Origin of the sequence: Streptomyces sp. NPDC051136 (assembly GCF_044455745.1) — a bacterium.
Classification (GTDB): Bacteria; Actinomycetota; Actinomycetes; order Streptomycetales; family Streptomycetaceae; genus Streptomyces.
The window spans coordinates 169,323-253,009 of sequence record NZ_JBITFE010000012.1; the positions used below are offsets into that span (position 1 = coordinate 169,323).

Genomic DNA, 83,687 nt, shown 5'->3' on the forward strand with positions numbered 1-83,687 from the left:
CTGCTGCGACTGTGTGCCGCGCCCCTGTCCACAGCCGAGCTGTCGGCCTACCTGAGCCTGCCGTTCAGCGTGGTGACCGTGCTGCTCACCGACCTGCTGGCGAGGGAACTGGTGCAGGCCCGCGCCCCGATCGTCCGCCAGAAGGTCGCCGACCGAAACCTCCTCGAAGCGGTGATGCATGGACTTCAAAAACTCTGACACGATCCCGGGCCCCCGGAGCGAGGACCGGCTGCCGCACACGGCCGAGGCCGCCGTGAAGATCGTCATCGTGGGCGGCTTCGGAGTCGGCAAGACCACCATGGTCGGCTCGGTCAGCGAGATCAGGCCGCTGACCACCGAGGAGACGATGACCCAGGCGGGCATCGGAGTCGACGACAACTACGGCTCCGCGTCCAAGACGGCGACCACCGTCGCCATGGACTTCGGCCGCATCAGCATCACCGACGAGCTGGTGCTCTACCTCTTCGGCACCCCCGGCCAGGAGCGCTTCTGGTTCCTGTGGAACGGCCTGTTCGAAGGCGCCCTCGGCGCGGTCGTCCTCGTCGACACCCGCCGCCTTGAGGTCAGCTTCGACGTGATGGGGCGCCTGGAGGAGCGCGGCGTGCCCTTCGTCGTCGCCGTCAACACCTTCCCCGACGCGCCCCGTTACCCCGTGTCGGAACTGCGCACCGCGCTCGACCTGCCCGAGGAGATCCCCATCCTCGACTGCGACGTGCGGCGCCGGGCCTCCAGCCGCGACGTCCTGATGACCCTCATGCACTTCCTGCACTCCCTCGCCATGAAGGGCGCGCTCACCTGACCGGCGTGCCCACCGACCCCCCAGACGCGAACGACACCTTCTGCTGCGGAGCGAGACTGTGACGCCTGAACGCCACTCACCGACCGGAACGGGCGAACCCCTGCTCGACCCACCGCCCGGCTGCCCCGCGCACGGCCTCGGGCCGGGCGGACTGCACCGGCTCCACGAGGCCGAGGACCTGGAGGAGCTGTACGAGAAACTGCGCGAGCAGCACGGGCCGGTGGCGCCCGCCCTGCTCCACGACGACGTACCCATGTGGGTGGTCCTCGGACACGCCGAGAACCTGCACATGGTGAGCACCCCCGCCCAGTTCTGCCGCGACAGCCGGATCTGGACCCCGCTCAACGAGGGCATGGTCAAGCCCGACCACCCGCTGATGCCGCACATCGCCTGGCAGCCCATCTGCTCCCACGCCGAGGGCGACGAACACAAACGGCTGCGCGGCGCGGTCACCAGTGCCATGTCCGGCCTGGACTTCCGGGAGCTGCGCCGGCACATCAAGCGCTACACCCAGCGCGTCGTCAACCGGTTCTGCGAGGAGGGCCGCGCCGACCTCGTCAGCCAGTTCGCCGAGCACCTCCCGATGGGCGTGATGTGCCATCTGCTGGGCATGCCCGAGGAGTACAACGACCGGCTGGTGGAGGCGGCCCGCGACACCCTCAAGGGCACCGACACGGCGATCGCCAGCCACGCCTACGTCATGGAGGCCCTGGGGCGGCTCACCGCCGCCCGCCGGGCCGACCCGGACGACGACATCGCCGGCCGTCTCGTCACCCACCCGGCCGGACTCACCGACGACGAGGTCCGCGAGCATCTGCGGGTGGTCCTGCTGGCCGCCTACGAGGCGACCGTCAACCTGATCGCCAACGTGCTGCGCGTGGTGCTCACCGACCCGGGCTTCCGCGCCCAGCTCAGCGGCGGGCAGATGACCGTGCCCCAGGCGGTCGAGCAGTCCCTGTGGGACGAGCCGCCGTTCAGCACCGTGTTCGCCTACTTCGCCAAACAGGACACGGAACTGGGCGGTCAGCGCATCCGCGCCGGTGACGGCCTGCTGCTCGGCATCGCGCCGGGCAACGTCGACCCGCGCATCCGCCCGGACCTGAGCGCGAGCATGATGGGCAACCGCGCCCATCTCGCCTTCGGCGGCGGCCCGCACGAATGCCCCGGACAGGACATCGGGCGGGCCATCGCCGACGCCGGCATCGACGCGCTGCTGATGCGGCTGCCCGACGTCCGGCTGGACTGCGACGAGGACGAGTTGCGGTGGCGGTCCTCGATCGCCTCGCGGCACCTGGTGGAACTGCCGGTGCGGTTCGAGCCCCGGGCGCAGCAGGACATCCGGCAGCAGCCCAGTCACGCCCCCGCCCCGGCACGGCCCGCCCCCTGGCACGTCGGACTCCACACGCCCGAACAGCGCACCCAGCCGCCGCTCCCGCCCCACCCGCCGCAGCCCGTGTCGGTGGCGGCCGCCGAGCCCCAGCGGGCGCCGGAGGCGGACGGTCCCCGCCCGCGCGGTGCCTGGCAGCGCTTCCTGCGCTGGTGGCGCGGCTACTGACGGCCACCGGCGGCACGGCTGCCGACGGGCCCCGCGGCGGCACGGCTACGCCCCGGCGTCCCGCGGCACGGCTACGCCCCGGCGTCCTCGTCCGCCGGCCCGGCCCAGTCCTGGTACGCGGTCCAGGCGCCGAGGCTCCGGCCGCTGCGGAAGCGGTGCTCGCGTCCCGTGACCGGATCGGTGAACGCCAGCTCCCGCGCGAGCAGTTGCAGCGGGCGCCGGAAGTCGCCGGCCGGCACGGGGGCGGCCACCACCGGGTACAGGGGGTCGCCGAGGATCGGCACGCCGAGCGCGTTCATGTGCACGCGCAGCTGATGCGTCTGGCCGGTGCCGGGCACCAGCCGGTACCGCCCGAGCCCGTCCGGCCGGCGGTCGAGCAGCTCGACGCGGGTCACGGCGTTCGGCTCGCCGTCCACCTCGCGGGCGGCGAGCACCCCGCGTTCCTTCAGGATCCGGCTGCGGACCGTGCGGGGAAGGGCGAGCGCGGGATCGTAGGGGGCGACGGCCTCGTACTCCTTGTGCACCCGCCGGTCGGCGAACAGGCCCTGATAGGCGCCGCGTTCCCCGGGGCGCACGGTGAACAGCACCAGTCCCGCCGTGAGCCGGTCGAGGCGGTGCGCGGCGCCGAGCGCGGGGATGCCCAGCTCCCGGCGCAGCCGTGCCAGCGCGGTCTGGGTGACGTGGCCGCCGCGCGGGGTGGTGGCCAGGAAGTGCGGCTTGTCCACGACGACGATGTGCTCGTCGCGGTGGACGACCTCCAGCGGGAAGGGCACCGGCACCTCGGCGGGCAGCTCACGGTGGAACCACACGCACATGCCCGGTACGTACGGCGCGTCGACCGGCACGGGGCGACCGTCCGCCCCGACGAACAGCCCGGCGTCGAACATGCCGTCGACCACGCCGGCGCCCGCGCCCGACAGCCGCTCCGCCAGGTGCTCCCGCACCGTGGACCACGGCCCGTGCGCGGGCAGCCGCACCCGCACCGCGTCGATGCCGTCGCGCTGCGGCAGGGGCGAGGGTGGGGGAGGGGTACGGCGTCTCATCACCTGCCAGCCTACGAGGCGGTGAGCCCGCGGCGGCGGGAGGCGCCCGGGAAAACGCCTGGGCCGCCGCCCGCTGCCGTGGGCAGGATGTCCCCATGCCCTATCTGACGCGCCCGGTCCTCGCCGCCGGCACCCTGTCCCGCGTCCCGCAGCCCGTGATCCCCACCGGCGACGGGCTGCTGCTGCGCCCGTGGCGCACCGAGGACGCGCCCGCCGTGCACGCGGCCTTCCAGGATCCGGTGATGCACCAGTGGCACGTCCGCTCCGCCGACTCCGAGGAGGAGGTACGGGGCTGGATCACCGAGTGGCAGCGCGCCTGGGAAGGGGAGCGCAACGCCCAGTGGGCGGTCGCCGACGCGGCCGACGACCGGCTGCTCGGCCGGGTCGCCCTGCGGGAGGTGGTGCTCGGCGACGGCGTGGCGGAGGTCGCCTACTGGACGACGGCGAGCGCCCGCGGCCGGGGCGTCGCCGCACGGGCCGCGCGGACCCTCGCCCACTGGGCCCTGGACGGGGTCGGCTTCCAGCGTCTGGAACTCTCCCACGCCGTGGCCAACGAGGCGTCCTGCCGGGTGGCCGGGAAGGCCGGGTTCGCGCTGGAGGGCACCAGACGCAGCGCCGTGCTGCACCCCGATGGGTGGCACGACATGCATCTGCACGCGCGCGTACGCGGCGACTGAGAGGGGCCCTCCGCCGGTCGCGGGTACGCGGCGACCGAGGGCCGCCCCCGGTCGCGCGTTCGTGGGCCCGCGGCCCGCTACGCGGCCGCTTCGCCCTCCTGCTCGGCCTCGATGCGCGCGTTCCACTCCCGCTTCGAAGCCTGCCAGCCGTCCTCGTTGTGACCGAGGCGCCAGTAGCCGGAGATGGACAGGTCCTCGCGGGGGATCTCGCGCTCCACCCGCAGGTACCGGCGCAGCTCCTTCACGCAGGCCGCCTCGCCGTGGACGAAGGCGTGCACCCTGCCCTCGGGGAATTCCAGCGCGCGCACGGCCTCGACCAGGGCCTGCCCGACCGGACGGCCGGCGCGGTGCAGCCAGACGACGTCCACGTCGGAGTCGATCTTCTGCTCCTCCTCGGGGCCCTCGATCTCGACGAAGGCGAACGCGCGGGCCCCGTCGGGCAGCGCCTCCAGGGAGCGGGCGATCGCGGGCAGTGCGCTCTCGTCACCGGCGAGCAGGTGCCAGTCGGCGGCGGGGTCGGGGGCGTAGGCGCCGCCGGGGCCCATGAAGTGGATGCGCTCGCCCGGCCGCACCCGCTTGGCCCACGGGCCGGCCAGCCCCTCGTCGCCGTGGACGACGAAGTCCAGCGTCATCTCGCGGTGCTCGGCGTCCCAGTGGCGCACGGTGTACGTCCGGGTCACCGGCCACTGCTCGCGCGGGAACTCCTCGCGGATGCGCTCCACGTCGAAGGGCTCCGGGTACGTCGCCCCCTCGGCGGGGAAGAGCAGTTTCACGTAGTGGTCGGTGCAGGTGTCCGCGGAGAACGCGGCCAGTCCCTCGCCGCCGAGCACCACGCGCTGCATGTGCGGGGTCAGCCGCTCGGTGCGGACGACGTGCGCGCTGTGCGGCTTGCGCGGTGTGCGTGCCGGACGGTCTGCCATGACGGCCTCCCTGTTCCCTGCGTGCGGTTCCCGGAGTTAGGTATACCTAAGCTAGCACCCCGGCCCTGCTCGTCGCTCATGGATCCGGGTGCCCACGCGGCACGGTTCAGGCGCCGAGAGTGGTGAGCAGCCGCTGCAGGGACCCGCCGAGCCCCCAGCGGGCGGCCAGCGCGTCCAGTGCCTCCGCGTCGCGCGGTCCGTGCGGGAGCACGGTGTCGGTGTCCGGCAGCGGAACGTCGTCCGCCACCCGGACGACCTTCGGCGCCACCTCGAGGTAGGGCCCGGCCTCGGCGAGCCGCCTGCGCTGCGTGGGCGTGAGCTTCGCCTTCGGGTCGTCGACGGCGGCCCGGATCCCGGCCAGGTCGCCGAACTCGGCGAGCAGCTTGGCCGCCGTCTTCTCCCCGACACCGGGCACCCCGGGCAGGCCGTCGCTCGGGTCGCCCCGCAGCAGCGCCAGATCGGCGTACCCGCGGCCGTCGACGCCGTACTTCTCGCGCAGCGCGGCCTCGTCGACGAGGTTCAGCGTGCCGACGCCCTTGACCGGGTAGAGCACGCGCACCCCCCGGGCGTCGTCGACGAGCTGGTAGAGGTCCCGGTCGCCGGTGACGATGTCGACCGGGCCGGCGGCCCGCGCGGTGTAGGTGCCGATGACGTCGTCCGCCTCGTACCCGGCCACGCCGACGCGGGCGATGCCGAGCGCGTCGAGGACGGCCTCGATGACCGGCACCTGCGGGGACAGCGTGTCGGGCACCTCCTCCTCGTCGGGGCCCGCCGGGCGCTCCTCGGCGACCCGGTGCGCCTTGTAGGAGGGGATCAGCTCCACCCGCCAGTGCGGCCGCCAGTCGGCGTCCATGCAGGCCACCAGCCGGTCCGGGCGGTGGTCCTTCACCAGGCGGTCGATGAAGTCCAGCAGCCCGCGCACGGCGTTCACCGGCGTGCCGTCGGGGGCCTTCACCGAGTCCGGCACCCCGAAGTAGGCGCGGAAGTAGAGGGAGGCGGTGTCGAGAAGCATCAGTCGTCCGGTCACGCCTCGCAATCATGCCGCAGGCCGTGCGGACGGACCGGGAAGAGCGTGTGAACTGGCTCACTTGAGTGTTTGACATATGAGCATCGGGGCAGGCGCGCAGCCGGGTCGAAGCTGGTTGATGCATTCAACTGTTAGGGAGGCTTCGTACCTTGCCCCTGTCGCCGAGCCAAGAGGTAAGCGTGTCAGCCAGACTAGAGGCCGAGGCCCTGTACAAGGTCTTCGGCAGGAAACCGGACCAGGCAGTCGAACGACTGCGCCAGGGGGACGTCCGCAAGGACCAGGGAGACGTCCGGGAGGAGCTGCGCGCCGACGGCACCACGGCTGCCGTCATCGACGCCTCCTTCACCGTGGAGCCCGGCGAGATCTTCGTGGTCATGGGGCTGTCCGGATCAGGCAAGTCCACGCTGCTGCGCATGCTCAACGGCCTGTCGGAGCCCACCGCCGGGCACGTCCGCTTCGGGGGCCAGGACCTCACCGAGCTCAGCGACCGCGAGCTGCGCGAGGTCCGTTCCAAGAAGATCAGCATGGTCTTCCAGCACTTCGCGCTCTTCCCCCACCGCAGCGTCCGTGACAACGCTGCCTACGGTCTCGAAGTGCAGGGCGTGCCCCGCGCCGAGCGCGAACGCCGCGCCGACGAGGCGCTCGCCCTGTGCGGCCTGGCCGGCTGGGAGAAGTCCTGGCCCGACGAGCTGTCCGGCGGTATGCAGCAGCGGGTCGGCCTGGCCCGCGCGCTCGCCACCGACGCCGACCTGCTGCTGATGGACGAGTCCTTCAGCGCCCTCGACCCGCTGATCCGCCGCGACATGCAGGACCAGCTGCTCGACCTGCAGAAGACCCTGAAGAAGACCATCGTCTTCATCACCCACGACCTCAACGAGGCCATGCGCCTGGGCGACCGCATCGCCGTCATGCGGGACGGCCGGATCGTGCAGATAGGCACCGCGCAGGACATCCTCATCCGTCCCGCCAACGACTACGTCGCCTCCTTCACCAAGGACGTCGACCGCTCCCGCGTACTGACCGCGGGCGCCGTCATGGAGACCGGCGTGCGCGGCGACGAGGCCGACTGCGACTGCGAGACCGCCACGCCCGACACGCCGTTCTCGGAGCTGTGCGCCATCAGCGCCCGCGTGCCCCACGCGGTCGCGGTGCTCGACGACGACCGCCGGCTGGTCGGTGTCGTCCCGGCCCAGCGCCTCATCGGCTTCCTCGGCGACGAGGACGTCGCCCCCGGCGTCTGCCACTCCCCGCGGGACAAGGGCGGCGAGAAGGTGATCAGCCGTGCCTAGGATTCCCCTCGGAGACTGGGTCAACAGCAGCGTCGACTGGCTGCTCGAGAACGTCTCCTGGCTCTTCACCTTCTTCAAGAGCCTCTTCACCGGCGCCTACGACGGCATCAACGCCCTCCTCCAGGCGCCCGAGCCGCTGCTGCTCGCCGGCATCTTCGCCGTGCTGGCCTTCTGGCTGCGCGGCACCGTCGCCGGTGTCCTCTCCTTCGTCGGGTTCGCCTTCATCGACTCCCTCGGTCTGTGGGAGAACGCGATGGTCACCCTGGCGCTCCTGCTGGTCGCCACGATCATCGCGCTGGTCGTCTCGGTGCCGGTGGGCATCTGGGCGGCACGCTCGGACCGGGTCAGCGCCTTCGTGCGGCCGATCCTGGACTTCATGCAGACGCTGCCCGCGATGATCTACCTGATCCCCGCGATCCTGTTCTTCGGGACCGGCTCCGCCCCGGGCATCGTGGCCACCCTGATCTTCGCGCTCGCCCCCGGCGTCCGGATGACCGAGCTGGGCATCCGCCAGGTCGACAAGGAACTGGTCGAGGCCGCCGAGGCGTTCGGCACCACGCCCCGCAACACCCTGCTGCGCGTGCAGCTCCCGCTGGCGCTGCCGACGGTGATGGCGGGCGTGAACCAGGTCATCATGCTCGGCCTGTCCATGGCCGCGATCGCCGGCATGGTCGGCACCGGCGGCCTCGGCGGCGACGTCATGGAGTCCATCGGCCAGCTCAACGTCGGCCTCGGCGCCGAGGCCGGTGTCGCCATCGTGATCCTGGCGATCTACCTGGACCGCATGACCAGCGCGCTGGGCACGCACGTCTCTCCGCTGGGCCGCCGCGCCGCCGCCAAGGCACGCGCCGCCAAGGGACTGACGATCTGGTCCTACCGCCCCCGGCCGCAGGTCGCCGTGGTCGGCATCGTGATCCTCGCACTGGTGGCCGGCGGCATGGGCATGTTCGGCGGCGGCTCCGACGACGCCGACACGGCGGGCGGCGGCAAGAACGTCGGCGACGGCAAGAAGATCTCCATCGGCTACATCCCCTGGGACGAGGGCGTCGCCTCCACGTTCCTGTGGAAGGAGATCCTCGAACAGCGCGGCTTCGAGGTCGAGGCCAAGCAGTTCGAGGCCGGACCGCTCTACACCGCGCTCGCCCAGGGCAACATCGACTTCCAGACCGACTCCTGGCTGCCCACCACCCACGAGCAGTACTGGAAGAAGTACGGCAAGCAGCTGGAGGACCTCGGCTCCTGGTACGACCAGACGTCGCTGGAGCTGAGCGTCCCGGCGTACATGAAGGACGTCGACTCCCTCGACGACCTCAAGGGCAAGGCCGGTCTCTTCGGCGGGAAGATCACCGGCATCGAGCCCAGCGCCGGTGAGATGAACCTGCTCAAGAGCAAGGTCCTCAAGGAGTACGGCCTCGACAAGGAGTACAAGGTCGTCGACAGCTCCACGCCGGCGATGCTGGCCGAGCTGAAGCGGGCCTACAGCAAGCAGGAACCGATCGTCACCACGCTGTGGTCCCCGCACTGGGCGTACAACGACTACAAGCTGAAGAAGCTGAAGGACCCCAAGGGCGCCTGGGGCAAGGGCGACGGCGTGCACTCGCTGTCCCGCAAGGGCTTCTCGGACGACAACCCGGTCGTGGCCAAGTGGCTGAAGGACTTCTCCATGTCGGAGAAGCAGCTCACCAGCCTGGAGGCCGAGATCAACAAGGCCGGCAAGGGACAGCAGCAGGACGCCGTCCGCACCTGGCTCAAGGCCAACCCGGACGTCGTCGACAAGCTCGCCCCGGTCGCGGGCGGCGCCGGCGCCACCCCCGCCGAGGCGAAGCAGACCCTCGACGTGGCCTGGTTCCCCTGGGAGGAGGACGTCGCCGTCACCTACCTGTGGAAGAACGTCCTGGAGCGCCGCGGCTACAAGATGAACCTGAAGCAGATGGACGTCGGCCCGGTCTACACCGGCCTGGCCTCCGGCGGCATCGACCTCAACTTCGACGCATGGCTGCCCTACGCCCAGAGCAACTACTGGAAGAAGCACAAGGACGACCTCGTCGACCTCGGCACCTGGTACGAGCCGACCTCCCTGGAGATCGCCGTCCCCTCGTACGTGAAGGACGTCAAGTCCCTCGCCGACCTCAAGGGCAAGGCCGACCGATTCGACGGGAAGATCATCGGCATCGAGCCCGGCACCGGTGAGATGCAGCTCCTGAAGAACGAGGTCCTGCCGGGCTACGGCCTCCAGGACGAGTACGAGGTCGTCGACGGCTCCACGCCCGCGATGCTGGCCGAGCTCAAGCGCGCCCTCGCCAAGAAGGAGCCGGTCGCGGTCACCCTGTGGTCGCCGCACTGGGCCTACAGCGACTACGAGCTGACCAAGCTGAAGGACCCCAAGAAGGCCTTCGGCGAGGGCAACACGATCCGGACCATCTCCAGCAAGAAGTTCCCCGAGCAGTACCCGCAGCTCACGAAGTGGATCAAGAACTTCAAGATGAGCGAGGACGAGCTGGGCAGCCTGGAGGCCGAGATCAAGGACCGGGGCCAGGGCCACGAGGAGGACGCCGTCGCGGCCTGGCTTGAGGACCACCCGGACATGGTCGGCCGGATGACCCCGTAGCGGCCACCAGCCCCGGTACTCCGGCCGCCACCGCGCCGCAGTACTCCGCGGTACCCGTGACGGCCACCCCGAGGGGTGGGCCCGATGGCGCCTCCTGACGGCGCGCCACCGGGCCCACCCCTCGGGTCGTACCGGGACCGGACACGGTAGGGATTCGGCCAACCACGGAGCGCCAACCCCGTGCCCGAGCCTGCCCCGGCCGGGGCGGCGGCGGCCGCGGGAACATGGAAGGGTGTGCGCGCCTTGAACCGGTAGGGCGCGTGACGCGGGAGGCGGACGGGCCCGCCGGTGGCGAGAAATGTGAGGTCGCGGCCACCGGACCGTGACATCGATGTGACGGCCGCATGAAACGGTTTGCCGAACATGCGTAGGGTGCAGAGAACTCATCAGGAGGACGGTGCCCCGCACGGGGCCCGGCGACGGCACGACGACGGGCGAAGGAGGGAGCCGGAGCGATGGGCGACCACAAAGACCAGCACCTTCGGGTGGGCGCGGCCGTACGGCGCCGGCGCCGGGACCTCGAACTCACCCTCGCCGTGGTGGCCGAGCGCAGCGGCCTGTCGGTGCCCTTCCTGAGCCAGATCGAGAACGACCGCGCCCGGCCCAGCCAGAGCTCCCTGGAGAAGGTGGCCGACGCCCTGCGCACCACGGCCGTGGAGCTGCTCGCCGCCGCCGACCCCGCGTGCAGCGTCGACGTGGTCCGCGCCGAGGACCCCGACCCCGGGCTGGCGCCCAGGGTGCGGTCGCTGGTGCGCGGCCACCACCAGATGCACGCCTCCGAGTTCACCGGCGACCACGACGCCGGCCGGGAACTGCAGTACCGCAACGACCAGTTGATGTACGTCACCGAGGGCGCCGTGGAGATCGAGGCCGAGGGCCGCGCCTACCGGCTCGGGCGCGGCGACACGCTGTACCTCACCGGAGGGGTGCGGCACCGCTGGCGGGCCACGGTGCCCGACACCCGGCTGATCGTCGTCGCCGTGGCCGAGCACATCGAGGCGGTCCGGGAAGGCCCCCGCAGGTGAGGGCGCGCCGGTGAGGGTCGTCTCCCTGGTCCCGTCGCTGACCGAGGCCGTCGCCCGCACCCTCCCCGGGGCCCTGGTCGGTGCCACCGACTGGTGCACCCACCCGGCCGGGCTGGACGTCGTACGCGTCGGCGGCACCAAGAACCCGGCGACGGACCGCGTCCTCGCCCTCGGCCCCGACCTGGTGATCGCCAACGAGGAGGAGAACCGCGCCCCCGACCTGGACGCCCTGCGCGGCGCCGGCGTCGAGGTGCTGGTGACCGAGGTGCGCACCGTGCCGCAGGCCTTCACCGAGCTCGAGCGGGTGCTGAACGCGTGCGGCTCGCCCTCCCGGCCCCGCTGGCTGGACGAGGCACAGGCGGCCTGGGCCGGCGTTCAGGTCCCCGAGCGGCGCGCCACGGCCGTCGTACCGGTCTGGCGCAGGCCCTGGATGGTGCTGGGCCGCGACACCTTCGCGGGCGACGTCCTGGCCCGCCTCGGCGTCGACCACCTGTACGCCGCACACGCCGAGCGCTACCCGAAGGTCCCGGTGGACGAGCTGCGCGCGGCCCGCCCGGACGTCGTGGTCCTGCCGGACGAGCCGTACCGCTTCACCGCCGACGACGGCCCGGAGGCCTTCCCCGGCCTGCCCTGCGCCCTCGTCGACGGGCGGTACCTCACGTGGTACGGGCCGTCGCTGGCCCGGGCGCCCCGGGCGCTGGCCGCGGCCCTGCGAGCAGCGCTCCGCTGAGCAGGCCCCGCGCGGTGTGCACGGCGGCGACGGCCCAGGCGGCGACGAGCAGGGCGTACAGGGCGACGGTGAGCCCGTCGTAGGCGACGAGCCCCGTCTCGCGGGCCAGCGCCTCGGTGCCGGTGACGCAGGTGCCCACGGGGAAGGTGAACGACCACCACGTCATCGAGAACCCCATGCCGGCGCGCCGGGCCCGCACCACGTGCGCGACGGCGAACGCCAGCCACAGCAGGGCGAAGCCCGTCACCGGCACCCCGTACAGCACGGCGAGGACCGAGAATCCCTCGGCGTACGGGGCCGGCACGATGCCCGGCGCCACGTCCGCGAACTTCCCCACGGCCGTCGTCGACTGCCCGAGCGGCCCCAGGACCAGGAACAGCGACGGGGTGAGGACGAGGGGAAGCGGCCCGCCGGTGAGCAGCCGGCCGAAGATCACCGGCAGTGTCACCAGGGTCGCGAGCAGGCTCATCCCGAACAGCGCCACGCACGCGAGCAGCAGCGTCTCGCGAGGTTGCCCCGGCGGCAGGTGCGGCACCAGCAGCGGTCCCACGGCCGCGGACACCATCGGCGCGACCAGCGGCAGCAGCCACACCGGACTGGCCTGCCCCGGCTCGACGCGATGGCGTACGGCCATCAGGTACGGCACGGCGACCGCCGCCACCAGTCCGATCACCGTGCCGGCCGTGAACAGCACGGTGTCCAGGGCGACCGCGGCCCGGACGCCGATCCAGTCCCGGCCGAGCGCGAGGGCGCCGCCGCCGACGGCCAGCAGGGCCATCGACAGACAGCCGTAGAACGGCGCCGCGGCGGGGTCGAGCAGATGGGCGCGGGCCTGGTCCCGGTGGTGGCGCCAGTGCAGGGCCCGGGCCGCCAGCAGGGTCACCAGCAGCAGGAAGGACAGCGCCCAGACGGCGGTGCACACGGCACGCAGGCCGGGCACGTGCCCCGGGAGCGCGGCCCCGGCCGTACCGACGACGGCGGTGCCCATGACGCAGGCGTACCAGTTGGGCCCGAGATGACGGACGCCCGGGACTCGCCGGACGGGCGGGCCTACGGCGGGGAAAGGGGCGGGAGAGCGGGGCTGGGCTGCGGTGACCATGCTCCCACGGTCCCGGCGGGCGAATCCCCTGACCAGGGACCATGTTCCTATGAGGGCATAAGCTGGAGTTATGAGCAGGGACACGGGGAGCGGCGGCGTGGGAGCCGGCACGGGCGGCGCGGACGGTGGACACGGCGGCCGGGCGCGGCCCGGGGCGGGCTCGCTGGCGCACCGGGTGCCCGACCTCGGGGCGATGGAGCTGCTGCTGGCGGTGGCCCGCCTGGGCAGCCTCGGCGGGGCCGCGCGCGAACTGGGCATCACCCAGCCCGCCGCCAGCAGCCGCATCCGCTCGATGGAACGGCAGCTGGGCGTCGCCCTGGTGGACCGCTCGCCGCGCGGGTCCCGGCTCACCGACGCGGGCGCGCTGGTCACGGACTGGGCGCGGCGGATCGTGGAGGCAGCCGAGGCGTTCGACGCGGGCGCGCAGGCGCTGCGCGACCGGCGGGACTCGCGGCTGCGGGTCGCGGCCAGCATGACGATCGCCGAGTACCTGCTGCCGGGCTGGCTGGTCGCGCTGCGCGCCCAGCTGCCGGACACCGCGGTGTCGCTGCTCGCGGGCAACTCGGCGGCGGTCGCGGAGCGCCTGCTGGCCGACGAGGCCGACCTGGGCTTCGTGGAGGGGGTGAGCGTGCCGACCGGCCTCGACTCCGCGGTCATCGCTCACGACCGGCTCGTCGTCGTGACCGCGCCGGGGCACCCCTGGGCCCGCCGCAGGCGCCCGCTGGTGGCGGCCGAGCTGGCCGAGACCCCGCTGATCCTGCGGGAGAAGGGCTCGGGCACCCGGCAGGTCCTGGACGCGGCGCTGGGCGGCCTGGCCCGCCCCCTGATCGAACTGTCGTCGACGACCGCGGTGAAGGCGGCCGCGGTGGGCGGCGCCGGGCCCTCCGTCCTGAGCGAACTCGCCGTCGGCGAGGAACTGACCACCCGGCGCCTGGTGAGCGTCCCGGTGGCGGACGTCGTGCTGACCCGCGACCTGCGAGCGGTATGGCCCACCGGCCACCGCCCCACGGGACCGGCCCGCCGGCTGCTGTCACTGACCCGCGGGTAGGCCCCCCGCGTGGCGGGCCCGGAGCCGCCGCCGGTTCACCGCGGGGGCCGGTTCCGTCCGACGATGCGGGTCCGCTATAGGGGCCCGGGCCGGGGGTGACGGCCGGTGGCGGGAAGGGGGCGTGGTCAGCCCCGTCGGACCTCCCGGGCGGCCTCCACCAGGGCCCGCATCACGCGCAGGTCCTCGCCCATCTCCGGGTGCCACTGGACCCCGAGGACCCACCCGGGGCCGGACGGCAGCTCCAGGGCCTCCACCGTGCCGTCCGCCGCGTGCGCCGACGCGACCAGGCCGGTGCCGAGGCGGTCCACCGCCTGGTGGTGGTACGTCGGCACGAACATCTCCTCCGGCACGGCACCGGCGTACAGCGTTCCCGGCACCGGCTGGACCAGGTGACCGCCGAACACGCCCACCACCTCGGCGTGCCCCTCGATGTGCTGCACGAGGGTGCCGCCCAGGGCGACGTTGAGCAGCTGCATGCCCCGGCAGATGCCCAGCAGCGGGACGCGCGCCGCCAGGGCCGCCCCGATGAGCGCCAGCTCCCACGTGTCCCGCGCCCGGGCGGGCGGGCCGGTGCGCGGATCGGTCCCGGCGCCGTAGCGGACCGGCTCCACGTCCGGGCCGCCCGCGATCACCAGCCCGTCGACGCGGGCGACGGCCGCGGCGGCGTGCTCCGGCGCGTCCGGAGGGAGCAGCGCGGCCAGTCCCCCCGCCCCCTGCACCAGCCGCGGATACGCGGCCGGCAACAGCACCGCCTCCAGCTCCCACACGCGCCAGCGCGCCCCGGCCTCCAGATACGTGCTGACACCGATCAGCGGCCTGTCGGCCATGCACCCTCCTGAGGATCGACCGGGCAATGGGCTGCCCCCACACCTTTGCCGCACCGGACCGGCGCGGCAAGGCGCTCACGTCAGGAACCCGCGCAGCAGCGCCGCCGTCCCCGCGCAGTGCTCCCGGGCGATCTCCCGCGCCCCGTCCGCGTCGCCGTCGAGCACCGCCTCCACCAGCGCGGCGTGCTGGCGCTGGGAATGCTCCAGGTTGCGCACCAGCAGCGGGATGCAGTCCAGCAGGTCGTTGAGGCCGGCCCGGACGGCCGCGTACTGGGCCGCCAGCGCCGGTGAGCCGGACAGCTCCGCCAGGGTGAGGTGCAGCCTCGTGTCCAGCCGCCGGTACTGCGCCAGCGGTGCCTCCCGGGTGCCGGCCAGCGCCTCCCGCAACCGCGCCGCCCCCGCGTCCGCCAGTCCGTGCGCCGCGCACAGCCCGGCCGCGCCCACCTCCAGCACCTCCCGGAAGCGCAGCACGTCCTCGACGTCGACCCCGGCCAGCCGGCGCCGCAACTCGTCCTCGCCGCCCCCGTCCGCCCGCGCGAGCACGAACGTTCCGCCGTACCGTCCGCGCCGCGCCTCGACCAGCCCCTGGTCCTGGAGCACCCGCAGCACCTCGCGCAGCGTCACCCGGCTGATCCCCAGCCGCTCCGCCAGCTCCCGTTCGGCCGGCAGCCGCTCGCCCCCCGCCACCAGACCCAGCCTGACGACCTGGAGGATCTGCTCCAGCGCCTCCTCGAAGCCGTTGCCGGCCCGCACCGGCCGCAGCACCGGCGCGAGCCGGTCCGTCACGCTCCCGCCGGTTTCCTCCCGCACGCGGCCGCGCCCCCTTCCCAACCAAAGGTTCCCGGCAATACCTTATGGCTCCCGGCCAGAAGGAGGCTCTCCCCGTGGCAGACCGCACACCCCCGCTCGGGGTCGAGGAACTGCACGCCCTCGTCGCCGCCGGTGACATCGACACCGTCGTGCTGGCCTTCCCCGACATGCAGGGCCGCCTCCAGGGCAAGCGCTTCGCCGCGCGCTTCTTCCTCGACGAGGTCCTGGCCCACGGCACCGAGGGCTGCAACTACCTGCTCGCCGTCGACGCCGACATGAACACCGTCGACGGCTACGCCATGTCCTCCTGGGACAGCGGCTACGGCGACTTCGCCCTGCACGCCGACCCCGCCACCCTGCGCCGGCTGCCCTGGAACGAGGGCACCGCGATGCTCGTCGCCGACCTCGCCTGGGAGGACGGCTCCCCGGTGCCCGCCGCGCCCCGCCAGATCCTGCGCCGCCAGCTGGAGCGGCTCGCGGGGTACGGGTACACGGCTCAGGTCGGCACCGAGCTGGAGTTCATCGTCTTCCGGGACACCTACGAACACGCCTGGGACGCCGGCTACCGCGGCCTGACGCCGGCCAACCAGTACAACGTCGACTACTCGGTCCTCGGCACCGGCCGCGTCGAACCCCTGCTGCGCCGCATCCGCAACGAGATGGCCGGCGCCGGCCTCACCGTCGAGTCCGCCAAGGGCGAGTGCAATCCCGGCCAGCACGAGATCGTCTTCCGCTACGACGAAGCCCTCGTCACCTGCGACCAGCACGCCGTCTACAAGACCGGCGCCAAGGAGATCGCCGCACAGGAGGGCATGTCCCTCACCTTCATGGCCAAGTACAACGAGCGCGAGGGCAACTCCTGCCACATCCACCTCTCGCTCACCGATGCCGACGGCCACAACGCCATGGCCGACGGCGGCGAGGGCGGCGGCATGTCCGAGGTCATGCGGCACTTCCTCGCCGGACAACTGGTGGCGCTGCGGGAGTTCGCGCTCCTCTACGCCCCGCACATCAACTCCTACAAGCGCTTCCAGCCCGGCTCCTTCGCACCCACCGCCGTCGCCTGGGGCCGCGACAACCGCACCTGCGCGCTGCGCGTCGTCGGCCACGGCCGCTCGCTGCGTTTCGAGAACCGGCTCCCCGGCGGCGACGTCAACCCGTACCTCGCGGTGGCCGGCATGGTCGCCGCCGGACTGCACGGCGTCGAGCAGCGGCTGGAGCTGCCCGAGCCCTGCCCCGGCAACGCCTACGCCGCCGACTACGAGCACGTCCCCACCACCCTGCGCGAGGCCGCCGAGCTGTGGGAGAACAGCACCCTGGCCAAGGCCGCCTTCGGGGACGAGATCGTCGCCCACTACCGCAACATGGCGCGCGTCGAACTGGACGCGTTCGACGCCGCCGTCACGGACTGGGAACTGCGCCGCTCCTTCGAACGCATGTGAGGCCCACGTGTCCCACGAGTCACCCGAGTCGCCAGAACTGGTCGTACTGAACCCCGCCACCGAGGAGGTCCTCACCACCGTCCCCGCCGCCTCCGCGGCCGACGTGGACGCCGCCGTCGCGCGCGCCGTCCGGGCGCAGCCCGCCTGGGCCGCCCTCGCACCCGGCGACCGCGCCCGGCTGCTGCGCCGTTTCGCCGCCGTCGTCGACGAGCACCTGGAGGAGCTGGCCCGGCTGGAGGTCCGCCAGGCCGGGCACACCGTGGGCAACGCCCGCTGGGAGGCAGGCAACGTCCGCGACCTGCTCGACTACGCCGCCGGGGGAGTGGAGCGGCTCACCGGACGCCAGATCCCGGTCGCCGGCGGCCTGGACGTCACCCTCCTCGAACCGCTCGGCGTCGTCGGCGTCATCGCCCCCTGGAACTTCCCCATGCCCATCGCGGCCTGGGCCACGGCACCGGCGCTCGCGGCGGGCAACGCGGTCCTGCTCAAGCCCGCCGAGACGACCCCGCTGACCGCACTGCGCCTGGCCGAACTCGCCCTGGAGGCGGGACTTCCCGAGGGGCTGTTCCAGGTGCTGCCGGGGCACGGACCGGTGGCGGGGGACGCGCTCGTCGAGCACCGGGACGTCGCCAAGATCGTCTTCACCGGGTCCACGGCCGTGGGCCGGCGGGTGGCCGCCAAGGGCGCCGCCCTGCTCAAGCCCGTCACCCTCGAACTCGGCGGCAAGAGCCCCAGCATCGTCTTCGCCGACGCCGACCTGGAAGCCGCCGCGGCCGCCACCCCCATGTCCTTCCTGGACAACTCCGGCCAGGACTGCTGCGCCCGCACCCGCGTCCTGGTCCAGCGCTCCGTGTACGACCGGTTCCTCGCCCTGCTCGCCCCCGCGATCGAGGCCGTCCGCGTCGGCGACCCGGCCGACGAGGCCACCGACATGGGCCCGCTGATCTCCCGCGCCCAGCTGGACCGCGTCCGCTCCTACGTCCCCGGGGACGCCGACGGCATCCGCGGCAAGGCCCCCGAGGGCCCCGGCTTCTGGTTCCCGCCCACCGTCCTCACCGGCGTCGACGCGGACGCGCGGGTGGCCGTCGAGGAGGTCTTCGGGCCCGTCGCCGTCGTCCTGCCCTTCGAGGACGAGGCCGACGCGATCCGCCTGGCCAACGCCACCGACTACGGCCTCTCCGGCTCGCTGTGGACCCGGGACGTCGGGCGCGCCCTGCGCGTGTCGGGCGCGGTCCGGGCCGGCAACCTGTCCGTCAACTCCCACGCCAGCGTCCGCTACTGGACCCCCTTCGGCGGGTTCAAGCAGTCCGGTCTCGGCCGCGAACTCGGCCCGGACGCGCTGACCGCGTTCACCGAGACCAAGAACGTCTTCATCAGCAACGCCTCGCCGAGCACGGAGGGCCCCGCACTGTGAGCGAAACGACCGAGGAGACCGTCTGCCGCCGCCTGGTCGGCCGCACCGCCGTCGTCACCGGGGCGGGCAGCGGCATCGGCCTCGCCACCGCCCGCCGGCTCGCCTCCGAGGGCGCCCACGTCGTCTGCGCCGACGTGGACGAGACCCGGGGCGAGGCGGCCGCCGAGGACAGCGGCGGAATCTTCGTCCGGGCCGACGTGACCGACCCCGAGCAGGTCGAGGCGCTGTTCGCGGCGGCCCACGACACCTACGGCAGCGTCGACGTCGCGTTCAACAACGCCGGCATCTCGCCCCCCGACGACGACTCCATCCTGGAGACCGGCCTGGTGGCGTGGAAACGCGTCCAGGACGTCAACCTCACTTCCGTCTACCTGTGCTGCAAGGCCGCCATCCCCTACATGCGGCGCCAGGGCCGGGGCTCCATCATCAACACCGCGTCCTTCGTCGCCCGGATGGGCGCGGCCACCTCCCAGATCTCGTACACCGCCTCCAAGGGCGGCGTCCTCGCCATGTCCCGGGAGCTGGGCGTCCAGTTCGCCCGGGAGGGCATCCGGGTCAACGCGCTCTGCCCCGGCCCGGTCAACACCCCGCTGCTGCGGGAGCTGTTCGCCAAGGACCCGGAGCGGGCCGCGCGCCGCCTCGTCCACATCCCGCTCGGGCGGTTCGCCGAGGCCGAGGAGATCGCCGCCGCCGTGGCCTTCCTGGCCAGCGACGACTCCTCCTTCGTCAACGCCAGCGACTTCCTGGTGGACGGCGGGATCTCGGGGGCGTACGTCACACCGCTGTAGAACACCGCGCGCCGCGTCCTACAGTGCCGCAATGAGCATGACGCCGCCGCCCGGCTGGTACCGCGACCCCACGGCTCCCCACCAGGAACGCTGGTGGGACGGCGCTGCCTGGACGGAACACCGGCGCGCTCCGGGACCCACCGGCTACGGACCGGCGGTGGACCGGACCCCGGGCACGGCGCCGGAGCACGGGCGGCATCCGGCGTCCGGGTACCACCGGGCGCAGTCCGGCCCGGCTCCGGCCGCGCCGTCCCCCGCCGGCGGCGTCCCGGGCGAGCCGTCCACCGGCGGACGCGGGAGGGCCGTCGCCCTGACCGCCGCCGCGGCCGTGCTGGTCGGGGCGATCGTCACCGGCGTGTTCGTCCTGGGCGAGGACGACGCCGGCAGCCCGCGGACGCGGACCACGCCGGTCACGGCCACCGCCTCCGACCCGGCACCGGTGGCCGACCCGCCGCCCCCCTCGCCGACCGCCTCCGAGACCCCCGCGGACGACCCGGCCGTGGTCGAGGACCAGCTCAACGGCGTCACGTTCCCCCTGCCCGACGGCTGGGTCCGGCCCCAGTACGTCGCCGAGGACGACGTCGTGATGACCACGGACGGCACCTACGACTGCCCCGTCGGCGGCGGCGTGTGCCGGCACGGCCTGGTCGTCTCCCGCACCGTCACGGCGAACGCCGAGTCCTCACCGAAGGTCCTCGCGCGGCAGGACATCGAGGACGCGGCCGACGACGCCTACGACCGCGACCTGGTGGGCAACAAGCCCTTCGGCGGCATCGAGTCCCACGAGGAGGTGGCTTCCGGCCCCGTCGCGGTCGCCGGGCGCGCCGGGTACTACGTGCGGTGGCGGGTGAAGACCGCCGAGGGGCCCGGCGGCTACGTGCAGTCGATGGTGTTCCCCTCATCCGTCGGCACCGAGTCCCCGGTCCTCGTCCGCTACGTCTTCGACGCCGGCCAGGACGGACCGCCGCCGGCCGACATGGACACCATCACCAAGGGCATCCGGCCGATCGGCGACGCGGACACCGGCGGCGGCGTGGGCAGCGGCATCGGCCCGACGCCGTGACCGTGCCGGGGGCGTCACAAGAAGGTGCGTCCCTCGCCCCGGTACGTCGGCACCGTCGCCGTCACCGCGTCGCCCTCGACCAGGTGCAGCGCGTCGAACCGCTCGCACAGCTCCCCGGCCTTGGCGTGCCGGAACCACACCTTGTCGCCGATGAGCAGGTCGTCGGCGGGCGAGCCCAGCAGCGGCGTCTGCACCTCGCCGGCGCCCTCCTGGGGGTCGTAGCGCAGCCCTTCCGGCAGGTACGGCACCGGCAGCCGGTCGGCGCCGGCCGCGCCCGAGGCCGGATAGCCGCCGCCGAGCACGGTCACGGACCCCACCCCCGGCCGCCGGACGACGGGCTGCGCGAACAACGCCGCCGGACGGCCGCTGAACGACGTGTAGTTGTCGAACAACCGCGGCACGTACAGCCCGGACCCCGCGGCGATCTCCGTGACCGCGTCCTCGGCGGCGGTGTGCTGCACGCTGCCCGTACCACCGCCGTTGACGAACTCCAGGCCGGGCACCACGGCCCGGACCGCCCGCACCACCTCGGCCCGCCGCTCGGCCAGCTCCCGGCGGGCGGCGGCCTGCATCAGCCGCACGGCACGCGAACGCAGCGGCCGTCCCGCGACCGCGTCCCCGACGCCGGCCACATGCCCCTCGTACGCCATGATGCCCACGACCTCGAACCCGGGCCGGCGGGCCACCGCGCGGGCCAGGTCGGCGACCTGGGCGGGGGAGTGCAGCGGCGAGCGCCGGGCCCCGACTCGCACCCGCCCCCCGAAGAGCTTCAGCGAGGTGTCCAACTCCAGGCAGACCCGCACGACTTCCCGGCCGCCGCCGCTCTCGCGCGCCGCGTCGACCAGGTCCAGCTGCGCCGGGTCGTCGACCATCACGGTCACCGCGGAGGCCAGCTTCGGGTCGGCGGTCAGCTCGGCGTACCCGGCGCGGTCCGCCGACGGATAGGCGAGCAGCACGTCCTCGACACCGGAACGCGCCAGCCACAGGGACTCGGCCAGCGTGAACGACATGACGCCCGCGAAACCGTCCCTCGCCAGGACCCGTTCCAACAGGGCGCGACAGCGTACGGACTTGCTGGCGACCCGGATCGGCTTGCCGCCGGCGCGGCGGACGAGGTCGTCCGCGTTGGCGTCGAAGGCCTCCAGGTCCACGATCGCCACGGGGGCGTCCAGATGGGCGGTGGCCCGGTCGTAACGGGCCCGGTCGGCGGCGCGCGCAGTCATGTCCGCAGCCTGCCAGACAGGATTACCGCGGGGTAGGGGGACGATCCGGGCCAATGCCACGGGCGTGCGGACTGGTTCCCCCTCCCGCGGGGTCACGCCGTAGAGTGACGCGCACGTACGGCGGACCCGAACCCGGCGGCCAGGGCCCGCGCCCCGCGCCGGGATGGCGGCCCTCCCGTGCGGGTATGCGTGCCCGGGACGGATCGGTTCCGCGCCGGGCCGGGGCAGGAGACACCACACCGGCCCGCGTCGGAGCAACGGCCCGGGCCCGAGGAAACGGGGGGTGCATGAGCACGGAAGCGCGCCGCGCCTCCCTCCCCCCGCGCCCCCAGACACCGCCCCGTCGCGAGACCCCCGCCCCTCCCGGGACGACGCGGTCCGACGCCGAGAGCCCGGCCCCCTCCCAGCCTGCGGTCCACCCCCACCCCTCGGCGCACCCCCACTCCTCGGCCCACCCGCGGCCCCCGGCCCACCCGCCGGCCCCACCCCGTCCGCAGGCGCCGCCCTCCGGGGAGCAGCTCCGCCAAGAGCCCGCGCCCCGTGCGGAGTCCGCGCCGGGCCTCGACGACCCGACGTTCCCGGCGGCCCCGTCCCGCCCCGTGACGCCGCCGCGCCCGGGCACCCCGCCCCGGCCCGGCGTCCCGCCCCGCCCGGCGCAGGCGCCGGCGGAGCGCGGCGGCGACCCGGAGGCCGGCCACCCCGCTTCGCCACGGCACGCCGGCACCCCGCCCGCCACCGCCCCGGACCGCGCGGACACCCCGCCGAGGCGTACCGCGACCGGCGCCGGCCGCGCGGACGGGTCCGCCACCCCGGACGGGAACCGGGACGAGGACTCCGGCCGCCCCGCCCCCCGGCGCCGCTACCCGCGCCTCGGGCCCGACGCTGCCCGGCCCGCCGACCCGGCGCTCCCGCCGCCCCGCGCGTCCGCCCGGTTCCCCGACATCGCCCCCACCGCCGGCCGCGGCACCCCGCACGGCAGCGGCACCCTGCGCGGCAGTGGGCCGGCGAAGACCCCGCTGCACCGTCCCGGCGCGCCCGCGGAGGCCCCGACCGAGACGACCACACGCCTGCGCCCGGTCCCGGCGGACCCCGAAGAGAAGCCGGCACGGGAACCCGAGGCCCGGACGCAACCCGCCGCGCCCCGGCCGGCCCCGGCCGCACCCGACCCCGCGTTCTCCTGGAGCGCCCCGGCGCCCCCGGCCGGCGCGCGCCCCCGGATCTCCTTCGGCGAGCCCGAGGGGTACGACGGCCCGGCCCGGCCGCGCCGGCTCGGTGGGCGCCCGCGCCCCCAGGTCCTCGCCGCCGCGGTCTGCCTCGTGCTCGGGGTGGGGCTGCTCACCGGAGCCGTCACGGGCAGCTGGCTCGCCGGGGACTCCGGGGACGACGGCGCGCGCAGTGCGTACACCGAGGCCGCCCAGCTGTGGCACAGCGTGCCCGTCGACCAGCTGTTCCCGCCCACCGTCCAGGGCAAGGGCGCCGGCCCCGGCGGAGCCGACCGCACCTGGACACGGGTGGCCGTCGCCCCCGACGGCGACTGCGCCGGCGCCTTCGACCGGCTGCTCGCCAAGGTGCTCGACCCGGTCGGCTGCGCGCGCCTGCTGCGCGCCACCTACACCGACGCCACCCAGAGCCACGTCACCACCGTCGGCCTGCTCTTCACCGAGGCCGACGCCGCCGCCATGACCTCGCTGGCGGGCCGCTTCGAGAAGGAGGGCCTCGGCCGCCGGGCCGACCTCATGCCACTGCCGTACGCGGTGAAGGACACCGTCGCCGAGGACTTCGGCGCGCCGCAGCGGGCCGCGTGGACCGTCTCCGTCCTCACCGACGCTCCCGTCGTCGTCTACGCCGTGTCCGGCTGGGCCGACGGCCGCACCGTCGACGAACCCGAACCGGCCGAGGAGGCCACCGAGTCCGGTGCCGCGTCGGCCCCCGCCCAGGCCGGGCTCGGCCACGAGGCGCAGGGCCTCGCCGACCGCGTCGAACGCGCCCTGCGCAAGCACGTCGGCGCACCCACGGAGCAGCCCTCGTGACCCCCGCAGTCATCCGCCGCAGGACAGGGGCCCTGACCCTCTTCCTCGCCGCCGCCCTCGCCCTCGTCCCGCCGTCCGCCGCGCAGGCCGACGGCATCCGCGCCCAGCAGTGGGCCCTGGACGCCCTGCACACCCAGGAGGTGTGGCGCACCACCAAGGGCGCCGGCGTCACCGTCGCCGTCCTGGACACCGGCGTCGAGGCCGACCACCCCGACCTGGCCGGCAACGTCCTCACCGGCAAGGACCTGGTCGGCTTCGGTGCGGGGGAGGGCGACCGCTCCTGGGCCCGGCACGGAACCGCCATGGCCGGGATCATCGCCGGTCACGGACACGGCGCCGGCAACGCCGAGGGCGTCATGGGCGTCGCCCCCGAGGCCCGCATCCTGCCCGTGCGCGTCATCCTGGAGAACGGCGACCCCTCCCGCGCCAAGGCCCGCAAGACCCGCGGCAACGCCCTGGCCGAAGGCATCCGCTGGGCCGCCGACCACGGCGCCGACATCATCAACCTCTCCCTCGGCGACGACTCGTCCTCCGCCCACCCGGAACCGGCGGAGGACGAGGCCGTCCAGTACGCGCTGAAGAAGGGCGTGGTCGTCGTCGCCTCGGCAGGCAACGGCGGTGACAAGGGCGACCACGTCTCCTACCCGGCCGCCTATCCGGGCGTGATCGCCGCGACCGCCGTCGACCGCTACGGCACCCGCGCCGCGTTCTCCACCCGACGCTGGTACGCCACGGTCAGCGCCCCCGGCGTCGATGTGATCATCGCCGACCCCGACCACCGCTACTACGAGGGCTGGGGCACCAGCGCCGCCTCCGCCTTCGTCTCCGGGGCCGCCGCCCTGGTGAAGGCCGCCCACCCGGGCCTCACCCCCGCTCAGGTCAAGGGCCTCCTGGAGGACACCGCCCGCAACGCCCCGGCCGAGGGCCGCGACGACTCCCGCGGCTTCGGCTTCGTCGACCCCGCCGCCGCCATCGACGCGGCCGGGCAACTGAAGCCCGAGGGCCTGGAGTCGGCCGCGTACGGGGAGGAGTACTTCGGCTCCGGACCGGACACCCCCGCCTCCGACGACGGCACCTCGGCCTGGGCCGCCCCGCTGGCCGGCAGCGCGGGCGGCGTCCTGGTGGTCGCCGCCGTGGTCCTGTGGCGGGGCCGCCGCGAACACCCGGACGACTTCTGACCGCGGGAGCCGCCCCCGGGCAGGGTGCGGCGGGAGCCGCCCCGGGCAGGCTGCGGTCCCCGGGCCGGCTGCGGTCCCCGGGCCGGAGCGGCCCCGGCCGGAAGGTCCCTGGGGCCGGCCGTCCGTGAACACGCCCACCGCCGCCCGTGCCGCCGCCCCGGTCGGCGCGATGCCTTCAGGCGGATGCCGTGCGGGCCGTGGGGCGGAGGCCGGAAACGGGTCGGAGTTCCCCGAGAGACCGGTGAGGAGCGCCGTACCCGCCCCCCGATAGGGTCGGGACCGTGGCGAACAAGAACATCCCCGACTCCGCCTTCTCCGACGACGACGGCACCGCCGACCCCCGGCTGAGCGCCGCGCTCGCGGCCTGGGCCGAGGACCGCGCCGCCGTGGGCCCGGTGCTCGAGGCGCTCAAGGGCGCCCGGCTGCTCGTGCCCGTGGTCGCCGTGCTCGGCGAGGTGGAGGAGGACGAGAACGGGCTGCGCCGCGAGAAGACCAGCGACATGGCCGTACCGACCCTGAAGGCCGGCGACCGCACCGCGCTGCCCGCCTTCACGTCCACCGAGTCGCTCGCCCGCTGGGACCCGCAGGCCCGCCCCGTCGCCGTGGCCGTGCACCAGGCACTGGAGGCCGCCGCGCACGAGAAGGCCGACACCGTCGTACTGGACCTGGCGGGTCCGGTGCCGTTCGAGGTGACGGGGCAGGTGCTGCTGGCGCTGGCCGAGGGGCGGACGACCACCGACCCGCTGGCCGACCCGGCCGTGGCGTCGGCCGTGCGCGCCGCCCTGGCCGCGGAGCCCGCCGTACGCCGGGCGCACCTCGGACCGGGACGGGCCGACGGCACGCTCGCCCTGGTCCTGGACCCGGAGGCCGACGCGGCGCGGGCCGCCCGGGCGGTCGCCGAGCGGCTGGCCGGCGACGACACACTGAGGGCCCGCCTGGTGCGCGGCCTCGACCTGGCACTGCTGCCGGCCGGGGCGACGCCTCCGGGCGAGCCCTTGTACGTGCGGGGCTAGTGCGGGGCCGGCGGGCTGTCCCGCGGCCCCGGGCGGCGGTCAGCCGTAGACCGCGCCGGTGTACTTCTCGCCCGGACCCTGGCCCGGCTCGTCGGGGACCAGCGAGGCCTCGCGGAAGGCCAGCTGGAGGGACTTCAGACCGTCGCGCAGCGGTGCCGCGTGGAACGAGCTGATCTCGGTCGCCGTCGCGTCCAGCAGGCCGGCCAGCGCGTGCACCAGCTTGCGCGCCTCGTCGAGGTCCTTGTGGTCCTCGCCCTCCTCCGTCAGGCCCAGCTTCACGGCGGCGGCGCTCATCAGGTTGACGGCGACCGTCACGATCACCTCGACCGCCGGGACCTCGGCGATGTCGCGGGCCATGGCGTCGAAGTCGGGATTCGCCGAGGATTCAGCAGGGGTCTCACTCATGCCGCACACGATAGGCGCAGCGGGGGAGCGCGCCCCACTCGGACTCGGTTAGCCCTTCCCCCGCCGAGCTGCTAACCTTGTGTAACGACCGGTCGGACACGTACGCCCACGGCAGCGGATCCGGCCCACAAGTGGAGGCTTTCGAACTCCCACCTGGCCGTCCTCAGGACGGCGGGTCACCGGTCAGGCGGTCCCGCCCCAGCGGCGGCGACCAGCCCGAAATCGCGCCCCGCGGTCATCGCGGCGGTGCTCCGGTAGCAGTTCGAGGAGCCCCGCCTGTGATCGTCCGGGGCATTTTTCGTGCGCCGGCGCGGTTAGGTCTATCGAACACAGACGTTACGCGGCTGTCCGCCAGACCGTCGCGTGGTGCTACCGAGGAGGATCCATCAGCGCCGAGCCCCGCATCAACGACCGGATTCGCGTTCCCGAGGTGCGACTTGTCGGTCCCAGCGGCGAGCAGGTCGGGATTGTCCCGCTTGCCAAGGCCCTGGAGCTTGCGCAGGAGTACGACCTCGATCTCGTCGAGGTCGCGGCGAACGCCCGTCCGCCCGTGTGCAAGCTCATGGACTACGGGAAGTTCAAGTACGAGTCGGCCATGAAGGCCCGTGAGGCGCGCAAGAACCAGGCGCACACGGTCATCAAGGAGATGAAGCTCCGGCCGAAGATCGACCCGCACGACTATGACACCAAGAAGGGTCACGTCGTCCGGTTCCTCAAGCAGGGCGACAAGGTCAAGATCACGATCATGTTCCGTGGTCGCGAGCAGTCCCGGCCGGAGCTCGGCTACCGACTGCTGCAGCGTCTCGCGGAGGACGTCCAGGACCTCGGCTTCGTGGAGTCGAACCCGAAGCAGGACGGCCGGAACATGATCATGGTCCTCGGTCCGCACAAGAAGAAGACCGAGGCGATGGCCGAGGCCCGTCAGGCGCAGGAAGCGCGCAAGGCGGACGCGAAGGCGAACCCCGGCAAGTCGCAGAACGCCGCGGAGGCCGACCTCACGGAGGCCGACGCCGCGGAAGCCGAGGCCCCGGCCGAGGCAACCGCCGAAGCGTGACCCCGGGGGGCCGCCAGTCCCCAGGACACAACCGATACAAGAGCGACGCTCCACACCGTGCCCGGTTTCGCGACCGGGCACCGGAGCGCCACCGACGAGGAGAGTACGGCGCTATGCCGAAGAACAAGTCGCACAGCGGTGCCAGCAAGCGCTTCAAGATCACCGGCTCCGGCAAGGTGCTCCGTGAGCGCGCCGGCAAGCGCCACCTGCTCGAGCACAAGTCGTCCCGCGTGACGCGTCGCCTCACCGGCAACGCCGAGATGGCCCCGGGCGACGCCGCGAAGATCAAGAAGCTTCTCGGCAAGTGACGTACGGGCGCCGCTGAGCGCCGTACGGCAGGACCGGGACCCAATCGATACCGGGCCGCGTGAGGATCACCGCGGCCCCGCTACAAGGAGTTAACAAGTGGCACGCGTCAAGCGGGCAGTCAACGCCCACAAGAAGCGCCGGGCGATCCTCGAGCAGGCCTCCGGCTACCGCGGTCAGCGTTCGCGCCTGTACCGCAAGGCCAAGGAGCAGGTCACCCACTCGCTGGTCTACAACTACAACGACCGCAAGAAGCGCAAGGGCGACTTCCGTCAGCTGTGGATCCAGCGCATCAACGCCGCTGCCCGCGCCAACGGCATCACGTACAACCGCTTCATCCAGGGCCTGAAGGCCGCCAACGTCGAGGTCGACCGCAAGATCCTCGCCGAGCTGGCCGTCAACGACGCCGGTGCCTTCGCGGCGCTGGTCGAGGTTGCGCAGAAGGCGCTGCCGAGCGACGTGAACGCGCCGAAGGCGGCGTGACGCTGCGCTGGCTCTAGCCGGTTGTCGAAGGGACCCGCAGGCTTCGAGCCTGCGGGTCCCTTTGGTTGCCGCCCGGTGCTGTCCGTTTCCGGCTGCGGCCTCGTCGTGGCTGGTCGCGCCCACGCGGCGGAGCCGCACATAGATGCGGCCCCGCGCCCCTGGGGCGTTGCTCCTTGCGGCGCGCGAGCCGCACCCTGCGTCGAGACGATTGTGAAGGTGATGGAACTCATGGCGCCCGCCGCCCCCGAGCTGATCTCCCCCCGTTCCCCCCGGGTCGCCGCCGCGCGGCGGCTCGGCAAGCGGAACTTCCGGGGGAAGGAGCGGCTGTTCCTGGCCGAGGGGCCGCAGGCCGTGCGGGAGGCCGCGGAGTACGGGGAGACACTGGTCGAGCTGTTCGCGACCGTCGAGGCCGCGGAGCGGTACGCCGACATCGTCGGGGCCGCCCGTGAGGCGGGCGCGCGGGTGCACCTCGCCGCCGAGGCGGTGATCGAGGACATCTCCACCACCGTCACCCCGCAGGGACTGGTCGGGGTCTGCCGGTTCCTGGACACCCCGTTCGACGAGATCCTCGCCGCCCGGCCCAAGCTCGTCGCCGTGCTCGCGCACGTCCGGGACCCCGGCAACGCGGGCACCGTGCTGCGCTGCGCCGACGCCGCCGGCGCCGAGGCGGTCGTGCTCACCGACGCCTCCGTCGACCTGTACAACCCCAAGGCCGTCCGTGCCTCCGTCGGCTCCCTGTTCCACCTGCCGGTCGCCGTCGGCGTCCCCGTGGAGCGTGCCGTCGCCGGGCTGCGAGAGGCAGGCGTGCGGGTGCTGGCCGCCGACGGAGCGGGCGAGCACGACCTGGACGCCGAGCTGGACGCCGGCACCATGGGCGGGCCCACGGCCTGGGTGTTCGGCAACGAGGCCTGGGGACTGCCGGAGGAGACCCGCGCCCTCACCGACGCCGTCCTGCGCGTCCCGATCCACGGAAAGGCGGAGAGCCTGAACCTCGCGACCGCCGCCGCCGTATGTCTCTACGCGTCGGCGCGTGCACAGCGTGCCGCCGGAGGGTGCCGCTCCGTCACCGAGAGCTAGTAGGGTGACCGGCTCAGGCCCCTGCGCGGTTGAGAGGTGGGGTACGGGGATGAGCGTCGGCACGAGCAGCGCACCGGGCGCACGGGGAGCGCCGCGCCCGCCCGCGCCCCGCACCCCGGCGGACCCCGCCGACCTCGGCGTCGACCCGGACCAGCTGCCCGACGGCCTGGTCGTCGCGGACCGGCACGGGCGCGTCGTCTGCTTCAACGCGGCCGCCGCCCGCATCACCGCCACCCCCGCCGCCGAGGCCCTCGGACAGCCGCTGGAGAGCGCGCTGCCCCTGGAGGACCTGGAGGGCCGCCGCTGGTGGCAGCTCACCGACCCCTACGGCGGCCTCGCCATCCGGGTCCGCCAGCCCGAGCGCAACCTGCTGCTCCCCGGCGGGCGGGAGGTCCTGGTCACCGCCCGCTACGTGCGCACCGAGCGCCTCGGCCCCGTCCACCGCGTCGTCGTCACCCTGCGCGACACCGAGGCCCGCCGCCGCACCGAGCGCAGCCACGCCGAGCTGATCGCCACCGTCGCCCACGAACTGCGCTCCCCGCTCACCTCGGTGAAGGGCTTCACGGCGACCCTGCTGGCCAAGTGGGAGAGGTTCACCGACGACCAGAAGAGGCTGATGCTGGAGACCGTCGACGCCGACGCCGACCGCGTCACCCGGCTCATCGCCGAGCTGCTCGACATCTCCCGGATCGACTCGGGCCGCCTCGAGGTGCGCCGCCAGCCCGTCGACATCGGCGCCGCCGTCGGCCGGCACATCCAGGCGTACGTCGCCTCCGGCCAGGAGGCCGACCGGTTCCTGCTCCGCCTCGCCCATCCGCTGCCCGACCTGTGGGCCGATCCCGACAAGATCGACCAGGTGCTGAGCAACCTGCTGGAAAATGCCGTGCGGCACGGCGAGGGAACCGTCACCATTGACGTCACGCCCACGGCGTCCCCCCGTGAAGGGGAGGGCACCGGCACGTCGGTCACGGTGAGCGACGAGGGGGCGGGCATCCCGGAGGAATCCATGAACCGCGTCTTCACCCGCTTCTGGCGGGGCAGCAAGCGCGGTGGCACCGGCCTCGGGCTGTACATCGTCAAGGGCATCGTCGAGGCCCACGGCGGCACCATCACGGTCGGCCGCGCCCCCGGCGGCGGCGCCGAGTTCCGATTTACGTTGCCCGTGGCGGCACCGGCGTACCTCAGCTGACGAGCACCTGAGACGGCCGACGGACCCCACGGGCGTAATCAGCGTTCCACAGCCCCGTTAGACTCGGTCTTTGGCACCTTTGCGTCCAGATCCGCAGACGAAGCGTCCCCACGCTGTCTGAGGACCGTAGACGGGGCGTCCCAGCCAGCCAACCGGAAGCACGGGAAGAGATGTCGGCACCGAATAAGTCGTACGACCCTGTCGAGGTCGAGGCGTTGAAACCGGAAGAGATCGAGCGCATGCGGGACGAGGCGCTCGCCGCCTTCGCCGCCGCGGGCTCCCTCGACGCGCTCCAGGAGGCCAAGGTCGCCCACACCGGCGGCACCTCCCCGCTGGCGCTGGCCAACCGCGAGATCGGCGCCCTGCCCCCGCAGGCCAAGGCCGAGGCCGGCAAGCGCGTCGGCATGGCCCGCGGCGCCGTGAACAAGGCGCTGGCCGCCCGCCAGGAGGAGCTGGAGGCCGAGCGCGACGCGCGCGTCCTGGTCGAGGAGGCCGTGGACGTCACGCTGCCCTACGACCGCGTACCGGCCGGCGCCCGCCACCCGCTCACCACGCTCTCCGAGCGCATCGAGGACATCTTCGTCGCCATGGGCTACGAGGTGGCCGAGGGCCCCGAGGCCGAGGCCGAGTGGTTCAACTTCGACGCCCTGAACATCGGCCCGGACCACCCGGCCCGCGGCGAGGCCGACACCTTCTTCGTCCAGGCCCCCGAGGGCGGCTCCGAGTCCGGCGTCGTGCTGCGCACCCACACCTCGCCCGTGCAGATCCGCTCCGCGCTCGACCGCGAGCTGCCGGTGTACGTGATCTGCCCCGGCCGCGTGTACCGCACCGACGAGCTGGACGCCACGCACACCCCCGTCTTCCACCAGGTCGAGCTGCTCGCCGTCGACGAGGGCCTGACGATGGCGGACCTCAAGGGCACCCTGGACCACATGGTCCAGTCGCTGTTCGGCGCGGAGATGAAGACCCGGCTGCGGCCGAACTTCTTCCCCTTCACCGAGCCGTCCGCCGAGATGGACATGCTCTGCTACGTCTGCAAGGGCGTGTCCGTCGGCAACCCCGACCGGCCCTGCCGCACCTGCTCCAGCGAAGGCTGGATCGAGCTGGGCGGCTGCGGCATGGTCAACCCGCGGGTGCTCACCGCCTGCGGCATCGACCCGGAGAAGTACAGCGGCTTCGCCTTCGGGTTCGGTATCGAGCGGATGCTGATGTTCCGCCACAACGTCGAGGACATGCGAGACATGGTCGAGGGTGACGTCCGGTTCACCCGGCCGTTCGGGATGGAGATCTGATGCGGGTCCCGCTTTCCTGGCTGCGGGAGTACGTCGACCTGCCGGCCACCGAGACCGGCCGCGACGTGCAGGCCAAGCTGATTTCGGCCGGCCTCGAGGTCGAGACCGTCGAGCACCTGGGCGCCGACCTCAAGGGCCCCCTCGTCGTCGGCCAGGTGCTGACCATCGAGGAGCTGGAGGGCTTCAAGAAGCCGATCCGCTTCTGCACGGTGAACGTCGGGCAGGCCAACGGCACCGGCGAGCCCCAGGAGATCGTCTGCGGCGCCCGGAACTTCGCCGTGGGCGACAAGGTCGTCGTGGTCCTCCCCGGCGCCACCCTGCCCGGCGGCTTCTCGATCAGCGCCCGCAAGACGTACGGCAAGACGTCGCACGGCATGATCTGCTCCAGCGACGAGCTGGGCATGGGCGACGACGGCACGCACGGCATCATCGTGCTGCCGCCGGAGACCGAGGTCGGCAAGGACGCGATCGAGCTGCTGGAACTGGTCGACGAGGTGCTGGACATCGCCGTCACCGCCAACCGCGGCGACTGCCTGTCCATCCGCGGCGTCGCCCGCGAGGCCGCCATCGCCTACGGCCTGCCGCTGCGCGACCCGGCCCTGCTCGACGTGCCCGCGCCGAACGCCTACGGCTACCCGGTGAAGATCGCCGACCCGTCGGGCTGCGACCGTTTCACCGCCCGCACGGTGACCGGCCTGAGCGCCGAGGCACGCTCCCCGATCTGGCTCCAGCGCCGGCTCCAGAAGGTCGGCATGCGGCCGATCTCGCTCGCCGTCGACGTCACCAACTACGTGATGATGGAGCTGGGCCAGCCGCTGCACGCCTACGACCGCTCCCTGGTCCAGGGCACCATCGGCGTGCGCCGGGCCCAGGAGGGCGAGAAGATCGTCACCCTCGACGGCACCGAGCGGAAGCTGCACGCCGAGGACCTGGTCATCACCGACGAGCGCGGCCCGATCGGCCTCGCCGGCGTCATGGGCGGTGCGAACACGGAGATCGCCGACCACGGCGACGCCGAGAAGGCCACGAGCGACGTGGTCATCGAGGCCGCCCACTTCGACCAGGTGGCCATCGCGCGCACCGCCCGCCGGCACAAGCTGTCCTCCGAGGCGTCCCGCCGCTTCGAGCGCGGCGTCGACCCGCAGGCCGCGGCCGCCGCCGCACAGCGCACCGTCGACCTCCTCGTGCTGCTCGCGGGCGGCACCGCGGAGGCCGGCGTCACCGAGATCAGCGCCCCGCCCGTGCCGCACACGATCACCGTGGCGGCCGACCACCCGGACCGGGTCGCCGGTGTGGCGTACGGCCGCGAGACCGTCGTACGCCGCCTGCAGGAGGTGGGCTGCGACGTCTACGGCCAGGACGAGCTGATCGTCACCGTGCCGTCGTGGCGGCCCGACCTCACCGACCCGAACGACCTGGCCGAGGAGGTCATCCGGCTGGAGGGCTACGAGAACCTGCCCTCCACGCTGCCCCGGCCCCCGGCGGGCCGCGGCCTGACCGCCCGCCAGCGGCTGCACCGCCGCGTCGGGCGTGCGCTGGCCGGCGCCGGGTACGTCGAGGCGCTGAACTACCCCTTCGTCGGCGAGCAGGTCTTCGACCAGCTCGGACTGGACGCCGACGACCCGGCCCGCCGTGTCGTCAAGCTGGTCAACCCGCTCAGCGACGAGGAGCCCGCACTGCGGACCTCGCTGCTGCCGGGCCTGCTCGGCGCGCTGCGGCGCAACGACGGCCGGGGCGCGCACGACCTGGCCCTGTTCGAGACCGGCCTGGTCTTCCACCCGCGGGGCGGGCAGCGGGTCGCCGCGAACCTGCCCGTCGACCGGCGCCCCAGCCAGGACGACCTCGCCGCGCTGGACGCCGCGCTGCCCGACCAGCCCCGGCACGTCGCCGTGGTGCTGACCGGGGCCCGTGAGCAGGCCGGCTGGTGGGGCAAGGGCCGTCCGGCCGACTGGGCCGACGCGGTCGAGGCCGCCCGTACCGTCGCCCGCGAGGCCGGTGCCGAACTGGGCGTCCGCAAGGGCCAGTACGGTCCCTGGCACCCGGGCCGCTGCGCCGAGCTGACGGTCGCCGTCGACGGCGAGGAGCGCGTCGTCGGGCACGCGGGCGAGCTGCACCCGCGGGTCCTGAAGACGCTGGGTCTGCCCGCGCGCACCTGCGCCATGGAGCTGGACCTCGACGCCGTGGCACGGGTCGGCGACGACACCCCGCAGGCGCCGAGGATCTCCGGCTTCCCGGTCGCCACGCAGGACGTCGCCCTGGTCGTCGACGCGTTCGTCCCGGCGGCGGACGTCGAGGCGGCGCTGCGCGAGGGCGCGGGTGAACTGCTGGAGTCCATCCGGCTGTTCGACGTGTACGACAACGCGGAGCAGCTCGGTGAGGGGCGCAAGTCCCTCGCGTACGCGCTGCGCTTCCGTGCGGGGGACCGGACGCTGACGGTCGACGAGGCGTCGGCCGCCCGCGACGCGGCGGTCGCTCTCGCGGGCGAGCGGGTCGGAGCGGTGCTGCGCAGTTAGCGGTTCGGGTTCGCCCGAGGGGCGTGGGGCTTCTGCCGGTCGGCGGCTGCGGGCAGTCGACGGCCGGTCGCGCAGCTCCCCGCGCCCCCTCCGTACCCGGCGGAGCCGGCGAGCCGTCCGCCCCGCCACGGAGTGTCGGGCAGGCAGCCGGGCGGACGGCGTGGATACGGGCCGCCGCACTGTACGAGGGGGAGCCGGCGGCCCGGCCGGCCTCTTTCGAGGCCCCTCAGTCAACCGGCCCGGGACTCTCCGCGACAGCGCGCGCACGCTGCGGGTGCGCGTACTCCGTTCGCACCCCGTGTGCGGGCCGACGCACTACGCTGTCGGCACCGATCCACCGGGGGGCACCATGCAGCCCAACACCCTGCTCGACGCGATCCTCGACGAGGCCGGGATCTCGCACGCGGGACTGGCCGCGCACGTCAATCAGGCGGGACGGACGCGCGGGCTCGCACTGAGGTACGAACACACCGCTGTCGCACGGTGGTTGAAGGGGCAGCGGCCGCGCGGTCAGGTGCCCGACCTGATCTGCGAGGTCCTCGCCTCCCGGCTGCACCGCCCCGTCACCCTCGACGACGTCGGTCTCGGCGTGCCCGGCGAAGCCGCCGCCGCGCACACCGGCTCGCTCTCCGGGTTCGTGGAGCGCGCGACGGCGCTGTGGCGTTCCGACCAGCAGCAGCGCCCGCACCTGCTGGGCGCCCCGGCTCTCACCGGCACGCCCGCCGTGCTGCCGGTGTGGGAGTGGGAGAACCCGCCCGAGGACACGGACGTCTCCCGCGGGGGCCGGCACCGGGTCACCGCGGCCGACCTGGAGATGGTGCGCTGCGCCCGCACGCACTACGAGCAGATGTACCGCAAGGCCGGCGGCATCGCGACCCGCGCCCGCATCGTCGGCTTCCTCAACTCCGAGGCCGCGCCCCTGCTGCGCGGCAGCTACACCGACGCCACCGGGCGGCAGCTGCACCGTGCCACCGGGGGCCTGGTGGCGGTGGCCGGGATCTGCGCGTACGACTCGGACGCGCACGGGCTCGCGCAGCGCTACTTCCACCAGGCGCTCCGGCTGGCCAAGGCCAGCGGCGACCGGGGCCTCGGCGCCTACGTCATCGCGCTGCTGGTCAACCAGGCGCTGTTCACCAGGGAGTACCGGCAGGCCGTCGCGTTCGCCGAGGCCGCGCTGCGCGCAGCGGGCCGGCACATCACCCCGGCGCTCGCCTCCGACCTGTACGCGATGCAGGCGAAGGCGTACGCGCACCTCGGCGACGGCAGCAGCGCCCTGGCCTGCATCCGCCGGGCCGAGCAGGCCGCCGAGCGCATCCGGCGCGGGTACGAGCCCGACGAGACCGGCTACGTGCAGCCCGGACTGGTCAACGTCCAGGTGGCAGAGGCGCTGCTGAGCCTCGGTGACATCGCCGCGGCCGGGGAGCACGCGGCGGCGGCCGTCGACACCCCCGCGCACGACCGGGGACGCGTGCACCGGCTCGCCATGCTCAGCACGATCGCACTGCGGCAGGGCGACGTGGACAAGGCGGTGGCGACGGCCGTACGGATGGCCGAACAGGCCCGGGGGATGGAGTCCCAGCGGCTGCGCGACCGGCTGCGCGCGGTGCGCGAGCACCTGGTGAGCAGTGGTTGCGCGGGCACGGCCGAGGCCGCCGAACTCATCGACGGGGCACTGCGCGTACCGCTGTAGACGGACCACGCCCCCGATGACCCTGCGCCCGCCCCCGACGACCCTGCGCCCCCACCCCTGCGCCCTGAGCGGCCCCCGTACGCCTGCTGCCGGGACGCCGCTGCTGCGATATTGCCACCTACTCGAAGAAAGGTGGCAGAACCGTGCAGTGGACGAAACAGAGCGAACAGAATGTGTACTCGAATCGCTGGTTCAGCGTGAACCTCGCCGACGTGGAGCTGCCGGACGCCCGGCATCTCGACCACTTCCTGATACGGATGCGCCCCGTGGCCGTGGCCACCGTCGTGAACGAGGCGGCCGAGGTCCTGCTGCTGTGGCGGCACCGTTTCATCACCGACAGCTGGGGCTGGGAACTGGCGGCCGGGGTCGTCGAGGACGGCGAGGACGTCGCGGCCGCGGCGGCGCGGGAGCTGGAGGAGGAGACCGGCTGGCGGCCCGGCCCGCTGCACCACCTGATGAGCGCGGAACCGTCCAACGGGCTCACCGACGCCCGGCACCACGTCTACTGGGCCGACGAGGGCACCTGGGTGGGGCACCCCGTGGACGACTTCGAGTCGGAGCGGCGGGAATGGGTGCCCCTCAAGCTCGTCCCCGACCTGGTCGCCCGCGGGGAGGTCCCGGCCGCCACCATGGCGGCCGCGCTGCTCCTGCTGCACCACCTCAGGCTCGGGCAGGACACCCCGCCCGCCCGCCGACGCGCGTGATCAGCCGTAGGCGTAGAAGCCCGAGCCGCTCTTGCGGCCGAGGCGGCCCGCGTCGACCATGCGCTGGAGCAGCGGGGGAGCGGCGTACAGCGGCTCCTTGTACTCCTCGTACATCGAGTACGCCACCGAGGCGACCGTGTCCAGGCCGATCAGGTCGGCCAGCTTCAGCGGGCCCATCGGGTGGGCGCAGCCCATCTCCATGCCGTTGTCGATGTCCTCGCGGCTGGCGATGCCCGACTCGAACATCCGGATCGCGGAGAGCAGGTAGGGGATCAGCAGCGCGTTGACCACGAACCCGGAGCGGTCCTGGGCCCGGATCGCGTGCTTGCCCAGCACCTTCTCGGTGAACAGCTGGGCCCGGCTGAGCGTGCCCTCGGAGGTGGTGAGCGCCGGGATCAGCTCGACGAGCTGCTGCACCGGGGCCGGGTTGAAGAAGTGGATGCCGATCACGTGGTCGGGCCGCGAGGTGGCGACCGCCAGCTTCACCAGCGGGATCGAGGAGGTGTTGGAGGCCAGGATCGCGTCCGGCCGGGTCACGACCTGGTCGAGTACCTGGAAGATCTCGGTCTTGACCTGCTCGTTCTCGACGACGGCCTCGATCACCAGATCACGGTCGGCGAACTCGCCGAGGTCCGTGGTGAAGCTGAGGCGCGCCTGCGTCGCGTCCCGCTCCTCCTCGGTCGTCTTGCCGCGCTCGGCGGCCTTGGCCAGCGAGTTGTACAGCCGGGTACGGCCGATCTCCAGAGCCTCGCCGGTGGTCTCGGCGACCATCACCTCCAGGCCCGAGCGGGCGCACACCTCGGCGATGCCCGCCCCCATCTGGCCGCAGCCCACCACGCCGACACGTGCGATATCTCCCGAGATGCCGGTCACATCGTCCCTTTCGCTGACTCCACGGCTGGCAGCAGGCGGCACGGGGTCCCCGTCGCCTGCTCCGATCGAGCACGTTACCTCCGAATGGTCACGGATCCGTCTTCCGGGTCGGGCATGCTGAGGCCCCGTACACGATCCGTGACCATGCGGATCCGCAGCGTTCAGGAGGTCTGTCCATGGGCGGTGTCTCGCGCCGTGCCTTCACGGTGGCGGCGTTGTCGGCGTTCACGGCCGCGCCCGCGGCGTCGGCGGCGGCCCTGGAGCCCGCGCGGCCGGCCTCCTCGGACCGCGCCGCCGCCGGAATGCGGGGGATGTGGCTGGCCACCGTGGCCAACCGCGACTGGCCCACCCGGGCGGGGCTGCGCGCCGCCGAGCAGCGCGCGGAGCTGATCGAGCACCTCGACAACGCGGTCCGGCACCGCCTCAACACGGTCTTCTTCCAGGTGCGGCCGGCGGCCGACGCGCTGTGGCCCTCGGCGTACGAACCGTGGTCGCAGTACCTGTCCGGCAGCCAGGGCCGCGACCCGGGCTGGGACCCGCTGGGTACGGCGGTGCGGGAGGCCCACGCGCGCGGCCTGCAACTGCACGCCTGGTTCAACCCGTACCGGGTGGCCACCCACGACGACCCGTCCCACCTCGTCTCCTCCCACCCGGCGCGCAAGAACCCCGGGTGGGTGGTGCCCTACGGCGGGCAGCTCTACTACAACCCGGGACTGCCCGAGGTCCGGGCCTTCGTGCAGGACGCGATGATGGACGCCGTGGAGAAGTACGCGGTGGACGGGGTCCACTTCGACGACTACTTCTACCCCTATCCGGTGGCGGGCCAGAGCTTCGACGACGGCGGGGCCTTCAGCACCTTCGGCACCGGCTTCGCCACGAAGGCCGACTGGCGGCGGGACAACATCGACCGGCTGGTGCGCGAGACGGCGCAGCGGGTCAAGGAGGTCCGGCCGGCGGCCCGCTTCGGCATCAGCCCGTTCGGCGTCTGGCGCAACGCGGCCACCGACGAACGCGGCTCGGACACCCGCGCGGGCGTGCAGACGTACGACGACCTGTACGCGGACACCCGCACCTGGGTGCGCGAGGGCTGGATCGACTACGTCGTGCCGCAGCTGTACTGGCACATCGGCAGGGACGGCGCCGACTACGCGAAGCTGCTGCCGTGGTGGGCCGAGGTGGCGAAGGGCAGCCGCACCCGGCTGTACGTGGGCGAGGCGCTGTACAAGTCGGGGGACCCGGCCCAGCCCGCGGCCTGGCAGGACACGGCCGAGCTGTCCCGTCACCTCACGCTGGCCGCGCGGTACCCCGAGGTCCGCGGGCACGTCTACTTCTCCGCGAAGGACGTCGCCGAGGACTCCGGGGGCGCGATGACGCGGCTGGCGACCGACCACTACGCGGTGCCGGCCACCGCCCCGCGCTGAACCACGTCCCCGGACGGCGGCGCTAGAGCTGGATTTCCCCGTGCCGGATCTCCGCGTCGGGGCCGGGCGAGCACACGGCCTCGTGGCCGTCCTCGAACCGGACCCGGTACGGGGGAGCGCCGTCGCGGCCCATCACCTCGACGATCTCCGCGACCTTGTCGTGCTCGCCGACCACCCGGCCGTGCTGGACCAGCTGGTCGCCTGTGATTGCGTGCATCCGTGAGGCCTCCTCACCGTGTGCCGCCGGTCAGGCCTAACCCCGGGCCCGCTGGGTGACCGCGATGCATACCAGGACGGCCGCGGCCGTCAGCGGAGCGGCCACCGTCAGGTGCTCGCCCAGGAGAAGTACCGACCACACCAGTGTGAGCAGCGGCTGGGCCAGCTGCAACTGGCTCGCCTTCGGTATGCCGATCGCCGCCATGCCCCGGTACCAGACGACCAGGCCGAGGAACTGCGAACCGATCGCCACCCACAGCAGCCCGGTCACGCCGTGCGCCGTCCAGTGCACCGGCTCGTACGACAGCGCCACCGCCGCCATCGGCACCGTCACCGGCAGGCACAGCGCCAGCGCCCAGCCGATCACCTGCCAGCCCGGCATCACCCGGGCGAGGCGCCCACCCTCCGTGTAGCCGGCCGCGCACACCAGCAGCGCCGCGAAGAGATAGGCGTCGGCCGAGGTCAGCGCGCCGCCGCTCTGCTGCACCGTGAAGGCGATGACGGCCGCCGCACCCGCCAGGGCCGCGATCCAGAAGGTACGGGAGGGCCGGGTGCCGACGCGCAGGGCGGACAGCAGCGCGGTGGTCAGCGGCAGCAGGCCGACCACGACGGCGGCGTGCGCGGTGGTCGACGTCCGGAGCGCGAGCGTGGTCAGCAGCGGGAAGCCCAGCACCACCCCGGCGCCGACCACCGCGAGGCCGAACCAGTGTCGGCCCTCCGGCGGTGCCACCCGCAGCACCAGCAGACAGGTACCGGCGACCGCGGCGGCGAGGATGCTGCGCACGGCGATCAGGGACCAGGGACCGAAGCCCTCCAGACCCCAGGCGGTGGCGGGGAAGGTGAGGGAGAAGGCGATGACACCGAGGGCGGCCTGCGCGGTGCCGGAGGAGGTGCCGCCGGTCCCCGTGCTCGCCGCGTCGACTGCTATCCGGGACGGCGCAGTAGCGCTACTCTGTGCTCTCATGCAAGAGCGTAGCAGCGTCGCTGACCTGGTGACCGTGTTGCGGCGGGAGCTCGACCGCTACTCACCCGGAGGAAAGCTCCCGTCCAGCCGTGCCCTCGTCGACCGGTTCCGGGTGAGCCCGGTGACGGTCTCCCGCGCCCTGGCCCAGCTGGCCGCCGAGGGGCTGGTCGTCACCCGGCCCGGCGCCGGCGCCTTCCGGGCCCGGCCGCGTCCCTCGGCCGCGCCCGCCGGTGACACCTCCTGGCAGGAGGTCACGCTCAGCGCCGACGGCGCCGCCGACCTCGTACCGCGCTCGGTGGACGCCTCCGGGGTGCTGGTCTCGCTGGACGCCCCGCCGCCCGGTGTCGTCGAGTTCAACGGCGGCTACCTGCACCCGTCGCTGCAGCCGGAGCGTGCCATGGCGGCGGCCCTCGCCCGGGCCGGCCGGCGGCCGGGTGCGTGGGGACGCCCGCCGATGGAAGGGCTGCCGGAGCTGCGCGAGTGGTTCGCCCGCGGCATCGGCGGGGCCGTCACGGCGGCCGAGGTGCTGATCACCGCGGGCGGTCAGTCCGCGCTGACCACCGCCCTGCGCGCGCTCGCCCCGCCCGGCACCCCGGTCCTCGTCGAATCCCCGACCTATCCCGGGATGCTGGCCATCGCGCGGGCGGCCGGACTGCGTCCGGTGCCGGTCCCCGTCGACGCCGACGGTGTGCGGCCGGCCCTGCTCGCCGACGCCTTCCGGGCCACCGGCGCCCGCGTCTTCGTCTGCCAGCCGCTGTTCCAGAACCCGACCGGCGCCGTCCTCGCCCCCGAGCGGCGCGGTGAGGTGCTGCGCATCGCACGGGCGGCCGGTGCCTTCGTCGTGGAGGACGACTTCGTGCGCCGGCTCGTGCACGAGGACGCGGGGCCGCTGCCCGCCCCGCTCGCCGCCGACGACCCGGACGGCGTCGTCGTCCACGTCGGCTCGCTGACCAAGGCGACCTCGCCCAGCTTCCGGGTGAGCGCGCTGGCCGCGCGCGGGCCGGTCCTGGAGCGGCTGCGGGCCATCCAGGTCGTCGACACCTTCTTCGTGCCCCGCCCGCTCCAGGAGGCGGCACTCGAACTCGTCGGCTCGCCCGCCTGGCCGCGGCACCTGCGCGCCGTCTCGGCCGAGTTGAAGGCACGCCGGGACGCCATGACCTCCGCCCTGAAGCGGCAGCTTCCCGAGATCTCCCTGGCCCACATCCCCTCCGGCGGCTACCACCTCTGGCCGCGCCTGCCGGAGGGCGCGGACGAGCGGGCCCTGACCTCGGCCGCCCTGCGGGCCGGCGTCGCGATCACCCCGGGCCGCCCGTACTTCAGCGCCGAGCCCCCGGCTGCCCACGTCCGGCTGAGCTTCGCCGCGGTCGCGAACACCGGGGAGATCGCGGAAGGTGTGCGCCGCCTGCGCGGCGCCTGGCTGGAGGTGCGGGGAGGCTGACCACGGGCGCGTCGCCAGGCCGGTGCCTCGGCGCGCCTTCGGCCGGTGAGCCGTGAGCACCCTGGGTGACCACAGGTAACACCTCTTGACCTGGTCGCCTCCCCGCCTCACCATCACGGCATGGCGCTTCGGGTCACGTTCGTAGCGGCCGCGCGCAGCTCACCGCTGCTCGCGGAGCGCTTCGACGACGACCGGCCGCTCGACCAGGCCGGATGGGGCGAGGTGCTGCGCGCGGCGGGCGATCTGCTGCCGCTCGCGGCGGCCGAGCTGCGCTACTGCTCGCCCACACCCCGCAGCCGCGCCACCGGCGACGCCCTCGGCTGCGCCCCGCTGCTCCAACTGGCCCTGCGTGACTGCGACATGGGGCGCTGGCGCGGTCTGACGCTCGGTGAGGCCATGGCCCGCGAGCCGGCTGCCGTCGACGCCTGGCTCGCCGATCCCCGGTCGGCCCCGCACGGCGGGGAGTCGCTGCTGGCCTTCATCACCCGGGTCGGCGGCTGGCTCGACACCCGGCCCGGTGAGGACGGCGACCGCATCGTCGCCGTGGCCGAGCCCTCGGTGATCCGGGCCGCGCTGGTCTACGCGCTGAACGCGCCGCCGGCGACCTACTGGAAACTCGACGTCCGCCCGTTGTCCACGGTGACGGTGACGGGTCGCGCGGGTCGCTGGAGCCTGCGCTTCGAGGGGGCGCCGGACGGCGGCGTCAGGCATCCGGCGTTTCGCGAAGGTAATCCGTTGTGAGCAGCAGGTCCTTGGCCGGGCCGCCCACCCGCCAGACCGTCCGCCAGCGGTCCGCGCCCCGGACGGTGAACTCGCCGCGGTAGAGGTCGGCGGCGCAGGGGTGGTCGGCCACATGGTGCCCCGAGGTCAGGTCCAGGCCGTGGAAGGGGCGGCCGTCCGCGAAACGCACGTCCGCGCGGCCCGGCCGGCTCCCCGGCAGGTACCGCAGAGTCCGCTCGGCGGGCCGGCTCACCCCCTGCCAGGTGAAGACTCCCGTCTCCCGGCTGATCAGCCCGCCGTCGTCGAGGGCGTCGAAGGACGTGCTCCCCTCGAACCGTCCCTCCATCCCGTTCGCCAGATCCCGCACCGACCGCTCGGTGCGCCAGCGCCCCGCGAGGTACGCCAGTACGTCGGGCACCGGCCACAACTCGCCCATTTCCACTCGCTTTCCCGCTCCGGCCCCCTGGTTGCCGCGCGACCCATTGACGCGCTTGATCCCCCTCCCTATCTTGCCGTTCGAAGTGCTGACCAACGTCCGATATATCGAACGATCTGAACGGTCCGAACGATTCATTCGAGCCGCGGAGCATCCATGTCACGCACCCGCTGGAAACTCGGTCTCGCCGTCACCGCCCTCCTGACGGCCTCGGCCCTGCTGCCGTCCCCTGCGCACGCCCAGGCCGTGGCCGACTACACGATCACCGTCGACCCGTCCGCCCGGGGCGCCGCGATCGACGACACCATGTACGGCGTCTTCTACGAGGACATCAACCGCGCCGCCGACGGCGGCCTGTACGCCGAACTCGTGCAGAACCGGTCCTTCGAGTACTCCACCGCCGACCACGGCTCGTACACCCCGCTCACCGCCTGGACGGCCGACGGCACGGCCGAGGTGCTCGACGACGAGGGCCGGCTGAACGCCAGCAACCGCGCCTACCTCTCGCTGGCCGCCGGTGCCACCGTCACCAACACGGGCTACAACACCGGTATCCGGGTCGAGAAGGGGAAGAAGTACGACTTCTCGGTCTGGGCCCGCGCCGAGAGCGGCACCACCCTCGCCGTCACGCTCGGGGACGCGGCCGGCTCCCTCGCGAAAGTCCGCGAGGTGGCGGCGAAGGGGAAGTGGCGCAAGTACACCGCCACCCTCACCGCGACCCGCACCAGCAGCCGCGGCCGTCTCGCCGTCGCCACCACGGCACCCGCCGCCCTCGACATGGTGTCGCTCTTCCCCCGCGAGACCTACCGGAACCAGCCGGGCGGCCTGCGCAAGGACCTCGCCGAGAAGATCGAGGCGCTCCACCCCGGCTTCCTGCGCTTCCCCGGCGGATGCCTGGTCAACACCGGCTCCATGGCGGACTACAGCGCGGAATCCGGCTGGCAGCGCAAGCGCAGCTACCAGTGGAAGGACACGGTCGGCCCGGTCGAGGAGCGCGCCACCAACGCCAACTTCTGGGGCTACAACCAGAGCTACGGCCTCGGCTACTACGAGTACTTCCGCTTCGCCGAGGACATCGGCGCCATGCCGCTGCCCGTCGTCCCCGCCCTGGTGACCGGCTGCGGACAGAACAAGGCCGTCGACGACGACGCCCTGCTCCAGCGGCACATCCAGGACACCCTGGACCTGATCGAGTTCGCCAACGGCCCCCGCACCAGCGAGTGGGGCCGCAAGCGCGCCGAGATGGGCCATCCGGAGCCCTTCCGCCTCACCCACCTGGAGGTCGGCAACGAGGAGAACCTCCCCGAGGAGTTCTTCGCGCGCTTCCGGCAGTTCCGCACCGCCGTCGAGGAGCGGTACCCGGAGATCACCGTCGTCTCCAACTCCGGTCCGGACGACTCCGGCGCCGTCTTCGACACCGCCTGGCGGCTCAACCGCGACGCGGACGTGGCGATGGTCGACGAGCACTACTACAACAGCCCGCAGTGGTTCCTCCAGAACAACGACCGCTACGACTCCTACGACCGGAGCGGCCCCCGGGTCTTCCTCGGCGAGTACGCCTCCCAGGGCAACGCCTGGCGCAACGCCCTCGCCGAGGCCGCGTTCATGACCGGCCTGGAACGCAACGCCGACGTCGTCAAGCTGGCCTCCTACGCCCCGCTGCTCGCCAACGAGGACTACGTGCAGTGGAGCCCGGACATGATCTGGTTCAACAACCACGCGTCCTGGGGTTCGGCCAACTACGAGGTCCAGAAACTGTTCATGACCAACACCGGGGACCGCGTCGTCCCGTCCACGGCCACCACGACCCCCGCCGTCAGCGGCCCCGTCACCGGCGCCGTCGGCCTGTCGACCTGGGCGACCAGCGCGGCGTACGACGACGTGAAGGTCACCTCGGCCGACGGCGGGACGCTCCTGTCCGACGACTTCTCCGGTGACGCCTCGCGGTGGACCCACTCGGGCACCGGCAGCTGGAGCGTCCAGGACGGCCAGTACCTCCAGTCCGACACGGCCGCCGAGAACACCATGGTCACCGCGGGCGACCCGGCCTGGCACGACTACGACCTGCACGTGAAGGCCACGAAGAAGGCCGGCGAAGAGGGCTTCCTCGTCGCCTTCGGCGTCAAGGACACCGGCAACCACTACTGGTGGAACCTGGGCGGCTGGAACAACACCCGGTCCGCCGTCGAGCAGACCTCCGACGGCGGCAAGTCGACGCTGCTGTCCAAGGCCGGGTCGATCGAGACGGGCCGCGCCTACGACATCGACGTCAAGATCCGGGGCCGCCAGGTCACCCTCTACCTCGACGGCCAGGAGTGGGGCAGCTTCACCGACGACAAGCCGGCCGAGCCGTTCCGCCAGATCGTCACCCGCGAAGACCGCACCGGCGAGCTGATCGTCAAGGTCGTCAACGCCCAGGACACCGCGGCCCGCACCGCCGTCGACCTCGGCGGCGCCGAGGTCGCCCCCAGGGCCCGCGTCACCACCCTGGCCGCCGACCAGGACGCGGTGAACACCGAGACGGACACCCCGGTGACCCCGGTGACCTCGACCTTCACAGGGGCGGCGGGCGCGTTCACGTACACCTTCCCGGCGAACTCGGTGACGTTCCTCTGGCTTCGCGAGCGGTAGTCCGCGCCCCGGACCGGCGACCGGGCCCGAGAGGGTCGCCGGTCCGGCTAGCGTGGGGACGCATGATCGTATGGCTCAACGGCACCCATGGTGCGGGCAAGACGACGACCAGCACGCTCGTGCAGGAGCTGCTCCCGGATTCCCGGGTGTTCGACGCCGAGAAGGTCGGCGAGACGCTCATGGACATCCGGCCGGGACTGCCCGACACGGACAACTTCCAGCACTGGCCGCCGTGGCGGCCGCTCGTCGTCGAGACCGCCCGCCGGGTGCTGGACTACACCGGCGGCACCCTGGTGGTGCCGATGACGGTGCTGGTCGAGGAGTACTGGCGGGAGATCGGCGACGGCCTCGCCGGGTACGGCATTCCCGTGCGGCACTTCGTCCTCCACGCCGACCAGGACACACTCCGGGCCCGCATCGCGGGGGACACCGTGGTGGGACCGGACTCCTCCTTCCGGCTCCGGTACCTCGAGCCCTACGCCGAGGCGTCCCGCACCTGGCTGCACGCCGAAGCCCAGGTCGTCGACACCACCCACCTCACGCCCGACCTGGCCGCGCTGCGGATCGCGGAGGCCGTCAAGGGCTGGAGCGCTTCGTGATGTCGGCCCGCCGTTCCCGGACGATCCGCAGCGGCCCTGCCGGCCGTTCGGATCATGCCGGCTCGGGGGCGGGGTGCCCGACGAGCCGCCGGGGAGCGGGGGCGGGTCCATTCCTGCTTGGCATGATCCGCCGAACGGGCCCTACGCGCCGAAGTGGGTGAAAGGGCCCCAGGCCGTCGGACGGGCGCCAGAGGATGCGGCCTGGGCGACGGCGGTCCCGAGTGCTGCCGAGGGGGGTTTTCCGCGGGTGAGTTCCTCATGGAACGTGGACATCAGCTGGACGGTCTGCTGCGAGTCCGGCACGGACCAGAGGGCGGCGATCACGGAGCTTGCTCCCATGGCGAGCAGCGCCGCGGGGAAGCCGAGTTGTTCGCCGGGCAGACGGGTTCCGATGCCGGCCAGGTGACAGGCTGAGAGGACGACCGTCGTTCCCCTGCACAGGTCGTGTTCGAGGAGCGCGGACAGCGGCAGCGGGCGGCCCAGCAGCACTGCGGACTCCAACGGGTTCATGGCGTCGAGCAAGCCGTGGCCGGCGAGGTGGACGAGGTTCGCGGCGGACATCCGGCGCGCCAGGTCCTGCGGCACGGGACTCGTACCGCCGGGCGAAGCGGGCGACCACAAGAGGCCGCGCAGGCGGTCCGTACCGTTCTCGGAGACCTCCTCCTCCTGCCCACGCAGGATCACGGGCGACACACCGTGCACGGCGGCCACCTGTCGCGCCTCCGGCACGGTGAACGGAATCGGTACACCGCCCACTCCGTCGTGGTACCAGGGATCCGCCACGACCAGGGGTTCGATCTGCGACGGCCGGGGCCAGGCACTCGCGAACATCAGCGCGTTGCCGGAGGGAGCGACGGTGAGATCGGTGAGGCCGCAGACGGGAACGCCGTCCACGGGGGCCGTGTACAGCGGCAGCAGCACGCTCTCGCCCAGAGGGACCAAGGCAATGCGTCCGCCCGCGAGTTCCGGCCAGGCTGTGAGCAGCGGCTTCCAGAAGGCGTCGCCCACGGCAGCGTGCGCCTCGCGCACCGCCTTGTCCCGGACCGTCTTTCGTCGCTCATCCGACTCCAGGACCGCGTGCAGCTTCTTGCGCAGCTCGCGGACGGCTTCCAGACCGAGTCCGGGCAGCTCGATGCTCTCGCACAACGCGCGGCCCGTCTCCGGCGCCTCCAACCGGATCGCCGTCCCGAACCCGGGACCGGGTGCCACGTAGATGACCGTGCGGGCCACTTTGCTCGCCCCGAGAACGGCGGAAACCGTCTGTGCCCCCGAGAGGATGTTTCCCTTTGAGAAGGCCGTGAGTGTCGCGGCCACGTCGTCGACCATCATCTTGTCCGCCTGTGCCTGCAGCGCGACGACGGTGTCGACGCCGGTGGCGTCCGAAAGACTGTGTCGTGCCTGCTTGGTGGTCTCCTTCAGGTCGCGGTGGATCGCGCGCAGCCGTCGCAGGGACTCTTCGCTGCCGAGATAGGCGGAGAGTTCTCGTGCGATGGTGCGGTCGCCCATACGCAAGCCGGTCAGGGCCTCCGCGACGAGGTAGCCCGCCAGCGGGACGCCGGCGCGGTGCGCCACTCCCGGCGCCAGGTCCGCCATCAGCTGGACGTCGGGGTGCAGCTCCTCGGGAAACGGCAGGCCACGCTTCGTGCACAGGGCGTCGAGCGCGACCACACCTGTACCGAAGGACAGGCTGGAGCAGGCCGCGAAGAACCACTGGCCCAGATCGGCGTGCATCCCGAAAGAGACCCGGGAACTGGTCAGCACGAGCGGGGCGTACCACGTCTTGCCCAGCGCCATCCTGTCGAAACACTGCCGCATGATCTTCCAGGAGTCGTCGACCACGGCGGCGGTGCCTTCGCGTCGGCCTCGTTCCTGCAATACGGCGATGGCCCGCTGGACCCGCTCATACTCGGCCTCCCGGCGCGCGGTGAAGAATCCCATCGCGAGATCAGTCGGGGATGCGGGACGGGGAGTCGAGGGCGGACACGATCGCCCCGGTGAGCGCGGCCGTGTCGAGTACCGGCGTGCCGTCCGGGCCGGGGGCAGAGTTGATCTCGATACGCACCTCGGTCCCGGGCGGCCCCGTGGTGATCGTGAACACCAGCGGCGGTACGCAGGGATCGCCGCCCGGGACGCGGAACCCGAGCCACGCGCCGGCCTTTCGGACGAACTCCCCGATCTGCTCACGGGCGAGGTAGACGCCCACCAGGTTGGCTGTGACAGCAAGGCCGTCGTTTCCGACGGACAGTACGGCCTCGGCCACCGATGACCACTGTTCGGCGGAGCGTGAGCCGGTCTCCACCTCGTCGAAGTCTGCTTTCTCAAGCAACTCCCAGAAATCTGCTGGTACATGAACATACATATGGTCACTCATGGCGACTGAGGGTAGTCGCACTTATCGGGGCGTGAGGGCGTCTTGTGGGATTTAGTCGTTTCCGACCGGGACGTCAGGGGTGGAGGTCCGTTCGAGGGGTTGTCTCACCCCGGCTGCTCGGTGAGGATCTTGCCCCACCCGCGCTGGTCTCTCGGCGCACCCCGACCGTGGGTCAGTCCAATGGATTGCATAAACGTGCATCGTTACGTATAGTCATGCCATCTAGGAGGAGGGTTTTCCATGGCGGTACGTGCGGCGGTGGCCGGAGCGAGTGGGTACGCGGGCGGTGAGCTGCTGCGTCTGCTCCTGGCCCACCCCGAGGTCGAGATCGGCGCCCTGACCGGCAACTCCAACGCGGGGCAGCGCCTCGGCGCGCTCCAACCGCACCTGCTGCCGCTGGCCGGCCGGGTGCTGGAGCCGACGACGCCGGAGGTGCTCGGCGGTCACGAGGTCGTCTTCCTCGCGCTGCCGCACGGGCAGTCCGCCGCCGTCGCCGAGCAGCTCGGTCCGGACGTCCTCGTCGTCGACATGGGCGCCGACTTCCGGCTCAGGGACGCGGCCGACTGGGAGGCCTTCTACGGCTCCCCGCACGCCGGTACCTGGCCCTACGGCCTCCCCGAACTTCCGGGTGCCCGCGCCGCGCTGGAGGGGTCCAAGCGCATCGCGGTGCCCGGTTGCTACCCCACCGCCGCGTCCCTGGCCCTCTTCCCGGCGTACGCCGCGGCGCTGGCCGAGCCCGAGGCGGTGATCGTCGCCGCCTCCGGCACCTCCGGCGCCGGCAAGGCGGCCAAGCCGCACCTGCTGGGCAGCGAGGTCATGGGCTCCATGTCGCCGTACGGCGTCGGCGGCGGTCACCGGCACACCCCCGAGATGATCCAGAACCTCGGCGCGGTCGCCGGCGAGCCGGTCACCGTCTCCTTCACGCCGACCCTGGCGCCCATGCCGCGCGGCATCCTCGCCACGTGCACCGCGAAGGCGAAGCCCGGGGCCACCGCCGAGTCGGTGCGGGCCGCCTACGAGAAGGTCTTCGCCGACGAACCGTTCGTGCACCTGCTGCCCGAGGGGCAGTGGCCCGCGACCGCCTCCGTGTACGGCTCCAACGCCGTGCACGTGCAGGTCGCGTACGACGCCGCCGCGGGCCGGATCATCGCCATCAGCGCCATCGACAACCTGGCCAAGGGCACCGCGGGCGGTGCCGTCCAGAGCATGAACATCGCCCTGGGCCTCGACGAGACCACCGGACTGACGACGATCGGAGTTGCGCCGTGAGTGTGACGGCAGCGAAGGGGTTCACGGCGGCGGGCATCGCCGCCGGGATCAAGGAGAGCGGCAACCCCGACCTGGCCCTCGTGGTCAACACCGGCCCCCGACGCTCCGCCGCGGGCGTCTTCACCTCCAACCGCGTCAAGGCCGCGCCGGTCCTGTGGTCCGAGCAGGTCCTCAAGAGCGGCGAGCTGACCGCCGTCGTCCTCAACTCCGGCGGCGCCAACGCCTGCACCGGACCCAAGGGCTTCCAGGACACGCACGCCACCGCCGAGAAGGCCGCCGACGTGCTCGGGACGGGGGCGGGAGAGGTCGCCGTCTGCTCCACCGGGCTGATCGGCGTCCTGCTGCCCATGGACAAGCTGCTCCCGGGTGTGGAGACGGCCGCCGGGCAGCTCTCCGAGCACGGCGGCGAGAAGGCCGCCATCGCCATCAAGACCACCGACACCGTGCACAAGACCTCCGTGGTGACGCGGGACGGCTGGACCGTCGGCGGCATGGCCAAGGGCGCGGGCATGCTCGCCCCCGGCCTCGCCACCATGCTCGTCGTGCTCACCACCGATGCCGACCTGGAGGCCGAGGCCCTGGACCGGGCCCTGCGCGCCGCCACCCGCGTCACCTTCGACCGGGTCGACTCCGACGGCTGCATGTCCACCAACGACACGGTGCTGCTGCTTGCCTCCGGCGCCTCCGGCGTCACCCCCGAGTACGCGGCGTTCGCCGAGGCCGTCCGCGCCGTCTGCGACGACCTCGGGCAGCAGCTCATCCGGGACGCCGAGGGCGCCAGCAAGGACATCAAGGTCGAGGTCGTGAACGCCGCGACCGAGGACGAGGCCGTGCGGGTGGGCCGCACCATCGCCCGCAACAACCTGCTCAAGTGCGCCCTCCACGGCGAGGACCCCAACTGGGGCCGCGTGCTCTCCGCCATCGGCACCACCGACGCCGCCTTCGAGCCGGACCGGCTCAACGTCGCCATCAACGGCGTCTGGGTCTGCAAGAAGGGCGGCGTGGGCGAGGACCGCGAGCTGGTCGACATGCGCTACCGCGAGGTGCACATCGTCGCCGACCTCGCCGCGGGCGACGCCACCGCCACCATCTGGACCAACGACCTCACCGCCGACTACGTCCACGAGAACAGCGCGTACTCGTCATGAGCAGCGGACCCACGCGGAAGCACACCGCGCTCCCCAAGGCCCAGATCCTCATCGAGGCGCTGCCCTGGCTGACCCGGCACCACGGCAAGACCGTCGTCATCAAGTTCGGCGGCAACGCCATGATCGACGAGGACCTCAAGGCCGCCTTCGCCCAGGACGTCGTCTTCCTGCGGCACGCCGGCCTCAAGCCCGTCGTCGTGCACGGCGGCGGCCCGCAGATCAGCGCGGCCCTCGACCGGCACGGCATCGTCAGCGAGTTCAAGGCCGGCCTGCGCGTCACCACCGAGGACGCCATGGACGTCGTACGGATGGTGCTGGCCGGGCAGGTGCAGCGCGAGCTGGTCGGCCTGCTCAACCAGCACGGACCGCTCGCCGTCGGTCTCACCGGCGAGGACGCGCACACCCTCACCGCCGTCAAGCACCAGCCCGAGATCGACGGCGAGCTCGTCGACATCGGCCGGGTCGGCGAGATCACCGCCATCGACACCGGTGCCATCGAGGCCCTGCTGGCCGACGGCCGCATCCCGGTCGTCTCGTCCATCGCCCGCTCCCAGGACGATCACCATGTCTACAACGTCAATGCTGATACGGCGGCTGCGGCACTCGCTGCGGCGCTCGGCGCCGAGACTCTCATGGTCCTCACCGACGTCGAGGGCCTCTACGAGGACTGGCCGAACTCCGACGAGGTGATCAGCCGCCTCACCGCCACCCAGCTGGAGAAGCTGCTGCCCGACCTGTCCTCCGGCATGGTGCCGAAGATGGAGGGCTGCCTGCACGCCGTGCGGGGCGGCGTCACCACCGCCCGGGTCATCGACGGCCGGGTCCAGCACTCGATCCTGCTGGAGATCTTCACCGACGAAGGCATCGGCACGATGGTCGTGCCGGACGAACAGGGGGAGTCGTGAGCAACGCGGAGCTGACCGAGCGGTGGCAGGGCACCCTCATGAACAACTACGGCACACCGCGCCTGCCCCTGGTACGCGGCGAGGGCTCCCGGCTCTGGGACGCCGACGGCAACGAGTACCTCGACTTCGTCGGCGGCATCGCGGTCAACGCGCTCGGCCACGCCCACCCGGCGGTGGTCGACGCCGTGAGCCGGCAGATCGCCTCCCTCGGCCACGTCTCCAACCTCTTCATCGCCGAGCCGCCCGTCGCTCTCGCCGAACGGCTGCTCCAGCGCTTCGGCCGCGACGGCAAGGTGTTCTTCTGCAACTCCGGCGCCGAGGCCAACGAGGGCGCCTTCAAGATCGGCCGGCTGACCGGCCGGCCGCACATGGTCGCCACCGACGGCGGTTTCCACGGCCGCACCATGGGCGCCCTGGCGCTGACCGGTCAGCCCGCCAAGCAGGAGCCGTTCCTGCCGCTGCCCGGCGACGTGACGCACGTGCCCTACGGCGACCCGCAGGCGCTGGCCGCGGCGGTCACCGAGGAGACGGCGCTGGTCGTCATCGAACCGATCCAGGGTGAGAACGGCGTCGTCGTCCCGCCCCCCGGCTACCTGAAGGCGGCCCGCGCGATCACCGCCGCCACCGGTGCGCTGCTCGTCCTGGACGAGGTGCAGACCGGCGTCGGCCGGACCGGGCACTGGTTCGAGTACCAGGCCCACGAAGGCGTCCTGCCGGACGTCGTCACCCTCGCCAAGGGCCTCGGCGGCGGACTGCCCCTCGGCGCGACGGTCGCCTTCGGCCGCGCCGCCGACCTGCTCAGGCCCGGCCAGCACGGCACCACCTTCGGCGGCAACCCGGTCGCCTGCGCCGCCGGACTCGCCGTCCTCGACACCATCGCGGACGAGGGTCTCCTGGACAACGTCAAGCGGCAGGGCGAGAGGCTCCGGGACGGGGTCGAGGCCCTGGGCCACCCGCTGGTCGCCCACGTCCGGGGCGCCGGACTGCTCCTGGGTATCGTGCTCACCGAGCCACTCGCCGCCCAGGTGCAGCAGGCGGCTCAGGACGCCGGAATCCTGGTGAACGCGCCCGCGCCCGATGTCGTACGGCTGATGCCCGCACTGAACCTCGGCGACGACGTGGTGGAGGCGTTCCTCGGGGCGCTGCCCGGCGTCCTCGACCAGGCCGCCGAGACGGCCCACGGGGACGGACGATCCGGAGAATGAGACGACGATGAGCCACGCGCAGGAGCACGAGCAGACGGCCGGGCCCGCCCTGCCGCAGACCCGCACCGCACGCCACCGCCGGATCGTGGACATCCTCAACCGGCAGGCGGTGCGCTCGCAGAGCCAGCTGGCGAAGCTGCTCGCCGACGACGGGCTCACCGTCACCCAGGCGACGCTCTCCCGGGACCTGGACGAGCTGAACGCGGTCAAGATCCGCAACACCGAGGGCGACCTCATCTACGCGGTGCCCAGCGAGGGCGGTTTCCGCACCCCGCGGGCCCCGCTCGGGGAGTCGGCCAAGGAGGAGCGGATGCGGCGGCTCTCCGCGGAGCTGCTGATCTCGGCGGAGGCGTCGGCGAACCTCGTGGTCCTGCGCACCCCTCCGGGGGCGGCGCAGTTCCTCGCCTCGGCGATCGACCAAGCGGAACTGCACGACATCCTGGGGACGATCGCGGGCGACGACACGCTGATGCTGATCAGCCGGGAGCCGACGGGCGGACAGGCCCTGGCGGACCACCTGCTGCGGCTGGCCCAGAACGGCGGCTGACGGGGGCGGTGCGGTGGTCCGCCGACTGCGGGCACGTCGTGGCCGGGTCGCGCCGCGGCTGCGGGCAGGCGTGCCGCCGGGGCGACGGGGCCCCCGCTCGAGCGAAGCCGAGAGTGGGGCAGGGTGGGCGCAGCGGCGCCCTGCCGACGCGGTGAGTGCCGACGCCGGTACCTCAGCCCAGTCGAGCCGCCAGCCCTCCCGTGCACCGCACCTCGTCCCCCGCCGTGATCAACAGCGCCTCCACCTCCGCCAGCGACTCCAACCACCGCAACCCCTCCCGCGCCCCCATCGCGAACGCGGCCGTCGCCCAGCAGTCCGCCCACGTCAGCCGGGGTGCCACCACCGTCACGGACACCAGGTCGGTCACCGCCGAGCGCCCGGTGCGCGGATCGACGACATGCGCGCCCCGCTCGGCGGAACCGGACGTCGCCACGGCCAGCTCCGCCGCCCCCGCCGCCGAGACGACCGCCGCGAGCCCGCCCGGCCGCAGCGGATCCGACACACCGACCCGCCACGGCCGCTCGGCACCCGGCGTCCCGAGCAACTGCACGTCCCCGCCACCGTTGACGCTGACACCCCGCACGCCCGCGGCCGCCGCGATCCGCCGCGCGGCACGCTCCACGGCCCAGCCCTTGACGATCCCGGTCGGGTCGAGCCGCCCCTCGTACCGGGTGCTGAACCAGCCGTCGCTCACCCGCTCCGCCTCGGCCGCGAGCTCCAGCACCTCGGCGACCTCCGGCGCGCACGCGTCGACGGTCAGCTCGCCGCGCGCCAGGCGGGAGATCTCGCTGCCGTCCCGGTAGGTGCTGAACACCTCGTCGGCCCGGTGCAGCCCGGCGACCGCGTCGTCCAGCGCCGCCCGTACGGCCGCGCCTTCCCCGCCGCGGACGTCGAAGGAGAAGACGGTCCCCATCGTCTCCTCCACGTGACGCACCGCGGCGGGAGCCTCGGCGGACCCGGCCGCCGGATCAGCCACCGGCCCGGTCCAGTGCCGACTGGAGGGACTGCCGGTACCCGGCGCTGGTGTAGGTGGCGCCGGAGACCGCGTCGATGTCGGCGGTGCCAGCGGCGACGGCGGCCCGGTTGAGCTCGGGTACGGCGTCGGCGGTGACCTGGTCGCTGCGGCCGCCCCTGGGCGCCTGGAGGGCCTCGGCGTCCGTGATCTTCCCGCCGCTGACGGTGACCCGGACCTGCACGGGCCCGTACTGCGTCTGCGTGGCGTCCCCGGTGAGCACCTGGGTGCCCTGCGGGACGCCGGCGTCGCCGCCCGAGGCGTCCTCGGCGGCCCCGGAGCCCGCCTTGTCCGCCGCGGCCGCCTTGTCGAGCGCCGACTGGAGGGACCGCCGGTACCCGGCGCTGGTGTAGGTGGCGCCGGAGACCGCGTCGATGTCGGCGGTGCCCGCGGCGACGGCGGCCCGGTTGAGCTTGGGCACGGCGTCCGCGGTGACCCGGTCGCTCTGCCCGCCCTTGGGCGCCTGCACGGCCTCGGCCCCGGTGATCTTCCCGCCGCTCACCGTCAGCCGCACCTGCACGGGCCCGTACTGGGTGTCGGCCGCGTCACCCGTGACCGTGCCGGCCCCGGCGCCCCGCCCGCCCTGCGGCGACTGGGCGGCCACGGGCGGAGCGGCGCCGCCGGCCGCCGAGGCGGAGCCCGGGTCGGACGCCGGTTTGAGCGACAGCAGCAGCACGATCCCGGACACGGTCGCGGCCCCGGCGAGCACGGCACGCCGGACGGGGTGGCTCTTCCTCATCTGTCCTGGACTCCCGATGTCCGTCGCTCACATCTCGAACGACTCGTGGTGGATACGGCGAGCGGGGACCCCCGCGCCGCGCAGTGCCTCGTACACCGACTGGGCGAAACCGGGCGGCCCGCACAGGAAGACGTCGTGGCGCTCGACGTCCGGGATCTTCCGGGCCAGGGTCTCGGCCGAGATGTCCGGGCGCTCCCCGTCCGGACTGTTGACCGCGTACATCAACCGGGCCCCGCGCTCGTCGGCGATCCCGGCCAGCTCGTCCCAGAGCGCCAGGTCCTGGGTGCTGTTGGCCCGGTACAGCAGCGTGATGTCGCCGGACGCGCCCGGCAGCGTCTCGAACAGCGCCCGCATCGGCGTGATCCCGACCCCGCCCGCCACCAGCAGCACCTTGCCGCGGCTGCGGCGCTGCGCGGTCAGGGCGCCGTACGGGCCCTCCGCCCACACCCGGGTGCCGGGCGTCAGCTCACGCAGCCGGGCGCTGTGGTCGCCGATCGCCTTCACGGTGATCCGCAGCATGTCCGGGCGCGGCGCCGCCGACAGCGAGTACGGGTGGGAGCTGAACCGCATGCCCGGTGCCAGGAACCGCCACCGGAAGAACTGCCCCGCCTCCGCGCCCATCCGGTGCAGCCGGCGCCCGCCGATCAGCACCGACACGATGCCCGGTGTCTCCTCGATCACCGCCTCGACCCGCATCCGGTGCCGCAGGTTGAGGCGCAGGGGGGTCAGCACCCGGTACCAGAGGACCAGCGCGGTCACCGACCCGTACAGGGCGTACCAGACGGTCCCGGCGACCGGCTCGACGGCGAACTCGTTGCCGGTGGTCAGCTGGTGCCAGAAGGTCAGGAACACCGCCGCGTACGTGAGCAGGTGCACGTGGTACCAGAGGTCGTACGGGATGCGCCGGCGGACCGGGCCGACCGAGATCAGCCCGATGACGACCAGCAACCCGGTGCCGACGGCCGCCTTGCCCATGTCCGGCAGCTGGTTCACGGAGTCGACCGTCTGGGCGACGACGTCGCCGAGGCCCTTGCCGGCCTGAGCCGCGTACCCCCACATGATCAGGAAGACGTGGGCGAGGACCAGGCAGAGGGTGTAGCGGCCGGTCAGGGCGTGCCAGCGGGCCACCCGGTCCGAGCCCACCCGGCGCTCCAGCGCGGGCACGCGTGCCATCTGGAGCACCACCAGCGCCATCAGGTACCCGGCGAGCAGACCGGTGATCCGGCCCGCGCCGAGGATCCTGCCGGTGTCGTCGGAGATGGCGGGTGTGTTGCGCCACCACAGCCACAACACGCCCGCCGCGCCCGCCCAGACGGCGAGCAGCAGGGGGACGGCGGGGGAGCGGCGCGGACGGATGCGCCGCATCGTCTGACGGCGGGCGGCACGGCCGCCGGCGAGCGTGGTGGTCACGGTTCCTCCGTGGGGACTTGACCCTTGGCCCACAGATACGCGCCGCACCGGGCGAGCGTTCAGCCGGTGCCGGTGCCGGTGCCGGTGCCGGTGCCGGTGCCTGTCCCGCCGTCCGCGTTCAGTAGCGGGTGATCGCGGTCGTCCCGCCCGAGGTGCCGATCGCGATGTGCGGCCGCTCGGCGGGCTCGGCCCAGCGCAGGATCCGCCGCATCGCCTCCTTGGGCACCGACACGCACCCGGCCGTCGCCCCGCGCCCGTCGACGTGCAGGAAGATGCCCGCACCGCGACCGTGCACCGGGCGGTCGTAGTTGAAGCCGACGACCAGGGCGTGCGCGTACTGCGCCGAGTAGGTGATCAGGTGCTCGGCCTCGGTGGCGCGGCAGTCGGCGGGGCGCGGCTCGGTCCAGCGGTTGTAGGAGCGGGAGGCGTTGTCCTGGCACCACCAGGAGTCCTGGCGGACCGGACGGTACCGGTACGCCGTCCCGCGCGGCGCCGGCTCGATGCCGAAGGCGTAGGGCAGGGCGTAGAGGCCGGTCGGAGTGGTGTTCGTGCCCTGGACGCGGGTCGCGCCCTCGGTGAGCCCGCCGGAGCCGAAGCGGGCGGGGGCGGAGCCCGACCTCACCCAGCGCCCGTCGCCGCCGCCCCGGCGGTCCCACCAGGTGACGGTGCCGGTGGTCGAGCCGGTGTCCGGTGCGACGGCGGTGATCAGCTGGGTGCCGCCGCCGGTCTGTGCCATCCGGGCCGGCAGCGGCCGGGGCGCGGACCCGTCGGCCGGAGCGGCACCGAGGGTGAGGAGGGAGGCGGAGAGGAGGACGGCGACGACGACACCGGGGCGCATGGCTCAGACGGTAGAGGGAGGCAGCGGGAGCGGCAGCCCGGGGAGGCCGTCGATGCTGGAGGCGATGTACTCCTTCTTGGTGAAGTACGCGTTGAGCGAGGCGTCGTCCTCCCGCGCGAACCGCTTGCCGTGCAGGTCCCGGTCGCTCTCGTAGGCCATGAAGGGGACGGCGTAGCCGCAGGTGTCGCGGACGAGCTCGGCGCTCACGACGATGACCGCGCGCAGGCCGTGCGCGGCCGGGTCGATGTCGGGGAAGTGGGTGAGCAGCTCGGGGAAGCGCGGGTCGTCGCGGAAGACCGGCTCGCCGCGGCCGTGCACCCGGACGATGTTCGGCGGGCCCTGGAAGGCGCACCACATGAGCGTGATGCGCCCGTTCTCCCGCAGGTGGGCGATGGTCTCCGCGTTGGAACCGGCGAAGTCGAGGTAGGCGACGGTGTGTTCGTCGAGCACCGCGAAGCAGCCGGTGAGCCCCTTCGGGGACAGGTTGACCGTGCCGTCGCCGGCCAGCGGAGCGGTGGCGGTGAAGAAGACGGGCTGTGCCTCGATGAAGGCGCGGAGTCTGCCGTCTATGCGTTCGTAAGTCTTTCCCATGTCTAACGATTATGAGTACCGGCCGTGCCTTTGTCCGGGAAATAACCGGTGGTCCCGCCATCCGGACGGTTCCGCCGCCCGCGGACGGCCATCGCGCCGGATTGACGAATCATGCAAAGCTCTGCATACTCATGCAGGACAGTGATCGTACGGTGAGGAGCGACCCAAGTGAGCAGCAACAGCGGTGACGTCCGGCTCTGGGGCGGCCGTTTCGCCGACGGTCCCGCCGAGGCCCTGGCGAAGCTGTCCGCGTCCGTCCACTTCGACTGGCGGCTCGCCCCCTACGACATCGCCGGTTCGCGCGCCCACGCGCGCGTGCTGCACGCGGCGGGCCTGCTCACCGAGGACGAGCTGAGCCGGATGATCGCCGGGCTCGACCAGCTGGAGGCGGACGTCGCCGACGGCTCCTTCACCGGCACCATCGCCGACGAGGACGTCCACACGGCCCTGGAGCGGGGGCTGCTGGAACGCCTCGGTCCCGACCTCGGCGGCAAGCTGCGCGCCGGACGCTCGCGCAACGACCAGGTCGCCACCCTCTTCCGCATGTACCTGCGGGACCACGCCCGTACCGTCGGCGCGCTGATCGCCGACCTCCAGGACGCGTTGATCGGCCTCGCCGAGGCGCACCCGGACGTCGCGATGCCCGGCCGCACCCACCTCCAGCACGCCCAGCCGGTGCTCTTCGCCCACCACGTCCTCGCCCACGCCCAGGCCCTGGGCCGGGACGCGGAGCGGCTGCGCCAGTGGGACGAGCGCACCGCCGTCTCGCCGTACGGCTCGGGCGCGCTCGCGGGCAGCAGCCTCGGCCTGGACCCGGAGGCGGTCGCCCGCGACCTCGGCTTCGAGCACGGCAGCGTCGGCAACTCCATCGACGGGACCGCCTCGCGCGACTTCGTCGCCGAGTTCGCCTTCATCACCGCGATGATCGGCGTGGACGTCTCCCGGATCGCCGAGGAGATCATCATCTGGAACACGAAGGAGTTCTCCTTCGTCACCCTGCACGACGCCTTCTCCACCGGCTCCTCGATCATGCCGCAGAAGAAGAACCCCGACATCGCCGAGCTGGCCCGCGGCAAGTCCGGACGGCTGATCGGCAACCTGACCGGTCTGATGGCGACGCTCAAGGCCCTCCCGCTCGCGTACAACCGCGATCTCCAGGAGGACAAGGAGCCCGTCTTCGACTCCATCGACCAGCTGGAGGTCCTGCTCCCCGCCTTCACCGGCATGATGGCCACCCTCACCGTGCACCGCGAGCGGATGGAGGAGCTGGCCCCGGCCGGGTTCTCGCTCGCCACCGACATCGCCGAGTGGCTGGTCAAGCAGGGCGTGCCGTTCCGCGTCGCGCACGAGGTGGCCGGCGAGTGCGTGAAGGTCGCCGAGGCCGACGGCAAGGAGCTGGACGAGCTGACCGACGAGCAGTTCGCGAAGATCTCCGAGCACCTCACCCCCGTGGTGCGCACCGTCCTCGACGTCCCCGGCGCCCTCGCCTCCCGCAGCGGCCGCGGCGGCACGGCGCCCAGCGCGGTCGCCGTCCAGCTCGCCGAGGTCAAGGCGGACGTGGCGGCCCAGCACGCCTGGGCGGCCGCCAAGAAGTAGCAGCGCGAGGCGGCAGCCGGTGTGCCCGAGCGGCATCGCGGTTACGTTGGTCAACAGCTCGGCAGTCACACCGGCCCCAGCCGTCGACCGAACGGAGTCCGCGATGCCCTTCGACCGCCTGGCCGCGGCGACCACCCCCACCTGCCACATCGGCCTGGGTCTCGCCGCCGTCGGCCGCCCCGGCTACATCAACCTCGGCCGGGACCGGGATCTGCCGGCCGACCGCTCCGTGGAGGCGCTGCGCGAACGGACGCACGACCTCCTCGACGCCGCCTACGCGCAGGGCGTGCGCTACTTCGACGCGGCCCGCTCCTACGGGCGCTCCGAGGAGTTCCTCGCCGACTGGCTCCGGGAGCGGCCCGACGCCGACGACGTGGTCGTCGGCAGCAAGTGGGGCTACACCTACACCGCCGACTGGACGACCGACGCCGAGCGGCACGAGGTCAAGGACCACGGCGTCGCGACGTACGACCGTCAGCGCGCCGAGACCGACGCCCTGCTCGGCGACCGGCTGGACCTGTACCAGATCCACTCGCTCACCCCCGAAAGCCCGGCCCTCACCGACAAGGACCTGCACGCCAGGCTGGCCGAGGCCGCCGCGCAGGGCAGCACCGTCGGCTTCTCCACCAGCGGCCCCGCCCAGGCCGACGCCATCCGCGCCGCCCTCGCCGTGACCGTCGACGGCGAGCCTCTCTTCCGTACCGTCCAGTCGACGTACAACGCGCTGGAGACCTCCGCCGGGCCCGCACTCGCCGAGGCGCACGAGACCGGGCTCACCGTGATCGTCAAGGAGGGCATGGCCAACGGCCGTCTCGCGGAGCCGCACGCCCCCGGCGTCCTGAAGGCCGTCGCCGAGGAGACCGCCCTGGGCTGCGACGCGGTGGCCCTCGCCCTGGTCCTGCGGCAGCCCTGGGCCGGTGTCGTGCTGTCCGGCGCGGCGACGGTCAACCAGCTCGGCTCCAACCTGCACGCCGCCGTGGTCGACCTCGACGACGACCAGGTCGCGCGCCTCGGCGCACTCGCCGAGGACCCGCCCGCCTACTGGGAGCGCCGCGGGCAGCTGCCCTGGCACTGAGCCGCGGGGCCTGCCCGGATCCGTGACTGACCCGTCTGGTGAGTCACGCAAGCCCCACGTGAGACAAAAATGTCTCACGTGGGTTATCGTTGTCTCATGGCCGTCGATCGTGAACAGGTACTGCGCAGCGCCGCGGCCCTGCTGACCCGCAAGTCCACCGCGACCATGGACGAGGTGGCCAGGGCCGCCGGGATCAGCCGGGCCACGCTGCACCGGCACTTCGCCGGACGCGACGCCCTCGTGAGGGCGCTGGAGGCGCTGGGCATCGCCGAGTGCGAGACCGCCCTGAAGGGGGCCCGCACCGACGAGGGCCCGGCGGCCGACGCGGTGCGCCGGCTGGTCCTCGCGATGGAACCCTCCGCAGGACTGCTCGCCTTCCTCTACACCGAGAACCAGCTCTTCGAGGGCGAGGAGCAGAACGAGGGCTGGGCCCGCATCGACGCCGGGCTCACCGAGCTGTTCCGCAGGGGCCAGGAGAGCGGCGAATTCCGCATCGACCTCACGCCCGCCTGGCTCACCGAGGCGCTGTACGGCCTGCTGGCCTCCGGCGCCTGGGCCGTGACCGAGGGCCGTGTGGCCCGCAACGACTTCACTCACATGATCGTCGAGCTGCTGCTCGGCGGCGCACTCCGGAGAGAGGAACCATGAACCGCACCCTGCAGCCGGCCCACCCGACCGAGGCGGTGAAGAGCCCCGGCCGCTGGCTGGCGCTGTCCGTCCTGGTGCTGGCCGTGCTGCTGGTGGCCGTCGACGCGACCGTGCTCGGTCTCGCGACCCCCTACATCAGTGAGGACCTCGCCCCCTCCGGCACCCAGCTGCTCTGGATCGGCGACGTCTACTCCTTCGTCATCGCCGGCCTGCTCGTCTCCATGGGCAGCCTCGGCGACCGCATCGGCCGCAAGCGGATCCTGCTCGTCGGCGCCACGGCGTTCGGCGCGATATCCGTCCTCAACGCCTACGCGCACACCCCCGAGGTGATGATCCTCGCCCGGGCCCTGCTCGGCGTCGCGGGCGCCACCCTGATGCCCGCCACCCTCGCCCTGATCCGCAACCTCTTCCACGACCCGCGCGAACGCAGCCTCGCCGTCGGCATCTGGGGCGCCACCGCCTCCGCCGGCACCGCGGTCGGCCCGATCGTCGGCGGCTTCCTGCTCGAGCACTTCTGGTGGGGCTCCGTCTTCCTGATCAACCTGCCCGTGATGGCCGTCCTGGTCGTCGTCGGCGTCAAGCTGCTGCCCGAGTCCCGCAACCCGGACCCGGGCCCCTGGGACCTGCCCAGCGTCGCCCTCTCCCTGGTCGGCATGGTCGGCGTCGTGTACGCCGTCAAGGAGGCCGCCGCCCACGGCTTCGCCTGGGCCACGCTCGCCGCGGGCCTGCTGGGCGCCGCCGCGCTCTACGGCTTCGTCCGCCGCCAGCTGACCATGCCGGTCCCGCTGCTCGACATGCGGCTGTTCCGCAACCGGGGCTTCAGCGGGGCGGTCCTGGCCGACCTGCTGACCATCCTGGGCCTGTCCGGCCTGGTGTTCTTCCTCTCCCAGTACCTGCAACTCGTCCAGGGCCGACGGCCCTTCGAGGCGGGTCTGGCCGAACTGCCCGCCGCCGTCGGCGCGGTGGTGGCCGGCCTGGTCGCCGGCCGTGCGGCCCGGCGCTTCTCGGTCCGCGCCGTGGTCTCCGGCGGGCTCGCCGCCGTCGGTCTCGCGCTCGCCGCGCTGACCGTGATCGGCCAGCACACCGGCTATCCGCTGCTCGGCACCGCCCTGCTGGTCGTCGGCCTCGGTGCGGGCTTCGCGTTCACCGTCACCGCCGACGTGATCCTCTCCAGCGTGCCCGGTGAGCAGGCGGGAGCCGCCTCCGCGGTCTCCGAGACGGCGTACGAACTCGGCGCCGCCCTCGGCATCGCCGTGCTCGGCTCCATCGTGACCGGCGTGTACCGCGACTTCACCGGCCCGGCCGGCACCCCGGACGCGGCCCACGAGTCACTGGGCGGCGCGGTGGAGGCCGCCGCGGGGCTTCCCGCCGGCACCGGCGAGGCGCTGCTGGACTCCGCCCGGCAGGCCTTCGTCGACGGCCTGACCCTCGCGGCGGGCGTCGGCGCCGCCGTCCTGCTGGCCGCCGCCGCGGCCTCCTGGTTCCTGCTGCGGGGCCAGCGTCTGGAGGACGGGGCCGAGCACCCGTAGCCGCAGGGCGAGGACGGGCGAAACCGCCGGTACACGCGAATCTGCGGACACGCGTAACCGCGGACACGCGAAACCGCCAGTACACGCGAAACGGCGGGCCGCTCACCGAGCGGCCCGCCGTCTCCGTGCTGCGCGCGGACCTACGCCGCCTTCGCCTTGCTCGCGTACATGTCCACGTACTCCTGACCGGACAGCCGCATGACCTCGGTCATCACGGAGTCCGTCACCGCCCGCAGGACGTAGCGGTCCCGGTCCATGCCCTCGTAGCGGGAGAACTCCATCGCCTCGCCGAAGCGGACCGTCACCTTGCCCGGCCGGGGCAGACCCGCGCCGCCCGGCTGCAGCTTGTCGGTGCCGATGACGGCGAACGGGACGACCGGGGCGCCCGTCATCAGCGTGAGCCGGGCGATACCGGTGCGACCGCGGTAGAGGCGGCCGTCGGGGGAGCGGGTGCCCTCCGGGTAGATGCCGAAGACGTGGCCCTCCTCCAGGATGCGCCGGCCGGTCATCAGAGCCGCCACCCCGCCCCGGCCGCCGTCCCGGTCGACCGGGACCATGCCGACCCCCGTGAAGAACCAGGCCATCAGCCGCCCCTTGAGGCCCTTGCCCGTGACGTACTCGTCCTTGCCGATGAAGAAGACCTGCCGGTCGCAGGTGAGCGGCATGATCACCGAGTCGATGAAGGTGAGGTGGTTGCCGGCCAGGATCACCGGGCCGTCGCCCGGGATGTTCTCCACACCCTCCACCCGTGTGCGGAACATCAGGCGCATGATCGGGCCGAGCACTGCCTTGATGAACACGAAGCGGGACAACGAGCCCTCCGGTGTCGGGATGCGGTATGAGTCTGTGCAGGTGAGGACATTACTCGCGGCCCGGGGGGTCACGCACCTCGGGTCACCCGGGTCCCGGCGCGCTGTTGACGCGTGTTCACCTGCGGTACCGGGGTGTCGCGCGGCGGCCGCGCCTCCACACGAATGTGAGGCAGGTCGCGCCCGCGGGACCGGAGCAACGGTTCGGGGGTGCGGACACGGCCCGGATCGAAGCACACCGGACACGCCGATCGCGTGAGGCGCGCCGCGCGGGCCACACCACCGGATGCTGTCTCCTGCGTCTACCCCGCCGTGCCGCGGCCAAGCCGACCGCGCGCCGTCCGTCCGCCCGGCACTGCGGGCGCGCCCGCGACACGACATCCCCGCGCACCCGCGTGTTCCGGCCACGGTCTCCCGTTGGTCATGTACGCGCCCCTACGATCGGCCCGCACGGGACGGTCGACGGCAGGAGGGTCCCATGGGAACGCGGAAGTCGGACGAGCGGGTGGACGGCGGCACCGGACGGCGGGCGGTGCTCGGCGCGGCGGTGCTCGGCGCGGGCGGGGCCGTCCTGGGTCTGCCCGGCACGGCACGGGCCGCCGGTGCCCGGCACGGCGACGGACACGGCGACGGGGTGCGGAGCCTGCCGGTCCCGACCGTCATCGGCCACCGCGGAGCCAGCGGCTACCGCCCCGAACACACCTTCGGCTCCTATGAATTCGCCCTCGACCTGGGCGCCGACATCGTCGAGGCGGGCGACCTGGTCCCCACGAAGGACGGCCACCTCGTCTGCCGGCACGAGCCGGAGATCGGCGGCACCACGGACGTCGCCGACCACCGCGAGTTCGCCGGCCGCAGGCGCACCAAGCTGCTCGACGGGGTCTCCACCACCGGGTGGTTCACCGAGGACTTCACGCTCGCCGAGCTCAAGACGCTCCGCGCCACCGAGCGCATCCCGGCCAACCGCCCGCACAACACCCTCTACGACGGCCGCTGGGAGATCCCCACCTTCGAGGAGGTGCTGCGCTGGCAGAACGAGCAGACCCGCACGCGCGGCAAGCAGGTGTGGATCTATCCCGAGCTCAAGCACCCCACCTACTTCCGCAAGCTGGGTCTCGGGACGGAGGAGCGCCTGGCGCGGCTGCTGCGCAAGTACGGCAAGGACCGGAAGAACTCGCCCGTCATCATCCAGTCCTTCGAGCCCACCAGCATCCAGCGGATGAACAAGCTGGTCGGCAACCCGCTCGCCGTCCTGCTGTCCGGCCCCGACAGCCGTCCCTGGGACTTCGTCGAGACCGGCGACCCGCGCACGACCGCCGACCTCGTCACCCCCGAGGGCCTGAAGGAGATCGCCTCCTACGCGCAGGGCATCGGCCCGACCCTCGACCTGATCATCCCGAAGGACTCCGCCGGCCGTCTCACCGAGCCGACGACCCTGGTCCGCGACGCGCACCGCGCGGGACTGATCCTCCACCCCTACACCATGCGCAACGAGAACCCCTTCCTGCCCGCGGAGTTCCGCAAGGGCGGCGACCCCGACGCCTACGGCGACGCCTTCGGCGCGTTCCGCACGTACTTCGCCACCGGTATCGACGGTGTCTTCACCGACAACCCGGACACGGGCGTACTGGCCCGCGAGGACTTCGTCAACAGGTGAGCGCGCGGCACCTGTTGGAGTGAGCTCCGGCCGCCCGGGCAACTCGCCGCCCGGGCGGCCGCGTCGACCTGCATATGACGCACGACCTCGTCACCTCGCTGCACCCCCTGCTCGCCGCCGAGGCCTCCGCCGAGGCACATGCCTCCGGAGCCGAGCCCGGCGACCTGGAACAGGCGGTCTGGCTGCGCCTGCTGGAACGCCTGGAGGACGACGGCCCGCCCCCCGACCCGCACCGCTGGCTGCGCAGCGCCGTACGCACCGAGGCCCGCAGGACCCGCCGCACGGCCCGCAACGAACGGCCGTACGGGAACGAGCCCGCCGCGGTCGCCGAGTCCGCCCACGAGCCCGAGCGGCTCGCGCTCACCGCGGCCCGGCACCGCGCCCTGCGCGACGCGGTGCGCCGGCTGCCGGGCCGCTGCCCCCGGCTGATGGAGGCCCTGTTGTCGCCCGAGGACCTCACATACCGGGAGATCGCGGGGGAGTTGGGTATCTCACAGGGCAGTCTTGGCCCGGAACGCTCCCGATGTCTGGGATGTCTGCGGCGATTGCTGACGCCGGAGGTTGCGGCGGGCTGAGGACGGGGATAGGAGTGGGGGACCACAGGTGATCAGGTGAGCGGGAGGCATGCGCACATGGGCATGAGCGTGACCATCTCGGCGGCGGCCGAACAGGACGCCGAGCAGATCTTCCGGTTGCAGTACCTCTGCTTCCAGAGCGAGGCGGCGCTGTACGCCAACTACCGCATCGACCCGCTCGTCCAGACCCTCGACTCCGTGCGCGAAGAGGTCGCCGCCGACTGCGTCTTCGTGGCACGGCTCGGCGACGAGGTCGTCGGCTCGGTGCGGGGGCGGGTGACCGAGGACGGGGCGGCGTCCATCGGCAAGCTCTGCGTGCACCCCCGGCTCCAGGGGCACGGCATCGGCGCCCGGCTGCTGCGGGCCGCCGAGTCGGCCCTGGGCGAGCAGCGCGGCGCCAAGCGGTTCCGGTTGCACACCGGGCACCGCAGCGAGAGCAACCTGCGGCTGTACCGCCGGGTCGGCTACGAGACGGTCGGGACGGCCGAGGGCGCCGACGGCGTACCCATGATCGTCCTGGAGAAGCCGGCCGGGACGTACGCGACCACGGCCTGAGCGCCCGGACCGACGGCCCCGGAGCCGGGACCGGCGGCTCCGGTGCCGGGACCGGCGGCCCCGGAGCCCGGACCGACGGCCTAGGAGCCCCGGATCGCTACGCCGTGCGGGCCCGGCGCAGCCAGAACAGCGCCGACAGCGGCAGCAGCACCGGGATGAACAGGTAGCCCATCCCGTAGTCCGACCACACGGTCGCGTCGGGGAAGGCGGACGGCTCCACCAGCGTCCAGGTGCCGACCGTCAGGACGCCCACCAGCTCGGCGGCGCAGCACACCAGCGCCGCCCTGCGGGCCGTCTCGCCACCTCGCACCAGCGTGTACGTGATGAACCCGTAGACGACGCCCGCGACGGCCGACAGCGTGTAGGCGAGCGGCGCCCGGTCCAGCTCGGTCGCGATCTGGTACACGGACCGCGACACGGCGCCGACGACCATCACCCCGTACAGCCACACCAGCAGGATGCCGGGGCCGCTGATCAGCCGCTGCCCGGTCCGCTTCTCCTCCGTGGCCACCACGTCAGCCTCCCCAGATGTCGTACAGCCGGACCTCGAGGACGGCGAGGACGACACCGCCGGCGGCGACCGTCACCGAGCCCCAGCGGGTGCGCTCGGCCAGCGACATGAACCCCGCCGCCGGCACACAGGCGAAGGCGCCCAGCAGATACGCCACGAAGATCGTCGTGCCCTGCGCCGGGTCCTCGCCCCGCGCCAGCTGCACCACGCCGATCACCAGCTGGATCAGCGCCAGCGCCGAGACCACGGCCATGCCGATGAAGTGCCCGTCCTTCGTCGGCTGGTCACGGTAGGCGGCCCAGCCGCACCAGGCGGCGAGCAGCAGCGCGGCGACGCCGGTCACCAGCGTCAGGACGTCAAGCATGGCAGCGAGCCTATTACGGCCCAAAAGGCCCGCCGTCCCCGGCCCCGTATGGTCGGGGACATGAAGCTCCACGCACAGGCCCTCCTGTTCGACAACGACGGCACCCTCGTCTCGACCCTCGCGTCCGTGCGCCGCTGCTGGACGCGCTGGGCCGTCGAGTACGGGATCACCGCCGAGCAGTTCGGGCAGGTGGAACTGCACGGCCGGCCGGCCGCCGAGATAGCCGCCGACCTGCTGCCCGCCGGGGTGGTGGCCGAGGCCGTCGCGCGGATCGAGCAGCTGGAGGTGGAGGACGTGCCCGCCGGAGGCGTGCGGCTGCTGCCCGGCACCCGCGCCTTCCTCGACGCGCTGCCCGCCGACCGCTGGGCCGTCGTCACCTCCGCCACCCGGCGGCTCGCCGAGGCCCGGCTCGACGCCGTCGGCATCCTGCCCAAGACCCTCGTCGCCGCCGACGACATCACCCGCGGCAAGCCCGACCCCGAGCCCTACCTGCTCGGCGCGCGTGCCCTGGGCGTCGACCCGGCCGACTGCGTCGTCTTCGAGGACGCCCCCGCCGGGCTCCAGGCGGGCCGCGCCGCCGGCATGCGGACCGTGGCGTTGGCCACAACCCACCGGCCCGGCGAACTCGACGCCGACCTGGTGGTCACCGACCTCTCGGCGTTGTCGGCACTGGTCACCGAGGGCGGGGTCGAGATCACCGTCCGAGGCTGAGCGGCCCCCGGACGACCAGCCGCCGTCCACCGCTGTCCAGTATCCGGACAGCGGTCTCCGGGCAGAGCCGTGCGTCTGCTTTACTGATCCGCATGAGCACCACGAGCGACCGCACCCCTGCGACCGAGGCGACCACGACGCCCGGTGCTCGTTGTATGTGCCGCCGAATGTGCGCCTTCTAGAGGGCCCCCGCACCATCTGAGCCTCGCGCCCCGAAGCGAGCGCCCGCGCCCGTCCGCCCGCGCCCCACGCGCACGCGGCCGAGCCACGCCCCGCGCACACGTTTCTCCCCGGTCCCACCGCCATGGCGCACCGCCACCGCGAGAACCGTGCCGCGTTCCGACGGGCCGAGAACCCGAAGAACAACGCCCCGTGCCCGGCGCCCACCACCGCGCCGCGCACTCGACAGTGACGGAAACCCACGTGATCACCACATCGGGCCTCACCAAGGTCTATCGTTCACGCGGCCGGGAGGTCACCGCCCTGGACGGCGTCGACCTGCACGTCCGCGAGGGCGAGGTGTACGGCGTCATCGGCCAGTCCGGCGCCGGCAAGTCCTCGCTCATCCGCTGCGTCAACCTCCTGGAGCGCCCCACCGCCGGCACGGTCACCGTCGCCGGGCAGGACCTCACCGCTCTGGCCGGGCGCGGCCCCCGCGCGGGCCGGGAACTGCGGCAGGCGCGCAGCCGCATCGGCATGGTCTTCCAGCACTTCAACCTGCTGTCCTCCCGGACGGTGCGGGACAACGTCGAACTGCCGCTGGAGATCCTCGGCACCTCCGGGAAGGAACGTTCCCGCAAGGCGCTGGAACTGCTCGACCTGGTCGGCCTCGCCGACAAGGCCGGGGCCTACCCCGCCCAGCTGTCCGGCGGTCAGAAGCAGCGCGTCGGCATCGCCCGCGCCCTGGCCGGCGACCCCAAGGTCCTGCTGTCCGACGAGGCCACCAGCGCCCTCGACCCGGAGACCACCCGCTCCATCCTCCAGCTGCTGCGCGACCTGAACCGGCAGCTCGGTCTCACCGTCCTGCTCATCACCCACGAGATGGACGTCGTCAAGAGCATCTGCGACTCGGCCGCCCTCATGGACCGGGGCCGCATCGTCGAGTCGGGCACCGTCGGCGAACTCCTCGCCACCCCGGGCTCCGAACTGGCCGCCGCGCTCTTCCCGGTCGGCGGTGAGGCCTCCGGCGACGACCGCACCGTCCTGGACGTCACCTTCCACGGGGAGGCCGCGACCCAGCCCGTCATCTCCCAGCTCTCGCGCACCTACAACATCGACATATCGATCCTCGGCGCCGCCATCGACACCGTCGGCGGTCTCCAGGTCGGCCGGATGCGCATCGAACTGCCCGGCCGCTACGAGGACAACGTCGTGCCCGTCGGCTTCCTGCGCGAACAGGGGCTGCAGATCGACGTGGTGAACGGGACGCCGGACGCGTCGGCCGCCCCGGCCGCGCCCGCTTCGCTGGTGAAGGAAGGTGCCAAGTGACCTGGTCGCAGATGCAGCCGCTGCTGGAGCAGGCCTCCTGGGAGACCCTGATCATGGTCGGCTGGTCCACCCTGATCGCGGTCGTCGCCGGGCTCCCGCTCGGCGTGCTCCTCGTCGTCACCGACCGGGGCGGACTGCTGCAGAACGTCGTGGTGAACAAGGTCATCGGCCAGATCGTGAACATCGGGCGCTCGATGCCGTTCATCATCCTCATGGTCGCGCTGATGAGCTTCACCCGCTGGATCACCGGCACCACCATCGGCAGCGAGGCCGCGATCGTGCCGCTGGCCATCGGCGGCATCCCGTTCTTCGCGCGGCTCGTCGAGACCGCGGTGCGCGAGGTCGACGGCGGCCTCGTGGAGGCCGTGCAGTCCATGGGCGGCAACACCTGGACCATCGTCCGCAAGGTCCTGGTCCCCGAGTCGCTCCCCTCGCTGATCGCCGGCACCACCACCACGATCATCGCGCTCATCGGCTACTCGGCCATGGCGGGCACCGTCGGCGGCGGCGGACTCGGCGACCTCGCCGTGCGCTACGGCTACCAGCGGTTCGACCCCGCCTTCATGTGGATCACCGTCGCGCTCCTCGCCGTCGCCATCTCGCTCATCCAGTTCGCCGGCGACTACGCCGCCCGCGCCCTGCACCGCCGCGGCGGACGCGGCGGCGCGGGCCCCAGGCTCCGCCTGCTCAAGGCCAAGGAGCCCGCGGCGGCCGACGTGAGCAAGGTCGCCTGACCCCACCCCCGGGAATCCCCGGCCCTCTCCAAGACTCCCCGGCCCTCACCCGGGACGGGGTCGCACCACCTCAGGAAAGGCACTTTTCGTGCGTAACACCGCCAAGATCACCACCGCCGTCCTCGCCGCCGGAGCCCTCACCCTCGGCCTCAGCGCCTGCGGCTCGGACAAGGACTCCGCCTCCGACACCTCCGGCCCGCTCGTCGTCGCCGCGACGCCCGTGCCGCACGCCGAGATCCTCAACTACGTCAAGGACAACCTGGCGAAGAAGGAGGGCCTCGACCTGGAGGTCAAGGAGTTCACCGACTACGTCACGCCGAACACGGCGACGGAGGACGGCTCGGTGGGCGCCAACTACTTCCAGACCGAGCCCTACCTCGCGGACTTCAACAAGAAGAACGGCACCCACCTGAAGTCCGTCGCCTCGGTGCACCTGGAGCCCCTCGGCCTCTACTCCAAGAAGGCCGACAAGGTCGGTGACCTGAAGAAGGGCGCGACCGTCGCCCTGCCCAACGACACGGTCACCGAGGCGCGCGCCCTGCAACTGCTGGCGTCGGAGGGCCTGCTCACCCTCAAGGACGGCGTCGGCAACTCGGCCACGACCGCCGACATCACCGAGAACCCGAAGGACCTCGAGTTCAAGGAGCTGGAGGCGGCCCAGACCCCCCGCGCCCTGAACGACGTCGACGCGGCCGTCATCAACGGCAACTTCGCCCTGGACGCCGACCTCAAGCCCGCCAAGGACGCCCTCGTCCTGGAGTCCGCCGACGACAACCCGAACGTCAACCTCCTCGTCGTCAAGGAGGGCCAGGAGGACGACCCGCGGGTGAAGAAGCTCGCCAAGCTGCTCACCTCGCCCGAGGTGAAGAAGTTCATCGAGGACAACTACGCCGGGTCCGTGCTTCCCTCCTTCTGATCCGTCCGGTCCACCCGGCCCCTTCCGGTCGGTTCCGGTCCCTCCGGCCGGACCCGACGCCGCGTCACCCACCGGGTCCGCTCCGTGCTCACGGGGCGGACCCAGTGGTGTGGTTGAGTGCTTTCATGCTGCATGCTGGGCAGTTCGAGCAGTCCCTGACGGTCACCCGGATTACGGAGCGGCGCATGACGAGCACCTTCCCCAACATCTCCATCAGCACGGAGCGGTTGGTGCTGCGCCCCCTCGACGAGGACGACGTCCCCGCGCTGGCCGCGATGATGAACGACGAGCAGGTCGCCGCCTGGACCCACGTCCCCCAGCCCTTCACCGAGGACGACGCCGCCACCTGGATCGGTGAGTACGCGCCCGCCGAGCGCACCGGGGGCCGGGGCCTGGATCTCGCCGTCACCGAGTTCCTCACCCAGCGACTGGTCGGCGTGGTCCAGCTGACCAGGACCGACTGGCACGTACGGTCGACCGAGCTCTCCTACATAGTCGCCCCCTGGGCCCGGGGTGAGGGGTACGCGTCCGAGGCGGCGCTCGCCACCGCCCAGTGGCTGTTCGGCGACCAGAAGTTCGAACGCGTAGAGCTGCGCACCGCGGCCGACAACACCGCCTCCCAGCAGGTCGCCCAGAAGATCGGGTGCATCAGCGAAGGTGTACTGCGCGGTGCCTGTATGGCGCGCGTCCGCACCGACGACGGCGTCTGGTCGGACGTGCGCACCGACTTCATCGTGTGGAGCCTGCTGCCGGAGGACCTCGAAGGCGCCACCGGAGAGCTGACCGACACCGACGGTTTCACCACCTTCACGGACTGGAACTGACACACGGGGGCCACCGGCGCCACCGCCCGGTCCCGGACCGCACCAGGTACGCTCACGGGGCGCGCCCGTGACGGTGTCACGACTACCACCTGCGAAAACCCTGGAGACTGACGACGATGGCCGACCGGGTCACGGTGATCGGCTGGGACGGTTCGCCGCTGACCGCCGCGGCACGCTCCGCACTGGGTGCCGCCACCCTGGTGGCCGGCGCCGCACACCACCTGGCACTTCCCGAGGTACCGCCCACCGCCGAACGCATCCGGCTCGGCAGCGTCGCCCTCGCCGCCCGCCGCCTCGCCGCCCACCGCGGCACGACGGTCGTCCTGGCCGACGGCGACCCCGGCTTCTTCGGCGTCGTACGCACCCTGCGCGCACCCGAGTTCGGCCTCGAGGTGGAGGTCGTCCCCGCCGTCTCCTCGGTGGCCTCCGCCTTCGCCCGCGCCGGAATGCCCTGGGACGACGCCCACGTGGTGGTCGCCCACCCCCGTACCCTGCGACGCGCGGTGAACGTCTGCCGGGCCCACTCCAAGGTCGCGGTCCTCACCTCACCGGGCGCCGGCCCGGCCGAACTGGGCCTGCTGATGGAGGGCGTCCACCGCACCTTCGTCATCTGCGAGGAGCTCGGCACCACCCGCGAACGCGTCACCGTCGTCACCTCCGACAAGGCCGCCGACCACACCTGGCGCGACCCGAACGTCGTCATCGTGGCGGGCGGGAGCGCCGGCCCCGCCGTCGAGGGCGACGGCACCGGCTGGATCGCGGGCCGCGCGCCCGCCGGCGGCCCGCGCGGCTGGTCACTGCCCGCCGCGGCGTACGGCGGCGAACTGGGCGAGGGCGAGAGCGACCTGCTCCGCACCGCCCAACTGGCCCGGCTCGGACCGCGCCTCGGCGACCTCGTCTGGGACATCGGCTGCGGCAGCGGCGCCTTCGCCACCGAGGCCGCGCGCGGCGGCGCCGCCGTCATCGCGGTGGACCGGGACCGGGAGGCCTGCGCGCGCACCGAGGCCACCGCACGGCACTTCGGCGTCCAGCTCCAGACCGTGCACGGCGACGCGCCGCACATCCTGGAGAACCTCCCCGAACCGGACGTCGTCCGGGTCGGCGGCGGGGGAGCGGCCGTGGTCTCCGCGGTCGCCGACCGCCGCCCGCAGCGCATCGTCGCGCACGCCGCGACCCGCGACGCGGCCGAACTCGTCGGCAGGGACCTGACGGAGCACGGATACCGCGTCGAGTGCGCCCTGTTGCAGTCCGTTGAACTCGACACCCGGGCCTGGACGGAGACGGAGCGGAGCGTGGCGTTCCTGCTCAGCGGGGAGATCGTGCGGCGCGAGGCGCCCCGTTGAGGACCGACGACGACCGCGCCCCGTGATCGGTTGGTCATACCGCGCGGGGTAGGCTGGCGGATTGTTGTACCGCGTGCGGACACCCGGCTGTTCGTCGGGCGATGTCCGTAAAAAACCGTTCCTACGGGGGCGGGCGTGGTACGGCAGAACCGGAGGACGCGCAACGTGGCGCAGTCCACAGCGGGCCGTCGCGGATCAAGCTGTCGTGGCGGGGGAACGACCGGGACAATGCCACTCAATGGCTTTGTCGTCTTTTCCTGCGGGTCGTTCGTGCCGCTGGGCACGCACGCTCGTTCTCACTACGGGGCGGTCGGTGCGCCGTCCCGGGCGAGCTGGTCGTAGAAGCACTAACCGATGGGCGAGGGGTTACGCATGACCGACACCGGCCAGATCCCGGGCGAGGGGCTGCCGGCGGACGCAGGCACGGTGGAGCAGCCGGGCGTCCCCGCGCCCGGCGCGTACACCTACCTCTCCGAGGCCACCGCCGAGGACGAGGACCTGCTGTTGCTGCCGGGAGCCCAGAGTGCCTGGGGCAACGAGGTCGCGCCGCCGGCGCCGGAGCCGGTCGTCGAGACCGTGCACCAGCCCGGCCCGCACGAGATGTCCGGTCGGGACAGCGGTTCGGTCGACCTGAGCGGCGTCCGCCTGCCCGACCCGGCACAGGACCCCATGGCCACCCCGGTCCCGCAGCGCCGGCCCCTCCACCTCGGTCCGCCGATCCCCGACGCCTCCGCGAGCCCGGTCCGCTCCCTCGCCGACCGCGGCCCCGCCGACGCGCCGGTACGGCATCCCGGCCCGCCGACCGCCGGGCCGGAGTACCTCGACGTCCCGCAGGCCGCCGTGGCCACCCCGCAGGCGGCGGCGCCCTGGGCCGCGCAGCCGGTACCGCAGGCCCATGAGGCGCCGGCGGACTCCGGGGCGGGACACGCGGAAACGGTTGTTCCGGTGCCGGAGCAGGCGTCCGAGCCGGTGGGCGCGGCCCAGGCCCTCGTGACCCGCGTGGCGACGGAGGCCGTGGCGGCGACGGCCGGGGCGTCCGGGGACGCCGCAGGACCCGCCGAGCCGTACGAGGCGCCCGCGCCGGAGGCCGTACCCGCTCCCGACGCGCTCACCGCGGAGCCCGCGGGCGAGCCCGCCCAGGAGGACCGGGAACCGCAGGAGGCCCCGGAGGCCCTGGAGGCCCAGGAGTCCCAGGAGCCTCAGGGTCCTCAGGACGCGCCGGAGGCCCAGGGCGCCCCCGTGCCGGCGGAGTTCCAGGATGTTCCCGCACCCGTGGCGGGCCGGGACCTTCCCGAGCAGCCGACCGCGGAGCAGGCGCCGGCAGCGGCGGCGGTCGGGACGCCGGAGGCGCCCGACGAACTCCGGGCGGCTCACGCCCCGGAGGCCCCCGCGCTGCGGGAACAGCCGTACGTCGAAGCGTTCGAGTCCGAGGCTTCGGAGCCCGAGGGCGCCGAGCCCGAGGCCGCCGACGTGCCGGCGCCGGACGTGTCCGTGGCCGTCCCGGCGGCCGGAGCGACCACACCCGAGCCGGTCCCGGCCCCGGAACAGCCCGCGCCCGTCGGCGAGGAGCCCGTGCCCTTCCAGGAGGAGGCCGCGCAGCCGCAGCCGGTGGCGGAGCCCGCCCCGGAGCAGGCGCCGCACCCGCATCCCGACATCCAGCCCGCGCCGCCGCAGTTCGCCGTCCCGCAACCGGCCCCGGAGGCCGATCCGCAGGCAGCCCCGGAGGCAGCGGCTCCACAGCCCGCTCAGGGTCCCCAGTCCCTCCTGGACGCCGACGCACCGCAGGAACAGCGCGAGCAGCACGGACAGCAGGAGCAGCAGGAGCAGCAGGAGCAACAGGAGCAGGTGGCGGCCGTGAGTGAGGCCGCTCCGCAGCCCGTCGAGGAGGAGGTGCCCGCCACCGGCACCGCCGCGCCGGAGCCGCTCCCCGCTCAGGCTCAGGCCCCGGCCGCTCCGGAACCGCCTTCGGACCAGCCCGTGCAGTTCGTGCCCGTCGACGGCGGCCAGGTACCCACGGCCCCGCATCTCGCCCCGACGCCGCCCGAGTCCGTTCTGCTCCCGCCCGAGGCACGCGAGCCGGTCGCCGACGAGCCGCTCGCCGACGAACCGGCCACCGACGAGCCGCTCGCCGCGGCCCCGGTCGCCGACGAGCCGGTGGCCGAGGTCCCCGCGCCCCGCGAGGCCGACCCCGAGCTCGTCCAGAGCGCCGACGACCTCGACACCCGCGGCGCCGCCCAGGAGTACCCGGCGCCCGGAAGGCCGGATGCGGCGGACCTGCCCGACGCACTCCACGCGGACCCCGCGCTCCGGGAACCGCTCGCGGCCCAGGCCGGGCCCGCGCCCGCGGAAGCCCCCGCGGCGCACGAGGGCCCGCACGACGCGGACAGCCCCGTGACGCACGAGGACCCGCACACGGGCACCCCCGCGCCCGCGGTCGCGCCCGCCGAGGGGCGACAGCCCGCCGGCCCCGCGGCCCCCGCCTACGACGACGCCGAGCGCGAGGCCGTACTGAAGGTCATGCGCGAGCGCCGCGACATCCGCAACGGCTTCCGCAGCGACCCCATCCCGCACGAGGTGCTGCTCCGGGTCCTGGAGGCCGCGCACACCGCGCCCTCCGTGGGTCACTCGCAGCCCTGGGACTTCGTCGTCATCCGCAGCGCCGACACCCGCCGCGCGATGCACGAACTGGCCATGCGTCAGCGCGACGCGTACGCCAAGTCGCTGCCCAAGGGCCGGGCCAAGCAGTTCAAGGAACTGAAGATCGAGGCCATCCTCGACACCCCGGTCAACATCGTCGTGACCGCCGACCCGACCCGCGGCGGCCGGCACACCCTCGGCCGCCACACGCAGCCGCAGATGGCGCCGTACTCCTCCGCGCTCGCCGTCGAGAACCTCTGGCTCGCCGCCCGCGCCGAGGGCCTCGGCGTCGGCTGGGTCAGCTTCTTCGACGAGCGCGAGATGGTGCGCGCCCTCGGCCTGCCCGAGCACCTGGACATCGTCGCCTACCTGTGCGTCGGATACGTGGACGAATTCCCGGACGAGCCCGAGCTGATGCAGGCCGGCTGGTCCAAGCGCCGCCCGCTGTCCTGGGTCGTGCACGAGGAGACGTACGGCCGTCGCGCCCTGCCAGGCGAGGCGCCGCACGACCTGCTCGCCGAGACCGTCGCGCAGATCCGCCCGCTGGACGCCAAGGCACTCGGCGAGGCCTGGGAGCGGCAGAAGCGCATGACCAAGCCGGCCGGCGCACTCGGCATGCTGGAGATCATCTCGGCGCAGCTGGCCGGACTGTCCCGGCAGTGCCCGCCGCCCATCCCGGAGCCCGCCGCCGTCGCGGTCTTCGCCGGCGACCACGGAGTGCACGCCCAGGGCGTCACCCCCTGGCCGCAGGAGGTCACCGCCCAGATGGTGGCCAACTTCCTGGGCGGGGGAGCGGTCTGCAACGCCTTCGCCACCCAGGTCGGCGCCGAGGTCTGCGTCGTGGACGTCGGTGTCGCCACCGACCTGCCCGCGACGCCGGGCCTGCTGCCCCGGAAGGTCCGCGCGGGCACGTCCGACATGACCACCGGCGCCGCGATGACCCGCGAGGAGGCCAAGCAGGCCGTCGAGGTCGGCATCGAGACCGCCCGCGACCTGGTGGCGGCCGGCAACAAGGCGCTGCTCACCGGCGAGATGGGGATCGCGAACACCACCGCGTCCGCCGCGCTCATCTCCGTGTTCACCGGCGCCGACCCGGCCGAGGTCACCGGCCGCGGCACCGGCATCAACGACGAGACGCTGGTCCGCAAGACCGAGGTGGTCCGCCGCGCCCTCGAACTCCACCAGCCGGACCCCGCGGACCCGATCGGCGTCCTCGCGGCGATCGGCGGCTTCGAGCACGCGGCCATGGTCGGCCTGTTGCTCGGCGGCGCCTCCCTGCGCACCCCGGTGATCCTGGACGGCGTCAGCGCCGGAGCCGCCGCCCTGGTGGCCCGCGCGATCGCCCCCGAGGTCCTGGCCGCCTGCATCGCCGGTCACCGCAGTGCCGAACCCGGCCACGTCGCCGCGCTCAACAAGCTGGGCCTGCGCCCGCTGGTCGACCTCGACCTCCGCCTCGGTGAGGGCACCGGCGCGCTCCTCGCGCTCCCGATGGTGCAGAGCACCGCGCGGGCCATGCACGAGGTCGCGACGTTCGACTCGGCGGGCGTGACCGAGAAGTAACGGCGGCCGACGGGGCCCGGGCGCACGGTGCCGGGCCCCCGCCGGGCGCGGCGCCCGCAGCCGCCGCCCGGCGTCCCGGTCCAACCACCGGACCACCTGGGCCCCACCCGCCACCCCGCCGTAAAATCCGCACGTCAGCGCCATCGCCGCAAGAGGAGCCGTCCCCTCATGGCCGAACACCCCGCCTACCCCGTAGGCCTCCGCCTCACCGGCCGTCGCGTGGTCGTCCTCGGCGGCGGGCAGGTCGCCCAGCGCCGCCTGCCCGCCCTCATCGCGGCCGGCGCCGACGTCCACCTCGTCTCGCCGGAGGCGACCCCCTCCGTCGAGGCCATGGCGGACGCGGGCGAGATCGCCTGGGAGCGGCGCCCGTACGCGGAAGGGGACCTCGCGGGCGCCTGGTACGCGCTGATCGCCACCAGCGACGCGGAGGCCAACCACGCCGCCTCCGCCGAGGGCGAGCGGAACCGCGTGTGGTGCGTGCGCGCCGACGACGCCGACCAGGCCACCGCGTGGACCCCGGCGACCGGGCACAGCGAGGGCGTCACCGTCGCCGTACTCACGACCGACGCCCGCTACCGCGACCCCCGCCACACCGCTGCCATCCGCGACGCGGTGGTGGAGGGCCTGCGCGACGGCACCCTCGTCGCCCCGCACCAGCGCAGCCGCACCCCCGGTGTCGCCCTGGTCGGCGGCGGCCCCGGCGACCCGGACCTGATCACCGTCCGCGGGCGCCGTCTGCTCGCCGAGGCCGACGTCGTCATCGCCGACCGGCTCGGTCCGCGCGACCTGCTCGCCGAACTGCCGCCGCACGTCGAGGTCATCGACGCGGCGAAGATCCCGTACGGGCGCTTCATGGCCCAGGAGGCCATCAACAACGCGCTGATCGAGCACGCCAAGCAGGGCAAGGCGGTCGTACGGCTCAAGGGCGGTGACCCGTTCGTCTTCGGGCGGGGCATGGAGGAGGCGCAGGCGCTGGCCGAGGCGGGCATCGCCTGCACCGTCGTCCCCGGCATCTCCAGCTCGATCTCGGTACCCGGCGCGGCCGGTATCCCGGTCACCCACCGGGGCGTCGCCCACGAGTTCACCGTGGTCAGCGGCCACGTCGCCCCCGACGACGAGCGCTCCCTGGTCGACTGGCCCTCCCTCGCCAAGCTCACCGGCACGCTCGTCATCCTCATGGGAGTCGACAAGATCGGCAGGATCGCGGAGGCCCTCGTCGCGCACGGCAAGTCCCCGGACACCCCGGTCGCCCTCGTCCAGGAGGGCACGACGGCCGCCCAGCGCCGGGTGGACGCGACCCTCGCCACCGTCGCCGAGACGGTCGTCGCCCGGGAGGTCCGGCCGCCCGCCGTCATCGTGGTCGGCGAGGTCGTCGCCGTGGGCCCGCACGGGACGGTGTGACGTGGCCGGCCTCGTCACGATCGACGACCCCGACGACCCGCGCCTGCACGACTACACCGGCCTGACCGACGTCGAACTGCGCCGCCGCCGAGAACCCGCCGAGGGCCTGTTCATCGCCGAGGGCGAGAAGGTCATCCGGCGGGCCGGCGAGGCGGGCTACGCGATGCGCTCGATGCTGCTGTCCGCCAAGTGGGTCGCCACCATGCGCGACGTCATCGACGACGCCCCGGCACCGGTGTACGTCGTCGACCCCGAGCTCGCCGAACGGGTCACCGGCTACCACGTGCACCGCGGCGCGCTGGCCTCCATGCAGCGCAAGCCCCTTCCCGCCGCCGCCGGCCTCCTGGCCACCGCCCGCCGCGTCGTCGTCATGGAGTCCGTCAACGACCACACCAACATCGGGGCGATCTTCCGCTCCGCCGCCGCGCTCGGCATGGACGCGGTGCTGCTCTCCCCGGACTGCGCGGACCCCCTGTACCGGCGCAGCGTCAAGGTCTCGATGGGCGCGGTCTTCTCCGTGCCCTACGCCCGCCTCGACACCTGGCCGGCCGGGCTGGCGACGGTCGGCGAGGCCGGCTTCACCCTCCTCGCCCTCACCCCCGACGAGCGGGCCGAGCCCCTCGACGCGGTCGCCCCGCACCGCATGGAGCGGGTGGCCCTCATGCTGGGCGCCGAGGGCAGTGGCCTGTCCCGACGGGCCCTGGCGGCGTCCGGCACATGGGTGCGCATCCCGATGTCCCACGGCGTCGACTCCCTGAACGTGGGCGCGGCGGCCGCGGTCGCCTTCTACGCGGTGACGGCGGGCCGCCCCACGGCGTGAGCCGCGTCGGGGCGCGGCACACCGACTACGCGGTGACGGCGGGCGCCTGTCGGGACGGCGCTCGCCCAGGCGTGGCATCGCGACCACGCGGGGACGGCAGGGGCTTCTTGGGGTGGGCCCCGTCCGGGCGCGGCACACCGAATACGCGGTGACGGCGGGCGCCTGTCGGGACGGCGCTCGTCCAGGCGTGGCATCGCGACCACGCGGGGACGGCGGGACGCCCATGGCGTGAGCCCCGTGCGGGTGTCGCACTCCGACTCAGGGCGTCGGCTGCCCCGGCAGGCCGCCGGGCGGGTCGACCCGCTCCTGCTGCTGCGTCGCCCGCACGCCACCGCCCCGGTCGTCGCCGAGTCCGCGCGACGGCCCCTGGCAGCCCTGCGCGGCGGCGATACCCAGCGCGACCAGCAGCGTCACCACCACGAACACGAACAACCGCTGCCGCAGCAGCCGTGGATTGGCGGGCCGACGCCAGCCGCCCCCCGTCGTCCTCGGCGCCGTACGGCCGGTCCCGCTGCGGGGCGCCGGCCTGCCACCGTCGTTGCGGGAGGCGCTACGGCCGCCCGTGTCGCGCGAGGAGGGCGTGGGCCGGGCCCCGGACCGCGCCCCCGTGCCGCCTGCGCGCGACGGAGTGCCGCCCCGCGAGGGCGTGCCGCCCCGTGACGGAGCCGCGCCACGGGACGTGGGCCCCCGCGATCCGGACGTGCCGCGCGGCGCCGGGGTGCCCTGCGCGCCCGGCCGGCCCTGCGGACGCCGCCGGTCGCGCTCCGGGTAGGTGTCGGCGAGCCGCCCCGTGGGCCGGTCGGCCTCGGCACTGCGCGGCGCGGGCGGCCGTACGTCCGTCATGCCCTGGGCCTCCCGGGCGGCGATCTCCTTGAGGCGCAGCGACAGTTGCAGGGTGCTGGGGCGCTCCTCGGGGTCCTTGGCCAGGCACGCCCGCACCAGCGGGGCGAGCGCGTCCGGGACGCCGTGCAGCTGGGCCTCCTCGTGCACCACGCGGTACAGCATCACCTCGGAACTGCCGTGCCCGAAGGGCGAGTCGCCCATCGACGCGTACGCCAGCGTGGCTCCCAGCGAGAACACGTCCGTCGCCGGTGTGACCGCGGCCCCGCGCACCTGCTCCGGCGCGAGGAAACCGGGGGAGCCGACCGCGGTGCCGACGTGCGTGAGCGTGGAGGCACCGGTGGCCCAGGCGATGCCGAAGTCGATGATCCGCGGCCCCTTCGGGGACAGCAGGATGTTGGACGGCTTCAGGTCCCGGTGCACCACCCCGGCCTCGTGCACGGCGACCAGGCCCTCGGAGAGAGCGGCGCCCACGGCCGCGACGTCGGCCGCGATCAGCGGGCCCCCGTCGACGACCTTGTCGTGCAGGGAGGGGCCGGGCACGTACTGCGTGGCGAACCAGGGGCGGTCCGCCTCCAGGTCCGCGGCGACCAGACGGGCGGTGCAGCCGCCCCGGATGCGCCGGGCCGCCGAGACCTCGCGCGCGAACCTGGACCGGAACTCCTGGTCCTCGGCCAGGTCGGGCCTGATGACCTTCAGCGCGACCCGCTGCCCCTTCTTGTCGGAGCCCAGGTAGACCACGCCCATCCCACCCGCGCCGAGCCGTCTGTGAAGCCTGAACGAGCCGACGACGCGCGGGTCCTCGCGCCTCAGGCGCATCATCGCCATGTTCATCCCCGCTGCCCGGTCCCTGTGACGTGCCACAGCTTACGTTTCCACGGCCGCCCGCGCGCAGAGGCCGCGCCCTCTCGGGACAACGGATTGTCAGTGTCCGGCACGAGAGTTGAGGCGGGGTCAGCGAACCCGCCTGAAGACCGCCGGCACTCCGGCCGTGATCCCAACCCCCCGTGGCAGCCGGGGGTTTGGGCCTGGGCGGGGTGACCGTGCCGGAGCGGTCCTTCCGCCCCCGGCACGGTGGCGGGCCGAGCGGGTCCCGGGGCGGGGACGGAAGGGCGCGGGGAGGGGGACGAAGTGAGAGAAGTCACCGGACAGTCCGGAGATATGAGGACACGGTGGGCGCCCCGTCCGGGAGGACCCCGACACCCGGTGGGCGGTCTCCACCCAGGGGAGTACGCGGTCGGTCCCGGCTCATCCTCCGGGAGGCCCGGCAATCGGTACGAGGGCATGACGTCCGAGGACGGCCGGGCCCATAGATTTGAGGTCAAGCGGCGGGTGGCAGCACTCGTCCCCCGAGGTCAGACACCCGCCGCTGCGAGACAACGACAACCGAGTACACGCAACGGTCAGGAGAGGGACCATGGCCCAGACGGTTCCGCGGACACTGCTCCGCACACGCGCAAGCCGCCGTCAGGGCCGTCGCCACCCCGCGGTGGCGACGCTCATGGCCCTGCCCCTGGCGGTCCTGCTCCTCCTCGTCTTCGACGGGTGGGAGACAGTGGCCACACAGGCGTCGTCCGTGGGTGTGGTGCTGGGGCGCTGAGCGGCGACCCCAGGCCCGGAAGAGCGGTCCGGGCGGGGACATCCATCCATGAAACCCCGTGGGGACGGGGGTGCGGCGGACGGCAAAATGCCGGCGCAGCTGGGGAGCTGCGCCGGCATTGCTTTTCCCGCCCACCGGCCCACGTCCGACGCCGAAAACGACCGAACCGGCGCCGAACCCGGCCACGCCCCACCTCGCGCTCACCCCTTGCGCCCATGCCCGCGACGCCCTGCGCCCTGCGCCCTGCGCCCGAGCCCGCCACACCCCGGCGGCCATGCACCCCGAGCGCTGCGTACTCTCACCCACGTGACCACGGACGACCACGCCCTCCTTCCCGCCCTGGAGGCCCGCGTCAGGGAGGCAGCCCATGCCCGTACCCCGGCCTGCCCCGGCGGTGCGGTCACCCTCGCCGACCGCCCCGACGCCACCGTCGTACGGCACGCCGGCACCGTGGCCAAGGCCCATGCCGCGGACGCCGACCCCGCCGAGCTGTCCAGCCGCGTCACCGTCGCCGCCGGCCTCCCCGGCGTACTCCTGCCCCCGCTCGGTCCCGCCCCTGTCGCCCTGCACGGGCGGCTCGTCACGTACTGGCCCTACGGCACACCCGTGGACCCGGAGGACCCGGACGCGGCGCCGTGGGAGGCCGCGGCCGTCCTCCTCGCACGCCTCCACCGCACGCCGGCCCCCACCGCCGTACCGCCCATGCGCGGCCCCGCGAAGGCCGCCCTGGCCGTGGCCGGTCTCCGGGAGGCCGCACCCGGCCACCCCGACGCCGCACCCGTACTGGCGGCCTGGGCCGCGCTCCCGGGCTGGGCGCGCGGCGAAGCCGCCATGCCGGACACGACGACCCTCTGCCACGGCGACCTCCATCTCGGCCAGCTCGTACGCCACCCCGCACCCGACGGGCCCTGGCTGCTGATCGACGTCGACGACCTCGGCACCGGCGTTCCCGCCTGGGACCTGGCCCGCCCCGCGGCCTGGTACGCGTGCGGACTGCTGCCGCCCGAGGAGTGGCACCGCTTCCTGGCCGCCTACCGCGCCGGTGGCGGTCCCGCCGTCCCCGCCGACGGCGACCCCTGGCCCGCCCTGGACGTCCCGGCCCGCGCGCTCACCGCGCAGACCGCCGCCCGTGCGCTCACCAAGGCATTCCTGGCCGGGCGGCCGCTGGACGAGGTGGAGCGTTCCCTGGTCGACGCCTGCGCGCGCATGGCGTCCGTCCGGCCCGCGGGCCCACGGGCGGGAGCGGAAACTTCCCCGCAGTAGGGTGCAACCGACCCGCGGCGGGACAGAGTCTGTCCTGGCGATACGCGAAGCAGGACCGACCGGCGAGGAGTTGAGCCGAGCATGCAGTGCCCCAAGTGCCACGCACCGATGCACACCTACAACCGCAACGGCGTTCAGATCGAGCAGTGCAGCGGCTGCCGCGGCATCTTCCTGGACTACGGCGAGCTGGAGTCGCTGACCCGCCTGGAGGCCCAGTGGTCCCAGCCCGCTCCGCCGCCCCCGCCCGCCGCGCCGCAGGCGTACCCCGCGGCCCAGGCCCCGGCGTGGGGCGCCCCGCAGCACGGCGGCCACGGTCACTACGGCCACCACCGCCAGAAGAGCTTCGGACGCATGCTCTTCTCCAGCTGACCCGCCGGGGGGGGGGGGGGGGGGGGGGGGGGGGGGGGGGGGGGCGCCCGGCCCCCCCCCCCCGCCCGCCGGGGGGGGGGGGGGGGGGGGGGGGGGGGGGGGGGGGGGGGGGCCCCGCGCCCCCCCCCCGGCCCCCCCCCCCCCCCCCCCCCCCCCCGTCCGGACGGCCTGCTGCCTGCCGCTCTACCGCTGCTGCTGCGCGGACCAG

At 73.4% G+C, this 83,687-nt stretch carries 77 protein-coding genes (1 of these 77 only partly in view); 54 read left to right on the forward strand and 23 right to left on the reverse strand.

What is annotated here, in order from left to right; genetic code table 11:
* The 3 genes in view from ACIBCJ_RS30930 to ACIBCJ_RS30940 are tightly spaced (at most 58 nt apart) and all read left to right on the forward strand, a layout consistent with a single transcriptional unit that may run on beyond the window.
* Positions 1 to 198 carry the final stretch of a DUF742 domain-containing protein gene (locus tag ACIBCJ_RS30930; RefSeq protein WP_362511016.1) on the forward strand. 237 nt of this gene lie to the left of the window's left edge, so 198 of the gene's 435 nt are visible here — the last part of the coding sequence; the start codon falls outside the window, past its left edge; it ends in the stop codon at positions 196 to 198.
* Positions 179 to 799, forward strand: a complete 621-nt coding sequence (locus ACIBCJ_RS30935; protein WP_362097341.1) for an ATP/GTP-binding protein — start codon at positions 179 to 181, stop codon at positions 797 to 799. Before ACIBCJ_RS30930 ends, ACIBCJ_RS30935 begins: the two co-directional genes overlap by 20 nt.
* A gap of 58 nt (positions 800 to 857) precedes the next feature.
* A complete protein-coding gene (locus ACIBCJ_RS30940; protein WP_365980610.1) occupies positions 858 to 2,354 on the forward strand; it encodes a cytochrome P450 in 1,497 nt (498 codons plus the stop codon).
* Between the two features lie 71 nt (positions 2,355 to 2,425).
* On the opposite strand, the gene ACIBCJ_RS30945 is transcribed toward ACIBCJ_RS30940, so the two are convergent.
* Positions 2,426 to 3,397 (reverse strand): RluA family pseudouridine synthase, encoded by a 972-nt coding sequence (locus tag ACIBCJ_RS30945; RefSeq protein ID WP_365980609.1) that lies wholly within the window; start codon positions 3,395 to 3,397, stop codon positions 2,426 to 2,428.
* Between the two features lie 95 nt (positions 3,398 to 3,492).
* Between ACIBCJ_RS30945 and ACIBCJ_RS30950 the strand changes: the two genes are divergently transcribed.
* Positions 3,493 to 4,074 (forward strand): GNAT family N-acetyltransferase, encoded by a 582-nt coding sequence (locus ACIBCJ_RS30950; RefSeq protein ID WP_362097332.1) that lies wholly within the window; start codon positions 3,493 to 3,495, stop codon positions 4,072 to 4,074.
* A gap of 77 nt (positions 4,075 to 4,151) precedes the next feature.
* On the opposite strand, the gene ACIBCJ_RS30955 is transcribed toward ACIBCJ_RS30950, so the two are convergent.
* Positions 4,152 to 4,994, reverse strand: a complete 843-nt coding sequence (locus ACIBCJ_RS30955; protein ID WP_362097329.1) for a siderophore-interacting protein — start codon at positions 4,992 to 4,994, stop codon at positions 4,152 to 4,154.
* 106 nt (positions 4,995 to 5,100) lie between these two features.
* A complete protein-coding gene (locus ACIBCJ_RS30960) occupies positions 5,101 to 6,006 on the reverse strand; it encodes a 5'-3' exonuclease (RefSeq protein ID WP_365980672.1) in 906 nt (301 codons plus the stop codon).
* Between the two features lie 194 nt (positions 6,007 to 6,200).
* On the opposite strand from ACIBCJ_RS30960, the gene ACIBCJ_RS30965 reads away from it, so the two are divergent.
* From ACIBCJ_RS30965 to ACIBCJ_RS30980, 4 genes are all read left to right on the forward strand, one after another.
* Entirely contained in the window at positions 6,201 to 7,310 is a 1,110-nt protein-coding gene (locus ACIBCJ_RS30965; RefSeq protein ID WP_365980608.1) for a betaine/proline/choline family ABC transporter ATP-binding protein, read from the forward strand.
* The gene (locus tag ACIBCJ_RS30970; protein ID WP_365980607.1) at positions 7,303 to 9,918 is read left to right on the forward strand and encodes an ABC transporter permease/substrate binding protein; all 2,616 of its coding nucleotides are present in this window, start codon (positions 7,303 to 7,305) and stop codon (positions 9,916 to 9,918) included. The genes ACIBCJ_RS30965 and ACIBCJ_RS30970 overlap by 8 nt, the downstream gene beginning before the upstream one ends.
* Positions 9,919 to 10,373: 455 nt before the next feature.
* Complete coding sequence (locus tag ACIBCJ_RS30975) at positions 10,374 to 10,943, forward strand: XRE family transcriptional regulator (protein ID WP_362097320.1); 570 nt, start codon at positions 10,374 to 10,376, stop codon at positions 10,941 to 10,943.
* A 10-nt stretch (positions 10,944 to 10,953) separates the two neighbouring features.
* Positions 10,954 to 11,673: a helical backbone metal receptor gene (locus tag ACIBCJ_RS30980; RefSeq protein WP_365980606.1), complete on the forward strand. Its 720-nt coding sequence runs from the start codon at positions 10,954 to 10,956 to the stop codon at positions 11,671 to 11,673.
* Here the strand turns inward: ACIBCJ_RS30980 and ACIBCJ_RS30985 are convergent.
* Positions 11,600 to 12,772, reverse strand: a complete 1,173-nt coding sequence (locus ACIBCJ_RS30985) for a TDT family transporter (RefSeq protein WP_365980605.1) — start codon at positions 12,770 to 12,772, stop codon at positions 11,600 to 11,602. The two genes, ACIBCJ_RS30980 and ACIBCJ_RS30985, sit on opposite strands and share 74 nt — an antisense overlap.
* A gap of 193 nt (positions 12,773 to 12,965) precedes the next feature.
* Here ACIBCJ_RS30985 and ACIBCJ_RS30990 point away from each other — a divergent pair, with 193 nt between their 5' ends.
* Positions 12,966 to 13,820: a LysR family transcriptional regulator gene (locus ACIBCJ_RS30990; RefSeq protein ID WP_362097436.1), complete on the forward strand. Its 855-nt coding sequence runs from the start codon at positions 12,966 to 12,968 to the stop codon at positions 13,818 to 13,820.
* 125 nt (positions 13,821 to 13,945) lie between these two features.
* On the opposite strand, the gene ACIBCJ_RS30995 is transcribed toward ACIBCJ_RS30990, so the two are convergent.
* Both ACIBCJ_RS30995 and ACIBCJ_RS31000 read right to left on the reverse strand, forming a co-directional pair.
* Positions 13,946 to 14,647 (reverse strand): gamma-glutamyl-gamma-aminobutyrate hydrolase family protein, encoded by a 702-nt coding sequence (locus ACIBCJ_RS30995; protein ID WP_365980604.1) that lies wholly within the window; start codon positions 14,645 to 14,647, stop codon positions 13,946 to 13,948.
* Between the two features lie 75 nt (positions 14,648 to 14,722).
* Complete coding sequence (locus tag ACIBCJ_RS31000) at positions 14,723 to 15,457, reverse strand: FCD domain-containing protein (protein WP_362097308.1); 735 nt, start codon at positions 15,455 to 15,457, stop codon at positions 14,723 to 14,725.
* Positions 15,458 to 15,531: 74 nt separating this feature from the next.
* On the opposite strand from ACIBCJ_RS31000, the gene glnA4 reads away from it, so the two are divergent.
* From glnA4 to ACIBCJ_RS31020, 4 genes are read left to right on the forward strand one after another with little or no spacing between them, the layout of a single operon-like run.
* Positions 15,532 to 16,899, forward strand: coding sequence for a gamma-glutamylethanolamide synthetase GlnA4 (glnA4, locus tag ACIBCJ_RS31005; protein ID WP_365980603.1), 1,368 nt, complete (start codon positions 15,532 to 15,534; stop codon positions 16,897 to 16,899).
* 7 nt (positions 16,900 to 16,906) lie between these two features.
* Positions 16,907 to 18,313 (forward strand): aldehyde dehydrogenase family protein, encoded by a 1,407-nt coding sequence (locus ACIBCJ_RS31010; RefSeq protein WP_365980602.1) that lies wholly within the window; start codon positions 16,907 to 16,909, stop codon positions 18,311 to 18,313.
* Entirely contained in the window at positions 18,310 to 19,101 is a 792-nt protein-coding gene (locus tag ACIBCJ_RS31015; protein ID WP_365980601.1) for a 3-oxoacyl-ACP reductase, read from the forward strand. The genes ACIBCJ_RS31010 and ACIBCJ_RS31015 overlap by 4 nt, the downstream gene beginning before the upstream one ends.
* Positions 19,102 to 19,138: 37 nt before the next feature.
* A complete protein-coding gene (locus tag ACIBCJ_RS31020) occupies positions 19,139 to 20,164 on the forward strand; it encodes a DUF2510 domain-containing protein (protein WP_365980671.1) in 1,026 nt (341 codons plus the stop codon).
* 14 nt (positions 20,165 to 20,178) lie between these two features.
* Here the strand turns inward: ACIBCJ_RS31020 and ACIBCJ_RS31025 are convergent, their stop codons facing one another.
* Positions 20,179 to 21,387, reverse strand: coding sequence for an amino acid deaminase/aldolase (locus tag ACIBCJ_RS31025; protein WP_362511055.1), 1,209 nt, complete (start codon positions 21,385 to 21,387; stop codon positions 20,179 to 20,181).
* A 599-nt stretch (positions 21,388 to 21,986) separates the two neighbouring features.
* Between ACIBCJ_RS31025 and ACIBCJ_RS31030 the strand changes: the two genes are divergently transcribed.
* The 3 genes from ACIBCJ_RS31030 (at position 21,987) to ACIBCJ_RS31040 (ending at position 25,608) form a co-directional block, all read left to right on the forward strand.
* Positions 21,987 to 23,417 carry a hypothetical protein gene (locus ACIBCJ_RS31030; protein ID WP_365980600.1) on the forward strand — a complete coding sequence of 477 codons (1,431 nt, stop codon included), beginning with the start codon at positions 21,987 to 21,989 and terminating at the stop codon, positions 23,415 to 23,417.
* Positions 23,414 to 24,595, forward strand: a complete 1,182-nt coding sequence (gene mycP / locus ACIBCJ_RS31035; RefSeq protein ID WP_365980599.1) for a type VII secretion-associated serine protease mycosin — start codon at positions 23,414 to 23,416, stop codon at positions 24,593 to 24,595. Before ACIBCJ_RS31030 ends, mycP begins: the two co-directional genes overlap by 4 nt.
* A gap of 281 nt (positions 24,596 to 24,876) precedes the next feature.
* Complete coding sequence (locus tag ACIBCJ_RS31040; protein WP_362097288.1) at positions 24,877 to 25,608, forward strand: SseB family protein; 732 nt, start codon at positions 24,877 to 24,879, stop codon at positions 25,606 to 25,608.
* Positions 25,609 to 25,647: 39 nt separating this feature from the next.
* Here the strand turns inward: ACIBCJ_RS31040 and ACIBCJ_RS31045 are convergent, their stop codons facing one another.
* On the reverse strand, positions 25,648 to 26,013 hold the full coding sequence (locus ACIBCJ_RS31045; protein WP_030399193.1) for a DUF1844 domain-containing protein: 366 nt from the start codon (positions 26,011 to 26,013) through the stop codon (positions 25,648 to 25,650).
* Between the two features lie 385 nt (positions 26,014 to 26,398).
* Between ACIBCJ_RS31045 and infC the strand changes: the two genes are divergently transcribed.
* From infC to ACIBCJ_RS31090, 9 genes are all read left to right on the forward strand, one after another.
* On the forward strand, positions 26,399 to 27,067 hold the full coding sequence (gene infC / locus ACIBCJ_RS31050; RefSeq protein ID WP_362097430.1) for a translation initiation factor IF-3: 669 nt from the start codon (positions 26,399 to 26,401) through the stop codon (positions 27,065 to 27,067).
* Between the two features lie 113 nt (positions 27,068 to 27,180).
* The gene (rpmI, locus tag ACIBCJ_RS31055) at positions 27,181 to 27,375 is read left to right on the forward strand and encodes a 50S ribosomal protein L35 (protein ID WP_003977225.1); all 195 of its coding nucleotides are present in this window, start codon (positions 27,181 to 27,183) and stop codon (positions 27,373 to 27,375) included.
* A 97-nt stretch (positions 27,376 to 27,472) separates the two neighbouring features.
* Positions 27,473 to 27,856 (forward strand): 50S ribosomal protein L20, encoded by a 384-nt coding sequence (gene rplT / locus ACIBCJ_RS31060; protein ID WP_004002577.1) that lies wholly within the window; start codon positions 27,473 to 27,475, stop codon positions 27,854 to 27,856.
* 228 nt (positions 27,857 to 28,084) lie between these two features.
* Complete coding sequence (locus ACIBCJ_RS31065; RefSeq protein ID WP_362097428.1) at positions 28,085 to 28,933, forward strand: RNA methyltransferase; 849 nt, start codon at positions 28,085 to 28,087, stop codon at positions 28,931 to 28,933.
* A gap of 49 nt (positions 28,934 to 28,982) precedes the next feature.
* Positions 28,983 to 30,122, forward strand: a complete 1,140-nt coding sequence (locus ACIBCJ_RS31070) for an ATP-binding protein (protein WP_365980597.1) — start codon at positions 28,983 to 28,985, stop codon at positions 30,120 to 30,122.
* Positions 30,123 to 30,292: 170 nt separating this feature from the next.
* Positions 30,293 to 31,414 carry a phenylalanine--tRNA ligase subunit alpha gene (gene pheS, locus ACIBCJ_RS31075; protein WP_365980596.1) on the forward strand — a complete coding sequence of 374 codons (1,122 nt, stop codon included), beginning with the start codon at positions 30,293 to 30,295 and terminating at the stop codon, positions 31,412 to 31,414.
* Entirely contained in the window at positions 31,414 to 33,927 is a 2,514-nt protein-coding gene (gene pheT / locus ACIBCJ_RS31080; protein ID WP_365980595.1) for a phenylalanine--tRNA ligase subunit beta, read from the forward strand. Before pheS ends, pheT begins: the two co-directional genes overlap by 1 nt.
* A gap of 349 nt (positions 33,928 to 34,276) precedes the next feature.
* Complete coding sequence (locus ACIBCJ_RS31085; RefSeq protein WP_362097273.1) at positions 34,277 to 35,617, forward strand: transcriptional regulator; 1,341 nt, start codon at positions 34,277 to 34,279, stop codon at positions 35,615 to 35,617.
* A gap of 143 nt (positions 35,618 to 35,760) precedes the next feature.
* Positions 35,761 to 36,321: an NUDIX domain-containing protein gene (locus ACIBCJ_RS31090; protein WP_365980594.1), complete on the forward strand. Its 561-nt coding sequence runs from the start codon at positions 35,761 to 35,763 to the stop codon at positions 36,319 to 36,321.
* On the opposite strand, the gene ACIBCJ_RS31095 is transcribed toward ACIBCJ_RS31090, so the two are convergent.
* On the reverse strand, positions 36,322 to 37,194 hold the full coding sequence (locus ACIBCJ_RS31095) for a 3-hydroxybutyryl-CoA dehydrogenase (RefSeq protein WP_362097267.1): 873 nt from the start codon (positions 37,192 to 37,194) through the stop codon (positions 36,322 to 36,324).
* 176 nt (positions 37,195 to 37,370) lie between these two features.
* Between ACIBCJ_RS31095 and ACIBCJ_RS31100 the strand changes: the two genes are divergently transcribed.
* The gene (locus tag ACIBCJ_RS31100) at positions 37,371 to 38,615 is read left to right on the forward strand and encodes a family 10 glycosylhydrolase (protein WP_362511073.1); all 1,245 of its coding nucleotides are present in this window, start codon (positions 37,371 to 37,373) and stop codon (positions 38,613 to 38,615) included.
* 22 nt (positions 38,616 to 38,637) lie between these two features.
* On the opposite strand, the gene ACIBCJ_RS31105 is transcribed toward ACIBCJ_RS31100, so the two are convergent.
* Positions 38,638 to 38,832, reverse strand: a complete 195-nt coding sequence (locus ACIBCJ_RS31105) for a DUF1918 domain-containing protein (protein ID WP_365980593.1) — start codon at positions 38,830 to 38,832, stop codon at positions 38,638 to 38,640.
* Between the two features lie 36 nt (positions 38,833 to 38,868).
* Positions 38,869 to 39,795, reverse strand: a complete 927-nt coding sequence (locus tag ACIBCJ_RS31110) for a DMT family transporter (RefSeq protein WP_365980592.1) — start codon at positions 39,793 to 39,795, stop codon at positions 38,869 to 38,871.
* On the opposite strand from ACIBCJ_RS31110, the gene ACIBCJ_RS31115 reads away from it, so the two are divergent.
* Both ACIBCJ_RS31115 and ACIBCJ_RS31120 read left to right on the forward strand, forming a co-directional pair.
* Complete coding sequence (locus ACIBCJ_RS31115; protein WP_365980591.1) at positions 39,794 to 41,233, forward strand: PLP-dependent aminotransferase family protein; 1,440 nt, start codon at positions 39,794 to 39,796, stop codon at positions 41,231 to 41,233. The genes ACIBCJ_RS31110 and ACIBCJ_RS31115 overlap by 2 nt on opposite strands.
* A gap of 120 nt (positions 41,234 to 41,353) precedes the next feature.
* The gene (locus ACIBCJ_RS31120) at positions 41,354 to 41,974 is read left to right on the forward strand and encodes a histidine phosphatase family protein (protein ID WP_365980590.1); all 621 of its coding nucleotides are present in this window, start codon (positions 41,354 to 41,356) and stop codon (positions 41,972 to 41,974) included.
* On the opposite strand, the gene ACIBCJ_RS31125 is transcribed toward ACIBCJ_RS31120, so the two are convergent.
* Positions 41,937 to 42,389, reverse strand: coding sequence for a DUF6314 family protein (locus ACIBCJ_RS31125; RefSeq protein WP_365980589.1), 453 nt, complete (start codon positions 42,387 to 42,389; stop codon positions 41,937 to 41,939). The genes ACIBCJ_RS31120 and ACIBCJ_RS31125 overlap by 38 nt on opposite strands.
* 156 nt (positions 42,390 to 42,545) lie before the next feature.
* On the opposite strand from ACIBCJ_RS31125, the gene ACIBCJ_RS31130 reads away from it, so the two are divergent.
* On the forward strand, positions 42,546 to 45,020 hold the full coding sequence (locus tag ACIBCJ_RS31130; RefSeq protein ID WP_365980588.1) for an alpha-L-arabinofuranosidase C-terminal domain-containing protein: 2,475 nt from the start codon (positions 42,546 to 42,548) through the stop codon (positions 45,018 to 45,020).
* Positions 45,021 to 45,082: 62 nt separating this feature from the next.
* Complete coding sequence (locus ACIBCJ_RS31135; RefSeq protein ID WP_365980587.1) at positions 45,083 to 45,619, forward strand: AAA family ATPase; 537 nt, start codon at positions 45,083 to 45,085, stop codon at positions 45,617 to 45,619.
* A gap of 141 nt (positions 45,620 to 45,760) precedes the next feature.
* Here the strand turns inward: ACIBCJ_RS31135 and ACIBCJ_RS31140 are convergent, their stop codons facing one another.
* The gene (locus ACIBCJ_RS31140) at positions 45,761 to 47,557 is read right to left on the reverse strand and encodes a CHAT domain-containing protein (RefSeq protein ID WP_365980586.1); all 1,797 of its coding nucleotides are present in this window, start codon (positions 47,555 to 47,557) and stop codon (positions 45,761 to 45,763) included.
* 7 nt (positions 47,558 to 47,564) lie between these two features.
* On the reverse strand, positions 47,565 to 47,945 hold the full coding sequence (locus ACIBCJ_RS31145) for a hypothetical protein (RefSeq protein ID WP_362507520.1): 381 nt from the start codon (positions 47,943 to 47,945) through the stop codon (positions 47,565 to 47,567).
* A gap of 285 nt (positions 47,946 to 48,230) precedes the next feature.
* Here ACIBCJ_RS31145 and argC point away from each other — a divergent pair, with 285 nt between their 5' ends.
* Genes argC through ACIBCJ_RS31170 form a run of 5 tightly spaced genes read left to right on the forward strand, consistent with a single transcriptional unit; the run spans position 48,231 to position 53,064 of the window.
* Entirely contained in the window at positions 48,231 to 49,259 is a 1,029-nt protein-coding gene (argC, locus tag ACIBCJ_RS31150; protein ID WP_365980585.1) for an N-acetyl-gamma-glutamyl-phosphate reductase, read from the forward strand.
* Entirely contained in the window at positions 49,256 to 50,407 is a 1,152-nt protein-coding gene (argJ, locus tag ACIBCJ_RS31155) for a bifunctional glutamate N-acetyltransferase/amino-acid acetyltransferase ArgJ (RefSeq protein WP_365980584.1), read from the forward strand. Before argC ends, argJ begins: the two co-directional genes overlap by 4 nt.
* Positions 50,404 to 51,312 carry an acetylglutamate kinase gene (argB, locus tag ACIBCJ_RS31160; protein WP_362097237.1) on the forward strand — a complete coding sequence of 303 codons (909 nt, stop codon included), beginning with the start codon at positions 50,404 to 50,406 and terminating at the stop codon, positions 51,310 to 51,312. The genes argJ and argB overlap by 4 nt, the downstream gene beginning before the upstream one ends.
* A complete protein-coding gene (locus tag ACIBCJ_RS31165) occupies positions 51,309 to 52,517 on the forward strand; it encodes an acetylornithine transaminase (RefSeq protein ID WP_365980583.1) in 1,209 nt (402 codons plus the stop codon). Before argB ends, ACIBCJ_RS31165 begins: the two co-directional genes overlap by 4 nt.
* 7 nt (positions 52,518 to 52,524) lie before the next feature.
* On the forward strand, positions 52,525 to 53,064 hold the full coding sequence (locus tag ACIBCJ_RS31170) for an arginine repressor (RefSeq protein WP_133888048.1): 540 nt from the start codon (positions 52,525 to 52,527) through the stop codon (positions 53,062 to 53,064).
* Between the two features lie 172 nt (positions 53,065 to 53,236).
* Here the strand turns inward: ACIBCJ_RS31170 and ACIBCJ_RS31175 are convergent, their stop codons facing one another.
* From ACIBCJ_RS31175 to ACIBCJ_RS31195, 5 genes are all read right to left on the reverse strand, one after another.
* Positions 53,237 to 53,977: an FAD:protein FMN transferase gene (locus tag ACIBCJ_RS31175; RefSeq protein WP_365980670.1), complete on the reverse strand. Its 741-nt coding sequence runs from the start codon at positions 53,975 to 53,977 to the stop codon at positions 53,237 to 53,239.
* A gap of 55 nt (positions 53,978 to 54,032) precedes the next feature.
* Complete coding sequence (locus tag ACIBCJ_RS31180; RefSeq protein ID WP_365980582.1) at positions 54,033 to 54,815, reverse strand: FMN-binding protein; 783 nt, start codon at positions 54,813 to 54,815, stop codon at positions 54,033 to 54,035.
* Positions 54,816 to 54,842: 27 nt separating this feature from the next.
* Positions 54,843 to 56,225, reverse strand: coding sequence for a ferredoxin reductase family protein (locus tag ACIBCJ_RS31185; RefSeq protein ID WP_365980581.1), 1,383 nt, complete (start codon positions 56,223 to 56,225; stop codon positions 54,843 to 54,845).
* 118 nt (positions 56,226 to 56,343) lie between these two features.
* Complete coding sequence (locus ACIBCJ_RS31190) at positions 56,344 to 57,063, reverse strand: L,D-transpeptidase family protein (protein ID WP_365980580.1); 720 nt, start codon at positions 57,061 to 57,063, stop codon at positions 56,344 to 56,346.
* A gap of 3 nt (positions 57,064 to 57,066) precedes the next feature.
* Positions 57,067 to 57,654 carry a pyridoxamine 5'-phosphate oxidase family protein gene (locus ACIBCJ_RS31195; protein WP_362097220.1) on the reverse strand — a complete coding sequence of 196 codons (588 nt, stop codon included), beginning with the start codon at positions 57,652 to 57,654 and terminating at the stop codon, positions 57,067 to 57,069.
* A 168-nt stretch (positions 57,655 to 57,822) separates the two neighbouring features.
* Here ACIBCJ_RS31195 and argH point away from each other — a divergent pair, with 168 nt between their 5' ends.
* The 4 genes from argH to ACIBCJ_RS31215 all read left to right on the forward strand — a co-directional run bounded on the left by argH (position 57,823) and on the right by ACIBCJ_RS31215 (position 62,502).
* Positions 57,823 to 59,250: an argininosuccinate lyase gene (gene argH / locus ACIBCJ_RS31200; RefSeq protein WP_365980579.1), complete on the forward strand. Its 1,428-nt coding sequence runs from the start codon at positions 57,823 to 57,825 to the stop codon at positions 59,248 to 59,250.
* Positions 59,251 to 59,353: 103 nt separating this feature from the next.
* Positions 59,354 to 60,325, forward strand: a complete 972-nt coding sequence (locus ACIBCJ_RS31205) for an aldo/keto reductase (RefSeq protein ID WP_365980578.1) — start codon at positions 59,354 to 59,356, stop codon at positions 60,323 to 60,325.
* A 96-nt stretch (positions 60,326 to 60,421) separates the two neighbouring features.
* Positions 60,422 to 60,973 (forward strand): helix-turn-helix domain-containing protein, encoded by a 552-nt coding sequence (locus ACIBCJ_RS31210; RefSeq protein WP_365980577.1) that lies wholly within the window; start codon positions 60,422 to 60,424, stop codon positions 60,971 to 60,973.
* On the forward strand, positions 60,970 to 62,502 hold the full coding sequence (locus ACIBCJ_RS31215; RefSeq protein WP_365980576.1) for an MFS transporter: 1,533 nt from the start codon (positions 60,970 to 60,972) through the stop codon (positions 62,500 to 62,502). The genes ACIBCJ_RS31210 and ACIBCJ_RS31215 overlap by 4 nt, the downstream gene beginning before the upstream one ends.
* A 140-nt stretch (positions 62,503 to 62,642) precedes the next feature.
* On the opposite strand, the gene ACIBCJ_RS31220 is transcribed toward ACIBCJ_RS31215, so the two are convergent.
* Positions 62,643 to 63,314, reverse strand: a complete 672-nt coding sequence (locus ACIBCJ_RS31220) for a 1-acyl-sn-glycerol-3-phosphate acyltransferase (protein ID WP_102929886.1) — start codon at positions 63,312 to 63,314, stop codon at positions 62,643 to 62,645.
* A gap of 475 nt (positions 63,315 to 63,789) precedes the next feature.
* Here ACIBCJ_RS31220 and ACIBCJ_RS31225 point away from each other — a divergent pair, with 475 nt between their 5' ends.
* The 3 genes from ACIBCJ_RS31225 to ACIBCJ_RS31235 all read left to right on the forward strand — a co-directional run bounded on the left by ACIBCJ_RS31225 (position 63,790) and on the right by ACIBCJ_RS31235 (position 66,098).
* Positions 63,790 to 64,968: a glycerophosphodiester phosphodiesterase gene (locus tag ACIBCJ_RS31225; protein WP_365980575.1), complete on the forward strand. Its 1,179-nt coding sequence runs from the start codon at positions 63,790 to 63,792 to the stop codon at positions 64,966 to 64,968.
* A 74-nt stretch (positions 64,969 to 65,042) separates the two neighbouring features.
* A complete protein-coding gene (locus ACIBCJ_RS31230) occupies positions 65,043 to 65,543 on the forward strand; it encodes a sigma-70 family RNA polymerase sigma factor (protein WP_362097204.1) in 501 nt (166 codons plus the stop codon).
* 57 nt (positions 65,544 to 65,600) lie between these two features.
* A complete protein-coding gene (locus ACIBCJ_RS31235) occupies positions 65,601 to 66,098 on the forward strand; it encodes a GNAT family N-acetyltransferase (protein ID WP_362097423.1) in 498 nt (165 codons plus the stop codon).
* Positions 66,099 to 66,195: 97 nt separating this feature from the next.
* On the opposite strand, the gene ACIBCJ_RS31240 is transcribed toward ACIBCJ_RS31235, so the two are convergent.
* Both ACIBCJ_RS31240 and ACIBCJ_RS31245 read right to left on the reverse strand, forming a co-directional pair.
* Positions 66,196 to 66,612 (reverse strand): hypothetical protein, encoded by a 417-nt coding sequence (locus ACIBCJ_RS31240; protein ID WP_133888058.1) that lies wholly within the window; start codon positions 66,610 to 66,612, stop codon positions 66,196 to 66,198.
* 1 nt (position 66,613) lies between these two features.
* A complete protein-coding gene (locus ACIBCJ_RS31245; RefSeq protein ID WP_365980572.1) occupies positions 66,614 to 66,973 on the reverse strand; it encodes a hypothetical protein in 360 nt (119 codons plus the stop codon).
* Positions 66,974 to 67,033: 60 nt separating this feature from the next.
* Between ACIBCJ_RS31245 and ACIBCJ_RS31250 the strand changes: the two genes are divergently transcribed.
* The 9 genes from ACIBCJ_RS31250 (at position 67,034) to ACIBCJ_RS31290 (ending at position 79,407) form a co-directional block, all read left to right on the forward strand.
* Positions 67,034 to 67,684 (forward strand): HAD family hydrolase, encoded by a 651-nt coding sequence (locus ACIBCJ_RS31250; protein WP_362097198.1) that lies wholly within the window; start codon positions 67,034 to 67,036, stop codon positions 67,682 to 67,684.
* A 423-nt stretch (positions 67,685 to 68,107) separates the two neighbouring features.
* On the forward strand, positions 68,108 to 69,172 hold the full coding sequence (locus ACIBCJ_RS31255) for an ATP-binding cassette domain-containing protein (RefSeq protein WP_365980571.1): 1,065 nt from the start codon (positions 68,108 to 68,110) through the stop codon (positions 69,170 to 69,172).
* Positions 69,169 to 69,906, forward strand: coding sequence for a methionine ABC transporter permease (locus ACIBCJ_RS31260; protein WP_362097192.1), 738 nt, complete (start codon positions 69,169 to 69,171; stop codon positions 69,904 to 69,906). The genes ACIBCJ_RS31255 and ACIBCJ_RS31260 overlap by 4 nt, the downstream gene beginning before the upstream one ends.
* A gap of 88 nt (positions 69,907 to 69,994) precedes the next feature.
* Positions 69,995 to 70,822 (forward strand): MetQ/NlpA family ABC transporter substrate-binding protein, encoded by an 828-nt coding sequence (locus ACIBCJ_RS31265; RefSeq protein WP_362097189.1) that lies wholly within the window; start codon positions 69,995 to 69,997, stop codon positions 70,820 to 70,822.
* 185 nt (positions 70,823 to 71,007) lie between these two features.
* Positions 71,008 to 71,646: a GNAT family N-acetyltransferase gene (locus ACIBCJ_RS31270; protein ID WP_362097186.1), complete on the forward strand. Its 639-nt coding sequence runs from the start codon at positions 71,008 to 71,010 to the stop codon at positions 71,644 to 71,646.
* A gap of 116 nt (positions 71,647 to 71,762) precedes the next feature.
* Positions 71,763 to 72,989: a precorrin-6y C5,15-methyltransferase (decarboxylating) subunit CbiE gene (gene cbiE, locus ACIBCJ_RS31275; protein ID WP_365980570.1), complete on the forward strand. Its 1,227-nt coding sequence runs from the start codon at positions 71,763 to 71,765 to the stop codon at positions 72,987 to 72,989.
* 372 nt (positions 72,990 to 73,361) lie between these two features.
* Positions 73,362 to 77,186, forward strand: a complete 3,825-nt coding sequence (gene cobT, locus ACIBCJ_RS31280; RefSeq protein ID WP_365980569.1) for a nicotinate-nucleotide--dimethylbenzimidazole phosphoribosyltransferase — start codon at positions 73,362 to 73,364, stop codon at positions 77,184 to 77,186.
* A gap of 168 nt (positions 77,187 to 77,354) precedes the next feature.
* A complete protein-coding gene (gene cobA / locus ACIBCJ_RS31285; protein WP_362097177.1) occupies positions 77,355 to 78,587 on the forward strand; it encodes a uroporphyrinogen-III C-methyltransferase in 1,233 nt (410 codons plus the stop codon).
* Between the two features lies 1 nt (position 78,588).
* A complete protein-coding gene (locus ACIBCJ_RS31290; RefSeq protein WP_365980568.1) occupies positions 78,589 to 79,407 on the forward strand; it encodes an RNA methyltransferase in 819 nt (272 codons plus the stop codon).
* 258 nt (positions 79,408 to 79,665) lie between these two features.
* Here the strand turns inward: ACIBCJ_RS31290 and ACIBCJ_RS31295 are convergent, their stop codons facing one another.
* Complete coding sequence (locus ACIBCJ_RS31295; protein WP_362097420.1) at positions 79,666 to 81,081, reverse strand: protein kinase; 1,416 nt, start codon at positions 81,079 to 81,081, stop codon at positions 79,666 to 79,668.
* 583 nt (positions 81,082 to 81,664) lie between these two features.
* Between ACIBCJ_RS31295 and ACIBCJ_RS31300 the strand changes: the two genes are divergently transcribed.
* The 3 genes from ACIBCJ_RS31300 (at position 81,665) to ACIBCJ_RS31310 (ending at position 83,479) form a co-directional block, all read left to right on the forward strand.
* The gene (locus ACIBCJ_RS31300) at positions 81,665 to 81,847 is read left to right on the forward strand and encodes a hypothetical protein (protein ID WP_133888069.1); all 183 of its coding nucleotides are present in this window, start codon (positions 81,665 to 81,667) and stop codon (positions 81,845 to 81,847) included.
* Between the two features lie 306 nt (positions 81,848 to 82,153).
* Positions 82,154 to 83,110 carry an aminoglycoside phosphotransferase family protein gene (locus tag ACIBCJ_RS31305; RefSeq protein WP_365980567.1) on the forward strand — a complete coding sequence of 319 codons (957 nt, stop codon included), beginning with the start codon at positions 82,154 to 82,156 and terminating at the stop codon, positions 83,108 to 83,110.
* An 81-nt stretch (positions 83,111 to 83,191) separates the two neighbouring features.
* On the forward strand, positions 83,192 to 83,479 hold the full coding sequence (locus ACIBCJ_RS31310; protein ID WP_052837822.1) for a zf-TFIIB domain-containing protein: 288 nt from the start codon (positions 83,192 to 83,194) through the stop codon (positions 83,477 to 83,479).
* Positions 83,480 to 83,687 lie beyond the last annotated feature (208 nt).

Bases quoted from the DNA above. Each gene is read 5' to 3' on its own strand.
- ACIBCJ_RS30935 (WP_362097341.1), top strand. From the start codon at position 179: ATGGACTTCAAAAACTCTGACACGATCCCGGGCCCCCGGAGCGAGGAC.
- ACIBCJ_RS30945 (WP_365980609.1), bottom strand. From the start codon at position 3,397: ATGAGACGCCGTACCCCTCCCCCACCCTCGCCCCTGCCGCAGCGCGAC.
- ACIBCJ_RS30950 (WP_362097332.1), top strand. From the start codon at position 3,493: ATGCCCTATCTGACGCGCCCGGTCCTCGCCGCCGGCACCCTGTCCCGC.
- ACIBCJ_RS30955 (WP_362097329.1), bottom strand. From the start codon at position 4,994: ATGGCAGACCGTCCGGCACGCACACCGCGCAAGCCGCACAGCGCGCAC.
- ACIBCJ_RS30960 (WP_365980672.1), bottom strand. From the start codon at position 6,006: ATGCTTCTCGACACCGCCTCCCTCTACTTCCGCGCCTACTTCGGGGTG.
- ACIBCJ_RS30975 (WP_362097320.1), top strand. From the start codon at position 10,374: ATGGGCGACCACAAAGACCAGCACCTTCGGGTGGGCGCGGCCGTACGG.
- ACIBCJ_RS30985 (WP_365980605.1), bottom strand. From the start codon at position 12,772: ATGGTCACCGCAGCCCAGCCCCGCTCTCCCGCCCCTTTCCCCGCCGTA.
- ACIBCJ_RS30990 (WP_362097436.1), top strand. From the start codon at position 12,966: ATGGAGCTGCTGCTGGCGGTGGCCCGCCTGGGCAGCCTCGGCGGGGCC.
- ACIBCJ_RS30995 (WP_365980604.1), bottom strand. From the start codon at position 14,647: ATGGCCGACAGGCCGCTGATCGGTGTCAGCACGTATCTGGAGGCCGGG.
- ACIBCJ_RS31020 (WP_365980671.1), top strand. From the start codon at position 19,139: ATGACGCCGCCGCCCGGCTGGTACCGCGACCCCACGGCTCCCCACCAG.
- ACIBCJ_RS31025 (WP_362511055.1), bottom strand. From the start codon at position 21,387: ATGACTGCGCGCGCCGCCGACCGGGCCCGTTACGACCGGGCCACCGCC.
- ACIBCJ_RS31045 (WP_030399193.1), bottom strand. From the start codon at position 26,013: ATGAGTGAGACCCCTGCTGAATCCTCGGCGAATCCCGACTTCGACGCC.
- rpmI (WP_003977225.1), top strand. From the start codon at position 27,181: ATGCCGAAGAACAAGTCGCACAGCGGTGCCAGCAAGCGCTTCAAGATC.
- ACIBCJ_RS31065 (WP_362097428.1), top strand. From the start codon at position 28,085: ATGGCGCCCGCCGCCCCCGAGCTGATCTCCCCCCGTTCCCCCCGGGTC.
- ACIBCJ_RS31070 (WP_365980597.1), top strand. From the start codon at position 28,983: ATGAGCGTCGGCACGAGCAGCGCACCGGGCGCACGGGGAGCGCCGCGC.
- pheS (WP_365980596.1), top strand. From the start codon at position 30,293: ATGTCGGCACCGAATAAGTCGTACGACCCTGTCGAGGTCGAGGCGTTG.
- pheT (WP_365980595.1), top strand. From the start codon at position 31,414: ATGCGGGTCCCGCTTTCCTGGCTGCGGGAGTACGTCGACCTGCCGGCC.
- ACIBCJ_RS31085 (WP_362097273.1), top strand. From the start codon at position 34,277: ATGCAGCCCAACACCCTGCTCGACGCGATCCTCGACGAGGCCGGGATC.
- ACIBCJ_RS31100 (WP_362511073.1), top strand. From the start codon at position 37,371: ATGGGCGGTGTCTCGCGCCGTGCCTTCACGGTGGCGGCGTTGTCGGCG.
- ACIBCJ_RS31105 (WP_365980593.1), bottom strand. From the start codon at position 38,832: ATGCACGCAATCACAGGCGACCAGCTGGTCCAGCACGGCCGGGTGGTC.
- ACIBCJ_RS31115 (WP_365980591.1), top strand. From the start codon at position 39,794: ATGCAAGAGCGTAGCAGCGTCGCTGACCTGGTGACCGTGTTGCGGCGG.
- ACIBCJ_RS31110 (WP_365980592.1), bottom strand. From the start codon at position 39,795: ATGAGAGCACAGAGTAGCGCTACTGCGCCGTCCCGGATAGCAGTCGAC.
- ACIBCJ_RS31120 (WP_365980590.1), top strand. From the start codon at position 41,354: ATGGCGCTTCGGGTCACGTTCGTAGCGGCCGCGCGCAGCTCACCGCTG.
- ACIBCJ_RS31125 (WP_365980589.1), bottom strand. From the start codon at position 42,389: ATGGGCGAGTTGTGGCCGGTGCCCGACGTACTGGCGTACCTCGCGGGG.
- ACIBCJ_RS31130 (WP_365980588.1), top strand. From the start codon at position 42,546: ATGTCACGCACCCGCTGGAAACTCGGTCTCGCCGTCACCGCCCTCCTG.
- ACIBCJ_RS31135 (WP_365980587.1), top strand. From the start codon at position 45,083: ATGATCGTATGGCTCAACGGCACCCATGGTGCGGGCAAGACGACGACC.
- ACIBCJ_RS31140 (WP_365980586.1), bottom strand. From the start codon at position 47,557: ATGGGATTCTTCACCGCGCGCCGGGAGGCCGAGTATGAGCGGGTCCAG.
- argC (WP_365980585.1), top strand. From the start codon at position 48,231: ATGGCGGTACGTGCGGCGGTGGCCGGAGCGAGTGGGTACGCGGGCGGT.
- argB (WP_362097237.1), top strand. From the start codon at position 50,404: ATGAGCAGCGGACCCACGCGGAAGCACACCGCGCTCCCCAAGGCCCAG.
- ACIBCJ_RS31170 (WP_133888048.1), top strand. From the start codon at position 52,525: ATGAGCCACGCGCAGGAGCACGAGCAGACGGCCGGGCCCGCCCTGCCG.
- ACIBCJ_RS31175 (WP_365980670.1), bottom strand. From the start codon at position 53,977: ATGGGGACCGTCTTCTCCTTCGACGTCCGCGGCGGGGAAGGCGCGGCC.
- ACIBCJ_RS31180 (WP_365980582.1), bottom strand. From the start codon at position 54,815: ATGAGGAAGAGCCACCCCGTCCGGCGTGCCGTGCTCGCCGGGGCCGCG.
- ACIBCJ_RS31190 (WP_365980580.1), bottom strand. From the start codon at position 57,063: ATGCGCCCCGGTGTCGTCGTCGCCGTCCTCCTCTCCGCCTCCCTCCTC.
- ACIBCJ_RS31195 (WP_362097220.1), bottom strand. From the start codon at position 57,654: ATGGGAAAGACTTACGAACGCATAGACGGCAGACTCCGCGCCTTCATC.
- ACIBCJ_RS31205 (WP_365980578.1), top strand. From the start codon at position 59,354: ATGCCCTTCGACCGCCTGGCCGCGGCGACCACCCCCACCTGCCACATC.
- ACIBCJ_RS31210 (WP_365980577.1), top strand. From the start codon at position 60,422: ATGGCCGTCGATCGTGAACAGGTACTGCGCAGCGCCGCGGCCCTGCTG.
- ACIBCJ_RS31215 (WP_365980576.1), top strand. From the start codon at position 60,970: ATGAACCGCACCCTGCAGCCGGCCCACCCGACCGAGGCGGTGAAGAGC.
- ACIBCJ_RS31225 (WP_365980575.1), top strand. From the start codon at position 63,790: ATGGGAACGCGGAAGTCGGACGAGCGGGTGGACGGCGGCACCGGACGG.
- ACIBCJ_RS31230 (WP_362097204.1), top strand. From the start codon at position 65,043: ATGACGCACGACCTCGTCACCTCGCTGCACCCCCTGCTCGCCGCCGAG.
- ACIBCJ_RS31235 (WP_362097423.1), top strand. From the start codon at position 65,601: ATGGGCATGAGCGTGACCATCTCGGCGGCGGCCGAACAGGACGCCGAG.
- ACIBCJ_RS31245 (WP_365980572.1), bottom strand. From the start codon at position 66,973: ATGCTTGACGTCCTGACGCTGGTGACCGGCGTCGCCGCGCTGCTGCTC.
- ACIBCJ_RS31250 (WP_362097198.1), top strand. From the start codon at position 67,034: ATGAAGCTCCACGCACAGGCCCTCCTGTTCGACAACGACGGCACCCTC.
- ACIBCJ_RS31270 (WP_362097186.1), top strand. From the start codon at position 71,008: ATGACGAGCACCTTCCCCAACATCTCCATCAGCACGGAGCGGTTGGTG.
- cbiE (WP_365980570.1), top strand. From the start codon at position 71,763: ATGGCCGACCGGGTCACGGTGATCGGCTGGGACGGTTCGCCGCTGACC.
- cobT (WP_365980569.1), top strand. From the start codon at position 73,362: ATGACCGACACCGGCCAGATCCCGGGCGAGGGGCTGCCGGCGGACGCA.
- cobA (WP_362097177.1), top strand. From the start codon at position 77,355: ATGGCCGAACACCCCGCCTACCCCGTAGGCCTCCGCCTCACCGGCCGT.
- ACIBCJ_RS31295 (WP_362097420.1), bottom strand. From the start codon at position 81,081: ATGAACATGGCGATGATGCGCCTGAGGCGCGAGGACCCGCGCGTCGTC.
- ACIBCJ_RS31300 (WP_133888069.1), top strand. From the start codon at position 81,665: ATGGCCCAGACGGTTCCGCGGACACTGCTCCGCACACGCGCAAGCCGC.
- ACIBCJ_RS31310 (WP_052837822.1), top strand. From the start codon at position 83,192: ATGCAGTGCCCCAAGTGCCACGCACCGATGCACACCTACAACCGCAAC.